96 protein-coding genes are annotated in these 111683 nt (G+C 70.1%); 28 read left to right on the top strand and 68 right to left on the bottom strand.

Translation table 11 applies throughout. From position 1 onward, the window contains the following. Nucleotides 1-169 precede the first annotated feature (169 nt). Nucleotides 170-982 (top strand): CPBP family intramembrane glutamic endopeptidase, encoded by an 813-nt coding sequence (locus tag C7C45_RS19440; protein WP_110565099.1) that lies wholly within the window; start codon nucleotides 170-172, stop codon nucleotides 980-982. A 57-nt stretch (nucleotides 983-1039) separates the two neighbouring features. On the opposite strand, the gene C7C45_RS19435 is transcribed toward C7C45_RS19440, so the two are convergent. From C7C45_RS19435 to tmk, 6 genes are all read right to left on the bottom strand, one after another. After that, complete coding sequence (locus C7C45_RS19435; RefSeq protein ID WP_110565098.1) at nucleotides 1040-1870, bottom strand: PSP1 domain-containing protein; 831 nt, start codon at nucleotides 1868-1870, stop codon at nucleotides 1040-1042. Nucleotides 1871-2200: 330 nt separating this feature from the next. Further along, nucleotides 2201-2881, bottom strand: a complete 681-nt coding sequence (locus C7C45_RS19430) for a hypothetical protein (protein WP_110565097.1) — start codon at nucleotides 2879-2881, stop codon at nucleotides 2201-2203. Next, complete coding sequence (locus C7C45_RS19425; RefSeq protein WP_110565096.1) at nucleotides 2881-3186, bottom strand: type VII secretion target; 306 nt, start codon at nucleotides 3184-3186, stop codon at nucleotides 2881-2883. The genes C7C45_RS19430 and C7C45_RS19425 overlap by 1 nt, the downstream gene beginning before the upstream one ends. Nucleotide 3187: 1 nt before the next feature. After that, nucleotides 3188-3517: a YbaB/EbfC family nucleoid-associated protein gene (locus C7C45_RS19420; protein ID WP_053659404.1), complete on the bottom strand. Its 330-nt coding sequence runs from the start codon at nucleotides 3515-3517 to the stop codon at nucleotides 3188-3190. Between the two features lie 123 nt (nucleotides 3518-3640). Continuing rightward, nucleotides 3641-4903 (bottom strand): DNA polymerase III subunit delta', encoded by a 1263-nt coding sequence (locus C7C45_RS19415; RefSeq protein WP_110565095.1) that lies wholly within the window; start codon nucleotides 4901-4903, stop codon nucleotides 3641-3643. Then, on the bottom strand, nucleotides 4903-7002 hold the full coding sequence (gene tmk, locus C7C45_RS19410) for a dTMP kinase (RefSeq protein ID WP_110565110.1): 2100 nt from the start codon (nucleotides 7000-7002) through the stop codon (nucleotides 4903-4905). Before tmk ends, C7C45_RS19415 begins: the two co-directional genes overlap by 1 nt. Nucleotides 7003-7310: 308 nt before the next feature. Here tmk and C7C45_RS19405 point away from each other — a divergent pair, with 308 nt between their 5' ends. After that, nucleotides 7311-8519, top strand: a complete 1209-nt coding sequence (locus C7C45_RS19405; protein WP_110565094.1) for an amino acid deaminase/aldolase — start codon at nucleotides 7311-7313, stop codon at nucleotides 8517-8519. Nucleotides 8520-8550: 31 nt separating this feature from the next. On the opposite strand, the gene C7C45_RS19400 is transcribed toward C7C45_RS19405, so the two are convergent. Continuing rightward, the gene (locus tag C7C45_RS19400) at nucleotides 8551-9153 is read right to left on the bottom strand and encodes a TetR/AcrR family transcriptional regulator (RefSeq protein WP_110565093.1); all 603 of its coding nucleotides are present in this window, start codon (nucleotides 9151-9153) and stop codon (nucleotides 8551-8553) included. Between the two features lie 227 nt (nucleotides 9154-9380). On the opposite strand from C7C45_RS19400, the gene C7C45_RS19395 reads away from it, so the two are divergent. Next, the gene (locus tag C7C45_RS19395) at nucleotides 9381-10697 is read left to right on the top strand and encodes a D-arabinono-1,4-lactone oxidase (protein ID WP_110565092.1); all 1317 of its coding nucleotides are present in this window, start codon (nucleotides 9381-9383) and stop codon (nucleotides 10695-10697) included. Between the two features lie 61 nt (nucleotides 10698-10758). On the opposite strand, the gene C7C45_RS19390 is transcribed toward C7C45_RS19395, so the two are convergent. The 7 genes from C7C45_RS19390 to C7C45_RS19360 form a co-directional block, all read right to left on the bottom strand. Next, nucleotides 10759-11724 carry a PDDEXK family nuclease gene (locus C7C45_RS19390; RefSeq protein WP_110565091.1) on the bottom strand — a complete coding sequence of 322 codons (966 nt, stop codon included), beginning with the start codon at nucleotides 11722-11724 and terminating at the stop codon, nucleotides 10759-10761. Nucleotides 11725-11843: 119 nt separating this feature from the next. Beyond that, nucleotides 11844-14702 carry a type I DNA topoisomerase gene (gene topA / locus C7C45_RS19385; protein ID WP_110565090.1) on the bottom strand — a complete coding sequence of 953 codons (2859 nt, stop codon included), beginning with the start codon at nucleotides 14700-14702 and terminating at the stop codon, nucleotides 11844-11846. Between the two features lie 360 nt (nucleotides 14703-15062). Continuing rightward, nucleotides 15063-15803: a hypothetical protein gene (locus C7C45_RS19380; RefSeq protein ID WP_110565089.1), complete on the bottom strand. Its 741-nt coding sequence runs from the start codon at nucleotides 15801-15803 to the stop codon at nucleotides 15063-15065. Then, entirely contained in the window at nucleotides 15794-16336 is a 543-nt protein-coding gene (locus C7C45_RS19375; protein WP_110565088.1) for a hypothetical protein, read from the bottom strand. The genes C7C45_RS19380 and C7C45_RS19375 overlap by 10 nt, the downstream gene beginning before the upstream one ends. Before the next feature lie 101 nt (nucleotides 16337-16437). Further along, entirely contained in the window at nucleotides 16438-18798 is a 2361-nt protein-coding gene (locus C7C45_RS19370) for a sodium-translocating pyrophosphatase (protein WP_110565087.1), read from the bottom strand. A 318-nt stretch (nucleotides 18799-19116) separates the two neighbouring features. Then, nucleotides 19117-19554, bottom strand: coding sequence for an ATP-binding protein (locus C7C45_RS19365; RefSeq protein WP_110565086.1), 438 nt, complete (start codon nucleotides 19552-19554; stop codon nucleotides 19117-19119). Then, nucleotides 19551-19907: an STAS domain-containing protein gene (locus tag C7C45_RS19360; RefSeq protein WP_110565085.1), complete on the bottom strand. Its 357-nt coding sequence runs from the start codon at nucleotides 19905-19907 to the stop codon at nucleotides 19551-19553. The genes C7C45_RS19365 and C7C45_RS19360 overlap by 4 nt, the downstream gene beginning before the upstream one ends. Nucleotides 19908-20046: 139 nt before the next feature. On the opposite strand from C7C45_RS19360, the gene C7C45_RS19355 reads away from it, so the two are divergent. The 4 genes from C7C45_RS19355 (at nucleotide 20047) to C7C45_RS19340 (ending at nucleotide 24609) form a co-directional block, all read left to right on the top strand. Continuing rightward, nucleotides 20047-22467, top strand: coding sequence for a DEAD/DEAH box helicase (locus C7C45_RS19355; RefSeq protein WP_244200447.1), 2421 nt, complete (start codon nucleotides 20047-20049; stop codon nucleotides 22465-22467). Between the two features lie 103 nt (nucleotides 22468-22570). Next, nucleotides 22571-22780 (top strand): hypothetical protein, encoded by a 210-nt coding sequence (locus C7C45_RS19350; protein ID WP_110565084.1) that lies wholly within the window; start codon nucleotides 22571-22573, stop codon nucleotides 22778-22780. 157 nt (nucleotides 22781-22937) lie between these two features. Then, nucleotides 22938-23516, top strand: a complete 579-nt coding sequence (locus C7C45_RS19345) for an LURP-one-related family protein (RefSeq protein ID WP_110565083.1) — start codon at nucleotides 22938-22940, stop codon at nucleotides 23514-23516. A gap of 244 nt (nucleotides 23517-23760) precedes the next feature. Beyond that, nucleotides 23761-24609 (top strand): phosphotransferase family protein, encoded by an 849-nt coding sequence (locus C7C45_RS19340; RefSeq protein ID WP_110565082.1) that lies wholly within the window; start codon nucleotides 23761-23763, stop codon nucleotides 24607-24609. A gap of 84 nt (nucleotides 24610-24693) precedes the next feature. Here C7C45_RS19340 and C7C45_RS19335 read toward each other — a convergent pair whose 3' ends face one another. From C7C45_RS19335 to C7C45_RS19295, 9 genes are all read right to left on the bottom strand, one after another. Further along, nucleotides 24694-25143 (bottom strand): Rv3654c family TadE-like protein, encoded by a 450-nt coding sequence (locus C7C45_RS19335; RefSeq protein WP_110565081.1) that lies wholly within the window; start codon nucleotides 25141-25143, stop codon nucleotides 24694-24696. Beyond that, the gene (locus tag C7C45_RS19330) at nucleotides 25143-25550 is read right to left on the bottom strand and encodes a TadE family type IV pilus minor pilin (protein WP_110565108.1); all 408 of its coding nucleotides are present in this window, start codon (nucleotides 25548-25550) and stop codon (nucleotides 25143-25145) included. Before C7C45_RS19330 ends, C7C45_RS19335 begins: the two co-directional genes overlap by 1 nt. An 89-nt stretch (nucleotides 25551-25639) precedes the next feature. After that, on the bottom strand, nucleotides 25640-25807 hold the full coding sequence (locus C7C45_RS19325) for a DUF4244 domain-containing protein (protein ID WP_081883916.1): 168 nt from the start codon (nucleotides 25805-25807) through the stop codon (nucleotides 25640-25642). 22 nt (nucleotides 25808-25829) lie between these two features. Further along, on the bottom strand, nucleotides 25830-26543 hold the full coding sequence (locus C7C45_RS19320; RefSeq protein WP_425271149.1) for a type II secretion system F family protein: 714 nt from the start codon (nucleotides 26541-26543) through the stop codon (nucleotides 25830-25832). Then, on the bottom strand, nucleotides 26540-27811 hold the full coding sequence (locus tag C7C45_RS35730; RefSeq protein WP_341866500.1) for a type II secretion system F family protein: 1272 nt from the start codon (nucleotides 27809-27811) through the stop codon (nucleotides 26540-26542). Before C7C45_RS35730 ends, C7C45_RS19320 begins: the two co-directional genes overlap by 4 nt. Then, nucleotides 27808-29019, bottom strand: coding sequence for a TadA family conjugal transfer-associated ATPase (locus tag C7C45_RS19310; protein ID WP_110565080.1), 1212 nt, complete (start codon nucleotides 29017-29019; stop codon nucleotides 27808-27810). The genes C7C45_RS35730 and C7C45_RS19310 overlap by 4 nt, the downstream gene beginning before the upstream one ends. Further along, on the bottom strand, nucleotides 29016-30119 hold the full coding sequence (gene ssd, locus C7C45_RS19305) for a septum site-determining protein Ssd (protein WP_110565079.1): 1104 nt from the start codon (nucleotides 30117-30119) through the stop codon (nucleotides 29016-29018). Before ssd ends, C7C45_RS19310 begins: the two co-directional genes overlap by 4 nt. A gap of 222 nt (nucleotides 30120-30341) precedes the next feature. Continuing rightward, on the bottom strand, nucleotides 30342-31352 hold the full coding sequence (locus tag C7C45_RS19300) for a CU044_5270 family protein (RefSeq protein WP_110565078.1): 1011 nt from the start codon (nucleotides 31350-31352) through the stop codon (nucleotides 30342-30344). After that, entirely contained in the window at nucleotides 31352-31906 is a 555-nt protein-coding gene (locus C7C45_RS19295) for an RNA polymerase sigma factor (RefSeq protein ID WP_244200446.1), read from the bottom strand. Before C7C45_RS19295 ends, C7C45_RS19300 begins: the two co-directional genes overlap by 1 nt. A gap of 168 nt (nucleotides 31907-32074) precedes the next feature. On the opposite strand from C7C45_RS19295, the gene C7C45_RS19290 reads away from it, so the two are divergent. Beyond that, nucleotides 32075-32374 (top strand): hypothetical protein, encoded by a 300-nt coding sequence (locus C7C45_RS19290; RefSeq protein ID WP_146247350.1) that lies wholly within the window; start codon nucleotides 32075-32077, stop codon nucleotides 32372-32374. Nucleotides 32375-33131: 757 nt separating this feature from the next. On the opposite strand, the gene C7C45_RS33660 is transcribed toward C7C45_RS19290, so the two are convergent. The 7 genes from C7C45_RS33660 to C7C45_RS19260 all read right to left on the bottom strand — a co-directional run bounded on the left by C7C45_RS33660 (nucleotide 33132) and on the right by C7C45_RS19260 (nucleotide 42424). After that, nucleotides 33132-34169 carry a hypothetical protein gene (locus C7C45_RS33660; RefSeq protein WP_146247349.1) on the bottom strand — a complete coding sequence of 346 codons (1038 nt, stop codon included), beginning with the start codon at nucleotides 34167-34169 and terminating at the stop codon, nucleotides 33132-33134. 464 nt (nucleotides 34170-34633) lie between these two features. Beyond that, the gene (locus C7C45_RS19285) at nucleotides 34634-35296 is read right to left on the bottom strand and encodes an HAD family hydrolase (protein ID WP_110565075.1); all 663 of its coding nucleotides are present in this window, start codon (nucleotides 35294-35296) and stop codon (nucleotides 34634-34636) included. Between the two features lie 368 nt (nucleotides 35297-35664). Then, nucleotides 35665-37044: an IS110 family RNA-guided transposase gene (locus tag C7C45_RS19280; protein ID WP_244200445.1), complete on the bottom strand. Its 1380-nt coding sequence runs from the start codon at nucleotides 37042-37044 to the stop codon at nucleotides 35665-35667. Between the two features lie 561 nt (nucleotides 37045-37605). Beyond that, nucleotides 37606-39807 (bottom strand): pentapeptide repeat-containing protein, encoded by a 2202-nt coding sequence (locus C7C45_RS19275; RefSeq protein WP_146247348.1) that lies wholly within the window; start codon nucleotides 39805-39807, stop codon nucleotides 37606-37608. Nucleotides 39808-40111: 304 nt separating this feature from the next. Further along, nucleotides 40112-40489, bottom strand: coding sequence for a hypothetical protein (locus C7C45_RS33655; protein ID WP_146247347.1), 378 nt, complete (start codon nucleotides 40487-40489; stop codon nucleotides 40112-40114). Between the two features lie 64 nt (nucleotides 40490-40553). Continuing rightward, entirely contained in the window at nucleotides 40554-41099 is a 546-nt protein-coding gene (locus tag C7C45_RS19265) for a GNAT family N-acetyltransferase (RefSeq protein ID WP_110565072.1), read from the bottom strand. Between the two features lie 14 nt (nucleotides 41100-41113). Next, a complete protein-coding gene (locus C7C45_RS19260; RefSeq protein WP_110565071.1) occupies nucleotides 41114-42424 on the bottom strand; it encodes an NsdA family TPR-like regulatory protein in 1311 nt (436 codons plus the stop codon). Between the two features lie 938 nt (nucleotides 42425-43362). Between C7C45_RS19260 and C7C45_RS19250 the strand changes: the two genes are divergently transcribed. The 6 genes from C7C45_RS19250 to C7C45_RS19225 all read left to right on the top strand — a co-directional run bounded on the left by C7C45_RS19250 (nucleotide 43363) and on the right by C7C45_RS19225 (nucleotide 47959). Continuing rightward, entirely contained in the window at nucleotides 43363-43665 is a 303-nt protein-coding gene (locus tag C7C45_RS19250; RefSeq protein WP_110565070.1) for a DivIVA domain-containing protein, read from the top strand. Between the two features lie 37 nt (nucleotides 43666-43702). Next, entirely contained in the window at nucleotides 43703-44434 is a 732-nt protein-coding gene (locus tag C7C45_RS19245) for a GntR family transcriptional regulator (RefSeq protein ID WP_110565069.1), read from the top strand. 113 nt (nucleotides 44435-44547) lie between these two features. Next, nucleotides 44548-44976, top strand: coding sequence for a hypothetical protein (locus C7C45_RS19240; protein WP_208641220.1), 429 nt, complete (start codon nucleotides 44548-44550; stop codon nucleotides 44974-44976). Nucleotides 44977-45074: 98 nt separating this feature from the next. Then, complete coding sequence (locus C7C45_RS19235) at nucleotides 45075-45374, top strand: hypothetical protein (protein WP_110565103.1); 300 nt, start codon at nucleotides 45075-45077, stop codon at nucleotides 45372-45374. A 38-nt stretch (nucleotides 45375-45412) separates the two neighbouring features. Continuing rightward, nucleotides 45413-47131, top strand: coding sequence for a tyrosine-type recombinase/integrase (locus tag C7C45_RS35085; protein WP_244200444.1), 1719 nt, complete (start codon nucleotides 45413-45415; stop codon nucleotides 47129-47131). Between the two features lie 24 nt (nucleotides 47132-47155). Beyond that, a complete protein-coding gene (locus tag C7C45_RS19225) occupies nucleotides 47156-47959 on the top strand; it encodes an HAD family hydrolase (protein WP_110565067.1) in 804 nt (267 codons plus the stop codon). 55 nt (nucleotides 47960-48014) lie between these two features. Here the strand turns inward: C7C45_RS19225 and C7C45_RS19220 are convergent, their stop codons facing one another. Further along, entirely contained in the window at nucleotides 48015-48758 is a 744-nt protein-coding gene (locus C7C45_RS19220) for a Fic family protein (protein WP_110565066.1), read from the bottom strand. A gap of 560 nt (nucleotides 48759-49318) precedes the next feature. On the opposite strand from C7C45_RS19220, the gene acs reads away from it, so the two are divergent. The 5 genes from acs to C7C45_RS19195 all read left to right on the top strand — a co-directional run bounded on the left by acs (nucleotide 49319) and on the right by C7C45_RS19195 (nucleotide 60860). Then, complete coding sequence (gene acs, locus C7C45_RS19215) at nucleotides 49319-51283, top strand: acetate--CoA ligase (protein WP_110565065.1); 1965 nt, start codon at nucleotides 49319-49321, stop codon at nucleotides 51281-51283. A gap of 223 nt (nucleotides 51284-51506) precedes the next feature. Continuing rightward, nucleotides 51507-54302 (top strand): immune inhibitor A domain-containing protein, encoded by a 2796-nt coding sequence (locus C7C45_RS19210; protein ID WP_110565064.1) that lies wholly within the window; start codon nucleotides 51507-51509, stop codon nucleotides 54300-54302. Nucleotides 54303-54676: 374 nt separating this feature from the next. After that, a complete protein-coding gene (locus C7C45_RS19205; RefSeq protein ID WP_244200443.1) occupies nucleotides 54677-56983 on the top strand; it encodes an immune inhibitor A domain-containing protein in 2307 nt (768 codons plus the stop codon). 320 nt (nucleotides 56984-57303) lie between these two features. Then, nucleotides 57304-59736: an immune inhibitor A domain-containing protein gene (locus C7C45_RS19200; protein ID WP_110565062.1), complete on the top strand. Its 2433-nt coding sequence runs from the start codon at nucleotides 57304-57306 to the stop codon at nucleotides 59734-59736. A gap of 191 nt (nucleotides 59737-59927) precedes the next feature. Further along, the gene (locus C7C45_RS19195) at nucleotides 59928-60860 is read left to right on the top strand and encodes an alpha/beta fold hydrolase (protein ID WP_110565061.1); all 933 of its coding nucleotides are present in this window, start codon (nucleotides 59928-59930) and stop codon (nucleotides 60858-60860) included. A gap of 4 nt (nucleotides 60861-60864) precedes the next feature. Here the strand turns inward: C7C45_RS19195 and C7C45_RS19190 are convergent, their stop codons facing one another. Both C7C45_RS19190 and C7C45_RS19185 read right to left on the bottom strand, forming a co-directional pair. Beyond that, nucleotides 60865-61230, bottom strand: a complete 366-nt coding sequence (locus C7C45_RS19190; RefSeq protein WP_110565060.1) for a hypothetical protein — start codon at nucleotides 61228-61230, stop codon at nucleotides 60865-60867. Then, entirely contained in the window at nucleotides 61227-64172 is a 2946-nt protein-coding gene (locus tag C7C45_RS19185; protein WP_110565102.1) for an SseB family protein, read from the bottom strand. Before C7C45_RS19185 ends, C7C45_RS19190 begins: the two co-directional genes overlap by 4 nt. Nucleotides 64173-64324: 152 nt before the next feature. Here C7C45_RS19185 and mycP point away from each other — a divergent pair, with 152 nt between their 5' ends. Next, nucleotides 64325-65548, top strand: coding sequence for a type VII secretion-associated serine protease mycosin (gene mycP, locus C7C45_RS19180; protein WP_110565059.1), 1224 nt, complete (start codon nucleotides 64325-64327; stop codon nucleotides 65546-65548). An 85-nt stretch (nucleotides 65549-65633) separates the two neighbouring features. Here the strand turns inward: mycP and C7C45_RS19175 are convergent, their stop codons facing one another. Both C7C45_RS19175 and C7C45_RS19170 read right to left on the bottom strand, forming a co-directional pair. After that, on the bottom strand, nucleotides 65634-65927 hold the full coding sequence (locus tag C7C45_RS19175; protein ID WP_074316082.1) for a WXG100 family type VII secretion target: 294 nt from the start codon (nucleotides 65925-65927) through the stop codon (nucleotides 65634-65636). Between the two features lie 22 nt (nucleotides 65928-65949). Next, entirely contained in the window at nucleotides 65950-66270 is a 321-nt protein-coding gene (locus C7C45_RS19170; protein WP_110565058.1) for a WXG100 family type VII secretion target, read from the bottom strand. A gap of 289 nt (nucleotides 66271-66559) precedes the next feature. Here C7C45_RS19170 and eccE point away from each other — a divergent pair, with 289 nt between their 5' ends. The 4 genes from eccE (at nucleotide 66560) to rarD (ending at nucleotide 70486) form a co-directional block, all read left to right on the top strand. After that, nucleotides 66560-68497, top strand: coding sequence for a type VII secretion protein EccE (eccE, locus tag C7C45_RS19165; RefSeq protein WP_425271148.1), 1938 nt, complete (start codon nucleotides 66560-66562; stop codon nucleotides 68495-68497). Between the two features lie 63 nt (nucleotides 68498-68560). Continuing rightward, nucleotides 68561-68947, top strand: a complete 387-nt coding sequence (locus C7C45_RS19160) for a phage holin family protein (protein WP_110565056.1) — start codon at nucleotides 68561-68563, stop codon at nucleotides 68945-68947. A gap of 127 nt (nucleotides 68948-69074) precedes the next feature. After that, nucleotides 69075-69572 carry a GNAT family N-acetyltransferase gene (locus C7C45_RS19155; RefSeq protein ID WP_110565055.1) on the top strand — a complete coding sequence of 166 codons (498 nt, stop codon included), beginning with the start codon at nucleotides 69075-69077 and terminating at the stop codon, nucleotides 69570-69572. Continuing rightward, nucleotides 69569-70486, top strand: coding sequence for an EamA family transporter RarD (gene rarD, locus C7C45_RS19150; RefSeq protein ID WP_110565054.1), 918 nt, complete (start codon nucleotides 69569-69571; stop codon nucleotides 70484-70486). Before C7C45_RS19155 ends, rarD begins: the two co-directional genes overlap by 4 nt. Before the next feature lie 183 nt (nucleotides 70487-70669). Here rarD and C7C45_RS19145 read toward each other — a convergent pair whose 3' ends face one another. Next, nucleotides 70670-71389 (bottom strand): anti-sigma factor family protein, encoded by a 720-nt coding sequence (locus C7C45_RS19145; protein WP_110565053.1) that lies wholly within the window; start codon nucleotides 71387-71389, stop codon nucleotides 70670-70672. Further along, complete coding sequence (locus tag C7C45_RS19140; protein WP_051708644.1) at nucleotides 71386-71901, bottom strand: sigma-70 family RNA polymerase sigma factor; 516 nt, start codon at nucleotides 71899-71901, stop codon at nucleotides 71386-71388. Before C7C45_RS19140 ends, C7C45_RS19145 begins: the two co-directional genes overlap by 4 nt. Nucleotides 71902-72128: 227 nt before the next feature. Between C7C45_RS19140 and C7C45_RS19135 the strand changes: the two genes are divergently transcribed. Continuing rightward, the gene (locus C7C45_RS19135; protein WP_110565052.1) at nucleotides 72129-74255 is read left to right on the top strand and encodes a PhoX family protein; all 2127 of its coding nucleotides are present in this window, start codon (nucleotides 72129-72131) and stop codon (nucleotides 74253-74255) included. Nucleotides 74256-74394: 139 nt separating this feature from the next. Here C7C45_RS19135 and C7C45_RS19130 read toward each other — a convergent pair whose 3' ends face one another. Beyond that, the gene (locus C7C45_RS19130; RefSeq protein ID WP_110565101.1) at nucleotides 74395-75177 is read right to left on the bottom strand and encodes an IclR family transcriptional regulator; all 783 of its coding nucleotides are present in this window, start codon (nucleotides 75175-75177) and stop codon (nucleotides 74395-74397) included. Nucleotides 75178-75331: 154 nt separating this feature from the next. Between C7C45_RS19130 and C7C45_RS19125 the strand changes: the two genes are divergently transcribed. After that, on the top strand, nucleotides 75332-76561 hold the full coding sequence (locus C7C45_RS19125; RefSeq protein ID WP_110565051.1) for an MFS transporter: 1230 nt from the start codon (nucleotides 75332-75334) through the stop codon (nucleotides 76559-76561). Here the strand turns inward: C7C45_RS19125 and C7C45_RS19120 are convergent. The 27 genes from C7C45_RS19120 to paaA form a co-directional block, all read right to left on the bottom strand. Then, nucleotides 76537-77622: a polyprenyl synthetase family protein gene (locus C7C45_RS19120; RefSeq protein WP_110565050.1), complete on the bottom strand. Its 1086-nt coding sequence runs from the start codon at nucleotides 77620-77622 to the stop codon at nucleotides 76537-76539. The genes C7C45_RS19125 and C7C45_RS19120 overlap by 25 nt on opposite strands. 90 nt (nucleotides 77623-77712) lie before the next feature. Then, a complete protein-coding gene (gene nuoN, locus C7C45_RS19115; protein WP_110565049.1) occupies nucleotides 77713-79266 on the bottom strand; it encodes an NADH-quinone oxidoreductase subunit NuoN in 1554 nt (517 codons plus the stop codon). Then, complete coding sequence (locus tag C7C45_RS19110; RefSeq protein ID WP_110565048.1) at nucleotides 79263-80798, bottom strand: NADH-quinone oxidoreductase subunit M; 1536 nt, start codon at nucleotides 80796-80798, stop codon at nucleotides 79263-79265. The genes nuoN and C7C45_RS19110 overlap by 4 nt, the downstream gene beginning before the upstream one ends. Nucleotides 80799-80862: 64 nt before the next feature. Further along, a complete protein-coding gene (gene nuoL, locus C7C45_RS19105) occupies nucleotides 80863-82791 on the bottom strand; it encodes an NADH-quinone oxidoreductase subunit L (RefSeq protein ID WP_110565047.1) in 1929 nt (642 codons plus the stop codon). Between the two features lie 11 nt (nucleotides 82792-82802). Continuing rightward, complete coding sequence (gene nuoK / locus C7C45_RS19100; protein ID WP_110565046.1) at nucleotides 82803-83120, bottom strand: NADH-quinone oxidoreductase subunit NuoK; 318 nt, start codon at nucleotides 83118-83120, stop codon at nucleotides 82803-82805. Continuing rightward, nucleotides 83120-83890, bottom strand: coding sequence for an NADH-quinone oxidoreductase subunit J (locus C7C45_RS19095; protein WP_110565045.1), 771 nt, complete (start codon nucleotides 83888-83890; stop codon nucleotides 83120-83122). The genes nuoK and C7C45_RS19095 overlap by 1 nt, the downstream gene beginning before the upstream one ends. Then, complete coding sequence (gene nuoI / locus C7C45_RS19090; RefSeq protein WP_110565044.1) at nucleotides 83887-84528, bottom strand: NADH-quinone oxidoreductase subunit NuoI; 642 nt, start codon at nucleotides 84526-84528, stop codon at nucleotides 83887-83889. The genes C7C45_RS19095 and nuoI overlap by 4 nt, the downstream gene beginning before the upstream one ends. 1 nt (nucleotide 84529) lies before the next feature. Continuing rightward, on the bottom strand, nucleotides 84530-85879 hold the full coding sequence (gene nuoH / locus C7C45_RS19085; protein WP_110565043.1) for an NADH-quinone oxidoreductase subunit NuoH: 1350 nt from the start codon (nucleotides 85877-85879) through the stop codon (nucleotides 84530-84532). A gap of 61 nt (nucleotides 85880-85940) precedes the next feature. After that, complete coding sequence (locus tag C7C45_RS19080; RefSeq protein WP_110565042.1) at nucleotides 85941-88448, bottom strand: NADH-quinone oxidoreductase subunit G; 2508 nt, start codon at nucleotides 88446-88448, stop codon at nucleotides 85941-85943. Continuing rightward, the gene (gene nuoF, locus C7C45_RS19075) at nucleotides 88448-89764 is read right to left on the bottom strand and encodes an NADH-quinone oxidoreductase subunit NuoF (protein ID WP_110565041.1); all 1317 of its coding nucleotides are present in this window, start codon (nucleotides 89762-89764) and stop codon (nucleotides 88448-88450) included. The genes C7C45_RS19080 and nuoF overlap by 1 nt, the downstream gene beginning before the upstream one ends. After that, complete coding sequence (gene nuoE / locus C7C45_RS19070) at nucleotides 89761-90930, bottom strand: NADH-quinone oxidoreductase subunit NuoE (RefSeq protein ID WP_110565040.1); 1170 nt, start codon at nucleotides 90928-90930, stop codon at nucleotides 89761-89763. Before nuoE ends, nuoF begins: the two co-directional genes overlap by 4 nt. A gap of 53 nt (nucleotides 90931-90983) precedes the next feature. After that, on the bottom strand, nucleotides 90984-92309 hold the full coding sequence (locus tag C7C45_RS19065; RefSeq protein WP_110565039.1) for an NADH-quinone oxidoreductase subunit D: 1326 nt from the start codon (nucleotides 92307-92309) through the stop codon (nucleotides 90984-90986). Then, nucleotides 92306-93034 (bottom strand): NADH-quinone oxidoreductase subunit C, encoded by a 729-nt coding sequence (locus C7C45_RS19060; RefSeq protein WP_110565038.1) that lies wholly within the window; start codon nucleotides 93032-93034, stop codon nucleotides 92306-92308. The genes C7C45_RS19065 and C7C45_RS19060 overlap by 4 nt, the downstream gene beginning before the upstream one ends. Next, complete coding sequence (locus tag C7C45_RS19055) at nucleotides 93031-93708, bottom strand: NuoB/complex I 20 kDa subunit family protein (RefSeq protein WP_030486262.1); 678 nt, start codon at nucleotides 93706-93708, stop codon at nucleotides 93031-93033. Before C7C45_RS19055 ends, C7C45_RS19060 begins: the two co-directional genes overlap by 4 nt. A gap of 14 nt (nucleotides 93709-93722) precedes the next feature. Continuing rightward, a complete protein-coding gene (locus C7C45_RS19050) occupies nucleotides 93723-94088 on the bottom strand; it encodes an NADH-quinone oxidoreductase subunit A (protein ID WP_110565037.1) in 366 nt (121 codons plus the stop codon). Nucleotides 94089-94278: 190 nt separating this feature from the next. Then, nucleotides 94279-95556 carry a geranylgeranyl reductase family protein gene (locus tag C7C45_RS19045; RefSeq protein ID WP_110565036.1) on the bottom strand — a complete coding sequence of 426 codons (1278 nt, stop codon included), beginning with the start codon at nucleotides 95554-95556 and terminating at the stop codon, nucleotides 94279-94281. 139 nt (nucleotides 95557-95695) lie between these two features. Next, entirely contained in the window at nucleotides 95696-95920 is a 225-nt protein-coding gene (locus C7C45_RS19040) for a hypothetical protein (RefSeq protein WP_110565035.1), read from the bottom strand. Nucleotides 95921-96004: 84 nt separating this feature from the next. Continuing rightward, a complete protein-coding gene (locus C7C45_RS19035; RefSeq protein WP_110565034.1) occupies nucleotides 96005-96715 on the bottom strand; it encodes a demethylmenaquinone methyltransferase in 711 nt (236 codons plus the stop codon). A 185-nt stretch (nucleotides 96716-96900) separates the two neighbouring features. Next, on the bottom strand, nucleotides 96901-98298 hold the full coding sequence (locus C7C45_RS19030) for a cell wall anchor protein (RefSeq protein ID WP_110565033.1): 1398 nt from the start codon (nucleotides 98296-98298) through the stop codon (nucleotides 96901-96903). 428 nt (nucleotides 98299-98726) lie between these two features. Continuing rightward, nucleotides 98727-99917 (bottom strand): cyclic dehypoxanthinyl futalosine synthase, encoded by a 1191-nt coding sequence (gene mqnC, locus C7C45_RS19025; protein ID WP_110565032.1) that lies wholly within the window; start codon nucleotides 99915-99917, stop codon nucleotides 98727-98729. Nucleotides 99918-100232: 315 nt separating this feature from the next. After that, nucleotides 100233-101264: a hypothetical protein gene (locus tag C7C45_RS19020; RefSeq protein ID WP_146247346.1), complete on the bottom strand. Its 1032-nt coding sequence runs from the start codon at nucleotides 101262-101264 to the stop codon at nucleotides 100233-100235. Nucleotides 101265-101374: 110 nt separating this feature from the next. Next, on the bottom strand, nucleotides 101375-101947 hold the full coding sequence (locus tag C7C45_RS19015) for an RNA polymerase sigma factor (protein ID WP_110565030.1): 573 nt from the start codon (nucleotides 101945-101947) through the stop codon (nucleotides 101375-101377). 423 nt (nucleotides 101948-102370) lie between these two features. Further along, a complete protein-coding gene (paaE, locus tag C7C45_RS19005) occupies nucleotides 102371-103507 on the bottom strand; it encodes a 1,2-phenylacetyl-CoA epoxidase subunit PaaE (RefSeq protein ID WP_110565029.1) in 1137 nt (378 codons plus the stop codon). After that, nucleotides 103504-103980: a 1,2-phenylacetyl-CoA epoxidase subunit PaaD gene (gene paaD, locus C7C45_RS19000; RefSeq protein WP_110565028.1), complete on the bottom strand. Its 477-nt coding sequence runs from the start codon at nucleotides 103978-103980 to the stop codon at nucleotides 103504-103506. Before paaD ends, paaE begins: the two co-directional genes overlap by 4 nt. Then, nucleotides 103974-104699, bottom strand: coding sequence for a 1,2-phenylacetyl-CoA epoxidase subunit PaaC (gene paaC / locus C7C45_RS18995; RefSeq protein ID WP_110565027.1), 726 nt, complete (start codon nucleotides 104697-104699; stop codon nucleotides 103974-103976). Before paaC ends, paaD begins: the two co-directional genes overlap by 7 nt. Then, on the bottom strand, nucleotides 104696-104980 hold the full coding sequence (gene paaB / locus C7C45_RS18990) for a 1,2-phenylacetyl-CoA epoxidase subunit PaaB (RefSeq protein WP_110565026.1): 285 nt from the start codon (nucleotides 104978-104980) through the stop codon (nucleotides 104696-104698). Before paaB ends, paaC begins: the two co-directional genes overlap by 4 nt. Next, nucleotides 104977-106044 carry a 1,2-phenylacetyl-CoA epoxidase subunit PaaA gene (gene paaA, locus C7C45_RS18985; RefSeq protein WP_110565025.1) on the bottom strand — a complete coding sequence of 356 codons (1068 nt, stop codon included), beginning with the start codon at nucleotides 106042-106044 and terminating at the stop codon, nucleotides 104977-104979. Before paaA ends, paaB begins: the two co-directional genes overlap by 4 nt. Before the next feature lie 369 nt (nucleotides 106045-106413). On the opposite strand from paaA, the gene C7C45_RS18980 reads away from it, so the two are divergent. Further along, the gene (locus C7C45_RS18980) at nucleotides 106414-107406 is read left to right on the top strand and encodes a hypothetical protein (protein ID WP_110565024.1); all 993 of its coding nucleotides are present in this window, start codon (nucleotides 106414-106416) and stop codon (nucleotides 107404-107406) included. Continuing rightward, on the top strand, nucleotides 107406-108368 hold the full coding sequence (locus tag C7C45_RS18975) for a serine hydrolase (protein WP_110565023.1): 963 nt from the start codon (nucleotides 107406-107408) through the stop codon (nucleotides 108366-108368). The genes C7C45_RS18980 and C7C45_RS18975 overlap by 1 nt, the downstream gene beginning before the upstream one ends. 52 nt (nucleotides 108369-108420) lie before the next feature. Here C7C45_RS18975 and C7C45_RS18970 read toward each other — a convergent pair whose 3' ends face one another. The 3 genes from C7C45_RS18970 to C7C45_RS18960 are packed head-to-tail and all read right to left on the bottom strand — an operon-like array spanning nucleotide 108421 to nucleotide 111360. Next, nucleotides 108421-109272: a menaquinone biosynthetic enzyme MqnA/MqnD family protein gene (locus C7C45_RS18970; RefSeq protein WP_110565100.1), complete on the bottom strand. Its 852-nt coding sequence runs from the start codon at nucleotides 109270-109272 to the stop codon at nucleotides 108421-108423. Beyond that, nucleotides 109224-110732, bottom strand: coding sequence for an MFS transporter (locus C7C45_RS18965; RefSeq protein ID WP_110565022.1), 1509 nt, complete (start codon nucleotides 110730-110732; stop codon nucleotides 109224-109226). Before C7C45_RS18965 ends, C7C45_RS18970 begins: the two co-directional genes overlap by 49 nt. Before the next feature lie 43 nt (nucleotides 110733-110775). Further along, nucleotides 110776-111360 carry an ArsR/SmtB family transcription factor gene (locus C7C45_RS18960; RefSeq protein ID WP_110565021.1) on the bottom strand — a complete coding sequence of 195 codons (585 nt, stop codon included), beginning with the start codon at nucleotides 111358-111360 and terminating at the stop codon, nucleotides 110776-110778. Between the last annotated feature and the right edge of the window lie 323 nt (nucleotides 111361-111683).

Genomic DNA, 111683 nt, shown 5'->3' with positions numbered 1-111683 from the left:
CCCCACCCCCACCCCACCCCCACCCCCACCCCTGTTGATCAAGAGGTTTGCGTCACCGCAAGCCTGATTCTTGACGCAAACCTCTTGATCAACGCTCTGAGCTCGGACTTTTGTGGCGTGTCAGGGCTGTGACAGGCGCGTGGCAGGAGGCGGCGCGAATCTTTGCGACATGGAGAACACGCTCACCCGCACCGCTGCCACGAAGGCCACCCGCCCGAACCGCTTGGTCGAACTGCTGCTCGCCGACCGTCACTCGCTTCCGCTGTCGATCGCACTGCACCTCGTGCCCGGTGCCCTGATCGTCGCGGCCTACCTGTTCCTCGCCGAGCCGTTCGTCAAGGCGATCGACTACCCGATCTTCTTCGCCTGGGCAATCGCCCTGGTCATCGTGCTCGCACCGCTGCTGTTCGGCCTGCTGTGGTTGGGCCGCAAACGCACCGGCCGCTACACACTGCGCACAGTGGCGTCCTACCGGGACAGGCCCATCGGACGCGGGAAGATCATCGCCATCATCGCCGGCCTCATCGTGTGGATGACTGTGGTGTCACTCGCGCTCGTCCCACTGGACAACCTCGTCTTCGACAACTTCTTCACCTGGTTCCCCTTCGAGGGCGCAGGCGGCAGCGCCACCACCTACATCGACGGTTACGCACACTCCCGGGTGGTCGTCACGATGCTGATCTGCCTGCCGCTGACCGGCTTCACCCTCCCCCTCATCGAGGAGTACTACTTCCGCGGCTTCCTGCTGCCCCGCATCTCCCACCTGCGCTGGGGAGCACCCGTGCTCAACACGGTCCTGTTCTCGGTCTACCACTTCTGGGCGCCATGGACCGTGCTGTCGAAGATGATCTTCTTGTTCCCGGCCGTCTGGCTCGTCTGGCGCAAGCAGGACATCCGGATCTCGATCGGTATGCACCCCGGCACCTGCCTGCTCATGGCCACGGTCGGCACCATCGCCATCATCCTGGGCGTCACGCCGTAACAGCCACACGACCGACCACCGGTCCTTCAGGTCACGGTGCGCGTCTGATCAGACGGCCTACCGGTCCTCATATGCCTTGCGGCTCCCGCACACTGATGCTTTCGAGCAGACGTTGCGGGAGCCGTCCGCGTCGAGACGGACCGTCACCGCGTCGCGGGGGACACTGTGGCCGACCACCCGGCCGTCGCCCTCGGGCGTGGAGACCCGACTGCCGACCGCCGGGGCGGTCTCCTGAAAGCGTTGGTACAGCGGGTGCTCGTACTTCAGGCAGCACATCAACCGACCACACGCACCGGAGATGCGCAGCGGGTTCAGTGGAAGGTCCTGGTCCTTCGCCATCCGGATGGTCACCGGTTCGAAGTCGGTGAGGAACGTCGCGCAGCACAGGTCCCGACCGCAGGAGCCGATGCCGCCCTGCACGCGTGCCGAGTCGCGTGCGGACAACTGGCGCAGCTCGACCCGGCAGTGCAGGGTGGCACCCAGGTCGCGGACCAGGGAGCGGAAGTCCACCCGGTGCGGGGCGGTGAAGTAGACGGTGGTGCGTTCACCCCCGCCGTCGGCGGCGCCGAGCACGTGGTCGACGGCCACCACCTTCATCGGCAGGCCGTGCGAGCGGATCAGCCGTTTCGCGGCCACCTTGGCCTCGGCCTTACGGCGACGCAGCGCCTCGTCCCGGTGCAGGTCGTCGTCGCCGGCCAGCCCCACCAGCCGGGGAAAGCCGTCGGTTTCCTCGGTCACCCACTGCGCGGCCCACACGCACTCCGCCACCTCGGGCCCGTCGTCGGTGGGCACCAGCACCTTGTCGCCCACCTGCGGACGCAACTCACCCGGGTCGAGGTAGTAGAGGCGCCCGTACCGGTTGAAGCTGACCGCACAGAGCATCCCCATCCCCCCACCCTACGACGGTCCACGGCCGGAAGGTGCGTCGGTCGTCGTCGGATGACTACGCCCCGCTGCCATTCATGACCGTCGACTCGACCTATTGCCGGGCGGCCCGTCGTGCCGTTGCTCCTCGCCCGGACGGTTGAATCCGGCCCCGGACAGGAGACAAAGTGCGCCCCGGCGGCGTTGAGTGAAGGCAGACCTGCGGGGGGTGCAGGGGAAAGACCACGGCGTCGCCGTGGGTGCCGGCTCCGGTCCGACACCCGCGAGCGACGCCGTGGCCCGTCCGAGCGGCATCCACCGCCAGCCGAGGGCGGCAGGAGACGCTCCGGCCGGCTACCAGCCGACCCGGGTCGGCTGGTCGTAGCGGGGTCGACCATCCATCGGCGGCCGCCACGCGGTCTCGGCGAGACTCGGGGCCCACTGACGCAGCAACGTCTCCGCGCCGTCGTACGCGACGCAGAGCACCGCCAGCACCCGCGCGCCGATCTCAGCCGCGTCGGCCACACCCGGCCCGACCGGCCCGAGGCGCGTCGACACACCGGTGGCGGTGGCGGCGACCACGGCGACCGCCTCGGCCGAGCGGAGCACATCGGCCAACGTACGGGCCAACGCGAGGCGGCTGCCCTCCACCCAGTCGGCGAGCGCGTCAGCGTAGCCGGCGGTGGATTCGAGCCGCCCGACCAGACTGTCCGGCCCCTCGTCGAGGTGGCGCAGCAGCGCGGCCCGCTGTTGCCCGTACGCCGTCGCCGCCGGGCCGGACCAGAGCACCGAGTCGGTGAGCGCGGCGGAGACGTCGTCGTACCCCCGGACCAGCCGGCGCACCGCGTGCCCGGCGGTGGCGAGCGGCGCGGGGTGGAGGTCGAGGAAGCCGCGGACCGCGTCGCCCGGCAGCACCTGCATCCGGCGCAGCAGCGGCCAGACCCGGTGCCCCTCCGGGACGCCGGCGGCGATCAGCCTGTCCACCCGGCGCAGCAGGTCGAGGCCGGGCTCGGCGAGGCGGTCCAGTGCGTCCATCAGGGCTCCCCGGCGAGCCGGCGGCGGGCCGCCTGGTCGACCTCGGCGTAGCGGTCGGCGGCCTCCCGCACGGCCGAGGCGGCGGCGGCCAGCCGACCGGCGGCGGTGCGGGCCTCCCGGGCCCGGTCGTCGGTGGCGGCGGTCCACTGCCGGTGCAGCGCGCGACCGATCTCGCCGGGACGGCCCGGGGCGTCGGCACCGAACGCGGCATGAGCGGGATCGCTGGCGGTGACATTGTGGGCGATGGCGGTGAGCGTGGCGCTCGCCTCGTCCAGCCGGGCGGAGAGGGCGCGCAGTGTGTCCATCTCAGGCCCCCGCGAGCGGTCGGTAGGCGGCGAACGTCTCGTTGTGCAGCTTTTCCCGCGCCCACTCGGCGGCGTCGGCCGCCGCGGTGACCGCGGCCTGCACCGAGCCGGCCACGTCCCGTGGGCTGCGGCTGTGCAGTGGGCCGAGGAACCGGACGTCGGTGATCCGCCCACCGGCGGTGACCACCACCTCGACCAGACCGTCCGGCGACCGGACGGTCACCTCGACGGTGGACACCGCCTGGTCGAACTCGGCCTGGAGCGACTCAATCCGGCGGTAGCGCCGCACCGCCTCCTCGATCCAGGCTTCGTCGATCTCCCCCCGCGGCATCGGCCGACTCCTCCCGGATGAGCCATCACTGAGTGTGCCGTCGCCGTCACCACGGCACACCGGACCGTACCGCACCGCAATCGGGCCTGTCGATGGCTGTGGACAACCGCCGGAAGCTGCGGGTCAGCCCTTCCAGAGGGCGAGCATCATCGCCTCGACCGCGATCCGCGGCTTGACGTTCGCCTCTATCGCCGCCCGGCAGGCGAGCACGGCTTCCAGCCGGCGCAGCGCCCCCTCGGCGTCCCACTTCTGCGCGCCCGCACCGGCCAGTGCGGCGGTGTCGGTGTGCACCGGGGCGACGGGCGCGCCCAGCGCCATGGTGAGCGCGTCCCGGTAGAACCCCGCCAGGTCGACCAGCGCCCGGTCCAGCGCGTCCCGCTGGGCCCGGGTGGCGCGGGACTTCTGCCGCTTCTCCAGCTCCTTGAGCTGCCCGGCGGCGCCCCGCATCGCGCCGGCCGCGCCCCGGCCGGTGCCGCCCGCGCCGAGGGCGGTCTCCAGTGCCGCCCGCTCGGCCGTGTCGGCCTCGGTGACCGACGCCGCGGCCTCCGCCTCCGCTGCCTCGATCAGCGCGGACGCCGCGTCGAACGCCGCGCCGATACCGGTCAACCGGCGCGGCACCGCGAGCACCGCCTCGCGCCGTTTGCGGGCCTCCGGGTCGCGGGCCAGCCTGCGGGCCCGACCCACATGCCCCTGCGCGGCTGCCGCCGCCCACTGCGCCACGTCCGGCGCGATGCCGTCCCGACGAGCCAGCACCTCGGCCACCGCGTCGGCCGGCGGCTGCCGCAGGGGTACGACCCGACACCGCGACCGGATGGTCACCGAGATGTCGTCCGGGTGGGTGGAGGGGGCGCAGAGCAGGAAGACCGTACGCGGTGGAGGCTCCTCGATCGCCTTCAGCAGCGCGTTGCCGGCGGCCTCGGTGAGCCGGTCGGCGTCCTCGATGACCACCACCTGCCAGCGCCCGCCCGAGGGGGTGCTGGCCGCCCGGAGCACCAGCGCGCGCATCTCGCTGACACCGATGGAGAGCCCTTCCGGCACCACCAGCCGGACGTCGGCGTGGGTGCCGCCCATCGTGGTACGGCAGCCGGGGCACTCGCCGCAGCCGGTGCCGTGCACGCACTGCAGGGCGGCGGCGAACGCCCGCGCGGCGACCGAACGCCCGGAGCCGGGTGGCCCGGTGAAGATCCAGGCGTGCGTCATTCCGGCGGCCGGGTCCAGCCCGCCGGTCGCGGCGTCGTCGGCCGTGGACTCGTTACCGCTGGCTGGGCCGGCGGTGACCAACGCGGCCGCGCCAGCACGCAGCACGGCGGCTGCCGCGGCGGCGGCCCGGCGCAGCTCGGCCACCGCCTCGTCCTGACCGACCAGGTCGGCGAAGACGTCCGGCATCAGGTCTTGTGCTCCATCGTCACCAACTCCGCGTCGGATAACTCAGGCTGCACCGAGGTGTCCGGGCCCTGCGCCGGCCGCGGGTGCACGATGCCTCCCGGCTTGCCGAGCATCTCCTCGACCCGGCGGACCACCTGCCGGTTGATCTCCTCGACCGACCGGGACGCGTCGAGCACCAGGTAGCGCTTCGGGTCGGCGGCGGCGAGGTCCAGGAACGCGTACCGGACCCGCTCGTGGAAGGCGACCGACTCGGCCTCCAGACGGTCGGTGCCGGTGTTGCGCGAGGCCACCCGGGACAGGCCGGTCTTCGGCTCGACGTCCAGCAGCACCACCAGGTCGGGTTTGAGCCCACCGGTGGCCCAGGAGGAGAGCCAGGAGACCTCGTCGACGGGCAGTGTCCGGCCGGCGCCCTGGTACGCCAGGGACGAGTCGACGTACCGGTCACTGATCACCACGCTGCCCCGGACCAGTGCGGGCCGGACGACGGTGGCCACGTGGTGTGCCCGGTCGGCGGCATAGAGCAGCGCCTCGGCGCGCGGTGACGGCGCGTCGTCGCCGGAGGTGTCCAGCACGAGCGACCGGATCCGTCGACCGACACCTGTCGCCCCCGGCTCGCGGGTGACCACGACCTCGCGTCCGTGATCGCGCAGCCGCTCGGCGAGCGCGGTGAGTTGGGTGGACTTGCCCGCGCCCTCGCCACCCTCGAAGACCACGAAGAGCCCGGCGGAGACGAACGGCTCGGCCGGCATCAGCGGACGGCCCCGGATGGACCCCCAGAGGTCGGCGAGGACCGGCACGCCCTTCTTGTCGTCCATCTGACCGAAGGCGCTGATCCCGGCGAAGATGCCGGCGGCACCGGCGGCGAGCAGCAGCAGACGGGTGGAGGAGACGGAGATGCCGAGGTCGGCGATGGTCAGCTTGCGGGAGCCGCCGACGCCGACCAGCAGGCTGCTCAGCCCGATGGCCAGGATCAGCACCAGCCGGGTACCGATCTGCACCACCGCGAAGACCCGACCGCGTACCTCGTCCTTGATCTCGCCGCCGAGCAGGGTGGTGCCGGCCAGGAAGGCCATTCCGGCACCGGCGCCGACCAGGATCGCGCCGACGATCGCCATGGACAGGTGGATGGCGAAGGCGAGGGTCATCACCGCGGCGCTCGCCAGCACGATGCTCATGCCGAACCACCGGCGCCGGGACATCTCCTTGACGACCATCGGGCCGAGACCGATGCCGAGGGCCAGGCCGATGAAGATGGCGCCGAAGAGCAGGAAGAAGGCGGCGTCGCCGGCGCCGAGCGAGGCGGCGAAGAACTTGGCCGTGCCGATCACGATGCCGCCGCCGGCGAACGCGCCGAAGATGCCGAGCACCAGGCCGCGGACGAGCCGGGTCTGGCCGATGTACTTCCAGCCCTCGGCGAACTGACGCCCCATGCCCTGCTCGGTGCGCTGCCGTTCGCCGGTCTGCGCCTGGCTGATCTCCTTGATCCCGAACGCCACCACGAGGGCGGTGGCCAGCCGGGAGAAGGAGTTGACCCAGAGCGCGAGCTGGGCGGGCTCCGCCCAGCCGAGGTCGCCGCCGGCGACGATGGCCCGGACGCTGCGGTCGAGCGCCGCGGCCACCAGCGCCGCGAGGATCGGGGTGAGGCCGTACGTGGTGATCAGCGTGAGCTGGTTGGCCGCCTCCAGCCGGGCGCGCGGGATCAGGTTGGGGACCGCGGCCTCCTTGGCCGGGATCCAGATCAGGGTGATCGACTCGATCAGGAAGGTGGCGACGGTCGCCCACAGGACCACCAGTCCGCCATTGGCGCCGGCCAGCGCCACGATCGGGATCGAGGCGAAGAGCACGAACCGGAGCAGGTCGCAGATGACCATCGTCCAGCGCCGGTCGAACCGGTCGGCCAGCACACCGGCGATCGGCCCGAGCACCAGCGCGGGCAGCAGCCGGATCGCGATGACGCCGCCGAAGGCCGCACCCTTCGCGGTGCTGCCCTGGACCTGGGACGCGGCGAAGACCGACGTGGCCAGCAGGCCGAGCCAGTCGCCGAAGGAGGCGGCACCGAGCACGATCCAGAGCCGCCGGAACGGCTGGATGCGCAACACGGACCGGATGGCGGCGTAACCGGACGGATCAACCTGGCCGGAGCTGGGCTGCTTGGCGGCGTTGTCCGACTGGTCTCCCGAGCGCGACTCGCCGGGCGACTCGCCGCTGTTCTGGCTTTCGATGGCCGTACCTCCACGTGCCGGCCCATCGCTGGGCACCCCCGGTGAAACACTCTAGACCCGGTGGGGGGCCGCCCCACCGGCGACATTCTCCTGCTCGCTGAGCCTAGGCCGCTGGAGCCACCGGCCGCAGCCCGGACGTACGCGAGGGTGTTTCGCATTTCCCGTCGGACAGTTAGCGTGCACACGTGGCCATCGAAAGCGACAAACTTCGCGAGCGCCTTGATCGGGCGACCGACCACCTCGACCCGCCGTACGCCGTGGTCGACCTCACCGCCTTCGACGCCAACTCGGCGGCCCTGGCCGATCGCGCCGCCGGCAAGCCCGTCCGGCTGGCCAGCAAGTCGGTCCGCGCCCGGGAGCTGATCAGCCGAGCCCTCGCCCGACCGGGCTGGCAGGGCGTGATGGCGTTCACTCTGCCCGAGGCGATCTGGCTGGTCCGGGCCGGTGTGAGCGACGACGTGCTGGTCGCCTACCCGAGCGTGGACCGCGCGGCGCTGGCCGAGCTGGCCGCCGACCCGACGCTCGCCACCGCGATCACCCTGATGGTCGACAGCACCGGGCAACTCGACCTGATCGACGACGTCCGCGCCCCCGGGCAGCGCGCCGAGCTGCGGCTCTGTCTGGATCTGGACGCCTCCTGGCGACCGTTGCGGGGGCGGGTGCACGTCGGCGTCCGCCGCTCACCGGTGCACAGCGCACGGGCCGCCGGTGCGCTCGCCGCCACCATCGCCGGCCGGGCCGGCTTCCGGCTGGTCGGGCTCATGTCGTACGAGGCGCAGATCGCCGGCCTGGGCGACGCGCCGCCGGGGCGGACGCTGCTGGCGGGCGCGATCAGGCTGACCCAGCGCGGGTCGTACCGCGAGTTGCTGGCCCGCCGGGGTGCGGCGGTGGCCGCGGTACGCGAGCACGCCGACCTGGAGTTCGTCAACGGCGGCGGCACCGGCAGCGTGGCCGCGACCAGCGCCGATCCCGCGGTCACCGAGGTCACCGCGGGATCGGGCCTGTACGGGCCGACGCTGTTCGACGCGTACCGCGCCTGGCGGCCCACCCCGGCGGCGTTCTTCGCCTGCGCGGTGGTCCGCCGGCCGACGCCGGAGTTGGCGACGGTGCTCGGCGGCGGCTGGATCGCCTCCGGTCCGGCGGCCGACAGCCGACTGCCCCGGCCGTGGCTACCGGCCGGGCTCAAGCTGGTCGGCACCGAGGGCGCCGGTGAGGTGCAGACTCCGTTGTCCGGCGCGGCGGCGGCCACCCTGCGCGTCGGCGACCGGGTGTGGTTCCGGCACGCCAAGGCTGGTGAGCTGTGCGAACGGGTCAACGAGCTGCACCTGGTCGATGGGGACACGGTCGTGGCGACCGTCCCCACCTACCGGGGTGAGGGGCAGGCCTTCCTCTGACGCGCCGCCCACCCCGAGCCGCGAGCGCGACTCAGGCTGGCTGGGTCGCCTCGGTCTGCCCGGCGGTGGACCGCGCACTGTCCGGGCCGTCGACCTGGCGGTGCAGGTACTCCCGGATCAGTGCCTTGGCCTCCAACAGCACCCGCTCGTCACCGTCGGACTTCCGCCGGAACGCGAGCTTGATCAGCGCGTCCGCCGCCTCGACCGCGATCTCCAGGACGAACCGCAGCTTCGGTACGTCGGTGAGCCCGAAACGCTCGGTGAGCACCTGGGCCAACTGGTCGGCGATCACGCCGTTGTTGTCCCGTTGCTCGTCGAGCAGGTGCAGGTCGACCACGTCGCCGAAGTGCAGGGTACGGAAGCCGGGGACGGTGCGGTGCATGGTGATGTACTCGTCGATCCCCGCGTCGACGCCGTCCCACCAGTGGGTCATCTCGTCGGAGGCGAACCGCTCGTCGAGGCGCTGGAGGTAGGACTCCATCGTGCGCAGGGTCAACGCCTGCACGATTGCCCGCTTGTCCGGGAAGAACTGGTAGACCGACCCGATCGCCACTTCGGCTCGCTCGGCGAGCAGGGTCGTGGTCAATCCCTCGTACCCCACCTCGTCGACGAGTTCGGCGCAGGCATCCAACATGCGCTGCACCCGCGCGACACTTCGACCCTGCACCGGAACGCGGCGCAGCGGCCCGGTCGTGGCGGCTGGTGTAGACACTCGGCGCCACCCCCCTTCGACGGATGAACATATCTATACGTCACGAGTCCGTGACTACCGGTACAACGAGCGGATCGCAATTGCGGTATTTACCAGGTAGAACGTTCCTGATATGAAGTCACTTCATATTCATGAATGAGGGAGCGCGCATGGCCGGCACCGCACCGCTCACCCCCGGGTGGTCCAACTGGGCCGGCAACCAGCGTGGCAGCGCCACCGCGATCCTGCGCCCCGGCTCGCCGACGGACGTCGCAGAAGCGGTCCGATCCACCGCAGCCGCCAGCGGTCGGATCCGTGTGACCGGCAGCGGCCACTCGTTCACCGCCGTCGCTCTCGCCGACGACCGCCGGATGGAGCTGTCCGATCTGACCACCACGGTCAGCGTCGACGTCGCGCAGCGGCTGGTCACCGTACCGGCGGGAATGACCCTGCACGCACTCAACGGCCTGCTCGCACGGCACGGCCTCGCGCTGCCCAACCTCGGCGACATCGACGCGCAGACCGTCGCCGGCGCGATCTCCACGGGCACCCACGGCACCGGCGCCGGCTACGGGTGCCTGTCCACCTTCGTCGAGGCGATCACCCTGGTCACCGGCACCGGTGAGGTGCTGCGCTGCTCCGCCGACGAGCATCCCGACGTCCTCGCCGCCGCCCAGGTGTCGCTCGGCGCTCTCGGCGTCCTGGTCGAGGTGACCCTGCGCTGCGTGGACGCCTTCGTGCTGCACGCCCATGAACGCCCGGCCGAGCTGGCCGACGTGCTCGGCGACCTGCCCGCGCTGATCGGCGGGCACGACCACCTCGAGTTCTACTGGTTCCCCTACACCACGCGGGTCCAGGTCAAGACCAACGATCGAGTACCCGCGAACGACCGTCCGCTGTCCCGCTGGCGCGGCTGGCTGGACGACGAATTCCTCGCCAACACCGTCTTCGCGGGCGCCTGCCGACTCGGCCGGGTCGTCCCCGCGCTGGCCCCGGGGATCAGTGCGGTCTCCGCTCGCGCCCTCACCGAGCGTCGGTACACCGGCCGCTCCGACCGGGTGTTCTGTACCCCGCGCCGGGTCCGCTTCGTGGAGATGGAGTACGGCCTGCCCCGCGAGGCGCTGCCCGAGGCGCTCGCCGCGCTCCAGCGGATCGTCAACGGGCTGCCGTTCAAGGTGCTCTTCCCGGTGGAGGTGCGATTCACCGCCGCCGACGACATCTGGCTCTCGCACGGCTACGGGCGGGACAACGCCTACATCGCCGTGCACCAGTACGTCGGTATGCCGTACGAGCCGTACTTCCGGGCCTTCGAGGAGGTGGCCACCGGGCTGGGTGGCCGCCCGCACTGGGGCAAGCTGCACTACCGAGATGCCGCCTCGTTGGCTGCGGCCTACCCCCGCTTTGCGGACTTCCAGGCCGTTCGCGACCGTCTGGACCCCGATCGCGTCTTCAGCAACCCCCACCTGACCCACGTCCTCGGCGCCTGACGGCTTCTGTAGTAGATCTTGGAGGGAAAGCGCCCCTGGAGGGGCCGCTTTCCTTCCAAGATCAGCCTAGCCAGCCTGCGGCTCGCAGGGCGGCGCGGAGTTGGGTGAGGACCTCGTCCGGTTTCGCCCGGAGGGCCCAGGCCGGGAAGCGCAACAGGCGATCACCATCGACCCAGAGCGCGTTCTGACGGCACATGTCAGCCCACCAGGCACGCGGATCGAGATGCTGCCCACCGTCGATCTCGACGTGCACCCTCCACTGCTCGAAGTAGGCGTCCAGGTAGCGACGTCGCCCGGTCGAGTCGTAACGGATTTTCTGCCGCGTCGGCTCGGGGAGCCCCGCGCGACGGATCAGGCCCAGGAAGTCCAGCTCCGCCACCGAGTGAGACCCACCTGCGGCGTCCGACGCCGTGGCCAGGATCAGCCGGCGACGGCGGACCCGGGGTAGGCGGTCGACGATCTGGTGCAGATCGTCGGAGGCCACGAGCCGTTGTTGGAATGCAGCGGCGACGATCCCCCGCGCCTCCTGGTCACCGGGTGCCCACTGGGCGGCGTCAACGATCGACCGAGCCGGCATGGTCCGCCGGGGCTGCCCGACGGCCAGCACGTCCTGATCCCGCAGTGTCACCGTCCGGTGCACCAACACACCGGGTGGCAACGACCCACGCCGGCAGGAAGCGGGCAGCAGAATGTGGACCGGGCGACCCGGGAAACCCCGGAGCCCTCCGGCCTGTGCTGCGGTCAGACCACCGAGGAGCGCCTGCGGCCCCGCGGCGAGGACAGCCGCCCACCGGAGCTGGTCGGCGCTGACCGGCCCGTTGTGGGCGACGAATACTGCCCGGTGAACCTGTCGCCACATCCCGGCCGCCACGCGATGTCGGATGGCCTTGGCTGACAGGTGCCGCCGCGCCTGGTCGAGGCTCAGCACGTCATCCTGGTGGAAAAGCAGCCAGGTCAGCTCATCCGCGTCATCGCTCGGCAGCCGGCGACCCCAGGCAGCCGTCGACGACGTCCTCCGGAGACTCATAACCGTCAAGTCTCCGCACGACCACCCAAGCCGGCCGCCCCTGTGGATAAGCGCCGAGATCTTGGAAGGAAAGTGCCCCTGGAGGGGCGGATTCCTTCCAAGATCTCGTTGGGTCGGGGCTACTCCGTGCTCGACGCGGCCTTGCGGGGGGCGGCCTTCTTGGCTGGCGTCGTCTTGGCTGTTGTGGTCTTCTTCGCGGCGGTGGACTTGGCGGCAGCGGCCGTCTTCTTGGTCGCCGCGGCCGTCTTCTTGGTCGCCGCGGCCGTCTTCTTCGTGGCTGCGGCCTTCTTCGCGGGAGCCTTCTTCGCCGCCGCCTTCTTCCGCGGCGCCGGCCCCTTCGCCCGCTTCTCGGCCAACATCTCGGAGGCTTCCTCGATGGTCAACGCCTCCGGGGTCTGCCCGCGCCGCAACGACGCGTTGACCTCCCCGTCGGTGACGTACGGGCCGAACCGGCCATCCTTGATCACCAGTGGCTTCTCGGTCGCCGGGTCGACGCCCATCTCGCGCAGCGGCGGTGCCGCAGCCCGCCGTCCCCGGGCCTTCGGGGCGGCCAGCAGCGCCAGCGCCTCGTCCAGGCCGACCGTGAACATCTGGTCTTCGGACTCGAGCGAACGGAACTCCTCGCCCCGCTTGACGTACGGGCCGTAGCGGCCGTTGTTGGCGAAGACCTCGACGCCGTCCGGCGCGACACCGACCAACCGGGGAAGGCTGAGCAGCTTGAGCGCCTCCTCCAGGGTCAGCGAGTCCGGTGTCTGCGTACGCAGCAACGACGACTTCCGCTCGCCACTGGACACGTACGGGCCGAACCGGCCGGACTTGAGCACGATCGGCTCGCCGGTCGCGGGGTCGTCGCCGAGCTTGCGCTCGCCGCTGCCGCCGAGGAACAGCTCGTGCACCTTCTCCGGGGTCAACTCGTCCGGCGCAAGGCCCTCGGGGATCGGTGCCCGGTCACCCTGGGCGCCGCCCTCCTCGCCCTCGGCAGCCGGTGCCGGCTGCTCGCCGCCGGGCAGCTCCCGCTGCAGGTACGGCCCGTACCGGCCGACCCGCACGACGACCTCGCGGCCGTCGTCGTCAGTGAAGAGCGGGATGGAGTTGACGCTGCGGGCGTCGATGTCGCTGAGGTTCTCGGTGACCAGCTTCTTGAGCCCGCCGGAACGGGCGATGTCCTGGTCGCCGGCACCGTTGGAGCTGCCGAAGTAGAACGCGGTGAGGAAGTCGACCGCGGCGTGGTCGCCGCCGGCGATCTCGTCCAGCTCGTTCTCCATGGTGGCGGTGAAGTCGTAGTCGATCAGGCGCGGGTAGTGCCGCTCCATCAGCCCGATCACCGCGAAGGCCAGGAAGGTCGGGATCATCGCCTGGCCGCGCTTGGTGACGTACCCCCGGTCCTGGATCGTCTGCATGATCGACGCGTAGGTGGACGGCCGACCGATGCCCAGCTCCTCCAGGGCCTTGACCAGCGACGCCTCGGTGTAGCGCGACGGCGGCTGGGTGTGGTGGCCCTGCGCGGCAAGCTCGTCGGCGGTCAGCGGCTGGTCCTTGACCAGGGTCGGCAGCCGGCGCTCGGCGTCCTCGGCCTCGGCGTTCTCGTCGTCGCTGGACTCGACGTACGCGCGCAGGAAGCCCGGGTCCGTGATGGTCTTGCCGGTGGCGCCGAAGTCGGCCTCCTCCGCGGAGGTGGAGACCGCGCGGATGCGGACCGACACGCTGGAGCCGACCGCGTCGGTCATCTGCGAGGCGATGGTGCGCCGCCAGATCAGCTCGTAGAGCTTGAACTCCTCGGCGGACAACTCCTTGGCCACCTCGCCCGGGGTGCGGAAGTTGTCTCCCGCCGGACGGATCGCCTCGTGCGCCTCCTGCGCGTTCTTCACCTTGCCGGTGTAGCGGCGCGGCTCCGGCGGCACACTGCGCTCGCCGTACAGCTCGACGATCTGCCGACGGGCCGCCGAGATGGCGGTCTCCGACAGGTTCACCGAGTCGGTACGCATATAGGTGATGTAGCCGTTCTCGTACAGGCGCTGCGCGGTGCGCATCGTCTGCTGCGACGACAGGCGCAGCTTGCGGGCCGCCTCCTGCTGCAGGGTCGAGGTGATGAACGGCGCGTACGGGCGGCGGCGGTAGGGCTTCTCCTCGACCCGGGTGACCGTGAACGGCCGTCCCTCGAGTCGGGCCGCGAGACCCCGGGCACCGTTCTCGTCCAGGTGCACGACACCGGCACCGGGCTTCACCCGGCCGGTGGTCGGTTCGAAGTCCTTACCGGTGGCGATCCGGTCGCCGTTCAGGGCGATCAGGGTGGCGTTGAACGCCCGCGGGCCCTCGCCGGCGTTGGCGACCGCGAGAGTGGCCAGGATGTCCCAGTACTCGGCGGTGCGGAAGGCCATCCGTTGCCGCTCCCGCTCGACCACGATGCGGGTCGCCACGGACTGCACCCGGCCGGCCGAGAGCCTCGGCATGACCTTCTTCCACAGCACCGGGGAGACCTCGTAGCCGTAGAGCCGGTCGAGGATCCGGCGGGCCTCCTGGGCGTCGACCAGGTCGCGGTCGATCTCCCGGGGGTTGGCGACGGCCGCCTGGATCGCCGGCTTGGTGATCTCGTGGAAGACCATCCGCTTGACCGGGACCTTCGGCTTGAGCGTCTCGACCAGGTGCCAGGCGATCGCCTCGCCCTCGCGGTCCTCATCCGTCGCCAGGAAGATCTCGTCGACCTCCTTGGCCAGCTTCACCAGCTTGCTGATCTGCTGCTTACGGTCGGCGGAGACGACGTAGAGCGCGTGGAAGCCGTTGTCCACGTCCACCCCGAGGCGGGCCCAGGGTTCCTTCTTGTACTTGGCCGGCACGTCGGCGGCGTTGCGCGGCAGGTCGCGGACGTGACCGAAGCTGGCCTCCACGACGTACCCCGGGCCCAGGTAGCCCGAGATCGTCTTGGCCTTCGCCGGTGACTCGACGATGACCAGACGGGTGGTTCCAGCGTTGCTCGGCACGTCTCTCCCCGACCTCACTCCTGCTCGTGGCCTGCCGGCGCCCGGACAGCGACGGTTTTCGACCCCCGCCGTCGCACCGGCGGTCCGGATGTCCAACGTAACGCGCCGCCCGCGTTTCGGGTTTCGCGGGCGGCAAACCGCCCCGGCGCGATGGTCGACTCTCGCCCCGCCGCGCTCGGAGTGCCGGACGGCGCCACCGTACACCGTGAGTAGGGCTCGAAGCGGGTCACTGTGACGATGGCGGACCCACGGCCGAGGTCCGACCCGCCCGTTTTCCGCCTGGATCGTCCCGCCGGCTGTCCGGCACCGGACACCGGCCGTCGTCCCGACCGGGTCGGCAAACTGGGCGAAATGACCGGTTCAGGGTGGCGTCGGCCACGTGTCGGCAGGCGCTGCGGGAGGCGCCCCGCCGACCAACTCGGCGAGCCGACCCAACCGTCGGCGGCCGGTGATCCGGTACGCCGGGCCGCCCTCACCTGGGCTGACCAGCGTGCCCGCGAGCCCGGCCGCCGCGAGCGCGACCCCGATCGGTTCCCAGCACTCCGCGTCGTCCGGGCCGAGCCGCAACAGGAAGCCGCCCGGTGGTTCCGGCGTCCCGGCGGCGGCGAGCCACAGCCGCAGCCGCCGGCCGGTCAGGTGAAAGGTGGCCGGCGGGCGTTTCGCCTGCCCGTGCAGCCACGCCGCCGCGAGTGGCTTCAACACCCGCGTGTACGACGTGCGGACGGCGTGTCGCTCACCCTCGGTCGGCTCCCAGCTCGCCGACAGCCCTCGCGACGCCAGCTCGGCGACGAGCACGTGCACCCGCCACGCGGCGTCCACCTGCACCGAGAGACGGGCGGTGCCGCCCATCCGCACCACCTCGCCCGGCCCGGCGAGCAGCCCGGCCAGGTCGGCAACGGCCGGTTCGGCCGCCTCCGCGCCGAAGAAGACAAGCTGTCGGCCCGCGTCTTCGGTCTGCGCGGGGCCGGGCTGAGTCGACCCGCCGCGTCGGCGCGAGGTGCCGGAGGCCGACGTTCCCGGTGCCGGATCGCCGGGCTCGGGGGCGGGGAACAGCGCCGGCGGCTGCGCCGCCGGGGAATCGCCGAGCCCGCTCAGCGACACTCCGGCACCTCGTCGAAGGCCTGTTTCAACTCCTCGGAGTTGAGCTTGCTGGTGTCCAGGGCACTCGCGTCGTACTCCGCGTTGAGGGTCTCCACCGCGGCCCGCACGCCGTCATAGAAGACGGTCGGCTCGCCGATGCCCAAGCCGTCGATGGTGTCCCGGGCACGGCCGTAGGCGTCCCGCATCTTCCCCAGTGAGCTGCGGAAACCGGCGGAGATGGCCTCGCCGTTGTCGGTCTCCGGGACGCCAGCCTTCTCCACCTTGCGGCGCGCGGCCTCGCTCGCCTGCTCCGCCCCGGCGAAGAGCCGCACCAGGTTCTCCTTGGCCTGCGCCGGCGTGGTCTGCGCGGTCATCTGCTCATCCGTGCTGCTGGTCAACTTGCTGATCTCGGAGCGCCACGGGGTGAGCGCCCCGCAGACCGAGGCCGCCCAGGCCCGTGGGCTGGGGCCTCCGCCGCAGCCGGCAAGGACGACGACAACCGTGGCCAGGACCACCGTGAGCTTTCCGGCGGCAGACGCCCGGCACGTACGCATGCGTTGCAGCGTACGGCCTTTGGGGAGGTGTGGCACCGGTCCGGACGGCCGGGGTCCCCGGTCGACGCGGACGTCGACCGGGGACCTGTGCCGGTGCCGGGTCAGGCGTTGACCGTCTCCGGCCGGTGGTCGGTGCTGCCCGCGCCGGTGTTGCCATCGACGTCGGAGTCGGACATCGCGATGCCCTTGCGCTTGCTGAACACCACCGACGCCACGATGATCAGCGTCGCGACCAGGGCGATGCCGACCCGCAGGCCGACGTTGCGGTCGTCGCCGACGCTCCACGCCACCACGGCGGGCGCGATCAGCAGCGAGACCAGGTTCATCACCTTGATCAGCGGGTTGATCGCCGGGCCGGCGGTGTCCTTGAACGGGTCACCGACGGTGTCGCCGATGACCGTGGCGGCGTGCGCCTCGGAGCCCTTGCCGCCGTACGCGCCGTCCTCGACCATCTTCTTGGCGTTGTCCCAGGCTCCACCGGAGTTGGACAGGAAGACCGCCATCAGCGTGCCGGCGCCGATCGCACCGGCCAGGTACGCCGCGAGCGCGCCGGGCCCGAGGCCGAAGCCGACCGCGATCGGCGCCAGGATGGCGAGCAGGCCGGGGGTCATCAGCTCGCGCTGCGCGTCCCGGGTGCAGATGTCGACGACCTTGCCGTACTCCGGGCGCTGGGTGCCGTCCATGATGCCGGGCAGCTCACGGAACTGCCGGCGAACCTCCATCACCACGGCACCCGCCGAGCGGGACACCGCGTTGATGGCGAGCCCGGAGAAGAGGAAGACCACCGCCGCACCGATGATCAGGCCGACCAGGTTGCGCGGGTTCGCCACGTTCAGCGAGTTGAGGATCTCCGTCCCGACATCGCCCACGCCAGCGTCCGCGTACGCGGTGGTGAGCGTGTCGGTGTACGAGCCGAACAGCGCGGTCGCGGCGAGCACCGCCGTGGCGATCGCGATGCCCTTGGTGATCGCCTTGGTGGTGTTGCCCACCGCGTCCAGCTCGGTGAGCGTACGAGCGCCGTGCTCGTCGATGTCGCCGGACATCTCGGCGATGCCCTGGGCGTTGTCGGAGATCGGCCCGAAGGTGTCCATCGCGACGATCACGCCGACCGTGGTGAGCAGACCGGTACCGGCCAGTGCCACCGCGAACAGCGACAGCGTGATGGAGCTGCCGCCGAGGAGGAACGCCCCGAAGACACCGGCGCCGATCAGCAACGCCGAGTAGACCGCCGACTCCAGACCGATGCTGATGCCGGCCAGGATCACGGTCGCCGCGCCGGTCTGCGAGCTCTTGCCGATGTCCTGCACCGGTCGCCGGTTGGTCTCGGTGAAGTAGCCGGTCAGCGCCTGGATCGCGGCGGCCAGCACGATGCCGATCACCACCGCGCCGATGGCCACCAGCCGCGGGTTGCCGGAGGCGTCGGTGAGGCCGTCGTCGAACTCGCCGAAGGTGGCCGGCAGGTACGCGTAGGCGGCGATCGCCACCAGCACCGCGGAGAGCACGGCCGAGAGGTAGAACGCCCGGTTGATCGCGGTCAGGCCGCTCCGGTCGGACGCGCGCAGCCGGGTGATGAAGACGCCGACGATCGCGATCAGCACGCCGATGGTGGAGATGATCAGCGGGAAGACCAGGCCCTCCTCGCCGAACGCGGCGCGGCCGAGGATCAGCGCGGCGACCAGCGTCACCGCGTACGACTCGAACAGGTCGGCGGCCATGCCGGCGCAGTCACCGACGTTGTCGCCGACGTTGTCGGCGATGGTGGCGGCGTTGCGCGGGTCGTCCTCGGGGATGCCCTGCTCGACCTTTCCGACCAGGTCGGCGCCGACGTCGGCGGCCTTGGTGAAGATGCCGCCGCCGACCCGCATGAACATCGCGAGCAGCGCGGCACCGAAGCCGAAGCCCTCCAGCACGGTCGGCGCGTCACCCCGGTAGACCAGGACGACCAGCGCCGCACCGAAGAGGCCGAGGCCGACGGTGAGGAAGCCGACGACGCCGCCGGTCCGGAACGCGATCTTCATGGCCGTCTCGCGACCACCTTCCCGCTCCCTCGCGGCGGCGGCCACGCGCAGGTTGGCGCGGGTGGCCAGCCACATGCCGGCACCGCCGATGAACGCGCTGAACAGGGCGCCCAGCACGAAGAAGAGGGAACGACCGATCTTCACCGCGGTCACGTTGCCATCGGTGTCGTGCACCGGCAGCAGGAAGAGCAGCACCACGGCGATGACGACGAAGATCGCCAGAGTACGGAATTGGCGGAGCAGGTAGGCCGAGGCGCCCTCCTGGACCGCCCCCGAGATCTCCTGCATTTTGTTGGTGCCCTTGCCGGCGGCCAGCACCGTCTTTGTGAGGGCGGCAGCGAAACCGAGCGCCACCAGCGCGACAACCGCGGCGATGACGACGTAGGTGACATTGCTTCCGGTAAGGGAAAGCCCGCCGCCGTCGGCGGCCAAGGTCTCGGACATCTGTGTCCTCCTGTTACCGAACACTCGCGCCGGTGAGTGGAGACGCACCGACCGACGCCTGGATGCGGACTCGCAAGCGCGCGCCAACCCACCCCAGCGGACCAGCGATGAACACCCATACCCGCTGGCTGCGGGATGGGTCACTTGCTGACAACCCGGGTACTGTAGCCCTCCGCAGTGTCGGAGGTCACACGCAGGTGCCACCGTGTCGCGATGATCTTCGTCGCTGTGTTATGAAACGAAATCTGATATAGGGACCGGTCCATGCAAACAAGGCCGCACCCCCAATCGGGGATGCGGCCTACGAACAGGCTCGGGTCAGCGGCCGACCGGCCACACCATCCGCACCTCGGTGCCGATGCCCACGTCGACCGGACGCACCTGCAGGTCCTCGACGAAGCCGGCGAGCAGCGCGAACCCGACGCCAGTGGTCAGCGCCTCATCGGTGAGCGACTCGTTGGCCAACTCGTCCGGCGGCAGCGCGGTCAGACCGATGCCAGCCTCGATCGGCGCGCGGTCCACCACCCGCACCGCGTACGAACCGCCGTCGGACATCTCCACCAGCACCTGGTCGGCCAGGCCGTACTGCCGGTGCAGGGCGACCGCCCGGGTGCACGCCTCGCCGATGGCCAGGCGCACCTCGTCCAGCAGGTCCTCCCGGACCCCGGCACGCCGGGCGACGGCAACGCCGACCAGGCGGGCGGTGCGAACGTGCACCGGCGCGGGCGAGAACGAGAGCCTGACGGTCGCCATCACGCGTCGGCGCCCGCCGAGTCGGCGCTGATCGCCGCGTCGACCGTCGGGTGCAGTGGGAACACCTGGTCCAGTGCGGTGATCCGGAAGATCTTGAGCAGTGGCTCCTTGTCGCAGACCAGGGCGAACGAACCGCCGGCCGAGCGGAGCCGCTTGAGCGCGCCGACCAGCACGCCCAACCCGGTGGAGTCGAGGAAGTCCACCCGACCGAGGTCGACCACCACGTGACGGGCGCCACCATCGATCAACTCGAGGAGTCGTTCACGGAGTCGGGGCGCGGTGTAGACGTCCACCTCACCACCGACCTCGAGCACCGTGTGCTCGACCACGGTGCGGGTCGCCAGCGACAGCTCCATCGGTCCTCCTCGCCAGAGCCGTAAACTCTCGTGGGCATCTAACCACTACCGCCGGTGCGGCCTGCGGACGCCAGCGAAGCTTCCCCTTACCCCCGGGCCCGACTTTTCATCTCCGAACACCAGTGCGAGAGTGCAGGGCGTGACCACCAACGACTTCAGCTCGGCGCGGCGCACGCCGCACCCAGACCTGGAGTCGTCGCCCGCCGCAACCGTATCCGCTGGTCCCGGCCCCGGGCCATCGCCTGCGGACCTGCTGCGCCGGCTGCGCGCCCGGGGTGCCGGCGACCCGGTCACCCACGTCGAGCGGGTGCCGGCCCGCGCCGGGGTGCCCGCGCCGTGGCCGTCGTGGGCGCCGGTGGAGCTGCGCGCGGCGTTCGCCCGACGCGGGGTCGTCGCGCCCTGGCAACACCAGGCCGAGGCAGCCAACCTGGCGTACGGTGGCGAGCACGTGGTGGTCGCCACCGGCACCGCGTCGGGCAAGTCACTGGCGTACCAACTCCCGGCGCTGGCCACCCTGCTCGCCGACCCCCGGGCCACCGTGCTGTACCTGGCGCCGACCAAGGCGCTCGCCGCCGACCAGCTGCGGGCCGTCGCCGCGCTGGACCTGGAGGGGGTACGCCCAGCCTGCTACGACGGCGACACTCCGCGTGCCGAGCGGGAGTGGATCCGCCGGCACTCCCGGTTCGTGCTGACCAACCCCGACATGCTGCATCACGGCATCCTGCCCGGGCACGCCCAGTGGGCCGGTTTCCTGCGTCGCCTCGCGTACGTGGTGATCGACGAGTGCCACACCTACCGGGGGGTGTTCGGCTCGCACGTGGCGCACGTGCTGCGTCGGCTGCGCCGACAGTGCGCCCGGTTCGGGGCCACTCCGGTGTTCGTGCTCGCCTCGGCGACCTCCGGTGACCCGGCGACCGCCGCCGGGCGGCTGACCGGCCTGCCGGTGACGGCGGTCACCGAGGACGCCTCACCGCGCGGCGGGGTGACCTTCGCCCTCTGGGAGCCGCCGCTGTTGCCGCCCGACTCGGGCTCCCCCACCCCGGTGCCTCCGCAGGCGACGGGCGACCACGACGACCTCCACCAGGTCCGCCGGTCGGCGCTGCGCGAGACCGCGGACCTGCTCGCCGACACGGTCGCCGAGGGGGTACGCACGCTCGCGTTCGTCCGCTCCCGCAAGGGCGCCGAGGTCGTGGCGGCCAACGCACGCCGGTCGCTGGACGACGCGGTGCCGGGGCTCGGCGACCGGGTCGCCGCCTACCGGGGCGGTTACCTGCGTGAGGAGCGGCGTGAGCTGGAACGGGCGCTGCTGCACGGCGACCTGCTCGGCCTGGCCTCCACCAACGCGTTGGAGCTCGGCGTGGACCTGGTCGGGCTGGACGCGGTGCTGATCTGCGGTTACCCGGGCACCCGGGCGTCACTGTGGCAGCAGGCGGGCCGCGCCGGGCGTTCCGGGCAGGAGGCTCTCGCCGTGCTGGTCGCCCGGGACGACCCGCTGGACACCTACCTGGTGCACCACCCGGAGGCGATCTTCGGCGCCCCGGTGGAGGCGACGGTGCTCGACCCGGCCAACCCGTACGTGCTGGCACCGCAGCTCGCCTGCGCCGCCGTCGAGGCACCCCTCACACCGGCCGACCTGGCGCTCTTCGGCGACGGGGCGAAGGAGGCGATCGACGAGCTGGTGGCGGCGGGGGCGCTGCGGCAGCGGCCCACCGGCTGGTACTGGCGGCACCGGGAGCGGCCCGAGGTGGACCTGCGCGGCGAGGGCGGCGCCCCGGTCGCCGTCGTGGAATCGGCCACGGGGCGACTACTCGGCACGGTCGACGGCGGTTCCTCGCACTTCCTGCTCCATCCCGGCGCGGTCTACCTGCACCAGGGAGTCTCGTACGTGGTCGACGACCTCGACCTCGCCGACGGCTGCGCGCTGGTGCACACCGAGGAACCGGACTGGTCCACCCACGCCCGTGACGTCACTGACCTGTCGGTGGTGTCGGTGCGTTCCTACGTGGACGCCGGACCGGTCGGCATGTTCCTCGGCGAGGTGGACGTGACCAGTCAGGTGGTGTCGTACCAGCGGCGGCGGATCGCCACCGGCGAGGTGATCGACACCCGGCCGCTCGACCTGCCCACCCGGGAGCTGCGGACGGTGGCGGTCTGGTTCACCCTGTCACCGCAGTCGTTGGCTGCCGCCGGGGTCCAGGCGGCGGACGTGCCGGGTGCGCTGCACGCTGCCGAACACGCGGCGATCGGCCTGCTGCCGCTGATGGCCACCTGCGACCGGTGGGACATCGGCGGGCTCTCCACAGCGGTTCACCAGGACACCGAGGCGCCGACCGTCTTCGTCTACGACGGGCACCCGGGCGGCGCCGGGTTCGCCGAGCGGGCGTACCGGACGGCCTCGGCGTGGCTGCGGGCCACCCGGGACGCGATCGCCGAGTGCGGCTGCGAGACCGGCTGCCCGTCCTGTGTGCAGTCGCCGAAATGCGGCAACGGCAACAACCCGCTCTCCAAACCGGACGCCGTCCGGGTGCTCGACGTGGTGTTGGCGAACCTGCCCGAGTGAGCAGGTGGTTGCATGAATCGGCACGGCACAGGGCACAATGTGTGGGAGCGCTTCCATCGATCCCTCTATTGCTGATCGCCCCCCCCGTGCCCGAGGAGGAGCCGTGGCCGACACCATTGCCGAGACCGTCGACCTGCTCTATAGCATCGACCAGGATCAACTCACCCTCGACCAGCAGATCGCGCTCGGGTCCGCGCTGGCCAACCTGGCTCAGGCCGAACGCCTGGAGCAGATCAACGAACGGCTGCGCGTCATCCACCAGGTCCTCAACACCTGGGCGCTGCGCGCCGCGACCACCACCGACGGGCGCTGATCCACCCCTTTTCACCAGCACGGGCAACGGGATGCTGGGGTAGTCGTCCGGCGGTCCACCGACGGCTACCCAGCATCTTGCGATCGTCGATGGCAGGGAGCGCGACAGTTGTCGGGCTGTGCGAGACTCCGGCGGACCAACCCCCTGAGGAGTTCAGATGCAGTTCGACAATGTGCAGAGCCAGACCCAGTTCTTTGTCCGCCAGCGCCTGCGCATGATGGTCAACCAGTACGAGGTCCGGGCGGTCTCCCCGGACGGCACGGAGGGTGAGCTGCTCGCGTTCGCCCAGCAGAAGCGGCTCGCCTTCAAGGAGCAGGTGACGATCTACACGGACGACTCCAAGCAGCAGCCGCTACTCGGCTTCAAGGCCCGTCAGCGCCTCGACCTCGGCGCCACGTACGACGTGACCGACGCGGCCGGTAACCCGATCGGCCTGTTCCGCAAGGACTTCGCCCAGTCGTTGCTCCGGTCCACCTGGCACGTCGAGCAGAACGGCCTGCCGCAGGTGACGGGTCAGGAGCGCAGCCTGCCGGTGGCTCTGCTGCGCCGGTTCGTCGACTCGCTGTCCTGGCTGCCGTACCACTTCGACTTCACCGCCGGCGGCCAGCCGGTCTTCACCGTGGTCAAGAAGTGGGGCCTGCGCGACAAGTACATCGTCGAGGTGCAGCACCCGCAGATCGACCGCCGCCTGGTCATCGCGATGGCCGTCGCCCTCGACGCGCTCCAGGCCCGCTGACAAACCGACCCGCCCCTCGGCCGCTGGCAGGACTACCCGCGAGCCGTGGCCGTTTCGGCCCGGCCCGTGAGCTGTTCACCCCGCCCACGACCCGGAGCAAGATCCCCGCAACTACAGGGAAAGTGCTGTCTCCAGGACGCCCGAGGCAGCACTTTCCCTGATGTTGTGCGGATCAGGAGTTGGGCGAGGCGGTCGGGCGGCGGAAGTGCTTGGCGGGGTTCCCTGGCCTCGTAGGATCTCCGCCATGGCTGCCGGACGCACCAATCTGTCGATGCGGCAGCGAGCCCTGTTGGATCGATGGCTTCCCGGCGCGCACGTCGAGAAGGACCACAGCTGGGGCCTGGTGCAGACGACGGTTCTGGAGATGACGTACGCCGGTTCACGATTCATCGTCAAAGCCGGCGGTGCCGATGACCACCACGTCGAACGCGAACTGCACGCCCATCTCAACTGGCTGAGGCCCTGGACCAGCCTGGGCCGCGCCCCGGTGCTGGAGTACGGCGACTCGGAGGCGAAGCTCCTCGTCACGAGATACCTGCCGGGTGAGCTGGTGCTCGGCAGCGAGCACGCCAACGTTCCCGCGACCTACCGGGAGGCAGGCGAACTCCTCGCGCTGCTCCACGCGCAGACCCGCATCGTCGACGCCGACTACGAGCAGCGGGAGAACGAAAAGTCATTGACCTTTCTGAGCGGACCACACCGAATCGCTACGAGCACGGTGGAACGGTTGCGCGCCGAAATAACCGGCTGGCCGACGCCGGAAGCACTGCTCGTGCCGACGCACGGAGACTGGCAGCCCCGGAACTGGCTGATCCACAACACCATCGTCGGCATCATCGACTTCGGTCGCGCGTCGATGCGTCCCGCCTACACGGACTTCACCCGGCTGTCCGCCCAGGATTTTCACCGCGACTCGAAGCTGGAGAGAGCGTTCCTCGACGGGTACGGGGTCGATCCGCGCCAGACGCCCGCGTGGTACCGCACTCGAGTCCGGGAGGCAGTCGGCACGGCAGCCTGGGCCTACCGCGTAGGCGACGAAGCGTTCGAAGCCCAAGGGCACCGAATGATCGCTGAGGTACTCGCGCCGTCCTGACGCGCACCGGGCTGCCTACTCAGCCACGCACCGGCCCGGCGCGGCGCGGCCTCCTCAGCCACGCACCGGCCCGGCGCGGCCTACTCAGCCACGCACCGGCCCCGCGCGGGCCGTTGACGCCGCGATCCGAGTCAGGCCGGGCAGTGGCGTGACTGCCACCTCGACGGTCACGAGCAGGTCCAGCCCGTCGAGACGACAGTCGACCAGCCGTCCACCGTTGCGGGCGGCGATGTCGGCAGCGAACGTGCAGGCCGCCGAGTCGCCGTCGAACGCTTTGCCGGCCCCGGCCAGTGCTCCCAGGTCAGCAGCGACCGCCGCTCGCTGAGCCGCCATCGCGGCCCCGACGACAGCGGCACCGAATGTCCCTACCAGCACGAACACCATCCCCACTGCCAGCAGAACGACGGTCGCCCCACCTTGCTGGCTGTCCAGCCGGCGACCCTCGGGCCACGTGGCGTCCGACCGGCTGCCGTTGGGGTGCCCGGTGTTCGATCCGCGGCGGTAGCGGGACGATCGGGCCTCAGGTCGCCGCATCACGGAACCCTCTCCCCGACGCGGGGTTCGAGTGCCGCGACGGCGGTGGCGACCACGGTGATCCGTGGTAACCGGCCGCCCAGGGCGCGCACGGGTGCCCGTACCGTCGCCTGCGCGCGGTCCCCGTCGATCGACACCGACACTTCCGCCCCCGGCGGCGCCGCGCCCCCGCCATCCGCCTTGTCGGCGTCGCCCCGGGCGGCGGCCAGCGCCGCTTCCCGGGCCGCGTGCAGGCAACTCGCCCGGGTGCTGACGGCGTTGACCGCAGCCAGGCCGGCGAGCAGGAGTAGGAGCAGCGCCGGCAGGCCGGCCGCCAGTTCGGCGGTGAAGGACCCCCGGTCTCCACCGGCGGCGGTCTTCCGCCCGCGACCGGGCGCCCGACCGGACCTCCGCCCGTCACCGGGCACCGGCTCGACGAGACCGAACCCCCACCTGCCGGTGGACGCACGTCCGGCGAACTCGGACCTCCGAGCACGGCCGGCCTGCCGGCGCCCGCTCACTTCAGCGCCCGGTCGATGACGGCGGTCAGCGCCGACTGGACGTTTCCGGAGGTCAGCACCTTCAGCAGGATCCCGGCGAAGGCGACTGCGGCGAGCGTGCCGACGGCGTACTCGGCCGTGTTCATTCCGGCGTCGCCGCGCAGGCGGGCGATGAGTTTGCGCATGGCTGTTTCCCTTCTCGATGGATCAGAGCACGTCGCCGAGAACGGCGACGATCACCGGCACCAGGCCGGCGAGAATGAACGCCGGCAGGAAGCAGAGCCCCAGCGGCAGGACGATGAGCACACCCGCCCGGCGGGCCGACGCCTCGGCGGCGGTGGCCCGGTCGGCGCGCAGGTCGTCAGCGAGCCGGGTCAGTGCACCGGCCAGGGCAGCACCACTGTTGGCCGACCGCATGGCCGCGGCGGTCAAGCGCTCCGCGCCGGGCACCCCGTCCAGCGCGGACCACGCCTCCGCTGGGCCACCGCCGAGCAGCAGCGTGCGGCCGACGCGGGCCAACCGGCCGGCGAGGGGCCCGTCCAACGCCTCGGCGACGGCCAGCACCGAGCGATCCACCGGGGCGCCCGCCCGCATCGCGGCGGCCAACAGGTCGACAGCGAGGGGAAGGTCGACGGCCTCCTGAAGCCGCCGTCTGCGGACAGCCGGCGATTCGATCCGCCGCAGCAGGAAATCCAGCAGGAACGCGGCCGGGATCGCCCCGAGCAGCCCGAGCCAGCCCTCGACGACCACGGCCACAGCGAGCCCGCCCAATGCTGCGGCGAGCCGGATCGCGTCCGGCCGCCGCCCACCGACTGGTCGCCGCCCACCGGCTGGCGGCCTCCCATCGGCCGGTCGCCGCCCACCGGCTGGCGGGCTCCCATCGGCTGGGCTACGTCGGTTGGCTGGACCCCGGGGCATCATCCGGCCCGCCCCGGCGTCGCACCCAGCCGTTCCGCCCACAGCAGGCCCACGACCTGCAGGGCGACCGCGAGAACCGCGCACGCTCCGCCGACCGTGCTGTGCAGGAGCACCGCCACGGGGTCGACGCCGATCGCGTACCCGAGGCCGATCCCGCCGATCGGCAGCGCCGCCAGCAACCAGGCCGTGGCCCGGGCGCCGGCCGCCTGGGCCGCTGCGGCGGCCAGACCCCGATCGGTCGCCCGAGCGTCCGCCTCGATCCGCTCGACGAGCTCGGCCAGCGGTGCGCCGGTCCGGTCGGCCAGCCGCACCGCGGCCGAGGTCAGTTGGCGCAGCCGATCCGACCCGTCCCGCCCAGCGGCGGCGGCCTCGATCGCCTGCTGGACGGGCAGGCCGGCCCGGAGGTCCGCCGCGAGGCCACAGAGCTGGTCCAGCCCGTGTCGTCGGCTCCGTTCGGCGGTCCGGTGCAGTCGCCACCGCAGCACGGCCCGTACGGCCAGTGCGCCGTATCCGCCTACCGCGACCGCAGCCACCGGGCCACCGACGACGGCACCGACTCCGCCTCCCAGGACACCGACCAGCGGCAGCACACGCCTCGTCGACCGCGAGACCCGTCCCGACGAACTCACGCTCGGCACCGCGGCCGTCAGCTCGGCACCGCCGACAGACCGGTCGGCACCGCCGACAGACCGGTCGGCACCGCGAACGACGTCCCCGCATGCCTCGGCCGTTGCCACGCCGGACGTGTCGCCCCGACCGTCCACCTCGACGCCGCCGCCGTCGATCACTGTCGCGGCCACGGATGTGCCACCCCGCGGTCCTGCGTCCATGGTCATGGCGTCCGGCCGGGCGGTACCGGCCGGACGCCGGGGATCCCGGCGGATCGGCGGGCGCGTCGGGCCGGGCGGGCGGGTCGACACCACCGACCCGCCCGCCACCCCGAGCCAGTTCGGGCCGCCGGTGACGTCCCGGCTGGGCCAGCCGAGCGCCGTCCGACTCCCGATCGAACCCGCACTGGTTCGCGGCTGGTCCGCGACGCCGGACGGATGACCCCGGGTCGGCAGGTCGCCGGAGCCGTCGACCGGTCCGTCCGGCGTGCGGTTCAGGTCCCGAATCCACTCCACCAGCGCGTCATCGGGGTCGGCCACACCGCCCTCGGGTCCCGTCGCCAGCACCCGACGTCGGCGGGCACGGATGGTCTGCACGGGCCATGCCACCAGAGCGGCAGCCGCCAGGAGCAGCGCCGCCACCAGGATCGTCCCGCCGGTCATGCCGGGCCTGCCGATCCGGGCCACGGCTCGCTGAGGACTGGCGGCACCGCCACCCCACGCTGCCGTAGCAACGCCCCGAGTGCGCGGGCGGCCAGCCCGAGCCCGCTGCCGCGTACCCAGGCGGGCACCACGGTCACCAGCCGTTCGGGCCCTTCGGGTAGCAGCAGGCAGACCGATTCCAGGACCCGCCCCCGGTCGCCACGTCGGACGTGGAACAGCACCTGCAACGCGGCGGCCACCTGGGCGTGCAGGGCGGCGCGGGGCAGCCCACCCAGCATGCCCAACGCCTCCAGCCGGGCCGGCACGTCGGACGGGGCGTTGGCGTGCAGGGTGCCGGCACCCCCGTCGTGACCGGTGTTGAGCGCGGCCAACAGGTCGACCACCTCACCGCCCCGGCACTCCCCGACCACCAGCCGGTCCGGGCGCATCCGCAACGCCTGCCGGACCAGATCGCCGAGGTTGACCACCCCCGACCCCTCGACATTGGCGGTACGCGCCTGCAGCCCCACCACGTGCGGGTGCCCCGGACGCAGCTCGGCAGCGTCCTCCACCAGCACGATCCGCTCGGTGGCCGGCACCATCCCCAGCAGCGTGTTGAGCAGGGTCGTCTTGCCCGACCCCGTGCCCCCGGTCACCAGATACGCCAGTCGGGCAGCGACGACAGCGGTGAGCAGCGGTGCCACCGGCCGCGGCACGGTCCCGTGCCGCACCAACTCGTCGAGGGTGAACGGCCGGTGCCGGAAGGTCCGCAGGGACAGGTAGGGGCCCTCGGTCGCCACCGGCGGCAGCACAGCGTGCAGCCGGGTGCCGTCGGGGAGCCGGGCGTCCGCGTACGGGGAGCCGTCGTCGAGCCGCCGGCCGGCGCTCGCGATCAGTCGCTGCGCCAGCCGGCGCACGTCCTCCATCGAGCCCACCGGGACCGCGACCTGCTGCAGCCCCGCACCACGGTCGACCCAGACCCGGGTCCCGTTGACGAGGACGTCGGTGACCTCCGGGTCGGCGAGCAGCGGGGCCAGCGGCCCGGCGCCGACGAGGTCGTCGTGCACCCGGTCGGCGATCCGCAGCACGGCGGTGTCACCGAGCACCGCGGCGGTTGGCTCGGCTCGTACCGCGGAGACGATCGCCGCCGGTGTCACCGGGGTCGTGGCGGCGGCGATCCGCTGCCGCACCCGGGCGGCGAGGGTGCCGTCCTGCGGACGGCTGGTCATGCCGCACCCGTCGCGGGTACGCCGGTCAGGTCGGTGACGATTCGTTGGCAGAGGGCCGCCAGTGGGCCCTTGCCCGCGGCGGCCGGCGCCTCGCCTCGTTCGAGCCCACGGCAGAGCCCCGGCTCGGGGCGCAGCGTGCCGGCCAGCGGAAGCCCGAGCGCCCGTGCCACTTCGGTGGCGCGCAGCCGGCCCGGGGCGGGCCCGCGCACCACGACCGACAGCGCAGCGCAGTGCGGGGCCGCCGCGGCCACCACCCGAGCCGCCGCAGCGGTGGCGCGCAACTCGGCGGGGACGACGACGAACGCCTGGTCGGCCGCCTGCAACGCCACCACTGCCGCGTCGTCCAACTGGCGCGGCAGGTCGACCACCACGAAGTCCCGCCCACGCCGGGCGGCGTCGACCGTTGCCGCCATCGCCGCCGCCGGCAACGGCAGCATCTCGCCGCGATCCCAGGAGAGGACCACGAGGTCACCCCGGCTGGGCAGGGCCTGCACCAGCGCCGGCGCGTCCACCCGCCCGTCGGCACCGGTGAGCGACGGCCAACGCAAACCTTCCAGCTGCTCCCAACCGAGCACGAGGTCGAGGCCACCACCGAGCGGGTCGGCGTCGACCAGCAGAGTGCGCAACCGGGCTCGGGCGGCGGTCACGGCGAGACCGCCGGCGAGCACACTCGCGCCCGCACCGCCCCGACCACCGAACACCGCGACGAACCGGGCGCCGACACCGTCCAGACAGTCCGGGCCGTGCTCGGCGAACCGATCCACCAGCCACGGCTCGGCGGCGGGCAGCATGGCGACGTGCTCGGCCCCGATCAGCTCGGCGATCTGCCAGCCAGGGTCGAACTGACCAGCTCGGCCGACCAGCACCAGCCGGGGCCGCTGCGGCATCCGGGCACGCAGACACGACTGCGCCTGGTCGGCGCCGAGCAGCACCAGTGGCGCGGGCTGCCAACGGGTACGGGCGGCCGCCGGGTCGGCCGCGAGCTCCACCTCGGTGCCGCCGGCAGCGGCGAGCCGGAGCACATCGTCGAGCAGATCGTCGTCGCCGGTGACGACCAGCGGAAGCCGGCGGATCGGCGGAACCGAGGTACGGGATGGCATCGCGGCCTCCAGCGGGTCGGGCTCTGGTATGCCGCCGACCCTGCTCGGAAACCGCCCCGCAAGCCGCCCCGACGGCGCCGCCTGTGGACAACTCGGCGGGCTGTGGACAACGCCCGCCGAGACAGTTGATCTGCTACGAGTGCGGGCAACTCCGCAGCTACTGCCGCTGCCCAAAACCCAGCGGGGCCGCTCCGGGAAAGGAGCGACCCCACAAGTCGGCGGTCAGCCGACCCGGTCGGTCCGGGCGGCATCGAGGATCACCGTGTACGAGCTGATCCGCACGGGCGACAGCGTCAACAGCTCATTGGCGAGCAATTCGCCCGTCTTCGGATCGAAGACCAGAAGAGATTGCTGGTCGTGTTCGCGGTCGTCGAAGGTGACGGCGATTCCGTTCCGGCCGGCGCGGTCCGTAACCTGCCCCCGCCATCGGAAGCCGGGCACGTCGGCGAGGACCCGCAGGACCGCCGCTCGGGTCGCACGTGGCACGACGTACCGCTCGTAGAGCGTGCTGACCCACTTGCTCGCCGCCCCGGCGCCGTACTCGACCTTCAGCCGCTCCCGGAGCTCGGACGGGTCGGCCGACAGCGGCCTGAGCTCCTCGGGCGGCAGCGGAATGACGTCCGGTGCGGGGGTGCCGGTGGCTGCTGGTCGCCCAACCCTCTCGCGCTGCCAGTAGTCCCGAGACTCCTGGTCGGGGTACTGCGGCTCCAGTTGGATCCTGATTTGGTTACCGGTCCCGTCGGCGGCCTGCCAGAGCTTCGTCTCGCTGGCGAAGGCCACGTGGTGGCGGCCGTCGGCGGAGGTCATCACCGGATCGCCCCACACCTTCGTGTGGTGATACATGTAGCGTCCGCTCTGGTGGTCGTACGCCGCGTCTTTGATCTTGTCGGCCAGCATGCGCAGTTGGGGGCCGGCGGCCGGCGGATCCGCGTCGAACTGGTACGCGACCGGCACGAGCACCAATCCCGCTGCCGCCGCCGGTTCGCCCGGAGTGTCCGGTGCGCCCTCGCCGAACGGCTGGAGCACCGCCACGGCACCGGCCGCGACCGCCAGCGTCCCGGCCGTCAGGACCAGCCGGCGCGTCGGGTGTGCGCGACGACGCCCGGCGACCGTCTCCGTAGCGCCGGCGCGGTCGATCAGCTCACGCGCCGAGACCAGCGGTGGCTCGACGGCGGCGGTTCGGGCCGGGTCGGCCGGGCCGAGAAGAGTACGGGTGCGCTCTGCTCCGAACATCACAGATCCTCTCGAATGGTCACCAACACCGGTCGACGCCGGGTCTGCGCGGGCCGGTCCAACATTGCTTCGGCAAGACGACGGCGGGCGCGATGCAGCCGCACTGCGGCGGTCGCCCCGGTGCAGCCGAGAACCTTGGCCGCCTCGGACACTGTCAGCTCCTCCCAGCCGATCAGCCGGAGGATTTCCTGGTCGAGGTCGTTGAGGTTGGCCAGAGCAGCCCAGATGTCGGTAACTCCGACGCTCGTATCGGCACCCGACGATCCGGCTAGTCGCTCGAGGTCGACATCAGTGATCGGGAGGAGGTCCGGGGCGGCACGTCGCGACCGCCACTGGTTCGCCAGGAGGCGCCGGGCCACCCCGTACAGCCAGGGCAGGCTGCGGTCCGGGACCTCGACACGACGACGCCAGGCGACGACGAAGACCTCCTGGGCCAGTTCCGCCGAGGCGTCGGAGTCCGCGAGTCGGCGCAGGCCGTACCTCACGATGTGCGAATACTCGGCGGCGTAGAGGCTGGTGAACCAGCCCTCGTCCCGCTTTCCTGGTGGACCCACCCGAACCCCCATTGCCTCGGCGACTCTCACCCTGGCTTGTGTCACGGCGGGGCCGATGATTACCGAGGGAACGGTCCTGGTGGTCGGGCACGGGCGCAGACGGCTTCATCGGTGCGAGCGACCGCTGGCTGGCGGGCTCCAGTCGATGGATTCTCTACCATGCATCCCGTGGCCAGTCGGATGTTCGTTGACGACATCGGCATCAGCCTGGCGGAAGTAGCCGGCACAGTGCTACATCGATGGCCCGAGATAGCCGAGGTCTCCGTGCAAGCTTGGCTGCTGCCGCCGGAGAATCAGCGGTTCGTGGAGATGGACATCAGCCATGTCTCGGGTGATTTCGTCACGGCCGACGAGTTGTTTGAGGGCTTCTACGACGCGGTGACCGCCGTCGCGGCACAGGCTGGTGCCCGGCTCCCTGACTTGTCGGCCCTGGATCCCTCGGACGGCGTCGTGCAAATCTATCCCTAAGCAGGGCACGGGCCCGCCGCGTCGCCCGATGCCGGCCGGATGCGGCCAGCAGGCCGAGCCCGGCGAGCCCGCGCCGCGCTCGCGCGGCGCCTTGATCCAAAAGAGAACGTTTCGGCAGTGTTGTCGTTTGCACACGTTCGCGCGCTTGCGCTTGGGCACGTCGACACCACCGGCGGCGCGCAGAGTATCTCCACCTCGGCGCATTAGTTCGTCCGAGGCTCACGCGCCTCTATGCTGCCTCCGACCGCAGAAACGCCGTCCGTGGACGGTCTCGACGGGCCGGAGGACGACCTGTGAGCTGCGGTGGCACGCTCCCACGGGAAAGGGACGACCCCCGTCGGGGGGAAAGTGACCTGACGTAGTAGCGAATGTGATCAAGTGCCGTACCGCGTGGTCAGACATACCGGTAGTGCTGTCGAGCATGATCGGGAGTCGCCACGTGGTACGGCGTTCGCTGACGATCCGCTGACTTTCGGATGACGCGCTGCGGGTGCCCGAGGACGGCCGGAGGCCGCCCGCAGGGCAGTCCGCAAGCGCCACATTCCGGACCCCTGCTTTGCAAAGATCAAGACTGCTGTCGTCCGGCGTCGGCTACTACGGCCGACGTGCTCATCCCGTCTGCTCGCGTCGGCTCATGACCAGGCCAGTCGGCCGGCTTGGCTGTACGGATGGCTGTACAGCCACCTCCTGATGCGTAACCTCAGCGGGGTTGTCCGGAACCGTTTGGCACGGGCTTCCCTCACTGGCCTGATGCCTGCTAGGTCCGAGCCTGCGTTCCGGTGTTGTTGCTGCCAACCGTCGCTGTCATCTCTTGTTGCTCGGCATCTAGACCGTCGGCGCGGGGATTGGGCACCAGCCTGGCCTCGGCAGACTTTGGTCCGTAGTCAACGGGCTCTAGGAGAATGGTTCTCGGGATGCGAGCCTGAGAACCGATCACATACATCAATCCCAAGGTCAGCCAAATTACGGCAACCGGGCTCGCCGCTGATAGTAAGGATTCGCCACCGAAGACCTGTCGGGATCGGACCTCCTTCGCGAACTTCTCCTGTCCTTTCGCAGAGCTCAGATTGTGTTTCGATACATCAACTAGTGCCGGCTTCTTCGCTTTTTGCAGCTCCTCGAATAACTGGTACCCAAAAAACCCCGTTGCCAGAACCACTTGGACGCACGCGGCAATGAACACAATCCGAGTTGTGCGCCGACCCAGAATAAACTTCCTAAAGCGGCGGTGTCGGGATTGCTCGAGGAGAGCTTCAAAGGCGTGCGGTCCCAGTGAGACTCCACTTGATCGTCCTGCGAGTGATGCTCCCGGAATAGTGCCCGATACGATTGGCCTTTCGGTTCCCTGATGAATCAACTCGATTGTTCCGCCGTCCTTTGCATCCAGGAATTTGAAGTCAATGGAGACGACACGGCCATCTGACGTTAGGCTCGCCCGAAACTCGTTCTGTCGGCGACTACGCGTCAAAGTCTTGAGTTGAAGCACTTTCCCATTCTCGCCCACGTCGACTCGCAACGGATCTGTGTCCAGTATTTCGTTGCCCCTTACCGCATCCCCACGAGCGTTCCAAATCGCCAAGCGCGTACGACTGATGCTTGTCACCGGATATCCCTCGGACGTGACTACTAAACCTTCTCCGAGTACGCCGTGGTGTGGATCGATAAGGACGTCGTGATCGAGAACGTAACGCAACTCGGGCCTTTGACGGCCACGTCTAGCGAGAATGAAAGTGATCGGAATGCCAATGACAGAGACTGCAAGTCCTGCGATACCTAGAATGTCTCCGATACTCACTGCAGGTCCATTCTATGAAGATCAAGGTGAGGGCAGTAAAACCCTACTTGGCCCCTAGGCCGCAATGCTGAACCGACGCGCCGATCCTGCGACAACGCTCGATCTCGGCATTTCCGGACACAACGATCACTCGCGCCACGAGCAGGGCTCTCGTCCCGGCATGGTTTGTGACCGGCACCAAGAAAGGGGTTGGGGACGCCGCGATCATGGCGAGTCCTGCGGATCTCCTCGTCGGGCAGTTGTAGACCTACCAGCCTCCCTGGACGGGGACAAGGTGGAGCGCCCTACTGGACGAGTCTCAATGACAGTTGTCAAGCGCGGGCGCCGGCGCCGGGGGCGGCCTGGGGATTAGAAGAAGATCGCGGAGGGCTGGTCGAGTGACTGCGCACCTGGTCAGCCCGTCCCTCGTTGTCGGATGGCGTCGGCGTCAGCAGGTGGCCTTGGCTGTACGGATGGCTGTACAGCTACAGGCCGGAGTCCTCGCCTCGCAGCACTTGGACAGCGGCCACGACGTCCGTAACGGTGCGGTCGGGCGGGGTGAGTTCCGTTGGCCAGTCCTTCCCTCGGCTGACCCACAGGGTGGCAAGCCCTGCCGCGCGGCCACCCTCGACATCAAGCACAGGGCTGTCACCGATCGCCCAGCCCCCGCCCCGCAGATCGAGGCCGCACTCATGGGCCGCTGCCTCGAAGATCTCGCGTGCTGGCTTCCGGATGCCCAACTCCCCGGACACTGCCCAGGCATCGACGCACTGGTCCAGCCCGGTACGCCTGATTTTCCCTAGCTGGTTGTCGGCCTGGCCGTTGGTCACGATCGCGACCGTCCAGCCCTCGTCGCGCAGTAGTCTCAGCGACGCCCGCACTTCTTGAGGACATCTCACCAGTTCCGGCATCCGATGTCGGTACTGCCTCCATGCTTCATCCACCGAGGCTGCCAGGCCGAAACGCTCGGTCACCTCGCCGAAGAACCAGTCGCGGGGCACGGCCCCGTCCTGATCCGTAGCGATCAGCCAGGCCAACGCGTCGTCCGGCAGTTCGCGATCGGCGCAGAACTCGACCGCCCAACGTCGGAATGCCTCCGAACGGTCCACGAGCGTGTTGTCGAGATCGAAGAGCGCCAACCGCTGCATGGTCAACAACCGTACCGGGCGGGTAAAGCGGATCTCCTCGTCGGGCAGTCGTCAGACCGTCCAGGTCTCGGTAGTTGGTGATCGTGATCGTCACGGTCGGATTGTGCCTGGCTGTCGGCGGTTCACGCGCCCCTGCGGTTAGGGGTCTCCTCGGTCGGGCAGGCTCGCCCCTGCCCGAGGTTCTCGGTCGGGTCAAGGCTCGCCGGAGGCGACCGCGTAGCGGCTTGGCCTTGACCCGACCGGGGTTCTCGGGCAGCCCTGTGGATGCCCGACCGAGGAGAGCCCGGTTGGTGGTCTCCGAGGGAGGGTCGGGTGCGGGGCAGCGCCCCGCCGGCCAGGTCCGGCAGGTCGAACGTTTCATCGGTGAGTTAGACGGGCGCTGGTGGCGGTGGTTGGAGTTGGAAGCAGCGATTGTCGCGCAGCAGCGCCCACAGCACGTCGACGCGGCGACGGGCGAGGGCGATCAACGCCTGCTGGTGTTTGCGCCCCTCAGCGCGTTTGCGCTGGTAGTAGTCCCGGTTCGGGCCGTTCATCCGCAGCGTGCTCAGCGAGGACATGTAGAACACGTGGCGCAGCCGCCGGTTGTAACGCTGCGGCCGGCGTAGGTTGGCGACCCGCTTGCCAGAGTCACGGGCCACCGGCGCCAGGCCCGCGTAGGCGGCCAGGTGATCAGGGCTGGCGAAGGTCGACAGGTCCCCGACCGCGACGATGAACTCCGCCGCCGCCAACGCCCCCATGCCGGGCAGGCTGCGAATGATGCCGGCCTGCGGGTGAGTGCCAAACGCCTGTTCAATGGCCTTGTCGGTGTTCTTCATGCGCTGGTGCAGGTGCAGCAGATGACTGGCCAGCTCACCAGCGAGCGCAGCAGCGGTGTCCTGTCCCGGCAGGGTGAGATCCTGCTCAGCCGCGGCTGCCAACGCCTGATCGGCGACCCTGACGGCGTTCACCGCCCGATGCCGGCGCAGATGAGCGATGAGCTGGTCGCGACCAGCGGCGCGGATCTGCTCGGGCGTCTGATAGGCGCTGATCAGAATCAGCGTCGCGACGTTGGTGAAGGTCAACGCGCGTTCCAACACCGGGGAGATTCCGAGCATCAGGCGGCGCAGCCGATTCACGGTGCGGACCCAGTCCTCGACCAGGTCGGCGCGGTGCGCCACCAACAGCGCCAGCTTGGCGATCAGCTCCGTCGGTGTCTCCACCGGCAGAAAGTCACGCCGCATCCTGGCGGTGTTCGCGATGACCACCGCGTCACGGGCGTCGGTCTTGGCCTCGCCGGCGAACCCGGCAGCCATCGTCTTGACCGTGCGGCCTGGGATATACACCGTCTGCTGCCCGGCCAGCGCCAACATCGCCCGCAGCAGCGCGGTCTCGCAGCCGACCAGGTCGACCGCCCACACCACCTCGTCATCCGCGCCGACCCGCCCGATCAAGTCCGCGATCGCCTGCTGATCATTGGCCACCCGCGTCGACCACAGCACCCGCCCGGCCACGTCCACCGCCGCTGCGTGGTGAGCCTGCTTGCCCGCGTCCACGCCTATCCATACCTGCACCAAGCCGTCCTCCCGAAGCACCCAGATCCAGGTCACCTCGGACGACCCCGCCGGCAGTTCCTTAGCAAGCGACGACTCGCAGATCTCAATCAGCGGCCAAGGGCGCCCTGGGCTGGCTGGGCGGCCGCTCGTCCATAGCCACCTGACGGCAAACGACCTTGAGCCACACCCAACCAACCCGGCGGCCCGGAACACCATCCAGACAAAACAACCCTAAGGAACGACCTTGGCCCCGTCCGGGGAGGCTGGTAGCCCTTGTGGTGCCCGGCGAGGGGATCCGACCCGGCTGATCTCCGAGGAGGGTCGGGGTTCGGGGCGGAGCCCCGAGGTCCTAATGGTCCTGGTCGTTCTTCAACATGGCCGGCCGGCCCGGCCGATGCCGGCCGGACGTCGCCAGCAGGCCGGGGCCGGGCCGGCGCGGCCCGCTTTGCGGGCCGCCTTGATCCTGATGAGAACGTTTCGGCAGTCAGATCGCAGATCAACTGTCAAAGCGCATGTTGCCTGCTGAGGGCCTGGCCGACGGCCCATCCGACGATGAGGGTCGGTACAACCACGATCAGCGGCTGCAGCCAACCCAACAGCGAAGCTCCGATCCGCAGGTGCGCGTCGACCCACCATCAATAACACAAGGGTCGGCCACAATCAGGCTCGCGCCATCTGGGAGGGTGCCTGGGTCCCTCATGGCTGACTGCCGCTAAAGGCGGCTTAGATCGTCCCCGCGGAGGCCTTATCGGCGAGATAGCACCGCCTCCCCTGTGCTTACGTCGTTGGTGCTTGGTTGCCGACGTCTGAGGCTTCAGCCTCACCCTCGCTGCCGCTCGTTGAGCTCTCCACCCAGGAGGCTTGCCGCGACGCCTGGCTGGGCAATTGTGCAGTAGCGTCGAGGTAATAGTTCGCCGGAGGTGCCATGCTCACAGCTCTATCCAGGTCGCTCGAATCAACACGGCTATTCAGTACAAGGGCTTCCCGAACTACAACCCATGCATCTGGCCACTCAGAACCCAAGGCGGCGCCCCCGACCTGACAGTCGACAAATTCTGGAGGAACAGCAAAGCTGGCTCCATCAAACACCGTTTCGCCAGCGAAAATAACCTTGTGGCACCTGAATTCAGCCCGGAAAGCCGCCCGAGAAAAAGATGCAATATCCCTGAATTCTGTTGATGCGAAAAAGACTTGCCGCTGGAACCTTGCCCCCGTAAATTGGCAAAGCTCGTGGAAAACGACGCCGCCGAATGCAACGGACCCCTTGAACCTAGCGCCTCCAAAGCCCACATACTTGCCGAATTCACACTTGTCGAATCGTACATGCTTCAGGAAGATCGCCCGAGAGAACAAGGCGTTGCCGTAGAAACGAACATCGCAGAATCGTGTTCGCTGTTCAAACCTCGAATATCGAAAGTCTACCTCCTCATGAAAAGTGGCACCAATGAGGTCCAGGTTCTTGGCGAAGGTCGACTTTCGAAAGTTCGCCGGACCAAACACCTTCGTGGCACGGACATCAACCTTTGCCCAGAAGTCAGCACCATCGAAATGAGCATCGGACTCAAAGGTTGCATTTCGTAAGCAAGCTTCATCCCCGAATGTTGCGCGAGAGAATGCTGCAACTAGTGCGAAGGTGGAACGAGCAAAAACCGCCGGCCCTTCGAATACGGCATCCGAGAAGTACGTCCGCCTTCCGAATGAGACCCTGGCGAAGTTTGACCATTCGGCGAAATGGGCACGGTCGAAACCTATTGATTTGACCACGATAGCGTTCGAGAAGTCGGCACCGGCAGCGAATCGGACGTCACCGAAGTGCGCCCCTCCATTGAAGATTGCGCCCCTAAAGTCTGCGCGCGCGTTGAAGACCGCACCACCGAATCGAGCCTTTCCGGTAAACAAGACTCCACGCATGGCGATGTCGCCTTCGAACACCGCCTCCGTGAATTCCACGTCATCCTCGACGACCATCTTGCTACAGTCGGCGCCCTCTAAGAATACGGCTCTATCGAATCGGGCCTTTCGCACCTGACAGGCACTCAAATTGAACCCGCGCAGGGTCGCCTGCCGCAAGTCCAAATCAATGCCGGCCCAGAATTGCGGATTCGGCATAGCCTCTCCCGCCTCATCCTCCCACTGAGGTCGCAAGTGGTCGATCAGTATCCGCTGAGCGGTGAGCCTTACCTCCCGCTCAGCAGCGGCGTCTTGTCGCGAAGCCCTCTCGATCTCGGAAATCACCACCTCTCTCGAAATAGCTTCGCCGCCCCCCTGCACTTCCTCGCTTCGATCTTCGTAGACTCGCCCAGCCTGAGGCATCCGTATATAGGCGCAAATAACGTTGACGATCGTTTGGCGATGTATCGGGTTATCCTGGGCAACCCGCTCCAAGGAATAGAGGCCAGCAAGCCGGACTGGAGCCTTATCAGATCCGAGCTGATCGGCGGCCTTGACGTAGAGTTCCGTAACTCGTTTTTCACTCGCATCATACTCAACTGCCTGCTGCGTTCTCTCCGCAACCTGTTGCCTGCGAAACGCCAGCAGCAGGCCAAGAGCACCAACCGTGCCGGCTCCAACCGCAAGCCCCGTACGGGCCGCGTCTACACGAAGGCGTGCTAGGTCTACCGATGATCCGGATTTTGGAACGGCACTAAGTAGCAGCTCTAAAGCTATCCAGGTCACCGCAGCGAAGACGAGTATTGCAACTGGCAGAACCCAGGTCGGTATGGCTCGTAACGGCCGACTTGGCGCGGTAGGGGCAGAAGACCGGTCAACCGACTGTCTTGATCGAAGAACTAGCACGGCGGCAGCGATGGTGTAGGCAAGTCCGGCTACAGCGACAAATGCTGCCAGATGTACTAGGCCGACCCGCCCCTCTCTGAGGCTCGTCCACCAGACCGGAATCTTCGGCGCGGCCCAGATGCTTGCTGCCGCCACAAAAATCGCGCCCGCGACCTTCACATGCAGTCTCGTTCGTCGGTCCACGTGGACATAGTGGACCACATGTGCCACTCGTGCGCTGATGACTCGGTTTCCCTAGGCTGTCACCGCAACTCCAGGGTTCCTCGGAGATCAACCAAGCAGCACCTAGCGTGAACGCTGCCGTCCCGTCCTGCCGTCGGCCAGCCCGCCGGTGGGGCCGGCCGACGTCCAGCCGGCCATGGCTGTCCGCGCCATCCGCCGGACGATCGGTGCGGTCCCGGCCCTGGCCCAAACGCAGAGGAGCCGGGCTGTGCGCTTTCACGGAGGCGCGTGTGGCCCTCTTGTCGGGCGCCTTGGAAACGTAAAGTCATTCGGCGCGGTCGGCGCTACCGCACGCTTTCCGAAGTCGCTCGACCGCAACGAAAATGTGCTGTTCGGGACCAGGCCGGCTCGGCCGCCACTCAGCAAGTAGGGGGCGGACGGCACTGAACAGTTCGCCAAGTTCCTCCTTAGTGGTCGGATCGGGTACGGCGTCAAGCGCCGCGACTCCGGCCATGGTCGCCTGGTAACGGTGGGCGTTCGTCGGTGTGTCCTGCCACGCGGACGAGTCGCGCCACTCCTGCACGCGCTGGCGCACTTCGGCTGCAGCGGCTCGGATTACGGCCGCCTGCTGGCGAGGTGTGAGTTCGGCGCGAGCGCGGAAATGGTCGGCGGGTTCCTGCGGCGGCGTGTCGGCGTCGCGCATGGCGGCGATCGTACCGCCACCATGATCAGAACTGCTCGCGCTCGTACTGAACGACCAGGGCCACTCAACCGGCGGTGTCGTTCCACTCCGGGGCAAGGATCGAGTAGAGCTGGGAGTCACGCCAGGCACCGTTGGTGAAGACGTGATCGCGCAGCCGGCCTTCGTACTGCATCCCGAGCCGCTTGGCGACGCCGATGGAGGAAGCGTTGTCGGGGCCGATAGCTGCGGTGATGCGGTGAAGCTTCAGCTCTCGAAAGCCGTAGTCGATGATGGTTCGGGCTGCGTCGGTGGCGTAGCCGTGGCCCCAGTGTTCCGCTCCGATGGCGTAGCCGAGCTTGGCGGCCTGGTGCCCGGTGAGTCCGAGGCGGGCGAAGCCGATCATGCGATCGGAGGTGTTTGCGACCGCTAGGTAGTACTCGATGCGAGGGTCGATCTGCGCACGGCTTACAGCTCCCTCAACCATGGCGACAGTGGCGGCCTGGTCGCGGCTGTCGAACGAGAGCCACTGCGTCACCCGGTCGTCACCGACGATCGCCAAAGCGTCGGCCGCGTCATCGGGTCGCAGTTCGCGAAGAGTGATGACGCGGCCGGGGATGGTAATCGGGTACATGTGCTGATGGTGCCTTAGCGAGGAAGGGCGTTGGCAGGCGTGTGCGTGAAGTGCTCGATCCCATCGATGAGGTCACGGGCGTCATTGGCGTGGCCGGCCCGGGTAATGGCCTGGTGGACACGACGAACCGAGTGGATGACGCCGTTGATGCGCTGGTCGGCGGGAAGATCGAGCACGGGGGCGAGGGCATCAGCGGCGGCATCGAGCTCTCCGCTGGCGACGCGAGCAATGGCGAGGTTGGTGTGGGAGCCGGCCTGGTCGCCGAACGCCCACGCCGGGTCGTAGCGGTCGGAGTACGCCTGGACGGCACGCAGGGCGTAGCGCTCGGTGGAGTCGGCCTCGCCAGGCAGCCAGGCGAGGGCGTCGCTGGCGTAGTAGAGCGAGCGGGGCTGGTTGAAGGTGCAGATGCCGCCGATCTCGTCCATCTCGTCGGGGCGTACCCGTGACCAGGTGTCCTCAGCCTCGGTGATGGCGGCCTTGGCCTGTTCCGCGTTACCGAGCGCGGCGTAGGCGCGTGCGGCGCTGACGGGCAGCCAGACGGCCGAGGTTCCGCCCGCTTGGGTCGCGTACTCGCGTCCCGCCTCGGCGTAGCGGACCGCTTCGGCGTACCGGCCGGCCCAGTAGGCCACCAGCGATTGAAGTCCGCGGAGCCAGGCTTGCAGCCCGGGGTGGCCAGACTGGTCGGCACAGAGGACGGCGGTTCGCGCTTGCAGCATGGCGGAGTGCGGGTCGGCCATGTCGTGCGAGACCTTGGCGAGTAGGCCGCTGGTAATGCCAGCGAGGAAATGCAGGTCACGCGACTGGGTCGGCTGTTGGCGACGTTCGAGCAGCGTGAACAGGGTGTCCTGAGTTTCGGCCAGGTCCGGCAGGATCTGGCTGACCGGTCGCTGCGGGTAGGCGAGGGCGAGGCGCTGCACGTCCTCGGTGAGCTGGTCGATGGCTGCCGGGGAGGTGGCTTCGGCGGCGAGCATTGCGTACTGGCGGGCGCGTTGTGCGGCCATGGCGAGGAGGTTCCTTTCCGGGCCGGCGCCGGTGGGCTCGACGATGAGCTGTCGGGCCGGCGCAGGGGTCAACTGGTGGGATGCCCAGGGGCGCTGCAACTCATCGACAGGCTTGCCGAACATGGCCTGCAGAGCCCGCCGTGTAGCGGGGGTTGATGAGGCCAGGTCCCGTTCGCCACGAGCCAGCCGACCGAGGTGCCGCGCGCTGATCGCCGCGCGCGGGTCCATGCGGCTGAACTCGTCGGCCAGTTCCTCGTACGTACGGTCGCTGCACTGGATCAGGTACTCCAGGACCGTTCGGGGTTCGCGGCGATCTCGGGCCATCGTCGACGCCTTCCTGATGGGCTATCTCCACGCTCACTTACGTGAGGTCCTGAGCACAACGCAGGTCCTCATGGTGTCCGCCCGAGGTCCGTCAGAGGTGCTGTTTCGGTCCTCGATCGGTCTCCGCAACCGGGTGTTCTATCTCCACCATGGACGTCTCACCCACCGCAATTGTGCATGTACTGGTCGCTGAGATGCATGTGTCAAAATGGCACCGAACCGCTCGTGCCCGCGTCGATCCGGCTGCGGAGGTAGCCGGGGGCGGTATCCGGGTCCTCAAGTGCGTGGGCGAGGGGCGATCGGGTGGGGCGACGCACCACGCTTCACGGGCCGACGCTTCCTGCTCGGGTTGCGAGGGGCGTGGATGGAAGATGGCCAGCCCTCGGCGGTCGCTTCGCGCGCCGAGTGATCCGGACCGGCTGCAACGGCGGGACTGCCCTGACTGCGCCGGCACCGGCCGGCACCTGCGATCAGCGGCATTTGTCGTAGCGGTTGCGTCCTGAGCAGGGCACCGGAGCAGGTGCAGGCAGGCGATTCGCGGTGTCGGCCGTGGCCACAGCCCGCCTGCTTCGGTGCCCATCCACTAAGCGAGGGCGGGCGGTGATGTTTCCAAAGCCGGGCGACGTTCTGCACGTCGGCGAAGGTGCGTCGGTGCAGTTCAGCAGGGATCGCTCGCTGATCTTCCGAGTCATCAAAGTCTGCGACCGACCGACGTACGACGGCTGGGTCTGGCTGACCGGCTACTCACTCGACCGCGCGGGCAATGCCGTCGATCGGCGAGAGGTCTTCGTGCAGCGCGCCGGCTTGCGACTGATCACTCCGACTGCTGCTCCCGCCGCCGCGCGCGCACTCCCCGCTCCCCCCGGTCACGCCGGGCGGAGCGGGGCGAGGCGGAAGGCCGGCACGACAGTTTCAACTTCGAGGAGGTTGCGGTGACCATGCATTCGGTTGGCGTCTTCCGGGCAGCGTCACGCTTGGCCCGGCTTTGCCCGGAGCAGGTGAAGCGAATCCGGTTCCGTCGCACCAACTTCGGGCGACGCGGCTTGGCCGAGGAACAGGTCTATGGGTTTCTCCGTGCCGTCGTCGACGAGCTGACCGCGCGGGATGGCGTAGAAGCTGGCCTCCGAGCGGAGAATGCCCGCTTGAAGACCGCTCTGAGTCAGTGGCAGAGCAGCTTCGCCCCGAGGCCAACTCGGATGGCCAACGCGGGACGTTGGACAGAACCTGAGCAGCGCAGATAGCCTGTTGACAAGCTGAGTTGTCGTCTGGGGTGAAACGGTGCCGATCGAAGTTGCGCCGCCGAAGTACGTCGTGATCGTCAATGCGGTGCAGCAACGCATCCAGGACGGCACGTACCCGCCAGGCTCAATGCTGCCCAGCGAAACAGAGTTGGTCCGCGAGTTCGGTGCCTCTCGACCGGTCGTCGTGCGAGCCCTGGACCTACTGCGTCAAGACGGATGGATCGACAGCCGGCAGGGAAAAGGCCGATTCGTCCTCGGTCGACCCACTGGCGCCGACCAGCGACAGAGAGAGCGCCGCTATGCGGTTTTGGAAGACGATGAGCGTGTCGGCTCCACACTGCTCGCTGCGGGCGTGGTGCCTGCCCCTCCTCGTGCAGCTGTAGCCCTGGGCTTGGAGCCCGGCACGCCGGTCGTCGCGCGCCGCCGCGTGATTGCCATCGATGGTCTCGGCCCAGTTGAACTCGGCACGGCCTACCTGCGGCCCGAGCTGGCCGGCGGGACAGGGGTGGGCAGTGCCGACGTTCTTCCCGAAGGGTTGCTGCGGCACGTGGCGTCTCGCAAGCGCGTCCGCTTCGACCATGTCAGCGAGCGGATATCGGCCCGTCTTCCTGACGCCGAAGAAGCGCAGCTTTTGCAGGTCGGTGAGCACGACCCGGTGCTGACAGTGCTGCTGTCCGTCTGCGATCGGACAGGCAGGCCGCTACTGGCGGTGGATCTTCTCCTGCCGGCCCGTCGGCACGATCTCGAAGACGTGTACCCGCTCGACTAATCCAGGCAAATACTTCACTTGACAAGTCAAGTCAGCCGCGCCTACTTTTGATCCAACTTAACAAGTCAACTAGTTGAGTTGGCGATTCTGATGGAGGTTTCGAAGTGGTTCCGATGACGTTGAAGGTGCCGGTTCCGTCCGAGTACGTCTTCCCCGCCGGGGCGTTGTGCCTCGGTGTCTCGCCACAGATCGATTTTGAGCGGCGTGGTGAGGCGGATAACCAGGCGCGGGACAAGGAAACCGGGGAGCGGGTCTGGGTGGTGCGGGTGATGGACCTGGACCCGGAGGCCGGGAAGTTCGGCCGGTCGACTGAGGTGAAGGTGAAGGTGGTTGCGCCGCAGCAGCCGGTGCCACCGCCGTCGACAGTGCCGGGTTACCCGCCGGCTGTGGAGTTCGAAGGCTTGACCTTGACCCCGTATGTGGATTCGCAGCGGTGCAAGCCGGGCCGGTCTTCGGGTGACTGCCGCTCCCGCATGGCGTACTCGCTGCGGGCTGCGGCTATCCGTCCGGCCTCGGTGATGCCGGGTTCGGTGGCTGCCTGACCGGTCGCTGTTTGGCGCGCGGGGCGGGTCGTTTCCCCGCCAAGAGTCCCGGCCCGCTCCCGCGCTCTCCCATCCCTCGTCCGATGAAGGAGGGCGTGATGCCCACCGTAGTTCACCCTGCCCTGATCATCGCCCTGCCGCTGCTGGTCGGCGCGCTGCTGATGGTCTTACGCCCTCACCTGGCCGGCCTGCGGCACGCCTACCGGGAGGCGGAAGCGGCGATCCGTTCGGCGCTTCGGCTGCCGCCTGCTCTCGGCTCGGTCTCGGCAATCCGTTGCCCGCGTTGCTGCCGGTGGGTGAAGCCGCGCCGGTTCGACCTGCGCCGGATGTCGTGCCGGTCCTGCGTCTCGACGCTGGGCCGTGGCCGTCGCGGTCAGGGCGGTGACCTGTGCCTCTGATCAACATCATCCCGGGGGACAAAATCCCCGTCGCGCCGATGAACGTGCGTCTGCCCGCGTGGCGGGTTCCGGGCTGGCTGCTGGTGTTCTGGTGGCTGGGTCGGGGTCTGTTCCGTCTCGCTGTGCTGGCGGCCCGTTACTGGTGGATCACCGCGCCTGCGGGCCTCGCGCTTTGGGTGCGGGTCGAGTTCGGTGGCCTCGTCTTGGCCGGCGTCGTCGCGGCGGTTGCCGCCGGTTGCGTGGTCTGGTGGCGGTGGCACCCGTTGTCGTGGCTGCGATTCGGCTGGTACCCGCTCGTTGCCCGAGTCCGCGCCCTGGTGGTCTACCGGCCCCGGTGGGCGTCGGTCATGGCCACCTGCGGATTGGCGACCGTGTTCGGCGGTGACCGGTACGTGCCCCGCCTGCTGCGGGTGCGCTGCGACCGCTACGGCGATGAGCTGACCGTGCGGATGCTGCCGGGCCAAATCCCCGACGACTGGGGGCAGGCCGCGGAACGCCTCGCCTACGCATTTCGCCTGCCCACCGGTCAGGCCCGCTCGACGGACCGGCCGGATCGGGTGGTGGTCCGCTTGATGCGCCGCGACCCGCTTGCCGGCATCGTCGCGCCACTACCGGTCGGCGACGTTCCGGAACTGGACGGGCTGCCGCTCGGCGTCCAGGAGGACGGGCAGGCGTACCGGTTGCGGCTGACCGGTTCGCACGTCCTCATCGCGGGCGTCCCGGCCGAACACCGGGGAATCGTTTGCGCCGCCGCTGGGGCGGGACTGCGGTGGGGTGAGTGCGCGGGCCTGCCGTGGGAGGCGGTCGACCTTGACCGAGGGCTCTTGTACGTCGCCCAGGTGGCCGTGGAGACCCACGGCGGGATCGTGCTGCGGGCGTACCCGAAGAGTCGGGCCGGCGTGCGGGCGGTACCCATGCCACCGTTCCTCGTCGACGAGCTGCGCCAGCGGCGCGGCGCCGCCTCCCCGGACGGCCGGGCGCTGGTCTTCGCGGACCGGGACGGCGGGCCGCAGCGGCGGTCGAACTTCCGGCGGCGGATCTGGCTACCGTCGTTGGTGCGGGCCGGCCTGCTCGGTCGGGTCACCGAAGGGGCACCGGGCCGATGGCTGGCGGTGTGGCCGGACCGGGACGGCCGGGAGCAGCGGGCGGAGTTCCCGACGCAGGCGGCGGCGGTAGCGCACGCGGCGGCATCTGCAGTCGGCGGGCTGCGGTTCCACGACCTTCGGCACTCGTACATCACCTGGCTGGTGACCGACGGCGTGCCGGTCAACGTGGTGCAGCGGGTGGTCGGGCACGAGAAGGCGTCGACGACGCTGGACCGGTACACGCACACGCCCGAGGACTACGCCGACCGGGTCCGGCTGACCTTCGCTGACAATTCGCTGACTTTCCGTCCGTCGCCTCGACCGACCGACCCGGAAGACACGCCTTCACCTGGCCGGGAGCGCTCCCCGCAAAGGGACGACCCCCGTCGGGGGGAGACGGGGGTCGTCGAAGGTTCGGCTCCGGGGGGGTCGAGCCGAACCACTCAGCGGCCACGGGGGGTGCAACCGCTGAGAGTCTGTCTGTTTCGAGGATGTGAAGGCTCGTCGTACGGACAAGTCTGCCTGAGCGGGCCCGTCACGTCGAGTGGTGCCGACTCCACTCACTGCGAAAATCTCCTCGCAGAGTGTGATCGCGATCACACGGAGCGGAGTTGGTGGTGCCAGCCCGCAGGTCCGAGGGGTGGCTTGACCCCGGGCACCCGCCGACGATAGACCATCCGGCTAGACTTTCGCGCCGTGGGCCGAAGTGCCGCTTTCTTCGATCTAGACAAGACCGTCATCGCCAAGTCGAGCGCCCTGGCGTTTGGTCGGCCGTTCTACCGGGACGGGCTGATCACCCGGCGTGACGTGGTCAAGTCGGCGTACGCGCAGCTGATGTTCCGGCTGGGCGGCACCGACGAGCAGACCATGGCCCGAACACGGGACTACCTGGCTGCGCTCTGCAAGGGCTGGCAGGTGGAGCAGGTCCGCCAGATCGTGGCGGAGACACTGCACGAGCTGATCAACCCCTACGTGTACGCCGAAGCCGCCGCCCTGATCGAGGAGCACCAGGCGGCCGGGCGGGACGTGGTGCTGGTCTCGGCGTCCGGCGAGGAGATGGTCCGGCCGATCGGCGAACTGCTCGGGGTGACCGACGTGATCGCCACCCGGATGACGGTGCAGGACGGCCGGTACAGCGGCGAGGTCGAGTTCTACGCGGCCGGTCCGAGCAAGGTCGAGGCGGTCGGCGAGTTGGCTGCCGCCCGGGGCTACGACCTGGCCGACTCGTACGCCTACTCCGACTCGTACAGTGATCGCCCGCTCTTGGAGTGTGTCGGCCACCCGAGCGTGGTCAACCCGGACCGGCAGCTGCGCAAGCTGGCCTCGGAGAACGCCTGGCCGGTGCTGGAGTTCCGGCATCCGATCCCGCTGGGCCGTCGCCTGCGGGAGCGGCCCGCCGTTCCGGTGGCCGCAGCCGCGCTGGGGGTCGGGGTGGGCGTGGCCATCGGCATCGCGTGGTACGGGCGGCACCGTCGCACCCGCGCCGCCGCCAGCGCGTGACCTGCGCCGCCGCCAGCGCGTGACCTGCGCCGCCGCCAGCGCGTGACCCGCGCCGTCAGGCGGCGAGGATCTCGTCGCCGATGGCGGTGAGTTGGTCGGCACCCACTTCGACGGCGGCCATGTAGTGGCGTAGCCAGGAGCGCAGCCCGTCCGGGGTGCCGGTGGCGAAGGCGCCGGCCGAGCCGACGTACTCGGGCTCCCGCTCGCGGTGGCCGACGTCGACGGCGAGCAGGCCCCGCGGGTCGAGGCCGCTGGCGAGCAGCACCAGACGGGCGGCCCCGCGGGCCACCACGCCGGACGGCCCGGCGAACGGGCGTAGGTTCAGCAACTCCCCGTGTACGACGGCGGCGAGCACCAGTGGGGAGACCTTCGTGCCGCCGGCGACCAGCCCGGCCAGCCCATCGAGGCGGGTGGCGACCACCGGGTCGGCTACCGGGCGGCCCAGCTCGGCTTCCGGCACCAGTTCCCGGGCGGCGAGCACGTGCAGTTTCGCGAGCGCCTGCCGGGGGGCCTTCGGCCAGAGTTCACTCAGGCCGGGCAGCGCCCCGGCGACCCGCAGCGCCCCCTGGAGCACCGGATCGGTGACGGTGCCGGCGCGGACCGCCTCGCGTTCGTGCACCGCCCCCTCCAGGGCGGCGCTGGCCACCGCTGAACGGAGGCTGACCTCGGCCGCGACCTGTCCGCCGTTCCGGCGCAGCGCACGGTGCCCGAGTGCCTGGTCGAACCGCTCGCGGGCACGCTCGACGGTGGCGGAGATGTCGGCGAGCGCGAGCAGGGGCGCGAGCGGGTCGGTGGTCACCCCGCCACGCTAGCGACCCGACTCCGCCGCCCGGGCCGCACCCGCCCGCATCGCGGCTCCCGCCACCAACCGCACCACCTCACCCGACGATCCGGGCAAGGTCAACACGAGGTCGCCGAACTGGGGGTATCCCACCGCCTCGATACCGCCACATCGCCGACCTCGTGTCGATCAAGCGCGGGCGGCAGGCGCGCGGGGCAAGGGCGACCGCAGGCGCGTGGGGCAGGGGCGCGGGGCAGGGGCGGGGGGCAGGGGCGCGGCGTGAGCGCGGGCAGGTGCGCGACCGCAAGCACGCGGGGCAGGGGCGCGACCGCAAGCACGCGGGGCAGGGGCGCGACCGCAAGCACGCGGGGCAGGGGCGCGACCACAGGGGCGCCAGGCAGGCAGGCCGCGCAGGGGCGTGGCGTGAGCGCGGGGCTGGGTACGGGGTGCGACGGCCGTCGGGCGCGTGGCGGGGGCCGCTCGGCGCGACGGCGTGGGCAGCCGTCGCCGGTCGAGGGCCCCGCGACTACCCTCGTGCCATCGAGACGCAGGTCACCCCGAGGACGAGGAGTCACGGCATGAGCGAGGCATTGGCCAATCTGCTGAGTGAGACGCGCCAGTTCCCGCCGCCGGCCGAACTCGCCGCGCACGCCAACGTCACCGTCGACGCGTACGCCGAGGCCGAGGCCGACCGGCTCGCCTTCTGGGCGAAGCAGGCCGATCGTCTGACTTGGTCGAAGAAGTGGGACGAGGTGCTCGACTGGTCGAACCCACCGTTCGCGAAGTGGTTCGTCGGCGGGCAGCTCAACGTGGCGTACAACTGCCTGGACCGGCATGTCGAGGCGGGCCGCGGCGACAAGGTGGCGATTCACTGGGAGGGCGAGCCGGGCGACACCCGCACCATCACGTACGCGGATCTGCACGAGTTGACCTGTCGCGCGGCGAACGCGCTCACCGACCTGGGCGTTACCGCCGGCGACCGGGTCGCCATCTACCTGCCGATGATCCCGGAGGCGGCGGTGGCCATGTTGGCCTGCGCCCGGATCGGCGCCGCGCACAGCGTGGTCTTCGGCGGCTTCTCGGCCGACTCGCTGAGCAACCGGATCCAGGACGCCAGCGCCAAGGTGGTGATCACGGCCGATGGTGGTTACCGGCGGGGCAAGCCGTCGGCGCTGAAGCCGACCGTCGACGAGGCGGTGGCGAACTGCCCGTCGGTGGACCACGTGCTGGTGGTGCGCCGCACCGGTGCGGAGGTGGCGTGGTCGGAGAAGGACCTCTGGTGGCACGAGACGGTCGAGACCGCGTCGGCCGAGCACACCGCGCAGCCGTTCGACGCCGAGCACCCGCTGTTCATCCTCTACACCAGCGGCACCACGGCCCGGCCGAAGGGCATCCTGCACACCACGGGCGGCTACCTCACGCAGGCGTCGTACACCGCGAACGCGGTCTTCGACCTGAAGCCGGAGACGGACGTCTACTGGTGCACGGCCGACATCGGTTGGGTCACCGGTCACTCCTACATCGTGTACGGCCCGCTCTCCAACGGGGTCACGCAGGTGATGTACGAGGGCACCCCGGACACCCCGCACAAGGGTCGCTTCTGGGACATCGTCGAGAAGTACCGGGTGAGCATCCTCTACACCGCGCCGACGTTGATCCGCACGATGATGAAGTGGGGCGAGGACATCCCTGCCAGCCACGACCTCTCGTCGCTGCGGCTGCTCGGCAGCGTTGGTGAGCCGATCAACCCCGAGGCCTGGATGTGGTACAGGGAGCACATCGGCGGCGGGGCACTGCCCGTCGTGGACACCTGGTGGCAGACCGAGACGGGCGCCATCATGATCTCCCCGTTGCCGGGTGTGACCGCGGCCAAGCCGGGTTCGGCGATGACTCCGCTGCCGGGCATCGTGGCGGACGTGGTGGACGACCAGGGTCAGTCGGTGCCGAACGGTGGTGGCGGCTACCTGGTGTTGCGGGAGCCGTGGCCGTCGATGCTGCGCACCATCTGGGGTGACGACGAGCGGTTCATCGACACGTACTGGTCCCGGTTCGAGGGCATGTACTTCGCTGGTGACGGGGCGAAGAAGGACGACGACGGGCACATCTGGCTGCTCGGCCGGGTCGACGACGTGATGTTGGTGTCCGGGCACAACATCTCGACGACCGAGGTGGAGTCCGCGCTGGTGTCGCACCCGTCGGTCGCCGAGGCGGCGGTGGTGGGCGCGACCGACCCGACCACCGGTCAGGCGATCGTCGCGTTCGCCATCCCCCGGGGCAGCACGGACATCGCCGGCGAGGCGGGTGAGCAGCTCATCGCCGACCTGCGCAACCATGTCTCGAAGACGCTCGGCCCGATCGCCAAGCCGCGGCAGATCATGCTGGTGCCGGAGCTGCCGAAGACCCGCTCCGGCAAGATCATGCGCCGGTTGCTGCGGGACGTGGCGGAGCACCGGTCACTGGGTGACGTGACCACGTTGCAGGACTCGTCGGTGATGGACCTGATCTCCTCCGGGATGACCGGCGCGAAGTCCGACGAGGACTGACGGCAGACGTACCCCAGCGGTGGGTGGCGGTCCGGACGGACCGTCACCCACCGCTGTCTTGTGTGGAGGTACGTACCGCCGCGCTCCGACCGAACGGATAACGCATCGATCACGAACCCGCCGCGCGCGTTGATTCTCATTTAGTTTCACGCGCGTCGGGCGGTGTCGATGCGCCTCACCGCGCCGGAGCCGACCGACGTCCTCTGCCCGAGAACGGAGTGGCATGAAAAGAACTTCCCATCCGGGGTCGCGCCGACGACTACTCGTCGCGCTACCCGTCATCGCCCTCGCGGCCACGTCACTGACCGTGACCGGCAGCGCGGCGGCCCAGTCGTCGTCCAGCACCCCCCGGGCGGTGATCGGCGCCGACGAGTACTACATCAACTACGCCGAGCCCGAGGTGCAGCCGGACACCACCGGCCGTGAGGTCAAGGGCAAGGGTGGCGTCTACACCCCTGCCGCGGCGTCCGCCCGCGCATTCGACCAGAAGCACGCCCGGGGCAACCCGGTCGCCGCGCGGCAGCTGGCCAAGGACGAAGCCAAGTCGCTGAAGACGGGCAAGAACCCCCGCCAGTTCAAGCAGTCGCCGACCACGCAGACGGCGAAGCTGCTCACGCTGCTGGTGGAGTTCAACGACAAGGCGAACGACGACTTCACCGGGGTGATGGTCCCCAAGACGGTGTTCGAGGACCGGACCTGCGTCCCCGGCACGGTGCAGAACGGCCCGAAGCACAACAACATCCCGAACCCGGCGACCCTCGGGTACGAGGACAACAACTCGATGTGGGTGCCGGACTTCTCGCCGACGCACTACAACAAGATGCTCTACACCAAGGAGGGCATCACCGAGCGGGTCCGCAAGGACCTGAAGGGCCCGGACAACAAGAAGGGCATCGACCTGTCCGGGCGCACCATGCACAACATGTACCTGGAGATGTCGAAGAACGCGTACACGGTCGCCGGGCAGGCCAGCCCGTGGATCACCGTGCCGCACTCGGAGGGCTGGTACGCGGCGAACCGCTGCTTCCAGGACGAGACCGGCGCCTGGGTGCCCGGCCGTGAGCAGTCGATGAACGGTCACCCGGACAACCCGGCCGGCGCCGGCCGCCTGGCGACCGACGCGATCGACTCGCTCGCCGCGAAGGACCCCAGCTTCCCCTGGGCCGACTACGACATCGAGGACCAGGCCGACCGCGACGGCGACGGCAACCTCTTCGAGCCCGACGGCGTGATCGACCACCTCGTGCTGGTGCACGCCGGCCAGGGCAAGTCCCGTGGCGGCGGCGCCGAGGGCGTGTACGCCGTGTGGGCGCACTCCTCCACCGTCGCCGGTGGCTACAGCATCCCGGGCACCAACCTCAAGGTGTCGAACTACATCGTGCAGCCGGAGGACGCCGGTGTCGGTGTCTTCGCCCACGAGTTCGGTCACGACCTGGGCCTGCCGGACCTCTACGACACGTCCGGCAACGCCGACTCCGACGTGGACTTCTGGGACCTGATGGCCTCGGGCTCGCACTCCGGTGAGATCTTCCAGGCGCTGCCGACGCACATGGGCATCTGGGACAAGTGGGTGCTCGGCTGGGCCGACCCGCTGACCATCCGCCCCGGGTCGAACCCCCGCGAGGTGAAGCTCGGCCAGACGTCGCGGACGCCGATCGACGCCGAGGACGGCATCAAGGTCGACCTGCCGGACAAGGTGACGACGCTGGCCACCCCGCACAGCGGCACGAAGATGTGGCACAGCAACAACGACCAGGAGTGGGCCGACGTCACGCTGAGCCGCTCGGTCAACGTGCCGGCCGCGGCCGACTCCAAGTTCTGGATGTGGAACAACTACATCATCGAGGAGGACTGGGACTACGGCTTCGTCGAGCTCTCGACGGACGGCGGGACGACCTGGACCGAGCAGAAGGTGTACGACGAGGCCGGCACCGTGGTCACCACGCCGGACGGCTACGCCGACCCGAACGGCCGGATGAACGACTTCGGCGGCAAGAAGTACGGCCTGACCGGCAGCACCGACGGCTGGCGGCACGACTACGTGGACCTGTCGGCGTACGCGGGCACGACCGTGCAGTTGCGGCTGCGTCAGGCCACCGACGAGGCGTTCCAGGAGCGCAACTGGTTCGCCGACGACTTCTCGGTCACCGGCGGCGGCGCCACCACCTGGAGTGACGACGTCGAGGGCGGCGCCAACGGTTGGACGGCCACCGTGGGCACCTTCGTGGACACCACCGGCGCGGGTTGGAAGGTCTCCAGCGGCACCGAGGTCCACGCCCAGTACTACCTGGCGGAGTGGCGTAACTTCGACGGCTTCGACAAGGGTCTGCAGTACACCTACGACACGATCTACTCGCACGACGCGTGGAAGGTCGACCGGATCTCGTACAACGCGCCGGGCATGTTGGTCTGGTACCGGGACACCGCGCTCGGCGACGTCAACCACGTCACCGGGCAGATGACCGCGCTGCCCAGCTACGGCGCGAAGGGCGGGCTGCTCATCGTCGACTCGCACTTCGACCCGCTCCGGCGCACCGGCGTGGCGGCGACGAAGGACCCGTCGGTGACGGACAACCTGCCCAGCCGCCCGCAGTCGGCCAACGCCGCCTTCACGCTGCAGAAGACGTACCCCTTCACGGAGTGCCTGGAGGCGGCGGGCGAGCTGTACAGCGCGTACTGCACGAAGTTCAAGGCGCAGCCGCCGGTGCAGGCGTTCACTGACGCGAAGGGCTGGTACCCGGGCATCGAGATGCGCGACGGCGCTCCCTACGCCCGGGACAACGACGCGTCGGTGGTGCTGCCGTCGCGGAACAACGCGCCGTACACCACCCGGGTCACCCACCCGGACGGCAGCCCCGCGCCGGAGTTCTACGGCGTGACCCTCAGCGGTGGCGCGATCGTGCTGGGCACCGGTAACCCTGGTGACCAGGGCGTGAACTACGGCGTCTCGCTCACGATCAAGAAGGCGGCACGGGACAACTCGTCCGCCACGATCTTCGTCACCCCGGCGAAGAAGTGACCCGCAACAGCTCCGTCGTCTGACGGATCAACGCGGCGGCCCGCCCGGAGCAGCATGCTCCGGGCGGGCCGTTCCGCGTTCGGGCCCACCGCACGACGTGACGTTTCCGTCGGCCCGGGCGCTAGGTATCGGGAACCTCGTAATCCCGCGAGGCATCGACGATCTTGACATCACCGTCGTGTAAAAAGTTGCCTCAGGCCACGACCGTTTCGTCACGATTTATCGCTCCGAAACCACTCAGAACCACCTTCGGCCCGCTTGATCGACTCGTGACAACCGGTCGGATGCTCTGTAAAGGTGTGTATCGCACGACATGACAGTGACTGCTTCGACGATCGCTGTCATGTAACACAGGTCCACAAAGGAGGAGACCTTTGAGGCGACGAGTCACAGCCGGTCTGGCCACCGCCACGGCCGCGCTGCTGGCAGCGGGAGTCATGGCGACGCCAGCCTCCGGCGCCCCGGCGGCAAACCCGACCCCCTCATCCGACAAGGCGAAGCACGGCCGGGAAAACCTCCCCGACCCGAAGGCGGATCAGCAGCGGGAGATCCGCAAGCAGGCCATCGCCGACCTGCTCTCCGGCAAGGCCAAGCTGGAAAACCGCCACGGCTCGAAGGTCATCAAGATCAAGGACCGGTTCGTCGAGTACCAGCAGCCGCCGAAGGTCGACCCGATCTTCACCATGCTGGTGAACTTCGGCGACAAGACCGACCCGCGCACCGGCGGGGCAGCCGGCCCGACGGTCGGCCAGATCCAGGAGCCGGACCGGAACTGGGACGGCGGCGCGACCGACGACAACACCACCTCGTGGTCGTCGAACTACGACCGCCAGCACTACCTGGACACGTTCTACGGTAGTGGCGGCGAGTCGATGCGGGACTTCTACCTGAAGCAGTCCGGCGGCCGCTACACCGTCGGTGGCGATGTCAGCGACTGGGTCACCGTGCCGTTCAACGAGGCGCGGTACGGCAGCAACGCCATCCCAGAGAGCGACGGCTCCTGGAACTTCATCAAGGACAGCGCCACGTCCTGGTACGACTCCCAGATCGGACTGGGCAAGACCCCGGAGCAGATCAAGCAGTACCTCTCCCAGTTCGACATCTGGGACAGGTACGACTTCGACGGCGACGGCGACTTCAACGAGCCCGACGGCTACATCGACCACTTCCAGGCGGTGCACGCCGGTAAGGGCGAGGAGGCCGGCGGTGGCGCCGAGGGCGAGGACGCCATCTGGTCGCACCGCTGGGGTGCCTTCACCGACCTGACGGGCAAGGCCGGGCCGGCCGGCAACCTGGCTGGTGGCGTGCAGATCGGCGACACCGGTCTCTGGATCCGCGACTACACCACGGAGCCGGAGAACGGCGGCCTGGGCGTGTTCGCCCACGAGTACGGCCACGACCTCGGCCTGCCGGACCTGTACGACACGGTCGGCGGCGACAACGGCGTCGGGTTCTGGAGCCTGATGTCCGCCGGATCGTGGCTGAGCCGCGGCAAGGACGACATCGGGACGACCCCGGGCTACATGGACCCCTGGTCGAAGCTCTTCCTCGGCTGGCTGAACTACTCCACCGTGGAGTACGGCAAGGGCACCACCCAGGTGACGCTCGGGCCGGCCGGTGACAGCGATGGGCCGAAGGCCCAGGCGGTCGTCGTCAACCTGCCGCCGCAGGAGCAGACCAGCACCTACAACACGCCGTTCGCCGGGTCGAACGAGTGGTGGGGCGGCAGCGCGGACAACCTGAACAACAGCCTGACCCGCCAACTCGACCTGACCGGCGCCAGCTCGGCCTCGATCAACGCCAAGGCCTGGTACGACACCGAGGAAGACTACGACTTCTTCTACGCCGAGGTGTCGACCGACAACGGTGCCACCTGGGCGTCGGTGGACAGCCCGCTCATCGACGCCGGGGAGACCGGTCTCGACGGGTCGTCCGGCGGCAAGTGGGTGGACCTGAACTACGACCTCGCGGCGTACGCCGGAAAGGTCATCCAGTTCCGCTACCGCTACCAGAGTGACAACGGGACGAACCTGACGGGCGTGTTCCTGGACAACATTTCGCTGGTCAAGGACGGCACGGCGGCGTGGACCGACGACGCCGAGACGCTGGCTGCCGAGTGGACCGCCGAGGGCTTCACCCGGATGGGCGGCTCGGTGACCGCCTCGTACCCCCGCTTCTACATCGCGGAGAACCGGACCTACGTCGGGTACGACGACGCCCTGCGGACCGGTGGGTACAACTACGGCTTCAGCAACACCCGGCCGAGCTGGGTGGAGCGGTACGCGAACCAGCCCGGCATGCTGGTCTGGTACGTGAACTACGCCTACGGCGACAACAACACCTCGGAGCACCCGGGGTACGGCCTGGACCTGCCGGTCGACGTCCGCCCGGGCGCGATCACGGTCAAGGGCCAGGGCACCGTCACCAACCGCCGTAACGGCTTCGACGCGGCGTTCAGCCGGCACGACAAGCCCGCCCAGACCTTCCACCTCAACGGGGTGCCGGTCACCCTGCCGAAGTTGAAGGCCAACCCGGTCTTCGACGACAGCGCGGTGGACCGCTACTGGACGGCGGACAACGAGCAGAACTCGGTGAAGGTGGCCGGCACCGGCACCCGGATCGAGATCGTCAAGCAGGGCAAGAAGCCGACCGATGACATGGTCGTGCAGATCAGGAACTGATCGCTGAGTGGACAGTGGGGCCGGTGGCGGAAACGCCACCGGCCCCACTGTCGTACACCGACCGAGTTGATCGATGTTGGTCACTGCAAACCGGGCCGCCCGCCCTCGGCTGACCAGCGTGGCTGATGAAACCCCGGTATGTGACGGTGAAAAGCATTGCCAACAAAATCTTGCAACAAATCGACGCATGCGTCTTCCCACCCGTCGCAGCAGTGTCTATGTTCACCTTTGGTCCCCCTAGTGGGATCGATATCCCACCGGCCTGTACCCCCGTTGGGTCGGTTCCCTCAAACCGGAGGTACCACGTGCGCAAAGTCGCAGTGGGTCTGCTCGGGCTCTCACTGACGGCGACGGGCCTGTTCTACGGCCCGTCCGCCTCGGCGGCTCCTCAGCCCAAACTGCCGGCGGCACCGGCCGCCGCCGAGCCGCAGGCGTTGAAGGACGAACTCCCCGACAAGCTCGAGGACAAGCGCCGCGCGCTGCTTCAGCAGGGTCTCAGCGACGTGCTGAGCGGTCGGAGCAAGCCGATCGAGCGCAATGGAAGCACGGTCGTCAAGGTCGGCGAGACGAGCGGCGCCAGCGGCACCAACGCCCGCGCCGCCGCCGGCGCGAAGAAGACCAAGGATCAGTACGTCGAGCTCAAGCGCCAGAAGACCGACAAGATCTTCGTGATCCTCGCCGAGTTCGGTGACGAGCGGCACCCGTCCTTCCCGGACAAGGACATGAACCCGGACGTCGCCGGGCCGGCGACCTTCCAGGGACCGCTGCACAACAAGATTCCCGAGCCCAACCGGGCCGTGGACAACTCCACCATCTGGCAGCCGGACTTCAGCCCGGAGCACTTCCGCCAGGTCTACTTCGGCACCAACCCGGGCGACGAGTCGCTCAAGCAGTACTACGAGGCGCAGTCCTCGGGTCGCTACAGCGTCGAAGGCGAAGTGACCGACTGGGTCAAGGTCCGGTACAACGAGGCCCGCTACGGTCGCTCCGACGACCCGATCGCGGACGACTCGACCAACCCGGCCAACGACCCGGCCGTCTGCGCGGACAACGTCTGCCCGAACACCTGGAACCTGATCCAGGACGCCGCGAACCAGTGGGTCGTCGACCAGAAGGCCAAGGGCCGGACGGACGCGCAGATCGCCGCGGAGATGAAGTCCTTCGACCAGTGGGACCGGTTCGACTACGACGGCGACGGCGACTTCAACGAGTCGGACGGCTACATCGACCACTTCCAGATCGTCCACTCCGGCGGCGACCAGGCCGACGGTGACCCGCAGCAGGGTGAGGACGCCATCTGGAGCCACCGCTGGTCGGCCTTCAACAGCTCGCCCGTCGGCCCGCCGAACTTCCCGATCGGCGGCACCCAGATCGGCAACACCGGTGTCTGGATCCGCGACTACACGATCCAGCCGGAAAACGGCGGTCGCAGCGTCTTCTACCACGAGTACGGCCACGACCTGGGCCTGCCGGACGACTACGGGCCGGCCGACAACAACAACGAGCACTGGACCCTGATGGCCCAGAGCCGGCTCGGTGCCAAGAACGACGTCGGCATCGGCGACCGTGGCGGCGACCTCGGCGCGTGGAACAAGTTCCAGCTCGGCTGGCTCGACTACGAGACCGTCGTGGCAGGGCAGAAGAAGACGCTGGAACTCGGCCCGCAGGAGTACAACTCGAAGGAAGCGCAGGCCGTTGTGGTCGTGCTGCCCCCGAGGGAATACACCTTCAACTACGGCGCACCGTTCGAAGGCTCCAAGCAGTACTTCTCCGGTAACGACGACAACCTCGACACCAAGATGACGAGGACGTTCGACCTCACCGGTAAGTCCACGGCGGCGCTGTCGCTCAAGGGCAAGTACAGCATCGAGTCGACCTACGACTTCCTCTACTTCGAGGCGTCGACGGACGGCGGTCAGACCTGGACCGACCTGGACGGCACGGTCAACGGCGCGCCGATCGGCGTGGACGGCGCGGGCCGCCCGGCCCTCGACGGCAGCAGCAATGGCGCGTGGGCGGACATCAACATCCCGCTGACCTCGGTCGCCGGCAAGGTGGCGCAGGTCCGCCTGCACTACGTCACCGACGGTGGTGTCTCCGAGGGCGGCTTCTTCGGTGACGCGATCACCGTGACCGCCGACGGTCAGACCGTGTTCACCGACGGCGCCGAGACCGACGGTGGCTGGACGCTCGACAAGTTCCAGGTGGTCGGGTCGACCTACACCAACGAGTTCGACAACTTCTACATCGCCGGCAACCGGTCGTACGTCTCGTACGACAAGTACCTGAAGACCGGCCCGTACTTCTTCGGCTACGCGAACACCCGCCCGGACTGGGTGGATCACTACGCGTACCAGGAGGGCCTGCTCATCTCGTACTGGAACACCCGGTTCTCCGACAACAACACCGCGCCGGCGTCGGAGGCCAACCCGGGTGGTCACCCGGGTGAGGGTCGCAACCTGTACATCGACGCGCACCCGGAGCCGCTCTACAACCTGACCGGCGCTCCGTGGCGGGCCCGGGTCCAGGTGTACGACGCACCGTTCAGCCTCAAGAAGGCTGACTCGTTCACCCTGCACCTCAACAGCCAGCCGCAGTACGTCCGTGGTCAGGATGCCCAGCCGCTGTTCGACGACACCAAGAAGTACTTCTACGACGAGCTGCCGAACCACGGCGTCAAGCTCCCCGCAACCGGTGTCAAGATCAAGGTTCTGGAGCAGGACGGCACCTCGATGAAGATCCGGATCAGCTGACCAACGATCCCGCTTCAACACGCGACGCCCGGGCAGGGTCACCTGCCCGGGCGTCGCCCTTTGTCGAGCGCCCGCGCGCAGTGACACACCCGGATCCGGTGCCTCTCGCCGGTAGGGGACAACCCGGGCTTCTCCCTGTTCAACGCGACCACCAGGGCCGTCGGCAGCAACCGGGTCCTAGGCTGTCTGCCATGACCGACCAGCGCGGCGGAGCCGTCGACGAGTCCTGCGTCCTCACCGAGGGGCCGTGGACGCACCGCTTCGTCGGCGCCAACGGCACCCGGTTCCATGTGGTCGAGGCCGGCACCGGGCCGATGGTGCTCTTCCTGCACGGCTTCCCCGAGCACTGGTGGGCGTGGCACCAGATGTTGCCGGCCGTCGCCGACGCCGGCTTCCGAGCGGTCGCCGTCGACCTGCGCGGCTACGGCGCCAGCGACAAACCACCCCGCGGGTACGACGGCTACACCCTCGCCGCCGACATCGCCGGATTGATCCGCGCCCTCGGTGAACGGTCGACGACGATCGTCGGCGGCGGCGTCGGCGGCATGGTGGGCTGGACGGTGGCCTCATTCCACCCGGCCCTGGTCCGCCGGCTCGTCGTGCTGGGGGCGCCACACCCGCTGCGACTGCGCGCCGGCATCTTCGCCGACCCGCGCGGGCAGTTCGCCGCCTCCACCCCCGCACTGAAGTTCCAGCTACCCCGCTACGAGCACGTACTCACCCGGGACGGCGCGGCTGCCGTCGCGGAGATCCTGCGCCGTTGGGGCGGGCCACGCTGGGTGGCCGGGCCGGATTTCGAGGCGTACGCCGATCGGTGCCGGGAGGCGATGTGCATTCCGCAGGCCGCGTTCTGCGCGATGGAGGGGTACCGCTGGGCGTTCCGTTCGCTGCTGAGGTTGCACGGCTACCGGTTCGTCCGCCTGATGCAGAAGCCGCTGACCACCCCGACCCTGCAACTGCACGGCGCCCGGGACGTCGCGTCCCTGCCACGCACCGCCCTGGGCTCCGGCCGCTACGTCGTCGCCCCGTACGAGTGGCGGCTACTCGACGGGGTGGGGCACTTCCCCCACCTGGAGGCACCGGAGCTGGTGCTCGGCGAAATCCTGCGCTGGGCCAAGAGCTGACCGCTCAGACCCGCTGCTCCCGCAGGTCGGTGACCTCGGAGGCCGGTGCCCAACCCTGGTAGACGCCGAAGTCGAAGACCTCCAGCCGCATCGCCTCGGCCACCGGCCAGCGCCCACCGGTGTATTCCACCCGCAGCCAGGCGTCGTGCTCGCCGAGCACGATGAACGGCTGCCCCTGCCAGGTGCAGGTGGTCCGCACGTACGCCAGATCCTCGATCTCACTCGCCGGCAGCACCCGGACGTAGCGGCCCGCGCGGACCTCCTCGAAGCCCTCGCCCGGCTCGGGCTGGTAGAGGCGGATGTTGTCGCCATCCGGGCTGGCCTGGTATTCCCGGCCCTGCCAGCGGGCCACGTAACCGTCGCGCATCACGCCTCACCGACCCGTCGCCAGACCACCGCGTCGGTGTCCAGCTCCGCGACCACCCGCTCGGTGCCGTCGGCACCGATCCGCCACAGTTGCGTGCCGTGCGGAAGGCGCGCGCTGTCCACCTTGAACTCCGCCACCACGTCGCTGCTCTCGCCCGGGGCGAAGCCGTTGCCTCGGAACGGCGGCCGCTCGATGACCCAGCCCTCCATGGCCCGCATCGCCGGCTCGTTCTGACCGCCGTACGGAATCCGGTAGAGGCTCGGCCGGTGCGCCGGCCAGCGCAGCACGTAGATCTCCTCAGCGTCGCGCGCGAACGGCGAACCGGCGTAGCTGAGGCCGAGCGCGTCGTGCACCTGAGCCGGCGTGGTCAGGTGGGCCAGCTCACCGGCCCGGTGCACGAAGCCGGAGACCCGGTCGTATCCCCGGTCCAGGTAGTAGGCGAGTTGGCTGGGCGCGATCGCCTTCTGCATGACCGTCGGGCGGGCTGGGTCGACCGCCGCCGGGGCGTACCGGGGTCGGGCGGTGGGCTCCGCCACGGCCGGCGCTTCCTCCGGGTCCACCTCCAGGTCGTCACCGAGCCCCACCTCGGCGGCCCAGTTGGCCAACGCGACGATCTGATCCCCGGGCAACTTGGCGCCGACCGGGGTGCCCGGGTTGACGGCGAACGACCAGTCCTCGTCCGGCCAGCGCCGGATCAGTTGGGCGAACTTCACCCGGACCGTGTCGACCTCGTCCTCGACGTGGTCGGCGAGGCGTTCCGGCGACGTGTAGACCACCACGTACGTCTCGCCGTCGAGCTGCCCGGTACGCCAGACGAAGCCCGAATCACCCGGGCGGCTCCCCCGCGCCGAGTCCGGTGCCGCCGGCAGCAACACCCGGGCCAGCAACAGGGTGGACAGGAACGTGTCCGTGCTGCCGGCACTGGCGGCGCCGAGCAGGTCTTCCTCGACGGTGTTGGCCGGCTCGAAGTCGATCGGCGCCGGTTCGTCGGCGGGCGGGCGCTGCCCGTCGCCGCCCACGCTCGTGCTCTCGTCGCTGACGGTGTGCTCCGAGCCGGTCACGCCGACCGACGAGCCCGCGTCGGCGTGCTCGCCAGCGACCGGGACGCCATCGCGGTGATCGGTGTGTACGCCGCCATCACCGCGCAAAGGAGCGCCGCCCGTGCCGCCGCTCAAGCCAACGCCGCCCATGCCGGCGTCGCTCAAGCCAACGCCGCCCATGCCGGCACCGCTCAAGCCGGCGTCGCTCAAGCCGGCGTCGCTCAAGCCGGCGTCGGCGTGGCCGGTGTCGGCCGGGTCCGTGGAGGGCGGGGCGGAGGGGCCAGGATCGGGCCGACTGGGGCTGAACGACGACGGACTGAACAGGCCCGGGCCGGAGTGGGCCGAACCGAACGACGGCGGGGCGGCCTCGGCGGGGCGGGGCCGCGGGGTCGCCTCGAACGGACCGCTGGTCTCGACCGGGTCGGTGAGGTCGCGGGACTCGATGATGGTGCCCTCGATGACGATGGGCGTGAACCCGCGGCGCGGCGCGGGCGGGCCGGAGACCGGTTCCGCGACGGACGTCGACAACTCATCGACCGGCCCGAACCGGCCTGGTGGGATCGCCTGGGTCTCGTCCGCCGGAGGGCTGGGCCGCTGCGCCGCCCTGCTCGGCGGCGGTTCACCCGTCATCCGGAAGGCCCGGGTGGGCTCCTCTGCGATCGGAGCGGGTCGGCGCGGCGGCAACGGCTGGGTGACTTCCTCCCCGGATGCCGGTGCGCGTACGCCCCGGGAAACGCCGAGATCGCCGGCCGGCTGCCGCAGCGGCCGGGTCGCGTCCGGATCCGTCATCGGAAAGGCCCGTGTCGCGGCCTCCTCGCCCGGCGCGTCGGCCGGGCGGCGGCGTGGGAAGGGTTGGCTGCCCCGCCCGAATCGGGTTGGTGGGGCCGCGCGGTCACCGGATCGGCCCACGCCCGATGCCGGGTCGGACACCCGATCCCGGGCGGGGGCGGGGTCGAAGAAGGAACGCCGAGAGCCCTGGGGGCCACCGTTGCCGTTGCCCGCGGCCAGACCGTCGGCGTCGCCCGGCCGATTCGCTGCGGGCCAGCCCACACCCGGGCCCGGTTGGTCGGCCGGACCAGCACCGGGACGGTCGGCGGGTGCCAACGGTGTGAACCGGGACGGCCGGCCCGTGCGGGGCAGCGCGCCGGTGCCCGACGCGCCACTTCGGGGTGGGTCGCTCGGGTACCGCTGACCGGCGGCGGGCAGGTCTTCCTCGCCGGGTCGGCGCGACGGCTCAGCGGGCCCGGGCATCCGCGGTGCCGGGCCGGGCGTCGACGGCGTCCCCGCCGTCCAGGGCATCGCACCCCGCGCGGCCCTCCGGGGCGGGATCGGGGCGGGTGGGATCGGGGCGGACGGGATCGGGGGCGGCGGGATCGGGGCGAGCCCGGGCGGCGGGGCACTCGTCGTGGGAGGCGATCCAGCGGCTGGCCCGGCGTCCCGGCCGGACGCGCCCGTCCGGGTGCGAGCCAGGGTCTCCGCCCGCTCCAGGCGAGCGCGCGCGCCCATGGCGCGGCCGGGCAGTCGCACGTCGTCCCGGGAGAGTTGCGACACGAACCAGGCCGGCAGGTAGCCCTCGACCGGCAGACCCGGGTTGACGGCGAGCCACCACTCCTGGTTGGGCCAGCCGACCGCGAGGTCTGCGAAGGGAATGCGGCGGTTGCTCCCCGGGTGCTCGCCGAGGCAGGCCCGCAGGGCGGCAGCGGACGTGAAGGCCAGCACGTGGGTCCGGCCACCGGTGGTCCAGGTGCCCCAGCCCGCGGGTGCCTGGCCGGGCTGCGCCGGCGCGGAGACCGGCAGCAACAGGTCGCTGCGGGACAGGAGCCGGAAGTAGAGCTCCTGGTCGTTGGCGCGCAGCGCGTCGCGCATCGCCACCTCGGCCTCCGTGGCCGGCTCCCATTCGGTCACGGCCACCTCTCCTTCCGAGAACAGGCCACAGGTATCGCGTACAACCTACAAGGTCATACCAAGATCACAATGGCTGGCCATCAGCGGTCTGCCGGGGCGCGAGCGAGGCGATAACATCCCGTCCCGGAGCCGACACGATACGGAGGCTGTCAATGTCTCGATCGATCACGCGCCCGGTCCTCGCCGGTCTCGCCGCCAGCCTGCTGACCGTACCGGCCCTCCCGGCCGTCGCCGCCACCGCCAGGCTCCGGACGGCACCGTCGTGCGCGACCCCACTCGCCCCCGTCCAACCGGTCACGACCACACCGTGGCCACAGCAACGGTACGACCCCGCCCGGCTCGCGCCGCTGGCCACCGGCGCCGGGGTGACCGTCGCGGTGGTCGACTCCGGGGTGGATCGGGTCCACCCCCAGTTGGCCGGGCGCGTGCTGGCCGGCACCGACCTGCTCGACCCCGGCGGGGACGGCAGTCAGGACTGCGCCGGACACGGCACCGGTGTGGCGAGCATCATCGCGGCGGCACCCCGGCCCGGAGTCGCCTTCCGCGGCTTGGCGCCGGGTGCCCGAATCATGCCGGTGCGGGTGAGTGAGCAGCAGGTGGTGCAGGGGCGGGAGTCGGGGCGTACGGTCAGCGCCGACGAGTTCGCCCGGGCCATCCGGTGGGCCGTCGACCACGACGCCGACGTGGTGAACCTGTCCGTGGTGCTGTATGCCGACGACCCGGAAGTCCGTTCGGCGGTGCGGTACGCGGTCGACCGAAACGTGGTGCTGGTGGCCGCCGCCGGCAACCTGCACGACAGCGGGGACCCCAAACCGTTTCCCGCCGGCTACGACGGGGTGCTCGGCGTGGGGGCGATCGGGGCGGACGGTGGGCGGGCCGCCTTCTCGCAGACCGGCTCGTACGTCGATCTGGTCGCCCCGGGCAGCGAGGTGCTGACCGCAGCCCCCGGGGCGGGCCACCATCAGGTCGAGGGCACCAGTTACGCGGCGCCCTTCGTGGCCGCCACCGCCGCGTTGCTGCGGGAATACCGGCCCGAGTTGACCGCCGCCCAGGTAGCGGAACGCATCATCGCCACCGCCGATCCAGCTCCCGGCGCGGGCCACGGCAGCGGGTACGGCGCCGGCGTGCTGAACCCGTACCGGGCGGTCACCGAGACCAGCGGCATCCGCGCTGCCGACCCGCAGCCGGTCGCCGTGCTCGCCGACGACCGGGCCGACCCGGCGCTGCTCGCCCGCCAGGCCCGCCGAGCGACAGCACGGGACCGGGCCCTGCTGGTCGGCGCGGTGGTCGGCACGACCGCCGCCACCGTGGCGCTGCTGGCCCTGGTGTTGCCTCGTGGTGCCCGCCGACGCTGGCGCCCGGCCGATCCGGCCTGACCCGGCGAGCTGACCGCCCCGACCGCTGAGCCGCAGCGGCCGGAGCGCTGACTCGGACACGGTCAGCGCTCCCGGCACACCGCGGTCACTGGAACAGCCCGGTGTTCTTCTTCTCGGTGTCCAGATAGTCGGCGGCGGAGTCGTTCACCGCCAGCTTGATGTCACGCAGCATCGCCTGCAGGTCCTGCGAGGCGGACCGCCACCGCGCCTGCCGCTGCTCGTAGGCCTGCCGCGCCTCACCCGTCCAGCTCGCCACCAGCGGGGCCGCGTCGCGTTCGAGTTGGCCGAGTTGCGAGTCGAGTGTGTTCAGCGCCTTCTGAATGTCCGCGCCGGCCTGCTGAAGCGCGGCGAAGTTGACGACCAGCACACCGTGGTCCATCGGATTCCCCTCCCGAGCGGGATCAGAGCGGCAGCTGGATGCCGCCGCGGTTGGTGCCGGCCACCCGGCTGGCCGCGTCGTCGTCGGACACGTCGTACTGCCGGCCGGCGGTGCGGATCGCGCCAGCGGTCTCCCGCAGCGCCCGGTGCAGCGCCGCCTGGTCCTGCGACCACTGCTGCTTGACCTGCTCGAACGACCGGCCGCCGGCACCACGCCAGGCCTGCTGCAACACCTGCAGCTCGGCCAGCAGGCCGGTCAACATCGACTGCAACGACTGGTCCACCTGCTCGAACTTCGCGGCGGTCTGCTGCATCACCGCGGCTTCTGCCTGGGTCTGGGACACCCTTACGTCACCTCGTCTCTTCAATCGCACCTTGGCCGTCGACGCGCCCGCCCTGGGGACGCGTCGTTCGCTTGGCCCGGTCGTGGAGCACTGGGAGACGCGGGTCAGCGATGAACTTCGTGGCTGACGGTAGCGACCTCGTAGCGGTTCTGCTACCCCCTGCGCCTCCCCTGTGGACAACCACGGCAGCCATCGGTCGCTTACGATGTGCGGCAAACACGTCGCGGCGTGTGACGGGCCGCCCGGGGCGGCCGGCCGCCGACACGGTCCCACTGGTCGAGGAGGCACGGTGCCGGCGATCACCACCGGAGGGCCGCATCCCTCGATCCCGGTCGGGTCCGGGCCGAGTGCCGCGCCGAGAGCAATCGGGGTGGGCGAGCCGGCCGGGCCGGGCCGATCCGCAGCGGGCAGCCGCGGCTCGGCCGGTCCACGCACACCCCGTCGCCGGTCGCCCGTCGCTCGCTGGGTCGCGCCCGGTCGGCGGGCGGGCTCGGGGCTGCGGGCCGGCCAACTGGTCACCGTGCAGGTCGCCGCGGCGCTGGTCCTCACCGCCCTCGGTCGGCCCGCACCCGTCATCGTCGCCACCGCATTCGTTGCCGCACTGCTGGTGGTGGTCGCCGGGGTCCGGCTGCGGGGCCGATGGCTCTTCGAGTGGCTGGGCATCGGCGTCGGGCATCTGACCCGACGTCGGGTGCTGACCGGGCCGACCGGAGCAACCGATCTGCTCGACCTGGTCGCCCCGGGCACCGTCGTCCGCTCGACGGAGCTGGCCGGCGGGCCGGCCGCTGTCCTGGAGGACACCGCGGGCATGGTGGCGCTGCTGGAGCTTGGCGACCCCAGCGACCTGCTCGGTGACGTGTCCCGGGCGATTCCCGCGCCGTCCGCGTTGCTGCCCCCGGCCGGGCCGGACGTGCCGCCGTTGCGGGTCCAACTGCTGCTCGCCGGGGCACCGGCGCCGGTGCCGGCCGCGGTCGGCACGGTCGGGACGTCGTACCGGCAGCTCACCGACGGCCGGCTCGCCGGGCGGGAGCGGGCGGTGGTGGCGGTCCGGGTGCTGCGGGTGGACGGGTGGTCTGAGGAGGATCTGCGCCGCGTACTCGCCGGCACGGTACGCCGCATCGTCCGCCGACTCGGCTCGCTGACCGCACGGCCGCTCGGCGTGCCCGCGGCGCTACGCGTCCTGGGCGAGTTGGCCCACCACGACGGCCATCCGGTGCGGGAGTCCTGGCCGGCGCTCCGGACCGGCACCCTGGTCCAGGCCACCTTCCGGCTGGTCCGGTGGCCGGACGCGGGCGGCGCGGGTGGACGACGGTTGGTATCCCGGCTGCTCGCGCTGCCGGCGACCGCGACGACGGTGTCGATCACGGCGGGGTCGTCACCGACCACCGGGCCCGGTCAAGCGCCGACCGAGCTGACCGTACGCCTCGCCGTCGGGACGGCGACCGAACTGGCCGCGGCCACGAAGGCGCTGAGTCGTCTGGTGACCGACCTGGGCGGGGAGCTGCGACGGCTCGACGGCACGCACCTGTTCGGGTTGGCCGCCACAATGCCGTTGGCGCTGGCCACACCCGGGGCACAGCCCCGTCCCGCAATCGAGGACTGGGAGTTGACCCTGGGCGAGGCGGGAATGATGGTCGGCACGAACCGGCACGGCAGAGCCATCACCGTGCGACTGTTCCGGCCGGAGAGCACTCGGGTGCTGCTGGTCGGCGGAGTACCCGCCGCCCAGTTGGTGGCCCTGCGCGCCCTGGCACTCGGTGCCCTGGTGGTGGTGCAGACCGCACGCCCGCGCGCCTGGGAGCCGTTCGTCCGAGGGGTGGGGATGGGTGCGCCGGGCGGGACGATCCCGCTGATCCCACCCGGTCGACCGGTCGCCGACGGGGTGGGCACCGCGCTGCGTCCGTTGCTGCTGGTCGTCGACACCGGGCCGGTGTCGGCCGAGGCGGAGCCGGGCCCGCCGTGGCGGGCCACCCTGGTGGTGCGGGACGAGCTGACCCCTGCGGACGTGGACGCGTTGAGCCGGGCCGACCTGGCGTTGCTGCAACCGCTGAACGCCGCCGAGGCGGCGCTGGCCGGCGCCGCGCTGGGGCTGGGCGGCTCAGCGGACTGGCTGACCCGGATCCGGGACGACATGGTCGCCGTGGTCAACCGGCGGGCACTGCGCTGGGCGCTGCTCTCTCCCACTCCGATCGAGTCGCAACTGATCGGGCGTCCGGCACGAGGGTGATCCCCCAGGGTCGCGTCATCTGCCGGGTTACGTCGGTGCCAGGTCCGTGGCACGATCCCCGCCATGGGTTTTCTGAAAGGTCTGCTGATTCGGCTGGCCAGCACGGCTCTGGCTTTCTGGCTGGCCACATTCCTCATTCCAGGCATCTCCCTGGAGTCCGACTCCGCCGGCGAGACGGTGACCACGCTGCTCCTGGTGGCGGTGATCTTCGGCGTGGTCAACGCGGTTCTCCAGCCGATCATCAAGACCGTCGGCTGTGGCTTCTACCTGCTGACCCTGGGTCTCATCGCGCTGGTGGTGAACGGGCTGCTGTTCCTGCTCACCAGCTGGATCGCCGATCAGGCCGGGCTGCCGTTCTCGGTGGACGGTTTCTGGCCGGCCGCGGTGCTCGGTGCCCTCTTCGTGAGCATCGTGACCTGGATCCTCGGCGCCGTCCTCGACCGGGACTGACCGTCCACCGGCCAGCACACACCGGCCCGCCCGGGGCTCCGACCAAGGCCGGGGCCCCGGCGGGCCAATGACCGGAGTTCGGGAATTGGCCGGCACGGGAGCCCACCCCGACGGTTAGCGTCGCGGGATGTTCTCGCTGACGCGCACTGACGGCCACCTGCTCAGCACCGATCCCGCCCGACTCGACCTGGACCTGGTGCACCTCTGGTTGTCCACCGACGCGTACTGGGCGCTCGGCCGGGACCGGGAGACCGTCGCGCGGGCGTTCGCCGGGTCGCTGCCGTTCGGCGTCTACCGGCCCGAGGACGGTCGCCAGGTGGCGGTGGCCCGGGTCGTCACCGACGGTGCCACCTTCGCGTGGCTCTGCGACGTGTACGTCGACCGCGCCTCCCGGGGTCGCGGGCTGGGCGGGTGGCTGGCCGGCGCGGCCCGCGACCACCTGGCCGAGCTGGGCGTACGCCGGATCCTGCTGTGCACCAACGACGCCCACCAGGTGTACGGGCGAGTGGGCTTCACGCCACTGGACGCGCCCGAGCGATGGATGCAGCTCGACCAGCGCCCACCGGTGACACCGATCACCGGAAAGGAGCAAGGCGACGGCATGCCCCTTACGGTTGAGACGTGACGTCACTCCGCCTGGGATATCTCTACGGCCTCGGCGCGTACCTGCTCTGGGGTTTCTTTCCGCTCTACCTCAAGCTGTTGCGACCGGCTGGCCCGCTGGAGATCCTGGCCCACCGCATCGTCTGGTCCGTCGTCTTCGTGGCCCTGCTGCTGGCCGCGCTGCGCAACGTCGGCTTCCTGCGGGCGCTGCTGCGACGCCCCTGGGCGGTGGCCGGGATCGTCGCCGCCGCCGCGCTGATCGCTGTCAACTGGGGCACCTACATCTACGGGGTCAACTCCGACCGCGTGGTGGAGACCGCGCTCGGTTACTTCATCAACCCGCTGGTCGTGGTGCTGCTCGGGGTGACGGTGCTGCGGGAGCGACTACGCGCGACACAGTGGGTAGCGCTGGGAATCGGCGCCTCGGCGGTTGTGGTGCTCACGGTGGACTACGGCCGGCTGCCGTGGTTGGCGTTGACCCTGGCGTTCAGCTTCGCCGGCTACGGCCTGGTCAAGAAGCGGCTCGGGCTGCCTGCGGCGGAAGGGCTCTTCGTCGAGTCGGCGGTGCTGGCGCTGCCGGCGCTGGGTTATCTGGCCTGGCTGACCAGTCGCGCCGAGTCCACCTTCGGGCACGTCTCGGCCGGGCACACCGCGCTGCTGGTGCTGGCCGGTGCGGCCACGGCGACTCCGCTGCTCCTGTTCGCCGGGGCGACCAACCGGTTGCCCCTGAGCAGCCTCGGCATGATCCAGTATCTGGCTCCGATCCTCCAGCTCGGCTGCGGCGTGCTGATCTTCCACGAGCCGATGCCTCCGGCCCGCCTCGCCGGCTTCGCGCTGGTCTGGCTCGCCCTCGTCGTCTTCACCGCCGATGCCGTCCGCAACGCCCGCCAATCCCGCCGCCCCCAAACCCCCAAACAACCAGCCCCAATCGCCTAACCCGCCACCCCACCCCACCCTCACCCCACCCCACCTCACCCCACCCCGCCCCACCCTCACCCCGCGCCGATCTTGCAGGAACTGTCGCCGATATCGGCTCTATGCCCCATATGCCGGGACAGAAAGTGCAAGATCGCGGGGGGAGACGGGGTGGGGACGGTGTGCGGGGCGCCGGGGTCGGGGTTAGGGGACCGCGTAGGTGAGGATTGGTGTGCCGTCGGCTCTTTGGAGTTCGACGCTGACCAGCTCCGCGTCGGTGAACCTCGTGGCAGCGGTGAACTGGAGGGCGTCGCCCGGCGCGGCCAGCCAGGAGCCGATCTGCTCGCTGGCGCCGTTCGGGCCGCGCGCCACCAGCCGAAACGGGTACGCCTTGCCGTAGCTCGCCCGCGCGTCGTACCCGCAGCGCATGGTCACCGCGGTGCCCCACTTGGTGCCGATGAGCCCGATGTCGGCGTGCACCGGCCCGGTGCTGGCCACCGGACGCATGGCGACCATCGACACCTGCGGTGCGGGCGTGCTGCTCTGCGCGACCGGAGGCCCGGACGGGTCGGCCGGCCCGGGCAGCACCACGGCGGTGCCCACGCCGACCAGCAGGGCCAGCCCGGCGGCAGCCAACGTGGTCAGGGCGTACCGGCGTCGGTCGGCGGCGCGTTCCCGACGTCGGCGACGCCGGGCCTCCTCGATCAGCGCGGGCACCCGGGGTGGGGCCGGCGGCGGCAGGATCTGCTCCAACCCCGCCGGGTCGAGGCGCCCGAGCAACCCGGGCAGGACGGCGATCTCCGCGACCGCCTCGCGGCAGGAGTCGCAGCCGCCCAGGTGCCGCTCGTAGGCCGCCCGCTCGGCGGGGGCCAGGGCACCCAGCACGTACGCGCCATCGTCGTGCGCGAACTCGCACCGGGTCATCCCGTCACTCCCATCTCAGCCAGGACCAACCGTAGAGACCGCAGCGCGTAGTGGGTACGGGACTTCACGGTCCCCGGTGGTACGCCCAGGCGGGACGCCGCCTCGGCCACCGACCGTCCCTGGTAGAAGCACTCGACGAGCACCTCCCGGTGGGTCGGGCTGAGCCGGTTCAGCGCCTCGGCGACGGTCCACGCCTCCACCGCCCGCTCGGCCTCGTCGATCACCTCCGGCGGTTCGGGCAGGTCGTCGGTGAACACCTCGCCGACCCGGGTGGACCGCCGCCGCCAGGCGTCGATGGCCAGGTTGCGGGCGGTGGTGAAGAGCCAGGACCGCACCGAGCCGCGTCGTGGGTCCAGTGATTCCGGATGCCGCCAGGCCCGCAGCAGCGTCTCCTGCACCAGGTCCTCGGCTCGCTGCCGGTCCCCGTTGACCAGCCGCAGGGCATGGGCGTACAGCGCCTCCGCGTGCTCGTCGTGCAGCGCGCGCAGCAGTTGGGCGTCGTGGTCGCTGATGGCGGTCTCCTCGCTTCCGGCGCGCGTCCGGCGGTGCGTTCGATGAGAAGTACGCGCAGTCACGCCGATCAGTTCAGCCCGAGGCCACACCGGTCACGTGGCGGTTGCCGCCCGTGAATGTGTTCATGCCCGGTTCAGCTCAAGGCCGACGAGCGCTCACCACGTCCTCCTAGCGTCCGCCTGGTACGCAGCCTGTCGTGCCACCGACATCTCTGGAGGCTTCTCCCATGAGCGACCGTCCCCGGCTGCTCCCTCTGTTGACCGGCGCCCGTCACGGCACCCGGGACGCCATGACCTGCCTGTACCGCTGCGGAAACGCCTGTGACCACCCGGTACCGAACACGTCCGACAACGCGTACTTCGGAGACGTGGTGAACGCGGAGGTCTCGCGACGCGGCGTGGTCCGGGCCGGCGCGGTCGGCGCGTTGGTCCTCGGTTTCGGCGGCGCGGCGGCCGGCGCGCTGGCCGGGGCGGCGCCAGCCATGGCGGCCCCCACCACCCCGGACGTGCCGGAGGCCTTCGGTTTCGGTCGCCCCAGCACCGGGGTTGGCAACGGCGCGCTGACCTTCAAGCCGATCCCACCGAACAAGCTGGACACCCTTGTCGTTCCGAACGGCTACGACCACGCCGTGGTGATCAAGTGGGGTGACCCGGTGCTGCCGGGGGCGCCGGAGTTCGACCTGCACCACCAGACCGCCGCGGCGCAGTCCAAGCAGTTCGGTTACAACAACGACTTCGTGGGCGTGCTGCCACTGGACAAGCAGGGCAAGCGGGCGCTGCTCGTGGTCAACCACGAGTACACCAACGAGGACCTGATGTTCCCGGGCTTCCCCGGCCTGGACGGGCTCTCCGTGGAGCAGCTACGCACCGCCATGGCCGCGCACGGCATGTCCGTGGTGGAGTTGGAGCGGGTCGCGGGCACCGGGCAGTGGAAGCCGGTCGACAACGGCCGCCGGCCGTACAACCGGCGGGTCACCGCGCTCGGCACCAAGTTCGACCTGACCGGCCCGGCCGCCGGCTCGGCCTGGCTGAAGACCGCCGCCGACCCGAAGGGTCGTACGGTCGTCGGCACGCTGAACAACTGCGCGGGCGGCGTGACCCCGTGGGGCACCGTGCTCTCCGGTGAGGAGAACTTCAACCAGTACTTCGTCGGCGCGGACGCCGCCCCGGCCGAGCTGAAGCCGAAGCTGGACCGCTACGGCATCAGCACCGCCAGCCGCTACCCCAGCGGCAGCCGCAAGTGGGAGCGCGCCGACGAGCGCTTCGATCTGGCCAAGCATCCCAACGAGGCGCACCGGTTCGGGTGGATCGTCGAGATCGACCCGTTCGACCCGGAGAGCCGCCCGCGTAAGCACACCGCGATGGGCCGGTTCAAGCACGAGGGCGCGAACGTGATCGTCGCAAAGGACGGTCACGTGGTCGCGTACATGGGCGACGACGAGCGGTTCGACTACCTCTACAAGTTCGTCTCCGACAAGAAGTTCATGAAGGGCAACTCCTGGGCTGCCCGCAAGCACAACCTGACCCTGCTGGAGTCCGGCACGCTCTACGTGGCGAAGCTCGACCAGACCAGCGCCGCCGAGATCGACGGCTCGGGCAAGCTCCCCACCGACGGCGCGTTCAACGGCCGTGGTCGCTGGATCAAGCTGGTCAGCGGCAACCGGTCGTTCGTCGACGGGATGACCGCCGCGGACGTGCTCACCTTCACCCGGCTCGCCGGTGACAAGGTCGGTGCGACCAAGATGGACCGCCCCGAGGACGTGGAGCCGAGCCTGCTCACCGGCAAGGTGTACGTGGCGCTGACCAACAACACCGACCGGGGCAAGGCCGACAAGGCGGCCGCGGACGAGGCCAACCCGCGCAACGCCAACAAGCACGGGCAGATCCTGGAGCTGGTCGAGGACCGCAACGACAACGCGGCCGAGACCTTCGCCTGGTCACTGCCGATCGTCTGCGGTGACCCGACCGACCCGTCGACGTTCTTCGCCGGGTACGACAAGACCAGGGTCTCCCCGATCTCCTGCCCGGACAACGTCGCCTTCGACGCCACCGGCAACCTGTGGATCTCCACCGACGGCAACGCACTGGGCAGCAACGACGGCCTGTTCGCCACCGCTCTGGAGGGTCCCGAACGGGGTCACCTCAAGCAGTTCCTGACCGTGCCGCTCGGCGCGGAGACCTGCGGGCCGTTCATCACCGGCGACAACCGCTCGGTCTTCGTCGCGGTGCAGCACCCGGGTGAGATCACCGGCGCCTCGGTGGAGAACCCGGCCTCGAACTGGCCCGACGGCGACTACGCCAAGCCGGGCGTGGTGGTCACCTGGCGCCTCGACGGCGGCCCGGTGGGCAGCTGACGTTGCCCCCGCGGCCGGTAGGCCGCTGACGTTGCCCCCACGGCCGGTAGGCCGCTGACGTTGCTCAGGCGGTCCGGCGCTGGACCGCCACGAGAGGCCCTCTCCCAGCCCGGGAGAGGGCCTCTCGGCGTTGCTGCGGTCAGGTGTCGGCGGCGATGCCGTCGGCGACGGTACGGGCCACGGTGAGCAGCTTGGCTCGCACCACCCGGGCGGAGGTCATCATCTCGCTGGCCGGCAACGCGCAGGCCAGCACGACCCGGCGTTCCATGTCCTTGTCCGGCGAGACGAGCACCGCCGCGCAGGCCACCCCCTGGCGGAACTGCCCCATCTCCAACTGCATGCCGCGCCGGTCGCCGGCGGCCAGGTCGGCCTCGAACGTCTCGGTGGTCGTCAGCGTGGCGGTGGTGAACGGGCGCATGCCGTACTCCCGCAGATAGCGGTGGCGCTGGTCCGCGGTGAGGGTGGCGAGCAGTGACTTGCCGAGGGCGGTCGCGTGCGCCCCCTCGTCGAAGCCGGGGACCAGGTCCTCCAGGTAGGGCGAGCGGTGCCCTTCGGCGACCGCCGTGAGGGCCACCTGACCGCCGACGAAGCGACCAAGGTAGTGGCTGTAGCCGGTGTCCAGGGCGGCCCGCCGCAGCGTCTCACCGACCGCTGGCGGGCCCCGGAACGCGGTCACCAGCTCCCGGTAGCGGTCGGCCACCTCCAACCCCACGATGTACGTGCCGTCCTCGCGACGGATCACGTAGCCCTCGTAGGCGAGGGTGCGGACCAGGTGGTAGGTGGTGGCCACGGTCAGCTCGCACCGCCGGGCGATCTGCTTGACGGTCAGGCCCTTCGGGGCGCGACCGACCGACTCCAGCACCCGCAGCGCTCGGGACACGCTGCGGATCAGGTCCGAAGGTTCTGCCAAGGGGTCGCGCACAACCACCTCCGCCGCCGGGGACTTACACCATATGAAAAACAGGCCCGCTGCGAAATGCCTGTTCGGGTGGAGGATGCCAGATCACCATCCACAGATGGTGCCCCGTCGGTCACGATGCGTGCCCTGAGCAGGGTTCGCGTAAATTTGCCGGACGATGACCAACACCGTTTCCACTCCCGAGCCGACCATCGCCCGGCGCCAGCCGATCAAGGCGAGCGCCGGCGCAGTCGTCACCACCGTGGCCTGCGTACTGCCCGTCTTCCTGCTCGGTGGTCTCGCCGTGCAGATGGGCACGGACCTGGGCTTCTCCCCGGCCGGCCTGGGCCTGGCCGTGGCCGTCTACTTCGGGGTCAGCGCGCTGGCCTCGGTGCCCTCCGGCCGCCTGGTCGAGCGGTACGGTCCGGCCCTGGTGGCCCGCTGCGGCATCGTGCTGGCCGCCGGGTCGATGCTGGCCGTCGCCGCCCTCGCCCGGTCGTACCCGGTGCTGGTCGGGTTGCTGGCGGTCAGCGCAGCGGCGAACGCGCTCGGCCAGTTGGCCAGCAACACCGCGCTGGCCCAGCACGTGCCGGCCCGCCGGCAGGGGCTCTCGTTCGGCATCAAGCAGGCGGCCATTCCGGTCTCCACCCTGCTGGCCGGGGTCGCGGTGCCCACCATCGCGCTCACCGTCGGCTGGCGCTGGGCGTTCGTGGCCGCCGCTGTCGCCGCGTTGACGACGCTGCCCGCCGTACCCCGGCAGTTGCCCGGTCTGGCTCGGCGGGCGGGCGCCACGCGCGCCGGCCGGGCGACGGCGGCGCTGGTGGTGATCGGCGCGGCGGCGACACTGGCCTCGGCCGCCGCCAACGCGCTGGGCACCTTCCTGGTGGACTCCGCCGCGGCCCGGGGGCTGTCGCCGGGCCTCGCCGGCCTCACCCTGACCCTGGGCAGCGCGGTCTGCGTGGCGGCCCGGGTGGGTGCCGGCTGGTTGGCCGATCGCCGCGACAGCGGTCACGTCGCCCTCATCGCCGCGATGCTGGTCGTCGGCGCGGCCGGCCTGGGCCTGCTCGCGTTGACCGGCTCGGTGCCGCTGATGGTCGGCGTGGTGCTCGGCTTCGGCCTGGGCTGGGCCTGGCCCGGCCTGATGAACTTCGCCGTGGTCCGGCTCCATCCACAGTCACCGGCCGCCGCCACCTCGATCACCCAGACCGGGGTGTACGCGGGCGGCTGCCTCGGCCCGCTGAGCCTCGGCCCACTCGCCGCCCACCTCGGCTACCCCGCCATGTGGACCACTGCGGCGGTGGCGATGCTGCTCGCCGCCGCCCTCATGCTCGTCGGCAGCCGCCTGTTGAGCCGCGTGCCCGCCGCCGCGAGCCGGGGCGTGGATCAGCTGGTGCGGTCGGCGATGTAGTCGCAGAGCGATTCGAGGGCCTGGCGGGACGGGCCCTGCGGCAGCGGGGCCAGGCGCGCGCGGGCGTCCTCGGCGTAACTGCGAACGGTTTCCCGGGCCCGCTTGAGCGCCGGGCTCTCCCGGAGCAGCCCCAACGCCTCCGCGTGCAGCGCGTCGTCGGTCAACGGGCCGGTCGCCAGGATCTCCCGCAGACGCGTCGAGGACGCGTCGGAGTCGTCCGCCGCGCGGGCGTAGAGCACCGGCAGCGTCGGGACACCCTCGCGCAGGTCCGTGCCGGGCGTCTTGCCCGACTCCACCGACTCGGAGGCGATGTCCAGCAGGTCGTCGGAGAGTTGGAAGGCGACGCCGATCGTCTCGCCGTACCCGGCGAGGGCCTCGACGTGCTCCGCGGGGGCGCCACCGAACATGCCACCGAAGCGGGCCGACGTGGCGATCAGCGAGCCGGTCTTCTCCGCGATCACGTTCAGGTAGTGGGTCACCGGGTCGTCGCCGGCGCGCGGACCCACGGTCTCGGCGATCTGGCCGTGCACCAGCCGGGCGAAGGTGCGCGCCTGCAGCCGGACCGCTTCGGGGCCCAGATCGGCGGCGATGTCCGCCGCCCGGGCGAAGAGGTAGTCGCCGACCAGGATGGCGACCGAGTTGGTCCACCGGGAGTTCGCGCTCGGAGCGCCCCGGCGGACGGCAGCCTCGTCCATCACGTCGTCGTGGTAGAGGGTGGCGAGGTGCGTGAGCTCCATCACCACGGCGGCCGGCACCACCTGCGGGCCGCTGGGATCACCGAACTGGGCACCGAGTGCCACCAGCAGCGGCCGGAAGCGTTTCCCGCCGGCCTCGACAAGGTGCCGGGCAGCCTCGGTGACGAACGGGTCGGCGCTGGCCACACTCGCCCGCAACTCGACCTCGACCGTGTCCAGCACATCCAGCACGGACGCCTCGACGCGAGGATCGACGAGATTGAGACCGACCGCGCCAAACTGACTCGTGCTCGCCCGACCCCGCCGACCGCCGGAGCCGGAGGCACCTGAACGCTCGCCCGCCGGATTCACCACGCTATCAACCATGCCACATGCGTTCGACCTGCTCCGGGCCGGGGATACGCACCGGGGGCCGGCACGTGAACACGTGCCGACCCCCAGTGATCGATCCCTCGGTCAACGCACGAATTCGGCAGCCCCGGTAGCCAGATCGAGCAGCGGCGCCGGGGCGACGCCCAGCACCAGAGTGGCCAGCACACCGATCATCAGCGCGGCGGCGGTGAGCCCACCGGGCACCGTGACGGTCGGGGTGGACTCGCCCGGCTCGGAGAGCCACATCATCACCACGACCCGCAGGTACGGGAACGCCAGCACCATGCTGGTCAGCACACCGGCGATCACCAGCCAGGCCTGACCACCGTCCAGCGCCGGCCCGAAGATGGCGAACTTGCTGGTGAAGCCGCTGGTCAGCGGAATACCGGCGAAGGCGAGCAGGATGAAGGTGAACAGCCCGGCGAAGAACGGCGACCGCCGGCCCAGCCCCGCCCAGCGGGACAGGTGGGTGGCCTCGCCGTCGGCGTCGCGCACCAGGGTCACCACGGCGAACGCGGCCAGCACCGAGAAGCCGTACGCGACCAGGTAGAACATCGTGCCGGAGAGCCCGTCGCGGCTCGGCGCCAGCACACCGACCAGCAGGTAACCGGCGTTGGCGATCGAGGAGTACGCGAGCAGCCGCTTGATGTCGGTCTGGGTGACCGCGAGCACCGCACCGACCAGCATGGTCAGCACCGCCACCGCGCCGAGCACCGGCGTGAAGTCCCAGGCGGCGTCGGCGAACGCGACGTGGAAGACGCGCAGCAGCGCACCGAACGCGGCGACCTTGGTGCAGGCCGCCATGAAGCCGGTGACCGGGGTCGGCGCACCCTGGTAGACGTCCGGGGTCCAGACGTGGAACGGTGCCGCCGCGGCCTTGAAGAGCAGGCCGATGGCGAGCAGCGCCATGCCGGCGAAGAGCAGCACCTGGCTGGCCGGGGACTCGCTCACCGCCGCGTTGATGGTGGCGAAGTCGACGCCGGCCGTGCGGCCCGGAATGCCGGAGGTGAAGCCGTAGATCAGGGCCACGCCGAACAGGAAGAACGCGGAGGAGTACGCGCCGAGCAGGAAGTACTTCATCGCCGCCTCCTGGCTCAGCAGACGCCGGCGGCGGGCCAGCGCGCAGAGCAGGTAGAGCGGCAGGGAGAAGACCTCCAGCGCGATGAACATGGTCAGCAGGTCGTTCGCCGCCACGAAGATCAGCATGCCGCCGATCGCGAACGTGGTGAGCGGGTAGACCTCGGTGAGGCCGTTGCGCCCCTCGGCCTGCCGCCGGTCGTCGGCCGACTCGGCGGTCACCGCGGCCTGGGCGACGAACGCCCCGCCCCGCTCGACCGAACGGTCACCGATCAGCAACAGCGCCATCGCGGCCAGCACCAGGATCGCGCCCTGGAGGAACAGCGTCGGCCCGTCCACCGCGAGGGCCTGGCCGGCGGTGATCATCCGCTCGTCGGCGTTGAGGACCACCATGGTCAGCGCCGCGAGCACCGCCAGCAGAGCCAGCGTCAGCTGCACCACGTGCCGCCAGCGCCGAGGCACGAGGGCCTCGACCAGCACGCCGAGCAGGGCGGTGCCCAGCATGATCAGGATCGGAGAGAGCGCCGAATAGTCGATCGACGGCAGTTTCAGCTCGGTCACTTTGCCGCCTCCTGGACGGTGCCGCCCACGGACGGGGCCGGGTCGGTTCTGCCGATGTCGTCCATGGTCGCCTGGACGGCCGGGTTGATCACGTCAGTGACCGGCTTGGGGAAGAAGCCGAGCAGCACGATCAGTGCGATCAACGGAGCGACCACGACCTTCTCGCGCAGGTTGAGGTCCCGGCGCATGCCGTCGACCTCGGTCAGCGCCGGGTTGAGCGTGCCCTGCGTGGTGCGCTGCACCATCCACAGCACGTACGCGGCGGCCAGGATGATGCCGAGCGTGGCGATGACGGCCACCGGCTTGTTCACCGTGAAGGTGCCGATCAGGACCAGGAACTCGGAGATGAACGGCGCGGTCCCCGGCAACGCGAGCGAGGCGAGACCGGCGAAGAAGAGCACCCCGGCGAGCAGCGGAACCAACTTGCCGGCGCCACCGAAGTCGCTGATCAGCGACGAGCCGCGCCGGGAGATCAGCATGCCGACCACCAGGAACAGCAGACCGGTCGCCAGACCGTGGTTGAGCATGTAGAGCACCGCGCCGGTGCCGGCCTGCGTGGTGAACGCGAAGATACCCACCCCGATGAAGCCGAAGTGCGCGATCGAGGTGTACGACACCAGCCGCTTGAGGTCGTTCTGACCGACCGCCAGCAGCGCGGCGTAGACGATGCCGATCACGCCCAGCGCCAGCGCCCACGGTGCGAACCACTTCGACGCCTCGGGGAACAACGGCAGGCAGTAGCGCAGGATCCCGAACGTGCCGACCTTGTCCAGCACACCGACGAGCAGTGCCGCCGCGCCCGCCGGGGCCGCGCCACCGGCGTCGGGCAGCCAGGTGTGGAACGGGAAGAACGGTGCCTTGATGGCGAACGCGAGGAAGAAGCCGAGGAACAGCCACCGCTCGGTGCCGGTGCTGATGTCGACCTGCGACAGCGCCTGCCAGTCGAAGGTCTTTCCACCGACCACCCACAGCCCGATCACCGCGGCCAGCATGAACAGGCCGCCGACGAGCGAGTAGAGGAAGAACTTCACTGCCGCGTACTGCCGCTGGTGGCCGCCGTAGCTGCCGATGAGGAAGTACATCGGGACCAGCATGACCTCGAAGAACACGTAGAACAGGAAGACGTCGGCGGCGGCGAAGACGCCGATCATCGTGCACTCGAGGACCAGCAGCAGCGCGAAGTAGACGGGCACCGACCGCTTCGACGACTCCGCGTCGTGCCAGGACGCCAGGATCACCAACGGCACCAGCACCGCGATCAGCATCAGCATCACCAGCGCGATGCCGTCGGCGGCGAAGGTGAAGCTGACGCCCCAGTTCGGGATCCACGAGTACGACTCACGGAACTGGAACCGGTCACCGCCGGCGTTGAAGCTGACCCACATCACCACCGAGAGCACCAGCACCAGCAGCGACCAGGCGAACGCCACCTGCTTGGCCAGATCCGGCCGGCTGCGCGGCAGGAAGGCCACCACCAGGGCGCCCACCAGTGGCGCCACGGTGAGCACCGAGAGGAACGGGAAGTTGGACATTATGCGGCCTTACCTCCGTCGTGGATGCGTGGTCCGCCGGCGGGGGCGGGCGTATTGAGGTCGATCACGCCAACCACCCCGCCTGCACCGCCAGGAACGCCGCCATCACCAGCAGCGCACCGGCCAAAATCGAGGTGGCGTACGAGCGGACGAAGCCGGTCTGCATCCGCCGGAGCCGACCCGAGCCACCGCCGACCGCGGCGGCGAGCCCGTTGACGAGCCCGTCGATGCCCCGGTTGTCGAGGTAGACCAGCGCCCGGGTGAGGAAGATGCCCGGCTTCTCGAAGACCGCCTCGTTGACCGCGTCGGCGTAGAGGTTGCGCCGGGCGGCGGTGACCAGCACCCCGGCCGGCTGCTGCGCGGTGGCCGTACCGGCCCGGAACAGGAACCAGGCGAGCCCCGCGCCGAGCACCGTGACCAGCAGCGACAGGATCGTGATCACCTCGTGGGAGAGCACCCCGTGCGCCTCGCCGGTGGCCTCCTCGCCGAGCACCGGAGCCAACCAGGAGGCGACACCGCCGTTGAGGACCATCAGTCCACCGGCCGCCACCGACCCGGCGGCCAGGAGGATCAGCGGGATGGTCATCAGCATCGGCGACTCGTGCGGGTGCTCGATGTCCTCGGTCCACCGCTTCGGACCGTGGAACGTGAGCACGAACAGCCGGGTCATGTAGAACGCGGTCAGCCCGGCGCCGAGCAGCGCCGCCCCGCCGTAGAGCCAGGCGGTCCAGTCCTCCCGCTCGAAGGCGCTCGCGATGATCGGCTCCTTCGAGAAGTAGCCGGAGAGGGGCGGAAGACCGATGATGGCCAGCCAGCCCATCATGAAGGTCAGCCAGGTGATCTTCATGTGCTTCCGGAGACCACCGAACCGCCGGATGTCCACCTGGTCGTTCATGCCGTGCATGACCGAGCCGGCGCCCAGGAACATGTTGGCCTTGAAGAACCCGTGGGCCAGCAGGTGGATGATCGCCAGCGCGTACGCGCCGCCGCCCAGACCGACGCCGAGGAACATGTAGCCGATCTGGCTCACCGTCGACCAGGCGAGCACCCGCTTGATGTCGTCCTTGGCCGCGCCGATGATGCAGCCCATCAGCAGGGTGAGCGCACCGACGCTGAGCACCACGAGCTGGAGCGTCGAGTTGGCGGAGAAGATCGGGTTGGACCGGGCGATCAGGTACACGCCCGCGGTGACCATGGTGGCCGCGTGGATGAGCGCGGACACCGGGGTCGGACCCTCCATCGCGTCCGGCAACCACGCCTGCAGCGGGAACTGACCGGACTTTCCGGCGGCGCCGAGCAGCAGCAACAGGCCGAGCACCAGCACGGTGGTGCTCGTCAGCGCGCCAACGCCGTTGAACACCTCGTCGTACTGGGTGGTGCCCAGGGTGGCGAACATGATGAAGATGCCGATGGCCAGGCCGGTGTCACCGACCCGGTTCATCAGGAACGCCTTCTTGCCGGCCGTGGCCGCGCTCGGCCGCCCGTACCAGAAGGAGATCAGCAGGTACGACGCCAGACCGACGCCCTCCCAGCCGAAGTAGAGCATCACGTAGTTGTTGCCGAGCACCAGCAGCAGCATCGCCGCGACGAACAGGTTGAAGTACGCGAAGAACCGGCGGCGGCCCGCGTCGTGCGCCATGTACTCCACCGCGTACAGGTGGATCAGGAAGCCCACCCCGGTGATCAGCAGCACGAAGACCGCGGCCAGCGGGTCGAACAGCAGGCCGAAGTCGACGCGCAGGTCACCGACCGCGATGAAGTCCCAGAGGCTCAGCTCGACCGACTTGTTCTCCAGGCCACGCAGCTGGAAGAAGAACGAGAGGCCGAGCACGAACGCGGCACCGATGGCGGCGACGCCCAACCAGTGCCCCCAGCGGTCGGCGCGCCGGCCGAGCAGCAGCAGGACGGCCGCGCTGACCAGCGGGATCGCCACCAGCAGCCAGACGCTCCCGAGCAGCCCCGTGGCCTGGGCGTATTCCACAGTCTCTTCCACCGGTGGGCCCCTTAGTACTTGAGCAGGTTGGCGTCGTCGACACTCGCCGAGCGTCGCGTCCGGAAGATGGACATGATGATCGCGAGCCCGACCACGACCTCGGCCGCCGCCACCACCATCACGAAGAACGCCATGATCTGACCGTTGAGGTCACCGTTGATCCGGCTGAAGGTGACCAGCGTCAGGTTGGCCGCGTTGAGCATCAGCTCCACGCACATGAACAGCACGATCGCGTTGCGCCGGATCAGCACGCCGGCCGCGCCGATGGTGAACAGCACCGCGGCGAGGACCAGGTAGTAGTTCGGCTCGACCGAGAAGAACGCATCCATCAGTTGTTCGTCCCCTTCAGCGAGGTCTCTTCGGCGGTCAGCTCGCGCTGCGGAAGGATCGCCGGGGTGCTGCGGTCGGTCAGGCGACCGTCGGGCAACCGGGCCGGGGTGGCCACCGAGGACGAGGTCGCGAAGACGCCCGGGCCCGGCTTCGGGCCGGGGTAGTTGCCCGGGGCGAAGCGAGCCCGCATGGTCGACGGCTGGTCGATCTTGTCCTGCTTGCGCCGCTCGATGTGCGCCAGCACCATCGCACCGACCGCCGCGGTGATCAGCAGCGCCGAGGTCAGCTCGAACGCGAAGACGTACTTGGTGAACAGCAGCCGGGCGATGCCCTGCACGTTCCCCTCCGCGTTGACCTGCTCCAGGCCGACCGCGGTGGTCTTCTCCAGCGCCTGGAAGACGCCAGTGCCGACGAGGCCGGCGAAGCCCACGCCGAGCACGAGGGCGGCGACCCGCTGGCCGCGCAGCGTCTCGATCAGCGAGTCCGTGGAGTCCCGACCGACAAGCATCAGCACGAAGAGGAACAGCATCATGATCGCGCCGGTGTAGACGATGATCTGCACCATGCCGATGAACGGACCAGCCTGGAGCACGTAGAACACGCCCAGGCAGAGCATGGTCAGCACCAACCAGAGCGCCGAGTGCACGGCGTTGCGCGCGGCGACCATCCCGATCCCGCCGAGCAGCGCGAGCGGGGCCAGGATCCAGAAGGTGACCGCCTCGCCGCCGGACACCGAACCCGCCGCGGCGAGGACCGTAGACGTGGTCATGCTCCCTCTCCCTTGCCGGCCGCCACGCGCTGGGCGGCCTGCTCGGCGCCCGGGAACGTCACCCCGGGGTGCTCCTCGACCTGGTAGCCGCCGGGGCTCATCGGGGACTTCTCCGCACCGGCGGAGGTGCCCGGGTTGTCCAGCGCGCCGACGTAGTAGTCCTTCTCGCTGTCACCGAGGCGCATCGGGTGCGGCGGCTGCTCCATGCCCTCGAGCAGCGGCGCGAGCAACTGCTCCTTGGTGAAGATCAGGTCCTGCCGGTTGTCCCGGGCCAACTCGTACTCGTTGCTCATGGTGAGCGACCGGGTCGGGCAGGCCTCGATGCACAGCCCGCAGAAGATGCACCGGGCGTAGTTGATCTGGTAGATGCTGGCGTACCGCTCACCCGGCGAGAAGCGCTGCTCGTCGGTGTTGTCGCCACCCTCGACGTAGATCGCGTCCGCCGGGCAGGCCCACGCGCACAGCTCACAGCCGATGCACTTCTCCAGGCCGTCCGGGTGCCGGTTGAGGATGTGCCGCCCGTGGTAGCGCGGCGCCGACACCGGCGGCTTGAACGGGTAGTCGGTCGTGACGACCTTCCTGAACATGTGCGAGAAGGTGACACCGAATCCCTTGAACGTTCCGGTGATCGCGCCCACGTCACACCTCCCTGGAGTCCGAGCCGGCAACGATGTTGGCCGGCTCCCGCTCGGCGACCACGCGCGTGATGCGCGGGCTCGGTGGTACCTGAAGATCCATCGGTGGCAGCGGGAAGCTCCCGTACGGTCGGTTGTCGACCTGCTCCTGCGTCGTCGGCTTCGTCTTCGGCCGCCGGCTGGGCCAGAGGATCGTGGCGATCAGCAGGATGCCGGCCGGAATGCCGACGGCGATCAGCTTGCCGCGCGAGTCCCAGTCCTCGATGGACCGCAGGCCCGACAGGACCAGGATCCAGACCAGGTTGATCGGCAGCAGCACCTTCCAACCGAGGCGCATGAACTGGTCGTAGCGCAGCCGGGGCAGCGTGCCGCGCAGCCACACGAAGACGAAGACCAGCGCGATCACCTTGCCGAAGAACCAGAGCATCGGCCACCAACCGGAGTTGGCGCCCTCCCACAGGGTGATCGGCCAGGGCGCACGCCAGCCGCCGAGGAACAGCGTGGTGGTGACCGCGGACATGGTCACCATCGCGACGTACTCGCTGAGCATGAAGAGCGCGAACTTCAGCGAGCTGTATTCCGTCATGAAGCCCGCGACCAGCTCGGACTCGGCCTCGGGCAGGTCGAACGGCGCCCGGTTGGTCTCACCCACGGTGGCGATGAAGAAGATGACGAAGCTGGGCAGCAGCAGGATCGCGTACCAGCCCGGTGCCGGGATCGTCTGGCCGAAGATGCTCAGCTCGGTGCCGTGCGCCTGCTTCGCGACGATCCCGCTGGTGCTCATGGTGCCGGCGGTCATGAAGACCGCCACGATGCTCAGCCCCATGGCGACCTCGTAGGAGATCATCTGAGCGCTCGACCGCAGACCGCCGAGGAGCGGGTACGTCGAGCCGGAGGCCCAGCCGCCCAGCACGATGCCGTAGACGCCCATCGAGGAGCAGGCCAGCAGCAGCAGCACCGCCACCGGCACGTCGGTGACCTGCAACGGCGTGTGGTGGCCGAAGATGCTCACCATCGGGCCGAACGGCACCACCGACAGGGCGGTGACCGCGCAGATCACCGAGATGGTCGGCGCGAAGAAGTAGACGACCTTGTCGGCCGCCTTCGGCAGGATGTCCTCCTTGAAGGCCATCTTCAGGCCGTCGGCGAGGGTCTGCAGCAGGCCGAAGGGACCGACCTGGTTGGGGCCGGGCCGCACCTGCATGTAACCGACCACGCGCCGCTCGAACCAGACACCGAGCAGGGTGGCCAGCAGACCGAAGGCGAACGCGAAGACGATCTTGCCGAGAACCAGCCACCACGGATCCTGGCCGAAGTCGGCCAGCGTCGGATCCTGAGCGAGGAGGAGACTCACAGTGCCCACCTTTCGTTCGCGACTGCGGGGCTCACTCGCTGCGCTCGTTCACTCCTCGCGCTCACTGGACACCCCCAGCGTTGGACATCGGACCCGGGAGGCCGGTCTCGTCGGCCGCCACGCGCCCGGCCGGGATGGCCGCACCCGCTGCGGGGACGGAGATCCGGACGATCGCGCCGGACGTCGCCCCGAGGCTGCGTCGCACGGTCGAGCCGGGTGAGTTGGTGGGCAGCCAGACCACGCCGTCCGGCATTTCGGTGAGCTCGGCCGGCAGGGTCAGCGCCCCCCGGTCGGTGCCGACCGTGACCGCGTCGCCGTCGACGACACCGAGCGCCTCGGCGGTGCCCTTACCCAGCCGGACCACCGGCGGGCGGGCGGTGCCGGCGAGGTTCTCGTCGCCGTCGGTCAGGGTGCCGAGGTCGACGAGCTGGTGCCAGGTGGCCAGCACGGCCTCCCCGTCGCCCGGGTGCGGCACCCGGCCCGGCGCCACCGACGGCGCGGACGGCCGAGACGTACGCGTCGCCGGCAGCGTGCCCAGCTCGCGACGCACACTCTGCACATCCGCGGTGCCGAGCCGCACGTCGAACAGCGCGGCCAGCGCGTCGAGCACCCGACCGTCGGTCATCGCCGCGGTGTTCAGCACCGGCTCGAACGGGCGCAGCCGGCCTTCCCAGTCCAGGAAGCTGCCGGACTTCTCGACCACCGGGGCGATCGGCAGCACCACGTTCGCCCGCCGGGTCACCGCGCTGCTGCGCAGCTCCAGGCTGACCAGGAACGGCACCGCGTCCAGGGCGGACTCGGCCAGTCGCGGGTCGGCCAGGTCCGCCGGGTCGACACCGCCGACGACCAACGCGCCGAGCTGGCCGTTGGCCGCCGCGGTGAGGATGCCGTCGGTGTCCCGACCGGCCTGGCTCGGGATCACCCCGGCCGGGATGTCCCACGCCTCACCCAGCTCGGCCCGGGCGGCCGGCTCGGTGACGAGCCGTCCACCGGGGAGCAGGTTGGGCAGGCAGCCCGCGTCGACCGCGCCGCGGTCACCCGCGCGCCGCGGCACCCAGGCGAGCTTCGCGCCGGTACGCCGGGCCACGTCCGCCGCGGCGGAGAGGCCACCCGGCACACTGGCCAGCCGCTCGCCGACGATCAGGATCGCGCCCGGGGCGCTCAGCGCCTCGGCGACCGTGGCGTGCTCGGCGAGCACGCTGGCCTCCTCGCCGGGCACGACCCGGGCCAGCTTGGCACCGAGCTTCTCCAGGCCGCGGGTGGCGAACGGCGCCAGCGCGTACACCGTCAGGGTCTTCTTCAGGTACGCCTTGCGCAGCCGCAGGAAGAGGATCGGGCACTCCTCCTCCGGCTCCAGGCCGACCAGCACGACCGCCGGCGCGTTCTCCACGTCGGTGTAGGTGACGTCGGTGACCCCGGCGACCGAGCTGGCCAGGAAGTCGGCCTCCTCGCGGGAGACCGGCCGGGCCCGGAAGTCGATGTCGTTCGTGTTCAACGCGACCCGGGCGAACTTCGCGTACGCGTACGCGTCCTCGACGGTCAGCCGACCGCCGGTGAGCACCGCCGTGCCCTGCCCGCTCTCCCGTGCCGCGTGCAGCCCCTCGGCGGCCACGGTGAGCGCCTCGCTCCAGGAGGCCTCGCGCAGCTCACCGGTGTGCTCGTCGCGGACCAGCGGGGTGGTCAGCCGGTCGGTGGCCCGGGTGTACTGGAAGCCCCACCGGCCCTTGTCGCAGTTCCACTCCTCGTTCACCGCCGGCTCGTCGCCGGCCAGCCGCCGCAGCACCTTGCCGCGCCGCCAGTCGGTGCGCTGCCCGCAACCGGCCGAGCAGTGCTCGCAGACGCTCGGGCTGGAGACCAGGTCGAACGGGCGGGCCCGGAACCGGTACTGGGCACCGGTCAGCGCGCCCACCGGGCAGATCTGCACCGTGTTACCGGAGAAGTAGGAGTTGAACGGGACGTCCCCGGCGTCGCCCTCTTCGCCGTACGCGTCGTCCCGGTAGATGTTGATCTCCTCGGCGGACGACCGGCCCATCAGGTCGATGAACTTGTCGCCGGCGATCTCCTCGGAGAACCGGGTGCACCGCTGGCAGAGCACGCAGCGCTCACGGTCCAGCAGCACCTGGCTGCTGATCGCCATCGGCTTCTCGTACTCCCGCTTGTGCTCGTGGAAGCGCGAGTCGGTGCGGCCGGTGGACATCGCCTGGTTCTGCAGCGGGCACTCGCCGCCCTTGTCACACATCGGGCAGTCCAGCGGGTGGTTGAGCAGCAGCAGCTCCATCACCCCCTCCTGCGCCTTCTTGGCGACCGGGGAGGTGAGCTGGGTACGAACGACCATGCCGTCGGCGACGGTCTGGGTGCAGGAGGCGACCGGCTTGCGCTGCCCCTCCACCTCGACCAGGCACTGCCGGCACGCGCCGGCCGGGGCCAGCAACGGGTGGTCGCAGAACCGGGGGATCTCGGTGCCCATCTGCTCGGCGACCCGGATCAGCAGCGTCCCCTTGGGGGCGGTGACCTCGACGCCGTCGATGGTGAGCGTGACGGTCTCGGTCTGCTTGGCTACATCAGTCATCAGTGCGCCCCTACCAGGGTCTTCTCTGACAGCTTCGGTGCGGTCCGTCCCTCGATGTAGTCGAGGTAGTCCTGCTTGAAGTACTTCAGTGACGAGGTCACCGAGCTGGTCGCGCCGTCACCCAGGCCACAGAACGAACGGCCGAGGATGTTGTCGCAGGTGTCCAGCAGGGTGTCCAGGTCCTCGTGGGTGCCCTGACCTGCGAGGATCCGCCGGTAGACCCGGACCATCCAGTAGTTGCCCTCGCGGCACGGGGTGCACTTGCCACACGACTCGTGGTGGTAGAACTCCAGCCACCGGTACGTCGCGTACACCGGGCAGTCCTGGTCGGAGAAGATCTGGGTGGCCGTGGTGCCCAGGATCGAGCCGGCCGCCGCCACACCCTCGAAATCCAGTGGCACGTCCAGGTGCTCGGCGGCGAGCAGCGGGGTGGACGATCCGCCCGGGGTCCAGAACCGCAGGTTGTGCCCGGGCTGCATGCCACCGGCCAGCTCCAGCAGCTCCCGCAGCGTGACGCCCATCGAGCACTCGTACTGGCCCGGGTTGGCGATGCGGCCGGACAGCGAGTAGATCATCGGCCCGGAGGACTTCTCGGTGCCCATGGACTTCCACCAGTCGGCCCCACCGAGCACGATCGGCGGCACGCTGGCGATGGTGCCGACGTTGTTCACCACCGTCGGGCTCGCGTACAGGCCGTGGGTGGCCGGGAACGGCGGACGCAGCCGGGGCTGACCCCGGAACCCCTCCAGCGAGTCCAGCAGCGCCGTCTCCTCGCCGCAGATGTACGCCCCGGCGCCGGAGTGCACCACCAGTTCCAGGTCGTAGCCGCTGCGCAGGATGTTCCGGCCGAGATAACCCTTGTCGTACGCCTCCTGGACGGCGTTGCGCAGCCGGCGCGCGGCGTGCACCGCCTCGCCGCGGATGTAGATGTAGGCGCGGTTGGCCCGGATCGCGTACGAGGCGATGATCACGCCCTCGACCAACGCGTGCGGGTCGTGGGTCATCAGCGGCAGGTCCTTGCAGGTGCCCGGCTCACCCTCGTCGGCGTTGACCACCAGGTAGTGCGGCTTGCCGTCACCCTGCGGGATGAAGCCCCACTTGAGCCCGGTGGGGAAGCCAGCGCCGCCTCGGCCCCGCAACCCGGAGTCCTTGATCAGCTGGATCAGGTCGTCCGGGTGGGCCTTGAGCGCCTTGCGCAGCGCGGCGTAGCCGTCCAACTGCTCGTACGTGCCGATGCGCCAGGCGTCCGGTGACAGCCAGCGCTTGGTCAGCACCGGCGTCAGCTTGGCCACGGTCTCCGGGCGGGGAGTGGTCACTTCTGGGCCCCCGTTTCGCTCGCGTCCGCCGGTCCGGCGCCGTCGGCGTCCGTCCCAGCCTTCGCTTCGGTGAGGTTGCGCTCCTGCGCCCCGGCCTCGTCGCCGGCGGGCTTGCCGTCGCCGGCCGGCGCATTCGCCGCCACGCCGGCGGCCTCGGCCGACCGCGCGTCGCCAGTCTGGGGCGCGGTGCCGGTGCCGTCCGTCGGGACCTTCGTGCCAGGGGCGTCCGGCACTGCCGTGCCCGCGTCCGGCTGCCGGGTCTCGGCGGTACGCACCTGCGGCGACTTGTCGTCCGGTGCCTTGACGTCCCGCGTGGTGCTGCCACTGGCCTCCGCCGGCTTCGCCGGTTCGGCGACCCCGGCCGCGCCCGTCGGGGCGGACGCCCCGTCGCCACCCTTGACCGGCGCCGCGCTGGCCTCGGCGGGCGCCGGCTTGGCGGCCTCCGCCTTCGCCTTCGCCTCGGCGGCCGCCTTGTCCGCCTCGGCCTTGCTGCGGATCGGGGTGTTCGGGTCGAAGCCCGGCACCGAGACACCGTGCTGCTGCGCGAGCCGCAGCCCACGCAGGGTGGGCTCGCCCGGACCACCGTCGGCGACCGCGCCGTCGCGATCGTCGGCGAAACCGGCGAGCTGCACCGCCATCTCCTTGAGGGTGCAGAGCCGGGCGCCGCGGGTCGGCATCGGCCGCCCGCCCGCCCGCAACTCGTCGACCACACCGACCGCGGTGGACGGGTCCACGCCGTCGAAGAAGTCGTAGTTGACCGTCATCACCGGGCCGTAGTCACACGCGGCCAGGCACTCCGCGTGCTCCAGCGTGATGGTGCCGTCGGCGGTCGTCTCGTCGTGGCCGACGCCCAGGTGCTCGGAGAGGGTGTCGTAGATTTCCTGGCCACCGAGCACATTGCACATCGTGTTGGTGCAGACGCTGACCAGGAAGTCACCGGTCGGCTTGCGCTTGTACATCGTGTAGAAGGTGGCCACCGCCCCGACCTGGGCCTTGTTCAGCCCCAGCACCTCGGCGCAGAACGTCACCCCGGCCGGTGAGACGTACCCCTCCTCGGCCTGCACCAGGTGCAGCAGCGGCAGCAGCGCCGAGCGGGACCGGTCCGCCGGGTAACGAGCGATGATCTCGCGCGCCCGCTCCCGGGTCTCTTCAGTGAAAACACTCATCGGCGTCGCCTTCCCGTTCGCGACTGCGGGGCTCGCAAGCTCACTCCTCGCACTCACCTGTCACACCCGCCCATGACCGGGTCCAACGAGGCGCCGCCGGCGATCACGTCGGCGATCAGACCGCCCTCGGCCATCGCCGGGAGGGCCTGGAGGTTGACGAAGCTCGGCTCCCGGTAGTGCACCCGGTACGGCCGGGTGCCACCGTCGGAGACCGCGTGGACGCCCAACTCGCCGCGGGGCGCCTCGATCGCGACGTACACCTGGCCGGGCGGGACCCGGAAGCCCTCGGTCACCAGCTTGAAGTGGTGGATCAGCGACTCCATCGACTGACCCATGATCTTCGCGACGTGCTCCAGCGAGTTGCCCATGCCGTCGACGCCGATGGCCAACTGCGCCGGCCAGGCGATCTTGCGATCGGCGACCATCACCGGGCCCGGACGAAGCCGGTCCAGTGCCTGCTCGACCAGCTTCATCGACTCCCGGATCTCGGCGAGCCGGACCTGGTAGCGGCCCCACACGTCACCGTCGGGGTGGGTCGGCACGTCGAACTCGTACGTCTCGTAGCCGCAGTACGGCATGGTCTTGCGCAGGTCCCACGCGAGGCCGGCGGAGCGCAGCACCGGCCCGGTGATGCCGAGCGCGACACAGCCGGTCACGTCCAGCACCGCGACGTTCTTCGTCCGCTCGGTCCAGATCGGCTGACCGGAGAGGAGGTCCTCGTACTCCTTGAGCTTCTTCGGCATCATCTTGAGGAACTCGCGGATCTTGACGATCGCCTCGTCCGGCACGTCCTGCGCCACACCGCCCGGCCGGACGTACGCGTGGTTCATCCGCAGACCGGTGATGGTCTCGAAGATGTCGAGGATGTACTCCCGCTCGCGGAAGCCGTACAGCATGATCGAGATCGCGCCCAGCTCCATGCCGGTGGTGGCCAGCCAGACCAGGTGCGACGAGATCCGGTTGAGCTCCATCATCAGCACGCGGATGGTGGTGGCCCGTTCGGTCACGTCGTCGGTGATGCCGAGCAGCTTCTCGACGGCGAGGGCGTACGCCGTCTCGTTGAAGATCGGGGCGAGGTAGTCCATCCGGGTCACGAACGTCGAGCCCTGGACCCAGTTGCGGTATTCGAGGTTCTTCTCGATGCCGGTGTGCAGGTAGCCGACGACGGAACGGGCCTCGCGGACCGTCTCGCCCTCCAGCTCCAGGATCAGCCGCAGCACCCCGTGCGTGGACGGGTGCTGCGGACCCATGTTGACCACGATCCGCTCGTCGTTGATCGGGTCGGTGCCCGCGACGATCGTGTCCCAGTCCCCACCGGTGACGGTGAAGACCCGGCCCTCGTCGGTCTCGCGCTCGCTGGCGTAGTTCGACGTCGTCACTGGTACGACCTCCGCTTGTCCGGCGGCTGGATCTCCGCGCCCTTGTACTCGACGGGGACGCCGCCGAGCGGGTAGTCCTTGCGCTGCGGGTGGCCCTCCCAGTCGTCCGGCATGAGGATCCGGGTCAGGTTGGGGTGGCCGTCGAAGACGATGCCGAACATGTCGTACGCCTCCCGCTCCTGCCAGTCCGCCGTCGGGTAGACCGCGGTCACGCTGGGCAGGTGCGGGGCCTCCACAGAGACCGCGGCCTCCAGTCGGACCCGCCGCCGGTACGTCATCGACGTGAGCAGATAGATCACGTGCAGTCGGCGCTCGTCGGCGCCCAGGTAGTCCGCACCGGACACCGAGGAGCACAGCTCGAACCGCAGCGCCAGGTCGTCCCGCATCACCTGGCAGACCTCGGCGATCCGCTCCGGCCGCACGTGCAGGGTCAGCTCACCCCGGTCGACCACGACCTTCTCGATCGCGTCGCCGAAGGCCGGGTACGCCTCCTCCAACGCGTCGCGGACCTCGTCGAAGTAGCCCCCGTACGGCCGGGGGGTCTCCTCGATGGGCTGGCGCTGGCGGACCAGGCCGCCGTAGCCGGACACGTCGCCGGTGCCGTGGTTGCCGAACATGCCGCGCCCGGCCGGGCTGGCCGGCGGCAACTCGGCGGGGGCTCCGCTGGTGGCACCGGCCGGAACCACCGGCACCGGTACGCCGCCGTCGTTGGGCTTGTCGCTCATTTGGGGCCTGCCTGCGGGTGGAGGTGGTTCTGCGCGTTCATCCAGTTCTCGATCCGCAACTGCTCCTCGCGGCCCTCGCGGACCGCCCGGGTCCACTCGGCACGCCGCGCCTTGTCGCTGCGGTACGAGGAGGGCATGGAGCCGTACGGCACGACCGGAACGTCGCCGCGCTCCTGGCGGGCTGCCAGCATCTTGCGGCCGTTCGGGCCCAGCGGCTCATACATGATCTTCTCGCGGAGCTTGAGGATCGCGTCGATGAGCATCTCCGGCCGGGGCGGGCAGCCGGGCAGGTACATGTCGACCGGCACGACGTGGTCGACGCCCTGCACGATCGCGTAGTTGTTGAACATGCCGCCGCTGCTGGCGCAGACGCCCATCGAGAGCACCCAGCGGGGCTCGGCCATCTGGTCGTAGATCTGGCGCAGCACCGGGGCCATCTTCTGACTCACCCGGCCGGCCACGATCATCAGGTCGGCCTGTCGGGGCGACGCCCGGAAGACCTCCATGCCCCAGCGGCCCATGTCGTAGTGCGGACCACCGGCGGCCATCATCTCGATGGCGCAGCAGGCCAGGCCGAAGGTAGCGCCCCACACGGACGACTTCCGGGACCAGTTGACCAGCTTCTCCACCGAGGTGAGCAGGACGCCGGCGGGAAGCTTCTCCTCGATGCCCATCTGACGTTCCTTCCTCAGTCCCAGTCCAGGCCGCCGCGCCGCCACACGTAGGCGTACGCAACGAAGACCGCGACGATGAACAGGACCATCTCCACGAAGCCGAAGATCGGCAGAGCGTCGAACGTGACCGCCCAGGGGTAGAGGAAGATGATCTCGATGTCGAAGACGATGAAGAGCATCGCCGTCAGGTAGAACTTGATCGGGAACCGGCCGCCGCCGACCGGCTGCGGGCTGGGCTCGATGCCGCACTCGTAAGCCTCGAGTTTGGCCTTGTTGTAGCGACGGGGACCGGCGAAGCGGGCGGCGCCGACGGAAAACAGCGAGAACGCCGCGGCGAGGGCGAACAGCCCGATGATCGGTGCGTAAGGCGAGAGCGACATCGTTTTCTCCTGCTCGTCCTTCCCTGCCCTCGGTGCTTGACGAAAATCACACTATTCACGTCCCTCGCAGTGGCAGTCGGCGGGGGTCGATCTTTGTCAGCTCGGGGCTGTGACCAGCACCGATGCCGTCCTGCTCATACGGCTCCCGCTTTCGTTCACGACTGCGGGGCTCGCAAGCTCACTCCTCGCGTTACACGGCTGGCGCGGCCTTCGTCATCGCATTGATGACCCGGTCCATCGCATCCCCGCCGCGCGGGTCGGTCAGGTTGGCCAACAGCTTGAGCACGAAGCGCATCAGCGTGGGGTGCGGCATCCCGTGCTTGGTGGCGATCCGCATGATCTCCGGACGGCCGATCAGCTTCACGAAGATGCCGCCCAACCGGTAGTAGCCGCCGAGCCGGGCCTTCAGCTCGTTCGGGTACGCCATCAGCGCCCGCTCCCGCTCCGGACCGGCCGGTCGGGCGAGGGCCTGGACCATGACCTCGGCGGCCAGCTCGCCAGACTCCATCGCGTACGCGATGCCCTCACCGTTGAACGGGTTGACCATGCCGCCCGAGTCGCCGACCAGCAGCACACCGCGGGTGTAGTGGGGCACCCGGTTGAAGCCCATCGGCAGCGCGGCGCCGAGGATCGGGCCGTCGGCGTTGGTCTCGTCGGTCATCCCCCAGTCCTCGGGGGTGTTGGCGAGCCAGTCGGTGAGCAGCCGGCGGTAGTTGGTCTTGCCGAACGCGGAGGACGAGTTGAGCACGCCGAGGCCGACGTTGACCCGCCCGTCACCGAGGCCGAAGATCCAGCCGTACCCGGGCAGCAGGTTGTCGCCGCTGTCCTTGCTGCGCAGCTCCAGCCAGGACTCCAGGTAGTTGTCGTCGGCCTTGGCCGGCGAGCGGTAGTAGCGGCGGACGGCCACGCCGATCGGCCGGTCCTCCCGCTTGGCCAGCCCGAGCGCGAGCGGGAACCGGCCGGAGACCCCGTCCGCCGCGACGACCAGCGGGGCGTGGAAGGTGGCGGGCTCCTTGCCCGGCCCGACCTCCGCCTCGACGCCGGTGACCCGGCCGTCACCGTCGAGCACCGGGCCCAGCACGTTGACGCTGGTCCGCAGTTTGGCACCGGCTGCCACCGCCCGCTGGGCGAGCAGGTCGTCGAAGTCCAGCCTCGTGCGCACGAGACCGTAGTTGGGGAAGCTGGCGAGCTCGGGCCAGTCCAGTTCGAGGCGTACGCCGCCGCCGATGACCCGCAGACCTCGGTTGTGCAGCCAGCCGGCCTCGGCTGAGGTGTCGACACCCATCCGGACGAGCTGGCGCACCGCGCGCGGGGTCAACCCGTCGCCGCAGACCTTTTCGCGTGGGAACTCGGTCTTCTCCAGCAACAGCACCCGTACGCCGTGCCGGGCCAGGTGGTACGCAGTCGCTGACCCACCGGGACCGGCGCCCACGACGATGACGTCGGCATCGTGTTCCACCGCGGTCATTCGCGCCTCCTCCCGCACGCTCGTGAAATCCTTCACAAGCCAGACGGGACGAGTGTATGACCGGCGTCATACCTGCGCAGGGTCAGGGGTACCTAACTCGCCGATGTGACAATCCATGACCGTCCACAGCGGTCAGGTGTCAGGCGGGGCTGGAGGCGTCCAGACCCGCATCGACGCGGATCGCCTCCGGCAGATGCTCGCGGAGGGCGCCACCCGCGGCCCGATCCAGCGCGGCCAACACCTCGGCGACCACCTGCCGGACCTCCACCGGGTCGGCTCCGGCCAATGCGCGCAACTGCGCGATGAGTTCAGCCGCGTCGTCGTCGGTGGCGGCCACCGGGTCCGCCGGGTCTGCTCCGGTCATGCGAACGAGCGTACGGGGCAAAGTGGACCAAAGCCCGATATTCACGAAACCTGAATAATGTCCGTGCCCGCCTCGCGTGCGCTGCTACTCGCGGATCCCCCGGTGCAGAGCCACCACGCCACCGGTCAGGTTGCGCCACGCCACCCGCCCCCACCCGGCTGCGGCGATCCGGCCGGCCAGCGCGTCCTGCGCCGGCCAGGCCCGGACCGACTCGGCGAGATAGACGTACGCCTCGGGGTTGCTCGACACCGCGCGGGCGACCACCGGCAGCGACCGCATCAGGTACGACAGGTAGACCGTCCGGAAGACCGGATTGACCGGCGTGCTGAACTCGCAGACCACCAGCCGCCCGCCGGGCCGGGTCACCCGAGCCAACTCCCGCAGGGCCGCGTCGGTGTCGTTGACGTTGCGCAGGGCCAGGGAGATGGTCACCGCGTCGAAGCTGGCGTCGGCGAACGGCAGCCGCAGCGCATCTCCGGCCAGCAGCGGCACCTCGGGACGAGCCCGCTTGCCGACCTGCAACATGCCCAGCGACAGGTCGACCCCGACCGCGTACGCCCCGGACTGCGCAAGCTCCCGCGTCGAGACGCCGGTGCCCGCGCCCACGTCCAGCACCCGCTCACCCGGCCGCAGCCCGAGCGCCGCTCTGGTGGCCCGACGCCAAGAGCGGTCCTGACCCAACGAGATCACTGTGTTGGTCAGGTCGTAGCGCTCCGCCACGCCGTCGAACATCGCGGCGACCTCGTGCGGCTGCTTGTCCAGGCTGGCGCGCTGGCCCTTCGGGGTACGGCTCATCCCTCCCACTCTGCCAGCCGACCACCGACCCGCGCTCGCTGGGTGGTGCGGCATCCGACCGGTACGCGAGAGGGCGAGGTGGTCGCCCACCCCGCCCTCGCGTCGTGCCCGCGTCCATGACGCCTCGGTCAGGACGCCTGTCGCCATCGCGCCTCTGCTACGCGCCCTTGGTCAGGGCACCCGTGTCAGTCGGTCGACTTCTCGTCGGCCGGCGAGACCACTACCACCTTGCGCCGACGGGTGAGCACCAGCAGCGCGCCGCCCACGAGCAGGATGATCGCGCCGATGCCGCCGATCAGGCCGACCTGCACACCGGTCACCGGCAGGCCGCCACCGCCCGAGCCGCCACCGGCGGAACCGCCACCGGAACTCGGCGAGACGGTCGTGCCCGGCGTCGTCGTACCACTCGGGCTCGGCGTCGGGGTGGCCGTCGCGGTCGGGGTCGGCGTGGGCGTCTCGGTCGGGGTAGCCGTCGGCGTCGGCGTCGGCGACTCCGTCGGGGTAGCAGTCGGCGTCGGAGTCGGCGACTCCGTCGGAGTAACAGTCGGCGTCGGCGTCGGCGACTCCGTCGGAGTAACAGTCGGCGTCGGCGTCGGGTCCACGGTCTGGTCGACGAAGACGTCGAAGATCGCCTGGTTGTCACCCTCGTCGACTTCGGTGAAGGCACTCCGCTGGGCGGTACTGGCCCGGCGCGGCTGCTCCTCGGGCTTGCCGGCTGCCGCGTCCAGACCGTGGGCCACCAGCTCGCCGACCCGCAGCACCGGCTCGGTGACGTCCTTGCCGACGGTCACCTTGATGTCGGCCGTGTAGTAGTCACCCGGCCGGATCACCGCGCCGTCGTCCTGGCAGAGCGCCTGAGCGACGCCGAAGGTCTGCGTGGTGCAGGTGTCCGGCAGGGTGTCGAAGGTGACGCCCGCCGGGAGGGTGAGCACGTAGGCGAGACCGGTGGCCTTGCGGCTGCCGTCGTTGTAGACCGCCCAGTCGACCGGCACCGTCTCGCCCGGCCGCACCGGACGAAGGTCGGGGTCGTCGCCGTTGACGCCGTTCACCACGACGTTCGCGTTGACGTCTTGCACCCAACTGGTCAGGTCGTACCCGGGCTCGGTAACGGTGATGTCGTGCTCGACCCTGTTGTCTTCCTCGTTGGGGTCCTCGGTGGCCGAGCGGATCGTGACCACCAGAGTCCCGGCGGCGCCCTTACCACCGGTGGAGAAGATCGGGATGCCGAAGTCCTCGCTGGTGCCGGCGGCCAGGTCGCCGAGGCGGCAGGTGAACTTCTTACCGTTCACCCGGCAGCCGTCGGGCACCACGACCCGGACCTTGTTCGTCTTCAGCTTGCTGGTGTCGACTGTGTAACTGACACCCTTGGCGTCTTCCTTGCTCCGGGTGTTGTCGACAGTGAACTTGAACGGCTTGCTCTTGGCCTCCGTCACGCCCTTGGCCAGGTTGTAGCTGAGTGGCACGAGGGCCAGATCGGCCTCCTCGGCCGCCAGCACTGGGGCGGCCACGGCGGCGATGCCGCCGGCCGCGAGCAGCGCCACGACACTGGCGCGCACCAGCGTCGAGCGATGGAACGCTGTCATCAGTCCCCCGGGGGTAGGGAAGAAAGAATGGTTGTGGAACGAGCGGACGCTATCGGAGGCCGATCTTCCACGCCAGCAGGCGGATTCGTTTTCATCCGTCCGGCCCGAGCTGGGCAGACGGTACGGGCGGGATGGGTGACCATCCCGCCCGTACCGCCGTGCGTTATATGAACGACCCTCAAACGGGCCGATGGAGGACAGCCCTCACGACAGGACCATCAGACCACCCGCCACCAGCACGGTCACGCTGATTTCACCGGTTCACGCTGCCGACGGATACGAGCCGCGACGCTAGCCGCAGACGATCATCTCCACCACCCCCGCGACGGGCAGCCTGACGCTGCGGCGGCGGGGACCACCCGTACCGCCGACGCGACCGGGCGAGAGCATGAGCCCCGGTCAGCCGAACGGTCGACCGTCGACAGGCGTCAGTTGACCTCGACGAGCGGCAGCGACTTGCCCGCCCCACCGCCGGGCAGCGCGATCGAGGAGAAGTGCGAGACGACTCGCTCGTCGGTCGGGTCGTCGGCCGGCGTGTGGTGCACGGCGAGCCGGTTGTAGAGGGTGTCGCGCTGCGCCGGGATCCGGTCCGCCGAGCGGATCATGCCGATCAGCTCGTGCAGGTTGGAGCGGTGCCGGGCGCCGGCGGAGGAGATCACGTTCTCCTCCAACATGATCGACCCGAGGTCGTCCACGCCCATGTGCAGCGCGAGCTGCCCGACGTCCTTGCCGGTGGTCAGCCAGGACGCCTGCAGGTGCGGCACGGTCTCGAAGAAGAGCCGGGCCACCGCGACGAGTCGCAGGTATTCCAGCGTGGTCGCCTGGGTGCGGCCCTTGAGGTGGTTGTTCTCCGGCTGGTACGTCCACGGGATGAAGGACCGGAAACCGCCGGTGCGGTCCTGCACGTCGCGAATCATGCGCAGGTGCTCGATCCGCTCGGCGTGCGTCTCGCCGGTGCCCATCATCATGGTGGCGGTCGACTCGATGCCCTGCCGGTGGGCCAGCTCCATGACCTCCAGCCAGCGCTCGCCCGACTCCTTGAGTGGCGCGATGGCCCTACGCGGCCGCTCGGGCAGCATCTCCGCGCCGGCGCCGGCGATCGAGTCCAGGCCGGCGGTCTTGATCCGGGCGATGGCCTCGTCCAGGCTCACCCCGGACACCTTCGCCATGTGCAGGATCTCGCTGGGGCCGATCGAGTGGATGACCAACTGCGGGTACGCCTGCTTGACCGAGGAGAACAGCTCCTCGTAGTACTCCACGCCGTAGTCCGGGTGGTGCCCGCCCTGGAGCATCACCTGGGTGGCACCCAGCTCGACCGCCTCGCCGCAACGACGCAGGATCTCCTCGGTCGGGTGGGACCACCCTTCCGTGTGCTTGGGCGCCCGGTAGAACGCGCAGAACTTGCACGCCGTCACGCAGACGTTCGTGTAGTTGATGTTGCGGTCGATCAGGTACGTGACGATGTTGTCCGGGTAGCGCCGCCGGCGCACCGCGTCCGCCGCCTCACCGAGGGCGTGGAAGGGCGCCTCGGTGTAGAGCAGCAGGGCCTCCTCGGGCGTGATCCGCCCGCCGTCCGCGCCACGCTGCAGGATGTCGTCGATCTCCCGGCTCACCGTCACGCCCCCGAGCCTACGCCGACGACGCGCCCCTCCCGGGAGGGGTGTTCAGGGCTGTGATTCGCTCCGCACACCCTTGATCCGGCTGGCACCAGTATCCCAACAAGGTCGAACCGCGCCCTTTCCGCGATCTTGCACTTGCTGTGGCGACATAGGGGGCGTTCCGCGCATCTCGGCGACCGAAACCGCAAGATCGGCGCGGGCGGGGCGAACAACCAGAACGACGGTGCGGGCCGCCTGGAGGCGGCCCGCACCGTTACCGAACACCGGGCGCGTTACGCCCGTCTGCCGGAATGCTGGCGGGTGGGAGTTCCCGGCCTACAGGTCGGCCTTCGTCACGCGGGAGGATTCGTACGTCGTGGAGGCCTGGGGGGTGCCCGGCACGGTCGAGACGTCCTTGACCAGCATGCCGGTCTCGGCGTCGATGGTCAGCACCTCGCTGGCCACGCCGTCGAACACCTCGGGGCCGGCGGTGATCGTCAGCGTGGCCTTGCCCTGGGTGGTCGAGTTCTTGACGCTGACCGCGGAGATGGTGGACAGCAGACGCAGCACACCGGCCCGAACCTGCGTGTTGCCGTCACCAGCGGACAGCGCTTGGGTGCTGAACGTCCACAGGGCGTTGTCGAAGTGCCGCTCAACGGCCTGGGGGCTGTACGGCTTCGGCTCGGCGTTGCCGCCCTTCTGCTTGATGATCACCTGCGCGGCCGCCTGCTGCTTGTCCCACTCCGCCTTCTGCGCTGCGGGGTCGAGGCCCACCAGCGGATCCTTGGCTGCCTTGAGCATCTGGGTCCGGCCGTCGGCCGGGCTGCTGTCCGCCGCGGCGACGGCTGCCTTGAGGAGCGGAGCGTAGCCGCCGTCCGTCATCTGGTCCTGGTGACGGGCGATCGCACGCTTGATGTCGTTCACGCTGTTGCCCGAATAGATCGCGTGACCGTCCGTGTACAGCGTGTAGACGACCTGCATGGTCTTGGTGCCGTTTACCTGCGTCGCCTTCACCAGCCACGCGTCGCCCCCCGACGGAGTGACCGTCTTGATGGACCCGGCCAGGGTCATCAGCGGCGCGCGCTCGGCGGACCCGTCGACGGAGGTCGATCCCGAGGCGGCGGCCGACGAATCCTTGCCGGCCTCGATGCCCCCGGTCGCCGGCGAGTTGAGCACCACAGCGACGACTGCCGCCGCGGCGGCAACCCCCACCCCGGCGCCGATGCCCAGTCGGCCCGCGATACCGATCCGGCGGCGGCGCCGAATCGCCGGGCTGGATTCGTGGTTCTGCGTGGTTGTCGTCGTTTCCATGCTTGAAGTCGCCTCCATAGTCGTGTCCTCCGCTGATATCGCGCCCAGCAGCCGCACGGTTCCGGGGTCGGCCATAGCCGCCCGCAGCACCGCCCGTGCCCGCTGATACGCCTCCGGGCGCAGTGGTTCTGCGCTGCCCAACGCACCGACCAGATCGAGCTCGTCGGTCATCGGTGTCTCTCCTTCGCGCTGTTGCGGTCATTCAGAAGCGCGGACACCCCCGGCGCGTCGCGCAATGCCGTCCTGGCCTGGCTCAGCAGCCGCCGCGCGGTGCCGGCCGGTATGCCGAGTGCCCGCGCGGCGTCGGCTGCGGTCAGGTCCTCCCAGGCGACGAGCCTCAGGACCTCCCGCTCTTCGGGTTTGAGCCGCATCAGGGCCGACCGGAGCACCGCCCGGGCGTCCACGCCGAGGTCCACCGCCGACCACGGATCCCATCCAGTAGCCACGTCCGGCACGTCCGCGACCAGGTCCTCGTCCGGCCGGGACCGCCAGTAGCGCCGCAAGCGATTCAATGCCACCCCGTACAGCCACGGCCGCGCATCGTTGTACGACCGGTCGTACAAACGCCGCGACTCGAACGCCGCAACCCAAACCTCGCCCAGCAGGTCCTCGGCCGCATCCCGCCCCGCCCGACGAACGAGGTACGAACCGACGGCGGCCTCATGACGCTCGACCACCTCCACGAAGGCGTCGACGTCGCCATCCAGCGACCGGCCTATCAAATCCGCATCCGAAGCCATGGCCCTCCTCGGCAAAGTCCGCGCTTCAACCTGTCATTGCCGATCGGGCGGGAAAGTGTTCAGGGCCGAGGTCCGAGGGCGCGCGGTGTTGTCGCCGCACCTGCTCCGCGGATTGCCGTCGAAGTCGATCTCAGGTCGCCCCGCCCCGCGTCGCTTGACGCCCGAAAGGACTGCGGTGATGTGCTCCGAACCGCTCGGGAGCTGGTCAAATGCCCTGGCAGCGCAGCGTCGAAGCCGACGGCGAGGCGGGTACAGGTGTTGCGCAGGTGGGCCAGGGCGAGCAGGGCCGGGCGGCCCGGTTCCGCCGCTGACCTGCAAGGTCAGGCTGGAAAAGGCTCAGCGGTTGGGGCAGTGGACCCACGTCCGGAGCGATCAGCGACTTCCGGCGCTCCGCCAGGAGCTCCTGGACGGGGTCTGCGTAGGTCAGGCGTCGTAGTCGACCGTGAGCCTGTCGGTGGTGGGGCTGGACTGGCAGGTCAGGACATAACCGGCCGCCAGCTCGTCGGGCTCCAGGGCGTAGTTGCGGGCCATCGTGACCGCCCCGTCGACCACCTTCGCCTTGCAGGTCGAGCAGACACCACCCTTGCAGGCGTACGGCAGTTCGCCACGAACCTTCAGCGCGGCGTCCAGCACCCGCTCCTCGCGACCCATCGTGAAGCTCGAGGACCGGCCGTCCAGCACGATGGTGACCTCGGCCCCGGCACCCGCCTGGTCGACGGGACGGCGGACCGGCTCGGGCGGCGCGTCGACGTGGAACAGTTCGGTGTGCACCGCCGACTCGGGCAGCCCGTGTGCGGTCAGCACGTCCCGGACGTCGACCACCATGGCGTACGGGCCGCAGAGGAACCACTCCTCGATCACGTCGCCCGGCACGATGCTGCCCAGCAACCGGCCCAGCCGCTCGGCGTCGATCCGCCCGGAGAGCAACGCCGACTCGCCCTGCTCCCGGGAGAGCACGTGCACCAGGTGCAGCCGGGTGGGATAGCGGTCCTTCAGGTCGGCCAACTCCTCGGCGAACATCACCGTGTTCGCCGTGCGGTTGCCGTACACAAGGGTGAAGGTGCTGGCCGGCTCGACGGCCAGTGCGGTCGCGACCAGCGCGAGCACCGGAGTGATCCCGGAGCCGGCGACGACCGCGCCGTAGTGCCGCACCCGGTCCGACGCGAACGCCGTGGTGAAGGTGCCCAGCGGCGGCAGCACCTCGACCATGTCGCCACGACGCAGCGCCCCGCAGGCGAACGCCGAGAAGGCGCCGCCGGGAATCTCCCGCACCCCGATCCGCAGCCGGCCGTGCCGGGCCAGGTCGTCGGGGGGGGAGCAGATCGAGTACGACCGGCGCACGTCCGTGCCGTCCGCACCAGCGGAGCTGGTGGCCCCGGCTCCGCCGGGAAGACGCACGGTGAGGTGCTGACCAGCCCGGAACGCGAAGGTCTCCCGCAGATCCTCCGGTACGGCGAAGGTCACCGCCACGGCGTCGTCGGTGAGCCGGTCGACGGCGGCGACCGACAACGGGTGGAAGACCGGCCGACGGCGGACCGGGCGGGTGATGGTGACAGTCACAGCGCCTTCAGGTGGTCGAAGGGTTCGGAGCAGGAGCGGCAACGCCACAGCGCCTTGCACGCGGTGGAACCGAACCGGCTGACCTGTTCGGTCTCCGGTGAGCCGCACTGCGGGCAGCGGACCGCGAGGGTCAACGGCACGACGCCGGCGGTGGGCACCGGGGCCGGCGGGGCGATCCCGGCGGCGACGAGCTTGGCCCGCCCGCTCTCGGAGATCCAGTCGGTGCTCCACGGTGGGCTGTAGACGGTGCGGACCTCGGCGTCGAGGTGACCGGCGACCGCGAGCGCACGGCGAATGTCGGTCCGGATCACGTCCATGGCCGGGCAGCCGGTGTAGGTCGGGGTGATGGTGACGGTGACCCGGCCGGTGGTCGAGTCCTCCTCGACCGCCCGCAGGATGCCCAACTCGTCGATGGTGATCACCCGGATCTCCGGGTCCACGACGCTGGCGGCGGCCTCCCGCGCGCTCACCACTTCGCCCCCGGATGGGCGCGGTGCAGCACCTGCATCTCGGCGAGCAGGTAGGCCAGGTGCTCGGTGTGCACGCCGGCCCGCCCGCCGGCCGGGGCCCAGCCGCTCTCCGGCCGGGTGAGTGTCGCCTCGGCCAGCACCGAGCCGACGGTCTCGTCGAACGCCGGCCGCAGGGTGGCCGGGTCGACCGGCGCCGCCGGGTCCGCGGCGAACAGCTCGTGGGTGTACGGCCACACCGCGTCGACGGCCGCCTGCATCCGACGGTGCGACTCCTCGGTGCCGTCGCCGAGCCGCTTCACCCACAGCGCGCCGTGGTCCAGGTGGTACGCCGACTCCTTGCGCGCCTTCGCGCCGATCGCGGCCAACCGCTCGTCCGCGCAACCGGCCAGCGCCGTGTACAGCGGCAGCTGGTACGCCGCCAGGAAGAACAGCTTCGCCATCGTCACCGCGAAGTCGCCGTTGGGCAGCTCGACCAGGAGCGCGTTGCGGAACTCGCGGTCGTCGCGCAGGTACGCCAACGCGTCCTCGTCGCGGCCGGCGCCCTCCAGCTCACCCGCGTACGACAGCAGCAGGCGGGCCGCACCGAGCTGGTCGAGGGCGATGTTGGCCAGCGCGATGTCCTCTTCCATCTCCGGGGCGCGCGTCGTCCACTCGGCCAGGCGTTGAGCGGTGACCAACGCGTCGTCGCCGAGGGCGAGAGCGAAGTCGAAGGGCCCGTTCACAGGTGAGCCACCCCGTCCGGCACCTCGTAGAACGTGGGGTGGCGGTAGACCTTGTCCGCAGCCGGGTCGAAGAAGGCGTCCTTCTCGTCCGGGCTGGACGCGGTGATCGCGGCGGCCGGCACCACCCAGATCGACACGCCTTCCTGGCGACGGGTGTAGAGGTCCCGGGCGTTGCGCAGGGCCAGCTCCGCGTCGGGGGCGTGCAGGCTGCCGACGTGGGTGTGCGACAACCCGCGCCGGGCCCGCACGAAGACCTCCCACAGAGGCGAGTGATCCGTCATGCCGCCACCTTCTCCCGCTGTTCTGCCCGCTTGGCGGCGTACGCCGCGGCGGCCTCGCGTACCCATGCGCCCTCGGAGTGTGCGGCCCGGCGGTGGGCGATCCGCTCCCGGTTGCACGGCCCGTCGCCGGAGATCACCCGCAGCAGCTCGTCGTAGTCCGGCTGGGTGTAGTCGTACGCCTGCCGCTCGTCGTTCCAGCGCAGGTCCGCGTCGGGGATGCGCAGCCCGAGGATCTCGGCCTGCTGAACGCACATGTCGACGAAGCGTTGGCGCAGATCGTCGTTCGAGAAGCGCTTGATCTTCCAGGCCATCGACTGCGCGGAGTGCGTGGAGTCACCGTCCGGCGGGCCGAACATGGCCAGCGACGGGTACCACCAACGGTCCACCGCGTCCTGAGCCATCGCCTGCTGCGCGGGGGTGCCGTGCGCCAGGGTGTGCAGGATCTCGTAGCCCTGCCGCTGGTGGAACGACTCCTCCTTGCAGACCCGGATCATCGCGCGGGCGTACGGGCCGTACGAGCAGCGGCACAGCGGCACCTGGTTGACGATCGCCGCGCCATCCACCAGCCAACCGATCGCGCCCACGTCGGCCCAGCTCAGGGTGGGGTAGTTGAAGATCGAGCTGTACTTCTGCCGCCCGTCGAGCAGCAGCCGGACCAGCTCGTCGCGGCTGATGCCGAGGGTCTCGGCGGCGGCGTAGAGGTAGAGGCCGTGGCCCGCCTCGTCCTGCACCTTGGCCAGCAGGATCGCCTTGCGCTTGAGCGACGGCGCCCGGCTGATCCAGTTGCCCTCCGGCTGCATGCCGATGATCTCGGAGTGCGCGTGCTGGGCGATCTGCCGGATCAGCGTCCGGCGGTACGCGTCGGGCATCCAGTCGCGTGGCTCGATCTTCTGCTCGGCGTCGACCACCTCGGCGAAGTACGCCGCGAGGTCCTCGTCGGGCGCGGGTCCGCCACGCCGCCCGCGTTGTGCCGCCGCGCGCAGCTCCGCCTCGGCAGCCTCGACCTCGCCCAGCAGGCCGCCGCCCGGCGCGTCGGCCGGGGTCGAGAAGTCGTTGCCATACATGGGACAAGTGTTACAGCTTGCGACCCAAGAAACCAGACCGTGTAACAGGAAACCGAGGATCCCATCCGTGATGGAATGAGCGCTTTGCGTCACCCGGGCGGGAGGACTTCGTCGTGACTTAGGCCACGAAACGAAGGTGAATCCCCGCAAGAACCTCATATCGGTCGCATATCCCGCCTTTATCGCGGATTGCCTAGTGTCAGGGCCTGGCGGGCCACCCAACCGGACGTAGACTTTCCGCCGTCACACCGATCGGCTTCAGCTGATCGCCGCCAGACAGAGGCCACCTCCCCCGGCCTCGGCGATTGGTCGATCTGCCCGGACAACAAGCCGGTCCCCCCGGCCCTGACACCTGGAGCTCACCCACTCATGCGATCCCGCGTGACCCTGGTGCTCGCCATCACGGCGGTCCTGCTCGGCGGCGTCCTACTGGTCCCCGCCGCGTACGCCCGCCTCTCCAGCGACGACAGCAGCGGAGGCGGTGGCGGCGGTGCCGCCTCGGTCGCCGCGCCATCACCCACGCCGCCGCCACCGCCCACGCTGGCGGCCGGCCCGGTGTCGGTGGACTTCAAGGGCCAATTCTTCTCGTGGGCGCTGATGGATCGGCAGACGGGCAAGATCGCCGGGTCGCCGAACATGACCGCGACCAGTTCCACCGAGTCGATGCTCAAGGCCTGGATCGTCTCCGACTACCTGCGGCAGCTCGGTGACAAGGAGCCGACCGCAGCGCTGAAGAAGGCGGCCAGCCTCGCCATCCGGGACAGCAACGACGACGCCGCCAACATGGTCTACCGGGCCGCCGGCGGTTCGTACGCCGTGCCGGCCGGTGGCCAGCCGGGGCCCGTGCTCAAGCGCGCGATCAGCATCTGCGGCCTGACCGATACCAAGCGCGGCAACGTCCCGGGGTACGAGGGCTGGTGGAGCTTCACCCGAATGTCCCCGCGGGACGCCGTCCGCCTCGGCGACTGCATCGCCGACGGCAAGGCGGCCGGCCCGAAGTGGACCAAGTGGGTGCTCACCGAGATGAGCAAGGTTCAGGGCACCACCGCGGACAAGGACCAGAAGACCAAGTACGGCGGTGGGCGCTGGGGGATCATCGACGGCCTGCCGAAATCGATCACCGATCAGGGCCCGGTCAGCATGAAGAACGGTTGGACGAAGCTCACCTACGACGGCAACTGGCACGTCAACTGCCTCGCCGTCACTGACAAGTGGAGTCTCGCGGTGATGCTGCGCTACCCGGCGGCGAAGTACCCACTGGACTACGGCGCGCAGGTCTGCGCCAGCGTGGCCACCCAACTGGTCACTCCGCAGCCAGGCGCCGCGCTCAAGGTGCCGCAGCAGCCGGTCGGGAAGCTCTGATGGCCGGCAATCGTCGGGCCGACCGGCGCGGCGGCGGTGAAGCCTCTCCGCTGCGGCTGATCGCCATCGCGGTCATCCTGATCGGCCTGGTCCTGGTGTCGCTGCGGCTGCTGCCCGGGTCGCCGTTCGAGTCGTCCGCCGCCGCCACCTGGGGCGACGCCGGCACGTCGACCAGCGATCGGTCCACGAGTGGGGCCACCGACCGCAGCGCCCGCCAGCCGGCCTCACCGTCGCCGAGCCCCAGCCCGTCGCTGGAGCCGCTGCCGTTCGTGGCCAAGGACCTCAACCTGGACATCAAGGGCTGGTACTCCTGGAGCGTGCTGGACCGCCGGACCGGGGCGATCATCGGTTCCAAGAACATGGGTGAGACCAGCACCACCGCCTCTCTGATCAAGTCCTGGATCGTCGCCGACTACCTGCGTCGCACCGCCGACGCCGGCCAGACGCCGAGCGACGCGAAGCTCGCCGACGCAACGAAGATCATCCGGGACAGCGACAACACCCGGGCCGAGCAGTTCTACAACTCCGTCGGGCGGGACGCGTCGATCAAGCGGCTGATCTCCATGTGCAAGCTGACCGACAGCAGCGTCGCCCCCGACAAGGGCTGGTCCCGGACAGCGCTCTCCCCTCGGGACACCGCCCGCCTCGGCAACTGCATCGCCACCGGCACCGCCGCCGGGCCGAAATGGACCAAGTGGCTGCTCAACGAGATGAAGCTGGTGCGCGGCGCGGGAGACTTCGGCATCCGCAAGGCCTTCCCGGCCGCTGAGCAGAAGCAGATCGCCATCAAGAACGGGTGGATCGACCGGACCCAGGAGCAGGAGATGCACATCAACTGCCTGGCCATCGGTGACACCTGGACGATGGGCGTGATGGTGAAGTACCCGATCAACATGGGCTACGACTACGGCATGAAGAACTGCCAGAAGATCACCGAGGCGCTACTGCGCCCCGGTGTCTGATTCGCTCGCCCCGGCCGGTGCCGGCTGATCAGCCCCGGCCGGTGCCGGCTGATCAGCCGGCGAAGAACTCCGGACCACCTTCCGGCAGCGCCGGGGCCTCGCCGATCGCGGCGGCTCGCCGGGCCCACTCGCGCAGCCCGGCGACCTGCCGGTCACCGAGCGAGAAGTCCAGGGTCCGGAAGTACGTGGCAAGTGTCGCCGCGTCGAACGTCTCCCAGCGGGCGGCGGCCTCGGCGACCTGGTCAAGCTCAGCGAGGCAGAGGTCCCGGGAGCGCAGGAACGCTTCGTGCACCTCCTTGACCAGGCCGGGGTGGGCGGCGGCGAAGTCTCGACGAACCGCCCAGACGGCGAAGACCATCGGCAGCCCGGTCCACTCCCGCCACGCCTGCCCGAGGTCGGTGACGATGAGCCCCCGCTGCGGCGCCTCGTAGTACGCCCGTAGCGCCACGTCCCCGATCAGCACCCCGGCGTCGGCCTCCAGCAGCATCTGGGTCAGGTCCGGTGGGCAGCGGAAGTACTCCGGCCGCACGTTGTACTGCTCGGCGAGCAGCAACTGAGCCAGCATCACCCCGGTCCGCGAGGTCGAGCCGAGCGCCACCCGGGCGCCGTCCAACTCGGCAAGGGGTCGGGTGGAGACCATGTTGACCGAGAGCACCGGCCCGTCGCTGCCCACCGCCAGGTCCGGCAGTAGGAGAAGTTCGTCGGCGTGCTTCAGGTACTCCAACAGCGTGATCGGGCCGATGTCGAGGTCGCCGGCGACCAGCGCCGCGCTCAACCGGTCCGGCGAGTCCTTGTGCAGGTCCACGTCGATCAGGGTCCCCGAGCGCATCAGACCCCAGTAGATCGGCAGGCAGTTCAGGAACTGGATGTGCCCGACCCGCGGGCGTGCGATGCGCTCAACCATGACCCGACCGTATCCCCGGCGTCCGAATCCGGCTCGGCGGGCCGGCCCGGAGTGGCCAACCCCGCATCTGCCCCGACCGGCTGCCTCTCATCTCCGCCCGGCTCGGCCGCCTGCGGCCCGGCTGCCGCCCGGTCCACCGCCGGCTGCGGACCGGTTGCCGCCCGGTCCACGGCCGCCTGTGGCCCGTCCACCGCCCGGTCCAGCACCGGCAGCGGGCGTCGTATCGCCCGGGCCACGACCGGCACGAAGACCAGCACCACCAGCAGCCCGGCCACGCCCGCGCCGGCGATCAGTGGGCGGGGCTGGACAGCCGCGAGCAACGACCCGCCGATCAGGAAGCCGGCCATCGAGCCACCCTGCACCGCCGCGCCGTAGCTGGCGTACGCCCGAGCGCGAACCGCCTCCGGGACGCGTCGAGTGGTGAGCAGGTTGGCGAAGACGTTCTCGCCGCCGTTGGCCGCGCCGCCCACCAGCCAGAGCGGTACCAGGAGACCCGCCGCCGGCACGGTCGCGGCGAGCAGCACCATGAGGCTGCACACGCCCAGAGTGGCCAGCACCCCACGTACCAGCGCAGCATCGTCGCGGAGCCGGTTGGCGACCCGCGCGGCGAGCCAGGCACCGGGCAGCATGCCGGCCATCCACGCAGCACTGACCAGGCCATACGTGGTGGGTGAGCCGTCCAGCGTCTCCCGGATGAAGAAGACCTCGATCACGTTGATGCCGCCGATCGCCGCGATCACCACGGCGGTGCTCACCACCATGACGAGCATCAGCGGGTCGCGGCGCAGCCGCCACGCGGTGGTCGTACCCCCAGGGTTTGCCGCGCCGCCCGAACTGGCCGCGCCGCCGTGGGCGGCCTGGTCAGACGGTGCGGCGGCGGGCCGGCGACCGCCGCGCCGGGTCCGCAGCAGCAGGCCCGCGACGACGAGCGCCAGGTAGGTCGCGGCATCGAGAAGCAGGGGTACGCGGGTGCCGAACTGCCCCACCAACAGGCCGGCCAGCACCGGGCCGCCGAGCGCGCCGAGCGAGACAGCGGTCTGACTGATCGCGCTCGCCCGCGGCAGGTCGGCCGGACGGACCATCGCCGGCAGTAGCGCCGCCAAGCAGGGCTGGGTCACCGCGAGCCCGCAGGCCAGCAGGGTGACGAGCCCGACCACCAGGACCGGGTGATCGACGACCGCGAGCAGCGCGCAGATCGCGGCCTGGAGCAGACCGACGGTCACCAGCAGGGTACGGCTGTCCACCCGGTCGGCGAGCCGGCCAGCGAGCGGGGCGAGCACCACCAGGGGCAGGGTGGCCGCCAGGAGTAGCCCCGACACGGCGAGCCCTCCGGCACCGGCACCCTGCAGGGCAAGCGCCAGCGCGGTGGCGGCGAGAAAGTCCCCGCAGATCGTGACGCCCCGAGCAGTGGCGGCGAGCCAGACGTCCGACCAGCGCGAGTCGACAGTTGTGAAGGACATACTTCGAAAATAATCCTTCACAACTGATCGAAGCAACCCCTGACTACGCCAACGGCAGCGCCCGATAGTGCACGGCCACGGTGCGCGCCCCCGGCGGCGGATCAGCCTCACGCCGCCGCGCGTGGTACGGGCGGAGCAGCGCCAGGACCGCCTCGTTCAACCCGGCCAACTCCTCGGCCGTGAGCAGCAGCAGTGTGTCGTTGAACAGCGCCTTGTCGTACCACTCGGCCGGCTCGTCCCCGGCGCGCCGCGACCAGTCCCGAATCCGCTCCATCCCCCGGACCGCGTGCGCCTCCACCACCGCCTGCTCGGCCGCACGTGCCGCGGGCCCCGCACCACGTCCCGCATCGACCACGAAACTCGCGGTCACCACGCGCCACACTCGCTCGCGCGCATCCCCCCGACTCGGTGCCTGCTCAACCAGGCCGAACTTCGCCAACGCCCGCAGGTGGTAACTGGTCGCGCTCGGCGACAGCCCGACGATCTCGGCACACTCGGTGGCGGTTGCACCGCCCTCGCGGCTGTTCAGGTATTCCATGATGGAAATCCGGGCCGGATGGGCCAGCGCCCGCATCACCTGCGGGTCGCTGATCGTCATCCGGGGCGAATCGGGGCGAGCCTCGGTCATGAACCCATGATCCCGGCAGGCCTCCCGACCCGCCATCATCCCCACGTTCCGCACCGAGCCAGGCAAGGAGGCGACGCGCCTTGGGGCGCGGACGTCGGGCGAGCGACAGTCTGCGGCGGGACGGGCGGGGTGCGGCGGCGGCGGGGCAGCGGGCGAGGCGCGGTGGGACAGGCGCGGCGGGGCGGCGGCGAAGCGCGGCGGGGCGGCGGCGAAGCGCGGCGAAGCGCGGCGAAGCGCCGGGGAGCGCGGCGAAGCGCCGGGGAGCGCGGCGAAGCGCCGGGCACCGGGGCGCCGGGGGCGGGCGCGCGCGCGGCGGGCAGGGT

Origin of the sequence: Micromonospora arborensis (assembly GCF_003205615.1) — a bacterium.
Lineage (GTDB): Bacteria > Actinomycetota > Actinomycetes > Mycobacteriales > Micromonosporaceae > Micromonospora > Micromonospora arborensis.
Note: the sequence above shows the minus strand (reverse complement) of the source record. Positions and strands in the feature narration are given on the sequence as shown.

Bases quoted from the DNA above. Each gene is read 5' to 3' on its own strand.
- C7C45_RS18965 (WP_110565022.1), bottom strand. From the start codon at position 110,732: ATGTCCTTCACAACTGTCGACTCGCGCTGGTCGGACGTCTGGCTCGCC.
- C7C45_RS18980 (WP_110565024.1), top strand. From the start codon at position 106,414: ATGCGATCCCGCGTGACCCTGGTGCTCGCCATCACGGCGGTCCTGCTC.
- nuoK (WP_110565046.1), bottom strand. From the start codon at position 83,120: ATGGATGCGTTCTTCTCGGTCGAGCCGAACTACTACCTGGTCCTCGCC.
- C7C45_RS19160 (WP_110565056.1), top strand. From the start codon at position 68,561: ATGGGTTTTCTGAAAGGTCTGCTGATTCGGCTGGCCAGCACGGCTCTG.
- C7C45_RS19250 (WP_110565070.1), top strand. From the start codon at position 43,363: ATGCATTCGGTTGGCGTCTTCCGGGCAGCGTCACGCTTGGCCCGGCTT.
- C7C45_RS18970 (WP_110565100.1), bottom strand. From the start codon at position 109,272: ATGGTTGAGCGCATCGCACGCCCGCGGGTCGGGCACATCCAGTTCCTG.
- C7C45_RS19280 (WP_244200445.1), bottom strand. From the start codon at position 37,044: ATGGTGTTCCGGGCCGCCGGGTTGGTTGGGTGTGGCTCAAGGTCGTTT.
- paaB (WP_110565026.1), bottom strand. From the start codon at position 104,980: ATGACGGATCACTCGCCTCTGTGGGAGGTCTTCGTGCGGGCCCGGCGC.
- C7C45_RS33655 (WP_146247347.1), bottom strand. From the start codon at position 40,489: ATGCGCGACGCCGACACGCCGCCGCAGGAACCCGCCGACCATTTCCGC.
- C7C45_RS19210 (WP_110565064.1), top strand. From the start codon at position 51,507: ATGAAAAGAACTTCCCATCCGGGGTCGCGCCGACGACTACTCGTCGCG.
- acs (WP_110565065.1), top strand. From the start codon at position 49,319: ATGAGCGAGGCATTGGCCAATCTGCTGAGTGAGACGCGCCAGTTCCCG.
- C7C45_RS19110 (WP_110565048.1), bottom strand. From the start codon at position 80,798: ATGTCCAACTTCCCGTTCCTCTCGGTGCTCACCGTGGCGCCACTGGTG.
- C7C45_RS19400 (WP_110565093.1), bottom strand. From the start codon at position 9,153: ATGTTGGATGCCTGCGCCGAACTCGTCGACGAGGTGGGGTACGAGGGA.
- C7C45_RS19055 (WP_030486262.1), bottom strand. From the start codon at position 93,708: ATGGGCATCGAGGAGAAGCTTCCCGCCGGCGTCCTGCTCACCTCGGTG.
- C7C45_RS19030 (WP_110565033.1), bottom strand. From the start codon at position 98,298: ATGACAGCGTTCCATCGCTCGACGCTGGTGCGCGCCAGTGTCGTGGCG.
- C7C45_RS19430 (WP_110565097.1), bottom strand. From the start codon at position 2,881: ATGGACGCACTGGACCGCCTCGCCGAGCCCGGCCTCGACCTGCTGCGC.
- C7C45_RS19265 (WP_110565072.1), bottom strand. From the start codon at position 41,099: ATGTACCCGATTACCATCCCCGGCCGCGTCATCACTCTTCGCGAACTG.
- ssd (WP_110565079.1), bottom strand. From the start codon at position 30,119: ATGCCATCCCGTACCTCGGTTCCGCCGATCCGCCGGCTTCCGCTGGTC.
- C7C45_RS19435 (WP_110565098.1), bottom strand. From the start codon at position 1,870: ATGGGGATGCTCTGTGCGGTCAGCTTCAACCGGTACGGGCGCCTCTAC.
- C7C45_RS19370 (WP_110565087.1), bottom strand. From the start codon at position 18,798: ATGTCCGAGACCTTGGCCGCCGACGGCGGCGGGCTTTCCCTTACCGGA.
- C7C45_RS19195 (WP_110565061.1), top strand. From the start codon at position 59,928: ATGACCGACCAGCGCGGCGGAGCCGTCGACGAGTCCTGCGTCCTCACC.
- C7C45_RS19095 (WP_110565045.1), bottom strand. From the start codon at position 83,890: ATGACCACGTCTACGGTCCTCGCCGCGGCGGGTTCGGTGTCCGGCGGC.
- C7C45_RS19125 (WP_110565051.1), top strand. From the start codon at position 75,332: ATGACCAACACCGTTTCCACTCCCGAGCCGACCATCGCCCGGCGCCAG.
- C7C45_RS19155 (WP_110565055.1), top strand. From the start codon at position 69,075: ATGTTCTCGCTGACGCGCACTGACGGCCACCTGCTCAGCACCGATCCC.
- C7C45_RS19040 (WP_110565035.1), bottom strand. From the start codon at position 95,920: ATGACCGGAGCAGACCCGGCGGACCCGGTGGCCGCCACCGACGACGAC.
- C7C45_RS19420 (WP_053659404.1), bottom strand. From the start codon at position 3,517: ATGCCGCGGGGGGAGATCGACGAAGCCTGGATCGAGGAGGCGGTGCGG.
- paaA (WP_110565025.1), bottom strand. From the start codon at position 106,044: ATGTATGGCAACGACTTCTCGACCCCGGCCGACGCGCCGGGCGGCGGC.
- C7C45_RS19145 (WP_110565053.1), bottom strand. From the start codon at position 71,389: ATGACCCGGTGCGAGTTCGCGCACGACGATGGCGCGTACGTGCTGGGT.
- C7C45_RS19015 (WP_110565030.1), bottom strand. From the start codon at position 101,947: ATGGCTTCGGATGCGGATTTGATAGGCCGGTCGCTGGATGGCGACGTC.
- C7C45_RS19235 (WP_110565103.1), top strand. From the start codon at position 45,075: ATGCCCACCGTAGTTCACCCTGCCCTGATCATCGCCCTGCCGCTGCTG.
- C7C45_RS19135 (WP_110565052.1), top strand. From the start codon at position 72,129: ATGAGCGACCGTCCCCGGCTGCTCCCTCTGTTGACCGGCGCCCGTCAC.
- C7C45_RS19080 (WP_110565042.1), bottom strand. From the start codon at position 88,448: ATGACTGATGTAGCCAAGCAGACCGAGACCGTCACGCTCACCATCGAC.
- C7C45_RS18960 (WP_110565021.1), bottom strand. From the start codon at position 111,360: ATGACCGAGGCTCGCCCCGATTCGCCCCGGATGACGATCAGCGACCCG.
- C7C45_RS35730 (WP_341866500.1), bottom strand. From the start codon at position 27,811: ATGACCGGCGGGACGATCCTGGTGGCGGCGCTGCTCCTGGCGGCTGCC.
- C7C45_RS19300 (WP_110565078.1), bottom strand. From the start codon at position 31,352: ATGTTCGGAGCAGAGCGCACCCGTACTCTTCTCGGCCCGGCCGACCCG.
- C7C45_RS19045 (WP_110565036.1), bottom strand. From the start codon at position 95,556: ATGACCGCGGTGGAACACGATGCCGACGTCATCGTCGTGGGCGCCGGT.
- C7C45_RS19285 (WP_110565075.1), bottom strand. From the start codon at position 35,296: ATGCAGCGGTTGGCGCTCTTCGATCTCGACAACACGCTCGTGGACCGT.
- C7C45_RS19050 (WP_110565037.1), bottom strand. From the start codon at position 94,088: ATGTCGCTCTCGCCTTACGCACCGATCATCGGGCTGTTCGCCCTCGCC.
- nuoE (WP_110565040.1), bottom strand. From the start codon at position 90,930: ATGAGTGTTTTCACTGAAGAGACCCGGGAGCGGGCGCGCGAGATCATC.
- C7C45_RS19325 (WP_081883916.1), bottom strand. From the start codon at position 25,807: ATGCGCAAACTCATCGCCCGCCTGCGCGGCGACGCCGGAATGAACACG.
- C7C45_RS35085 (WP_244200444.1), top strand. From the start codon at position 45,413: ATGAACGTGCGTCTGCCCGCGTGGCGGGTTCCGGGCTGGCTGCTGGTG.
- C7C45_RS19395 (WP_110565092.1), top strand. From the start codon at position 9,381: ATGGCCGGCACCGCACCGCTCACCCCCGGGTGGTCCAACTGGGCCGGC.
- C7C45_RS19390 (WP_110565091.1), bottom strand. From the start codon at position 11,724: ATGAGTCTCCGGAGGACGTCGTCGACGGCTGCCTGGGGTCGCCGGCTG.
- C7C45_RS19260 (WP_110565071.1), bottom strand. From the start codon at position 42,424: ATGGCCCGAGATCGCCGCGAACCCCGAACGGTCCTGGAGTACCTGATC.
- C7C45_RS19120 (WP_110565050.1), bottom strand. From the start codon at position 77,622: ATGGTTGATAGCGTGGTGAATCCGGCGGGCGAGCGTTCAGGTGCCTCC.
- C7C45_RS19310 (WP_110565080.1), bottom strand. From the start codon at position 29,019: ATGACCAGCCGTCCGCAGGACGGCACCCTCGCCGCCCGGGTGCGGCAG.
- C7C45_RS19440 (WP_110565099.1), top strand. From the start codon at position 170: ATGGAGAACACGCTCACCCGCACCGCTGCCACGAAGGCCACCCGCCCG.
- mycP (WP_110565059.1), top strand. From the start codon at position 64,325: ATGTCTCGATCGATCACGCGCCCGGTCCTCGCCGGTCTCGCCGCCAGC.
- C7C45_RS19335 (WP_110565081.1), bottom strand. From the start codon at position 25,143: ATGCGGCGACCTGAGGCCCGATCGTCCCGCTACCGCCGCGGATCGAAC.
- C7C45_RS19240 (WP_208641220.1), top strand. From the start codon at position 44,548: ATGACGTTGAAGGTGCCGGTTCCGTCCGAGTACGTCTTCCCCGCCGGG.
- C7C45_RS19345 (WP_110565083.1), top strand. From the start codon at position 22,938: ATGCAGTTCGACAATGTGCAGAGCCAGACCCAGTTCTTTGTCCGCCAG.
- C7C45_RS18975 (WP_110565023.1), top strand. From the start codon at position 107,406: ATGGCCGGCAATCGTCGGGCCGACCGGCGCGGCGGCGGTGAAGCCTCT.
- C7C45_RS19415 (WP_110565095.1), bottom strand. From the start codon at position 4,903: ATGCCGGACGTCTTCGCCGACCTGGTCGGTCAGGACGAGGCGGTGGCC.
- C7C45_RS19175 (WP_074316082.1), bottom strand. From the start codon at position 65,927: ATGGACCACGGTGTGCTGGTCGTCAACTTCGCCGCGCTTCAGCAGGCC.
- C7C45_RS19035 (WP_110565034.1), bottom strand. From the start codon at position 96,715: ATGAGCCGTACCCCGAAGGGCCAGCGCGCCAGCCTGGACAAGCAGCCG.
- C7C45_RS19375 (WP_110565088.1), bottom strand. From the start codon at position 16,336: ATGCGTACGTGCCGGGCGTCTGCCGCCGGAAAGCTCACGGTGGTCCTG.
- C7C45_RS19360 (WP_110565085.1), bottom strand. From the start codon at position 19,907: ATGGAGCTGTCGCTGGCGACCCGCACCGTGGTCGAGCACACGGTGCTC.
- C7C45_RS19320 (WP_425271149.1), bottom strand. From the start codon at position 26,543: ATGATGCCCCGGGGTCCAGCCAACCGACGTAGCCCAGCCGATGGGAGC.
- C7C45_RS19060 (WP_110565038.1), bottom strand. From the start codon at position 93,034: ATGAGCGACAAGCCCAACGACGGCGGCGTACCGGTGCCGGTGGTTCCG.
- C7C45_RS19425 (WP_110565096.1), bottom strand. From the start codon at position 3,186: ATGGACACACTGCGCGCCCTCTCCGCCCGGCTGGACGAGGCGAGCGCC.
- C7C45_RS19340 (WP_110565082.1), top strand. From the start codon at position 23,761: ATGGCTGCCGGACGCACCAATCTGTCGATGCGGCAGCGAGCCCTGTTG.